Source organism: Niabella sp. (genome assembly GCF_030150205.1).
GTDB lineage: Bacteria > Bacteroidota > Bacteroidia > Chitinophagales > Chitinophagaceae > Niabella.
This window is the reverse complement of sequence record NZ_JASLGT010000034.1, coordinates 1-115,343: the sequence shown is the minus strand read 5'-3', so window position 1 is coordinate 115,343 and position 115,343 is coordinate 1. Positions and strand designations below refer to the sequence as shown.

General features: G+C 46.2%; 105 protein-coding genes, 3 tRNA genes and 2 rRNA genes (1 of these 110 running past the window's edge). 60 read left to right on the top strand and 50 right to left on the bottom strand.

The window, feature by feature from the left end:
* On the top strand, nt 1-66 hold the end of the coding sequence (locus Q1V85_RS24765; RefSeq protein ID WP_300604770.1) for a hypothetical protein. It extends 156 nt beyond the left edge of the window; the window shows 66 of its 222 coding nt (coding positions 157-222); its start codon lies beyond the left edge, outside the window; its stop codon occupies nt 64-66.
* A gap of 97 nt (nt 67-163) precedes the next feature.
* Here Q1V85_RS24765 and Q1V85_RS24760 read toward each other — a convergent pair whose 3' ends face one another.
* Nucleotides 164-1,252, bottom strand: coding sequence for an N-acetylmuramoyl-L-alanine amidase (locus tag Q1V85_RS24760; protein WP_300604766.1), 1,089 nt, complete (start codon nt 1,250-1,252; stop codon nt 164-166).
* 208 nt (nt 1,253-1,460) lie between these two features.
* Here Q1V85_RS24760 and Q1V85_RS24755 point away from each other — a divergent pair, with 208 nt between their 5' ends.
* Nucleotides 1,461-3,164, top strand: a complete 1,704-nt coding sequence (locus Q1V85_RS24755) for a serine hydrolase domain-containing protein (protein WP_300604763.1) — start codon at nt 1,461-1,463, stop codon at nt 3,162-3,164.
* 168 nt (nt 3,165-3,332) lie between these two features.
* Here Q1V85_RS24755 and Q1V85_RS24750 read toward each other — a convergent pair whose 3' ends face one another.
* Nucleotides 3,333-3,878: a hypothetical protein gene (locus Q1V85_RS24750; RefSeq protein WP_300604760.1), complete on the bottom strand. Its 546-nt coding sequence runs from the start codon at nt 3,876-3,878 to the stop codon at nt 3,333-3,335.
* Between the two features lie 199 nt (nt 3,879-4,077).
* Here Q1V85_RS24750 and Q1V85_RS24745 point away from each other — a divergent pair, with 199 nt between their 5' ends.
* Nucleotides 4,078-4,968 (top strand): winged helix-turn-helix domain-containing protein, encoded by an 891-nt coding sequence (locus Q1V85_RS24745; RefSeq protein ID WP_300604758.1) that lies wholly within the window; start codon nt 4,078-4,080, stop codon nt 4,966-4,968.
* A 330-nt stretch (nt 4,969-5,298) separates the two neighbouring features.
* On the opposite strand, the gene Q1V85_RS24740 is transcribed toward Q1V85_RS24745, so the two are convergent.
* The 3 genes from Q1V85_RS24740 to Q1V85_RS24730 form a co-directional block, all read right to left on the bottom strand.
* Nucleotides 5,299-5,372, bottom strand: a tRNA-Pro gene (locus Q1V85_RS24740).
* A gap of 98 nt (nt 5,373-5,470) precedes the next feature.
* Entirely contained in the window at nt 5,471-6,505 is a 1,035-nt protein-coding gene (locus Q1V85_RS24735) for an aminoglycoside phosphotransferase family protein (RefSeq protein WP_300604755.1), read from the bottom strand.
* An 86-nt stretch (nt 6,506-6,591) separates the two neighbouring features.
* Nucleotides 6,592-7,614: a LacI family DNA-binding transcriptional regulator gene (locus tag Q1V85_RS24730; protein ID WP_300604752.1), complete on the bottom strand. Its 1,023-nt coding sequence runs from the start codon at nt 7,612-7,614 to the stop codon at nt 6,592-6,594.
* 139 nt (nt 7,615-7,753) lie between these two features.
* On the opposite strand from Q1V85_RS24730, the gene Q1V85_RS24725 reads away from it, so the two are divergent.
* The 3 genes from Q1V85_RS24725 (at nt 7,754) to kdpA (ending at nt 11,290) form a co-directional block, all read left to right on the top strand.
* Nucleotides 7,754-9,097 carry a sigma-54 dependent transcriptional regulator gene (locus Q1V85_RS24725; RefSeq protein WP_300604749.1) on the top strand — a complete coding sequence of 448 codons (1,344 nt, stop codon included), beginning with the start codon at nt 7,754-7,756 and terminating at the stop codon, nt 9,095-9,097.
* Between the two features lie 322 nt (nt 9,098-9,419).
* Complete coding sequence (gene kdpF, locus Q1V85_RS25260; protein WP_366914029.1) at nt 9,420-9,497, top strand: K(+)-transporting ATPase subunit F; 78 nt, start codon at nt 9,420-9,422, stop codon at nt 9,495-9,497.
* A 104-nt stretch (nt 9,498-9,601) separates the two neighbouring features.
* Nucleotides 9,602-11,290 carry a potassium-transporting ATPase subunit KdpA gene (kdpA, locus tag Q1V85_RS24720; RefSeq protein ID WP_300604746.1) on the top strand — a complete coding sequence of 563 codons (1,689 nt, stop codon included), beginning with the start codon at nt 9,602-9,604 and terminating at the stop codon, nt 11,288-11,290.
* Nucleotides 11,291-11,408: 118 nt separating this feature from the next.
* Here the strand turns inward: kdpA and Q1V85_RS24715 are convergent, their stop codons facing one another.
* Nucleotides 11,409-11,762: a four helix bundle protein gene (locus tag Q1V85_RS24715; RefSeq protein WP_300604743.1), complete on the bottom strand. Its 354-nt coding sequence runs from the start codon at nt 11,760-11,762 to the stop codon at nt 11,409-11,411.
* Nucleotides 11,763-11,949: 187 nt separating this feature from the next.
* On the opposite strand from Q1V85_RS24715, the gene kdpB reads away from it, so the two are divergent.
* From kdpB to Q1V85_RS24680, 7 genes are all read left to right on the top strand, one after another.
* Nucleotides 11,950-14,031, top strand: a complete 2,082-nt coding sequence (gene kdpB / locus Q1V85_RS24710; protein ID WP_300604740.1) for a potassium-transporting ATPase subunit KdpB — start codon at nt 11,950-11,952, stop codon at nt 14,029-14,031.
* A gap of 79 nt (nt 14,032-14,110) precedes the next feature.
* The gene (kdpC, locus tag Q1V85_RS24705; RefSeq protein ID WP_300604737.1) at nt 14,111-14,659 is read left to right on the top strand and encodes a K(+)-transporting ATPase subunit C; all 549 of its coding nucleotides are present in this window, start codon (nt 14,111-14,113) and stop codon (nt 14,657-14,659) included.
* A gap of 113 nt (nt 14,660-14,772) precedes the next feature.
* Complete coding sequence (locus Q1V85_RS24700) at nt 14,773-15,873, top strand: porin (protein ID WP_300604735.1); 1,101 nt, start codon at nt 14,773-14,775, stop codon at nt 15,871-15,873.
* 12 nt (nt 15,874-15,885) lie between these two features.
* Entirely contained in the window at nt 15,886-16,995 is a 1,110-nt protein-coding gene (locus Q1V85_RS24695) for a sensor protein KdpD (RefSeq protein ID WP_300604732.1), read from the top strand.
* Nucleotides 16,996-17,030: 35 nt separating this feature from the next.
* A complete protein-coding gene (locus tag Q1V85_RS24690) occupies nt 17,031-18,758 on the top strand; it encodes an ATP-binding protein (protein ID WP_300604729.1) in 1,728 nt (575 codons plus the stop codon).
* Nucleotides 18,759-19,022: 264 nt separating this feature from the next.
* Complete coding sequence (gene nfi, locus Q1V85_RS24685; protein ID WP_300604726.1) at nt 19,023-19,700, top strand: deoxyribonuclease V; 678 nt, start codon at nt 19,023-19,025, stop codon at nt 19,698-19,700.
* A 185-nt stretch (nt 19,701-19,885) separates the two neighbouring features.
* Nucleotides 19,886-22,132 carry a tetratricopeptide repeat protein gene (locus Q1V85_RS24680; protein WP_300604724.1) on the top strand — a complete coding sequence of 749 codons (2,247 nt, stop codon included), beginning with the start codon at nt 19,886-19,888 and terminating at the stop codon, nt 22,130-22,132.
* A 413-nt stretch (nt 22,133-22,545) separates the two neighbouring features.
* On the opposite strand, the gene aqpZ is transcribed toward Q1V85_RS24680, so the two are convergent.
* Nucleotides 22,546-23,259 (bottom strand): aquaporin Z, encoded by a 714-nt coding sequence (gene aqpZ / locus Q1V85_RS24675; protein ID WP_300604721.1) that lies wholly within the window; start codon nt 23,257-23,259, stop codon nt 22,546-22,548.
* A 177-nt stretch (nt 23,260-23,436) separates the two neighbouring features.
* Between aqpZ and Q1V85_RS24670 the strand changes: the two genes are divergently transcribed.
* On the top strand, nt 23,437-23,916 hold the full coding sequence (locus Q1V85_RS24670) for a hypothetical protein (RefSeq protein ID WP_300604718.1): 480 nt from the start codon (nt 23,437-23,439) through the stop codon (nt 23,914-23,916).
* A gap of 94 nt (nt 23,917-24,010) precedes the next feature.
* Here the strand turns inward: Q1V85_RS24670 and Q1V85_RS24665 are convergent, their stop codons facing one another.
* From Q1V85_RS24665 to Q1V85_RS24645, 5 genes are all read right to left on the bottom strand, one after another.
* On the bottom strand, nt 24,011-25,009 hold the full coding sequence (locus Q1V85_RS24665; protein WP_300604715.1) for a VWA domain-containing protein: 999 nt from the start codon (nt 25,007-25,009) through the stop codon (nt 24,011-24,013).
* Nucleotides 25,006-25,968: a hypothetical protein gene (locus Q1V85_RS24660; protein WP_300604712.1), complete on the bottom strand. Its 963-nt coding sequence runs from the start codon at nt 25,966-25,968 to the stop codon at nt 25,006-25,008. The genes Q1V85_RS24665 and Q1V85_RS24660 overlap by 4 nt, the downstream gene beginning before the upstream one ends.
* 14 nt (nt 25,969-25,982) lie before the next feature.
* Entirely contained in the window at nt 25,983-26,867 is an 885-nt protein-coding gene (locus Q1V85_RS24655; RefSeq protein WP_300604709.1) for a DUF58 domain-containing protein, read from the bottom strand.
* 108 nt (nt 26,868-26,975) lie between these two features.
* A complete protein-coding gene (locus Q1V85_RS24650) occupies nt 26,976-27,977 on the bottom strand; it encodes an AAA family ATPase (protein ID WP_300604706.1) in 1,002 nt (333 codons plus the stop codon).
* Nucleotides 27,978-28,331: 354 nt separating this feature from the next.
* The gene (locus Q1V85_RS24645; RefSeq protein ID WP_300604703.1) at nt 28,332-30,032 is read right to left on the bottom strand and encodes an NAD+ synthase; all 1,701 of its coding nucleotides are present in this window, start codon (nt 30,030-30,032) and stop codon (nt 28,332-28,334) included.
* 155 nt (nt 30,033-30,187) lie between these two features.
* Here Q1V85_RS24645 and Q1V85_RS24640 point away from each other — a divergent pair, with 155 nt between their 5' ends.
* Nucleotides 30,188-31,231 (top strand): fatty acid desaturase, encoded by a 1,044-nt coding sequence (locus Q1V85_RS24640; RefSeq protein ID WP_300604700.1) that lies wholly within the window; start codon nt 30,188-30,190, stop codon nt 31,229-31,231.
* A gap of 112 nt (nt 31,232-31,343) precedes the next feature.
* On the opposite strand, the gene Q1V85_RS24635 is transcribed toward Q1V85_RS24640, so the two are convergent.
* The 4 genes from Q1V85_RS24635 to apaG all read right to left on the bottom strand — a co-directional run bounded on the left by Q1V85_RS24635 (nt 31,344) and on the right by apaG (nt 34,701).
* The gene (locus Q1V85_RS24635; RefSeq protein ID WP_300604698.1) at nt 31,344-31,832 is read right to left on the bottom strand and encodes a ribonuclease H-like YkuK family protein; all 489 of its coding nucleotides are present in this window, start codon (nt 31,830-31,832) and stop codon (nt 31,344-31,346) included.
* 314 nt (nt 31,833-32,146) lie between these two features.
* The gene (locus Q1V85_RS24630) at nt 32,147-33,256 is read right to left on the bottom strand and encodes a PA0069 family radical SAM protein (RefSeq protein ID WP_300604695.1); all 1,110 of its coding nucleotides are present in this window, start codon (nt 33,254-33,256) and stop codon (nt 32,147-32,149) included.
* Nucleotides 33,257-33,617: 361 nt separating this feature from the next.
* Complete coding sequence (locus Q1V85_RS24625; RefSeq protein ID WP_300604693.1) at nt 33,618-34,226, bottom strand: 2'-5' RNA ligase family protein; 609 nt, start codon at nt 34,224-34,226, stop codon at nt 33,618-33,620.
* A gap of 88 nt (nt 34,227-34,314) precedes the next feature.
* The gene (gene apaG / locus Q1V85_RS24620) at nt 34,315-34,701 is read right to left on the bottom strand and encodes a Co2+/Mg2+ efflux protein ApaG (protein ID WP_300604691.1); all 387 of its coding nucleotides are present in this window, start codon (nt 34,699-34,701) and stop codon (nt 34,315-34,317) included.
* A gap of 217 nt (nt 34,702-34,918) precedes the next feature.
* On the opposite strand from apaG, the gene Q1V85_RS24615 reads away from it, so the two are divergent.
* The 7 genes from Q1V85_RS24615 (at nt 34,919) to Q1V85_RS24585 (ending at nt 42,669) form a co-directional block, all read left to right on the top strand.
* Nucleotides 34,919-36,370 (top strand): NADP-dependent isocitrate dehydrogenase, encoded by a 1,452-nt coding sequence (locus Q1V85_RS24615; RefSeq protein WP_300604688.1) that lies wholly within the window; start codon nt 34,919-34,921, stop codon nt 36,368-36,370.
* Between the two features lie 611 nt (nt 36,371-36,981).
* Nucleotides 36,982-37,908, top strand: a complete 927-nt coding sequence (locus Q1V85_RS24610; RefSeq protein WP_300604685.1) for an aspartate carbamoyltransferase catalytic subunit — start codon at nt 36,982-36,984, stop codon at nt 37,906-37,908.
* 21 nt (nt 37,909-37,929) lie between these two features.
* Complete coding sequence (gene coaD / locus Q1V85_RS24605; RefSeq protein ID WP_300604682.1) at nt 37,930-38,400, top strand: pantetheine-phosphate adenylyltransferase; 471 nt, start codon at nt 37,930-37,932, stop codon at nt 38,398-38,400.
* Between the two features lie 188 nt (nt 38,401-38,588).
* Nucleotides 38,589-39,647, top strand: coding sequence for a histidine kinase (locus Q1V85_RS24600; RefSeq protein WP_300604679.1), 1,059 nt, complete (start codon nt 38,589-38,591; stop codon nt 39,645-39,647).
* Nucleotides 39,628-40,395, top strand: coding sequence for a LytTR family DNA-binding domain-containing protein (locus Q1V85_RS24595; RefSeq protein ID WP_300604676.1), 768 nt, complete (start codon nt 39,628-39,630; stop codon nt 40,393-40,395). Before Q1V85_RS24600 ends, Q1V85_RS24595 begins: the two co-directional genes overlap by 20 nt.
* Nucleotides 40,396-40,730: 335 nt before the next feature.
* Nucleotides 40,731-41,561: a hypothetical protein gene (locus tag Q1V85_RS24590; RefSeq protein ID WP_300604673.1), complete on the top strand. Its 831-nt coding sequence runs from the start codon at nt 40,731-40,733 to the stop codon at nt 41,559-41,561.
* Nucleotides 41,562-41,625: 64 nt separating this feature from the next.
* Nucleotides 41,626-42,669, top strand: a complete 1,044-nt coding sequence (locus Q1V85_RS24585; protein ID WP_300604671.1) for a S41 family peptidase — start codon at nt 41,626-41,628, stop codon at nt 42,667-42,669.
* Nucleotides 42,670-42,892: 223 nt separating this feature from the next.
* Here the strand turns inward: Q1V85_RS24585 and Q1V85_RS24580 are convergent, their stop codons facing one another.
* Complete coding sequence (locus tag Q1V85_RS24580; protein ID WP_300604668.1) at nt 42,893-43,792, bottom strand: sugar phosphate nucleotidyltransferase; 900 nt, start codon at nt 43,790-43,792, stop codon at nt 42,893-42,895.
* A gap of 76 nt (nt 43,793-43,868) precedes the next feature.
* Here Q1V85_RS24580 and Q1V85_RS24575 point away from each other — a divergent pair, with 76 nt between their 5' ends.
* From Q1V85_RS24575 to secG, 9 genes are all read left to right on the top strand, one after another.
* Nucleotides 43,869-44,774: a pyridoxal-phosphate dependent enzyme gene (locus Q1V85_RS24575; RefSeq protein ID WP_300604666.1), complete on the top strand. Its 906-nt coding sequence runs from the start codon at nt 43,869-43,871 to the stop codon at nt 44,772-44,774.
* Nucleotides 44,775-44,798: 24 nt separating this feature from the next.
* Nucleotides 44,799-45,515, top strand: coding sequence for a hypothetical protein (locus tag Q1V85_RS24570; protein ID WP_300604664.1), 717 nt, complete (start codon nt 44,799-44,801; stop codon nt 45,513-45,515).
* A gap of 160 nt (nt 45,516-45,675) precedes the next feature.
* Nucleotides 45,676-47,103 (top strand): tRNA (N6-isopentenyl adenosine(37)-C2)-methylthiotransferase MiaB, encoded by a 1,428-nt coding sequence (gene miaB, locus Q1V85_RS24565; RefSeq protein ID WP_300604661.1) that lies wholly within the window; start codon nt 45,676-45,678, stop codon nt 47,101-47,103.
* Between the two features lie 44 nt (nt 47,104-47,147).
* Nucleotides 47,148-47,462, top strand: a complete 315-nt coding sequence (locus Q1V85_RS24560; protein WP_300604658.1) for a nucleotidyltransferase domain-containing protein — start codon at nt 47,148-47,150, stop codon at nt 47,460-47,462.
* Nucleotides 47,452-47,823 carry a HepT-like ribonuclease domain-containing protein gene (locus Q1V85_RS24555; protein ID WP_300604656.1) on the top strand — a complete coding sequence of 124 codons (372 nt, stop codon included), beginning with the start codon at nt 47,452-47,454 and terminating at the stop codon, nt 47,821-47,823. The genes Q1V85_RS24560 and Q1V85_RS24555 overlap by 11 nt, the downstream gene beginning before the upstream one ends.
* A gap of 7 nt (nt 47,824-47,830) precedes the next feature.
* Complete coding sequence (locus tag Q1V85_RS24550; protein ID WP_300604653.1) at nt 47,831-49,090, top strand: sigma-54 dependent transcriptional regulator; 1,260 nt, start codon at nt 47,831-47,833, stop codon at nt 49,088-49,090.
* Nucleotides 49,071-49,598, top strand: coding sequence for an LptE family protein (locus Q1V85_RS24545; RefSeq protein WP_300604650.1), 528 nt, complete (start codon nt 49,071-49,073; stop codon nt 49,596-49,598). The genes Q1V85_RS24550 and Q1V85_RS24545 overlap by 20 nt, the downstream gene beginning before the upstream one ends.
* Before the next feature lie 106 nt (nt 49,599-49,704).
* Nucleotides 49,705-50,481 (top strand): hypothetical protein, encoded by a 777-nt coding sequence (locus tag Q1V85_RS24540; RefSeq protein WP_300604648.1) that lies wholly within the window; start codon nt 49,705-49,707, stop codon nt 50,479-50,481.
* Between the two features lie 3 nt (nt 50,482-50,484).
* Nucleotides 50,485-50,868, top strand: a complete 384-nt coding sequence (gene secG, locus Q1V85_RS24535) for a preprotein translocase subunit SecG (protein ID WP_300604645.1) — start codon at nt 50,485-50,487, stop codon at nt 50,866-50,868.
* 621 nt (nt 50,869-51,489) lie between these two features.
* On the opposite strand, the gene Q1V85_RS24530 is transcribed toward secG, so the two are convergent.
* The 4 genes from Q1V85_RS24530 to Q1V85_RS24515 all read right to left on the bottom strand — a co-directional run bounded on the left by Q1V85_RS24530 (nt 51,490) and on the right by Q1V85_RS24515 (nt 58,332).
* The gene (locus Q1V85_RS24530) at nt 51,490-52,743 is read right to left on the bottom strand and encodes a putative sulfate exporter family transporter (RefSeq protein WP_300604642.1); all 1,254 of its coding nucleotides are present in this window, start codon (nt 52,741-52,743) and stop codon (nt 51,490-51,492) included.
* A gap of 135 nt (nt 52,744-52,878) precedes the next feature.
* Nucleotides 52,879-54,987, bottom strand: coding sequence for a prolyl oligopeptidase family serine peptidase (locus tag Q1V85_RS24525; protein WP_300604639.1), 2,109 nt, complete (start codon nt 54,985-54,987; stop codon nt 52,879-52,881).
* A gap of 62 nt (nt 54,988-55,049) precedes the next feature.
* Nucleotides 55,050-56,948: a tetratricopeptide repeat-containing sensor histidine kinase gene (locus tag Q1V85_RS24520; RefSeq protein ID WP_300604636.1), complete on the bottom strand. Its 1,899-nt coding sequence runs from the start codon at nt 56,946-56,948 to the stop codon at nt 55,050-55,052.
* A gap of 193 nt (nt 56,949-57,141) precedes the next feature.
* Complete coding sequence (locus tag Q1V85_RS24515) at nt 57,142-58,332, bottom strand: pyridoxal phosphate-dependent aminotransferase (protein WP_300604633.1); 1,191 nt, start codon at nt 58,330-58,332, stop codon at nt 57,142-57,144.
* 233 nt (nt 58,333-58,565) lie between these two features.
* Between Q1V85_RS24515 and secDF the strand changes: the two genes are divergently transcribed.
* Both secDF and Q1V85_RS24505 read left to right on the top strand, forming a co-directional pair.
* Nucleotides 58,566-61,712, top strand: coding sequence for a protein translocase subunit SecDF (gene secDF / locus Q1V85_RS24510; protein WP_300604630.1), 3,147 nt, complete (start codon nt 58,566-58,568; stop codon nt 61,710-61,712).
* A 206-nt stretch (nt 61,713-61,918) separates the two neighbouring features.
* On the top strand, nt 61,919-62,962 hold the full coding sequence (locus Q1V85_RS24505; RefSeq protein WP_300604628.1) for a PmoA family protein: 1,044 nt from the start codon (nt 61,919-61,921) through the stop codon (nt 62,960-62,962).
* A 6-nt stretch (nt 62,963-62,968) separates the two neighbouring features.
* Here the strand turns inward: Q1V85_RS24505 and Q1V85_RS24500 are convergent, their stop codons facing one another.
* Both Q1V85_RS24500 and Q1V85_RS24495 read right to left on the bottom strand, forming a co-directional pair.
* Nucleotides 62,969-64,438: a family 43 glycosylhydrolase gene (locus Q1V85_RS24500; RefSeq protein WP_300604626.1), complete on the bottom strand. Its 1,470-nt coding sequence runs from the start codon at nt 64,436-64,438 to the stop codon at nt 62,969-62,971.
* Between the two features lie 567 nt (nt 64,439-65,005).
* Complete coding sequence (locus Q1V85_RS24495) at nt 65,006-65,980, bottom strand: hypothetical protein (protein ID WP_300604623.1); 975 nt, start codon at nt 65,978-65,980, stop codon at nt 65,006-65,008.
* Between the two features lie 107 nt (nt 65,981-66,087).
* Here Q1V85_RS24495 and Q1V85_RS24490 point away from each other — a divergent pair, with 107 nt between their 5' ends.
* Nucleotides 66,088-66,756 (top strand): metal-dependent transcriptional regulator, encoded by a 669-nt coding sequence (locus Q1V85_RS24490; RefSeq protein ID WP_300604621.1) that lies wholly within the window; start codon nt 66,088-66,090, stop codon nt 66,754-66,756.
* A complete protein-coding gene (locus tag Q1V85_RS24485) occupies nt 66,749-68,647 on the top strand; it encodes an Nramp family divalent metal transporter (protein WP_300604618.1) in 1,899 nt (632 codons plus the stop codon). The genes Q1V85_RS24490 and Q1V85_RS24485 overlap by 8 nt, the downstream gene beginning before the upstream one ends.
* Before the next feature lie 136 nt (nt 68,648-68,783).
* Here Q1V85_RS24485 and Q1V85_RS24480 read toward each other — a convergent pair whose 3' ends face one another.
* The 4 genes from Q1V85_RS24480 to Q1V85_RS24465 form a co-directional block, all read right to left on the bottom strand.
* A complete protein-coding gene (locus Q1V85_RS24480) occupies nt 68,784-69,428 on the bottom strand; it encodes a rhomboid family intramembrane serine protease (RefSeq protein ID WP_300604615.1) in 645 nt (214 codons plus the stop codon).
* A gap of 56 nt (nt 69,429-69,484) precedes the next feature.
* The gene (locus Q1V85_RS24475) at nt 69,485-69,958 is read right to left on the bottom strand and encodes a 23S rRNA (pseudouridine(1915)-N(3))-methyltransferase RlmH (protein ID WP_300604612.1); all 474 of its coding nucleotides are present in this window, start codon (nt 69,956-69,958) and stop codon (nt 69,485-69,487) included.
* Nucleotides 69,959-70,077: 119 nt separating this feature from the next.
* Nucleotides 70,078-70,151: transfer RNA gene (locus Q1V85_RS24470), tRNA-Arg, on the bottom strand.
* A 259-nt stretch (nt 70,152-70,410) separates the two neighbouring features.
* Nucleotides 70,411-71,016 carry a superoxide dismutase gene (locus Q1V85_RS24465; RefSeq protein ID WP_300604610.1) on the bottom strand — a complete coding sequence of 202 codons (606 nt, stop codon included), beginning with the start codon at nt 71,014-71,016 and terminating at the stop codon, nt 70,411-70,413.
* Between the two features lie 669 nt (nt 71,017-71,685).
* On the opposite strand from Q1V85_RS24465, the gene Q1V85_RS24460 reads away from it, so the two are divergent.
* Both Q1V85_RS24460 and Q1V85_RS24455 read left to right on the top strand, forming a co-directional pair.
* Nucleotides 71,686-71,982, top strand: coding sequence for a hypothetical protein (locus Q1V85_RS24460; RefSeq protein ID WP_300604608.1), 297 nt, complete (start codon nt 71,686-71,688; stop codon nt 71,980-71,982).
* A 29-nt stretch (nt 71,983-72,011) separates the two neighbouring features.
* On the top strand, nt 72,012-72,485 hold the full coding sequence (locus Q1V85_RS24455) for an Hsp20/alpha crystallin family protein (RefSeq protein WP_300604605.1): 474 nt from the start codon (nt 72,012-72,014) through the stop codon (nt 72,483-72,485).
* A 226-nt stretch (nt 72,486-72,711) separates the two neighbouring features.
* Here the strand turns inward: Q1V85_RS24455 and Q1V85_RS24450 are convergent, their stop codons facing one another.
* Both Q1V85_RS24450 and ssb read right to left on the bottom strand, forming a co-directional pair.
* Nucleotides 72,712-73,506, bottom strand: a complete 795-nt coding sequence (locus Q1V85_RS24450) for an META domain-containing protein (RefSeq protein ID WP_300604603.1) — start codon at nt 73,504-73,506, stop codon at nt 72,712-72,714.
* Nucleotides 73,507-73,723: 217 nt separating this feature from the next.
* Complete coding sequence (gene ssb, locus Q1V85_RS24445; RefSeq protein ID WP_300604601.1) at nt 73,724-74,077, bottom strand: single-stranded DNA-binding protein; 354 nt, start codon at nt 74,075-74,077, stop codon at nt 73,724-73,726.
* A 323-nt stretch (nt 74,078-74,400) separates the two neighbouring features.
* Between ssb and Q1V85_RS24440 the strand changes: the two genes are divergently transcribed.
* Nucleotides 74,401-74,658 carry a hypothetical protein gene (locus Q1V85_RS24440; protein WP_300604598.1) on the top strand — a complete coding sequence of 86 codons (258 nt, stop codon included), beginning with the start codon at nt 74,401-74,403 and terminating at the stop codon, nt 74,656-74,658.
* 147 nt (nt 74,659-74,805) lie between these two features.
* Here Q1V85_RS24440 and Q1V85_RS24435 read toward each other — a convergent pair whose 3' ends face one another.
* The 6 genes from Q1V85_RS24435 to Q1V85_RS24410 form a co-directional block, all read right to left on the bottom strand.
* Nucleotides 74,806-75,723 (bottom strand): SMP-30/gluconolactonase/LRE family protein, encoded by a 918-nt coding sequence (locus Q1V85_RS24435; protein ID WP_300604595.1) that lies wholly within the window; start codon nt 75,721-75,723, stop codon nt 74,806-74,808.
* A gap of 107 nt (nt 75,724-75,830) precedes the next feature.
* Nucleotides 75,831-76,499 carry a flavodoxin reductase gene (locus tag Q1V85_RS24430; protein ID WP_300604592.1) on the bottom strand — a complete coding sequence of 223 codons (669 nt, stop codon included), beginning with the start codon at nt 76,497-76,499 and terminating at the stop codon, nt 75,831-75,833.
* A 105-nt stretch (nt 76,500-76,604) separates the two neighbouring features.
* Nucleotides 76,605-77,516 (bottom strand): alpha/beta hydrolase, encoded by a 912-nt coding sequence (locus tag Q1V85_RS24425; protein WP_300604589.1) that lies wholly within the window; start codon nt 77,514-77,516, stop codon nt 76,605-76,607.
* 44 nt (nt 77,517-77,560) lie between these two features.
* Nucleotides 77,561-78,016, bottom strand: coding sequence for a DUF4268 domain-containing protein (locus Q1V85_RS24420; RefSeq protein WP_300604587.1), 456 nt, complete (start codon nt 78,014-78,016; stop codon nt 77,561-77,563).
* 13 nt (nt 78,017-78,029) lie between these two features.
* Entirely contained in the window at nt 78,030-78,770 is a 741-nt protein-coding gene (locus Q1V85_RS24415; protein WP_300604584.1) for a polyprenol monophosphomannose synthase, read from the bottom strand.
* 46 nt (nt 78,771-78,816) lie between these two features.
* Nucleotides 78,817-79,584 (bottom strand): 3'-5' exonuclease, encoded by a 768-nt coding sequence (locus Q1V85_RS24410; protein ID WP_300604581.1) that lies wholly within the window; start codon nt 79,582-79,584, stop codon nt 78,817-78,819.
* Between the two features lie 245 nt (nt 79,585-79,829).
* Here Q1V85_RS24410 and hisG point away from each other — a divergent pair, with 245 nt between their 5' ends.
* From hisG to hisIE, 9 genes are all read left to right on the top strand, one after another.
* Nucleotides 79,830-80,690 (top strand): ATP phosphoribosyltransferase, encoded by an 861-nt coding sequence (hisG, locus tag Q1V85_RS24405; protein WP_300604578.1) that lies wholly within the window; start codon nt 79,830-79,832, stop codon nt 80,688-80,690.
* A gap of 117 nt (nt 80,691-80,807) precedes the next feature.
* The gene (gene hisD, locus Q1V85_RS24400) at nt 80,808-82,088 is read left to right on the top strand and encodes a histidinol dehydrogenase (protein ID WP_300604575.1); all 1,281 of its coding nucleotides are present in this window, start codon (nt 80,808-80,810) and stop codon (nt 82,086-82,088) included.
* A gap of 42 nt (nt 82,089-82,130) precedes the next feature.
* Complete coding sequence (hisC, locus tag Q1V85_RS24395; RefSeq protein ID WP_300604572.1) at nt 82,131-83,204, top strand: histidinol-phosphate transaminase; 1,074 nt, start codon at nt 82,131-82,133, stop codon at nt 83,202-83,204.
* Nucleotides 83,205-83,206: 2 nt separating this feature from the next.
* The gene (gene hisB / locus Q1V85_RS24390; protein ID WP_300604570.1) at nt 83,207-84,346 is read left to right on the top strand and encodes a bifunctional histidinol-phosphatase/imidazoleglycerol-phosphate dehydratase HisB; all 1,140 of its coding nucleotides are present in this window, start codon (nt 83,207-83,209) and stop codon (nt 84,344-84,346) included.
* A 65-nt stretch (nt 84,347-84,411) separates the two neighbouring features.
* A complete protein-coding gene (hisH, locus tag Q1V85_RS24385; RefSeq protein WP_300604567.1) occupies nt 84,412-84,996 on the top strand; it encodes an imidazole glycerol phosphate synthase subunit HisH in 585 nt (194 codons plus the stop codon).
* Nucleotides 84,996-85,715 (top strand): 1-(5-phosphoribosyl)-5-[(5-phosphoribosylamino)methylideneamino]imidazole-4-carboxamide isomerase, encoded by a 720-nt coding sequence (hisA, locus tag Q1V85_RS24380; RefSeq protein WP_300604565.1) that lies wholly within the window; start codon nt 84,996-84,998, stop codon nt 85,713-85,715. The genes hisH and hisA overlap by 1 nt, the downstream gene beginning before the upstream one ends.
* A gap of 42 nt (nt 85,716-85,757) precedes the next feature.
* Complete coding sequence (locus Q1V85_RS24375; RefSeq protein WP_300604562.1) at nt 85,758-86,159, top strand: four helix bundle protein; 402 nt, start codon at nt 85,758-85,760, stop codon at nt 86,157-86,159.
* A gap of 36 nt (nt 86,160-86,195) precedes the next feature.
* A complete protein-coding gene (gene hisF, locus Q1V85_RS24370; RefSeq protein WP_300604559.1) occupies nt 86,196-86,951 on the top strand; it encodes an imidazole glycerol phosphate synthase subunit HisF in 756 nt (251 codons plus the stop codon).
* A 64-nt stretch (nt 86,952-87,015) separates the two neighbouring features.
* The gene (gene hisIE, locus Q1V85_RS24365) at nt 87,016-87,606 is read left to right on the top strand and encodes a bifunctional phosphoribosyl-AMP cyclohydrolase/phosphoribosyl-ATP diphosphatase HisIE (protein ID WP_300604556.1); all 591 of its coding nucleotides are present in this window, start codon (nt 87,016-87,018) and stop codon (nt 87,604-87,606) included.
* Nucleotides 87,607-87,693: 87 nt separating this feature from the next.
* On the opposite strand, the gene Q1V85_RS24360 is transcribed toward hisIE, so the two are convergent.
* Nucleotides 87,694-88,401: a hypothetical protein gene (locus tag Q1V85_RS24360; RefSeq protein ID WP_300604553.1), complete on the bottom strand. Its 708-nt coding sequence runs from the start codon at nt 88,399-88,401 to the stop codon at nt 87,694-87,696.
* Between the two features lie 183 nt (nt 88,402-88,584).
* Between Q1V85_RS24360 and Q1V85_RS24355 the strand changes: the two genes are divergently transcribed.
* The 8 genes from Q1V85_RS24355 (at nt 88,585) to Q1V85_RS24320 (ending at nt 99,080) form a co-directional block, all read left to right on the top strand.
* Complete coding sequence (locus tag Q1V85_RS24355) at nt 88,585-89,310, top strand: DUF4294 domain-containing protein (RefSeq protein WP_300604550.1); 726 nt, start codon at nt 88,585-88,587, stop codon at nt 89,308-89,310.
* Between the two features lie 51 nt (nt 89,311-89,361).
* Entirely contained in the window at nt 89,362-89,529 is a 168-nt protein-coding gene (locus Q1V85_RS24350; RefSeq protein ID WP_300604548.1) for a hypothetical protein, read from the top strand.
* Nucleotides 89,530-89,543: 14 nt separating this feature from the next.
* Entirely contained in the window at nt 89,544-90,680 is a 1,137-nt protein-coding gene (locus Q1V85_RS24345) for a DUF692 family multinuclear iron-containing protein (protein ID WP_300604545.1), read from the top strand.
* A gap of 179 nt (nt 90,681-90,859) precedes the next feature.
* The gene (locus tag Q1V85_RS24340; RefSeq protein WP_300604543.1) at nt 90,860-94,417 is read left to right on the top strand and encodes a DUF2723 domain-containing protein; all 3,558 of its coding nucleotides are present in this window, start codon (nt 90,860-90,862) and stop codon (nt 94,415-94,417) included.
* 170 nt (nt 94,418-94,587) lie between these two features.
* Complete coding sequence (locus Q1V85_RS24335; RefSeq protein WP_300604540.1) at nt 94,588-95,685, top strand: VWA domain-containing protein; 1,098 nt, start codon at nt 94,588-94,590, stop codon at nt 95,683-95,685.
* Nucleotides 95,686-95,817: 132 nt separating this feature from the next.
* A complete protein-coding gene (locus tag Q1V85_RS24330; protein WP_300604538.1) occupies nt 95,818-97,344 on the top strand; it encodes a magnesium chelatase in 1,527 nt (508 codons plus the stop codon).
* Between the two features lie 135 nt (nt 97,345-97,479).
* A complete protein-coding gene (locus Q1V85_RS24325) occupies nt 97,480-97,950 on the top strand; it encodes a DUF4822 domain-containing protein (RefSeq protein ID WP_300604536.1) in 471 nt (156 codons plus the stop codon).
* A 287-nt stretch (nt 97,951-98,237) separates the two neighbouring features.
* On the top strand, nt 98,238-99,080 hold the full coding sequence (locus Q1V85_RS24320; RefSeq protein WP_300604533.1) for an AraC family transcriptional regulator: 843 nt from the start codon (nt 98,238-98,240) through the stop codon (nt 99,078-99,080).
* Between the two features lie 25 nt (nt 99,081-99,105).
* On the opposite strand, the gene Q1V85_RS24315 is transcribed toward Q1V85_RS24320, so the two are convergent.
* Nucleotides 99,106-99,552 (bottom strand): thioesterase family protein, encoded by a 447-nt coding sequence (locus Q1V85_RS24315; RefSeq protein ID WP_300604531.1) that lies wholly within the window; start codon nt 99,550-99,552, stop codon nt 99,106-99,108.
* Between the two features lie 136 nt (nt 99,553-99,688).
* Here Q1V85_RS24315 and Q1V85_RS24310 point away from each other — a divergent pair, with 136 nt between their 5' ends.
* The gene (locus Q1V85_RS24310) at nt 99,689-100,426 is read left to right on the top strand and encodes an FKBP-type peptidyl-prolyl cis-trans isomerase (RefSeq protein WP_300604528.1); all 738 of its coding nucleotides are present in this window, start codon (nt 99,689-99,691) and stop codon (nt 100,424-100,426) included.
* Between the two features lie 93 nt (nt 100,427-100,519).
* On the opposite strand, the gene Q1V85_RS24305 is transcribed toward Q1V85_RS24310, so the two are convergent.
* Both Q1V85_RS24305 and Q1V85_RS24300 read right to left on the bottom strand, forming a co-directional pair.
* A complete protein-coding gene (locus tag Q1V85_RS24305; RefSeq protein WP_300604525.1) occupies nt 100,520-101,005 on the bottom strand; it encodes a hypothetical protein in 486 nt (161 codons plus the stop codon).
* 52 nt (nt 101,006-101,057) lie between these two features.
* Nucleotides 101,058-101,564 (bottom strand): Lrp/AsnC family transcriptional regulator, encoded by a 507-nt coding sequence (locus Q1V85_RS24300; protein WP_300604522.1) that lies wholly within the window; start codon nt 101,562-101,564, stop codon nt 101,058-101,060.
* Between the two features lie 118 nt (nt 101,565-101,682).
* On the opposite strand from Q1V85_RS24300, the gene ahcY reads away from it, so the two are divergent.
* From ahcY to Q1V85_RS24285, 3 genes are all read left to right on the top strand, one after another.
* Entirely contained in the window at nt 101,683-103,011 is a 1,329-nt protein-coding gene (gene ahcY, locus Q1V85_RS24295; protein ID WP_300604519.1) for an adenosylhomocysteinase, read from the top strand.
* A gap of 217 nt (nt 103,012-103,228) precedes the next feature.
* Nucleotides 103,229-104,029 carry a DUF1080 domain-containing protein gene (locus Q1V85_RS24290; protein ID WP_300604516.1) on the top strand — a complete coding sequence of 267 codons (801 nt, stop codon included), beginning with the start codon at nt 103,229-103,231 and terminating at the stop codon, nt 104,027-104,029.
* A 35-nt stretch (nt 104,030-104,064) separates the two neighbouring features.
* The gene (locus tag Q1V85_RS24285) at nt 104,065-105,399 is read left to right on the top strand and encodes a Gfo/Idh/MocA family oxidoreductase (RefSeq protein ID WP_300604513.1); all 1,335 of its coding nucleotides are present in this window, start codon (nt 104,065-104,067) and stop codon (nt 105,397-105,399) included.
* A 73-nt stretch (nt 105,400-105,472) separates the two neighbouring features.
* Here Q1V85_RS24285 and Q1V85_RS24280 read toward each other — a convergent pair whose 3' ends face one another.
* The 5 genes from Q1V85_RS24280 to Q1V85_RS24260 all read right to left on the bottom strand — a co-directional run bounded on the left by Q1V85_RS24280 (nt 105,473) and on the right by Q1V85_RS24260 (nt 110,443).
* Entirely contained in the window at nt 105,473-106,891 is a 1,419-nt protein-coding gene (locus Q1V85_RS24280) for an MmgE/PrpD family protein (RefSeq protein WP_300604510.1), read from the bottom strand.
* A gap of 298 nt (nt 106,892-107,189) precedes the next feature.
* Entirely contained in the window at nt 107,190-107,882 is a 693-nt protein-coding gene (locus tag Q1V85_RS24275; protein ID WP_300604507.1) for a type 1 glutamine amidotransferase domain-containing protein, read from the bottom strand.
* 89 nt (nt 107,883-107,971) lie between these two features.
* Nucleotides 107,972-108,883, bottom strand: coding sequence for a helix-turn-helix transcriptional regulator (locus Q1V85_RS24270; RefSeq protein ID WP_300604503.1), 912 nt, complete (start codon nt 108,881-108,883; stop codon nt 107,972-107,974).
* A gap of 24 nt (nt 108,884-108,907) precedes the next feature.
* On the bottom strand, nt 108,908-109,852 hold the full coding sequence (locus Q1V85_RS24265; RefSeq protein ID WP_300604500.1) for an NAD-dependent epimerase/dehydratase family protein: 945 nt from the start codon (nt 109,850-109,852) through the stop codon (nt 108,908-108,910).
* 39 nt (nt 109,853-109,891) lie between these two features.
* Nucleotides 109,892-110,443, bottom strand: a complete 552-nt coding sequence (locus Q1V85_RS24260; protein ID WP_300604497.1) for a DUF2147 domain-containing protein — start codon at nt 110,441-110,443, stop codon at nt 109,892-109,894.
* Nucleotides 110,444-110,500: 57 nt separating this feature from the next.
* Between Q1V85_RS24260 and Q1V85_RS24255 the strand changes: the two genes are divergently transcribed.
* Nucleotides 110,501-111,013, top strand: coding sequence for a hypothetical protein (locus tag Q1V85_RS24255; protein WP_300604494.1), 513 nt, complete (start codon nt 110,501-110,503; stop codon nt 111,011-111,013).
* A 201-nt stretch (nt 111,014-111,214) separates the two neighbouring features.
* Here the strand turns inward: Q1V85_RS24255 and Q1V85_RS24250 are convergent.
* From Q1V85_RS24250 to Q1V85_RS24225, 6 genes are all read right to left on the bottom strand, one after another.
* A tRNA-Pro gene (locus Q1V85_RS24250) sits at nt 111,215-111,288 on the bottom strand.
* 112 nt (nt 111,289-111,400) lie between these two features.
* A complete protein-coding gene (locus tag Q1V85_RS24245; protein ID WP_300604491.1) occupies nt 111,401-112,945 on the bottom strand; it encodes an alpha-L-arabinofuranosidase C-terminal domain-containing protein in 1,545 nt (514 codons plus the stop codon).
* A 194-nt stretch (nt 112,946-113,139) separates the two neighbouring features.
* Nucleotides 113,140-113,280: a hypothetical protein gene (locus tag Q1V85_RS24240; protein ID WP_300604488.1), complete on the bottom strand. Its 141-nt coding sequence runs from the start codon at nt 113,278-113,280 to the stop codon at nt 113,140-113,142.
* A gap of 33 nt (nt 113,281-113,313) precedes the next feature.
* Nucleotides 113,314-114,345, bottom strand: coding sequence for a nucleoside hydrolase (locus Q1V85_RS24235; RefSeq protein ID WP_300604485.1), 1,032 nt, complete (start codon nt 114,343-114,345; stop codon nt 113,314-113,316).
* A 652-nt stretch (nt 114,346-114,997) separates the two neighbouring features.
* Nucleotides 114,998-115,109: ribosomal RNA gene (gene rrf, locus Q1V85_RS24230) — 5S ribosomal RNA — on the bottom strand.
* An 81-nt stretch (nt 115,110-115,190) separates the two neighbouring features.
* Nucleotides 115,191-115,343, bottom strand: a 23S ribosomal RNA gene (locus Q1V85_RS24225); the annotation flags it as partial.

Here is a 115,343-nt window from a genome sequence, read left to right as displayed (position 1 = left end):
AAACATAAATTCATTTACCAGCTTTATGAACAAATTTATCCCGCAGTACAGAAATTGTATTTTTAAAATGGCAAGACATCACATCCGGACAAAACATAATGCAGTCTTTCACCGGCGAAGACATCCCGTTTTTTCAACATCCCGGAGCAATAAAACAGTTCCGTTATTTGTATTTAAGCATGATATTGTACAGGATCTTTTTATCAGCATCCGTTAAAATTTTCGACACATTATTTTGAATAAAATGATGTTTAAAGGCTTCGATGGCCTTCGCCTGATCATCTATATTATAGCCAATGATGCGCAAGGCTAAAATCGGATCAAAGTCAGCAGGGGGCTGTTTTAAATTGTTGGGATCGTACCAGAACCCGAACCCTTCCTTTGCCAGCTGCGCCCAGGGAAAAAGCACGCTTGGATCATCTTTTCTGCCCACGGCATAATCGGAGTGGCCGATAATATTGCCGGTGGGGATGCTGTATTTTTCTTTCAGGTATGACAATAGCTTCAGCAGTGCATTGATCTGATCCGGGGTAAACTTTTCGGTTTCACCATCATTGTCGATTTCAATACCCAGACTGCAGGAATTCATATCAACAATATTGCCCCATTTGCCGGCACCGGCGTGGTAAGACCGCACATAATCATTCAACATCTGGTATACCGTTCCATCCCGGCCGATCACATAGTGTGCACTTGATTCTTTGTCTTTACGAACAGAAAAGGTATATAGTGTTTGTTCCACGCTTTTTTGCGATGTGTGATGTAAGATGATAAACTGGGGCTTGCGGATATTAAAATCAATGGCCGCATACCAGTTATCGGCATTCACAGCGGGATTCTGTTTGTCATCCGGTGTTTCCGAAAGCTGGTCGATGATCTTATTGATGTTTTCATAATAAATTCTCCGGGAGTACGATTTTTGAAGGCTGTCTGATTTATACAAATAATACGGCGGGGTTCCATAAACCAACCGTTCAGGAGCGGTATTGGTATTTTTAGAGATGAAGGGCTTATAAGCGGCGATTCTCTTTTCAACAATTACGGATTCATTTTGATTATGCGCCTGCCGCTGCTGGTCCGGTGTTTGAAAAACCGTTTGGTTCGACTGCCCTGCCGGTTCCGGCTGCTGGCTGCGCTGATCCCGGGTGTTGTTACCCAGCACGTTGGTCTTCCGTGCTACTGATTTACTGGAGCAACCCAGGACACAGCAAACAAATACCAGGCTGGTGAGTTGTATGATTTTACGATACATAAATCGACCGATCCGTTGTTTTCATGAATAAAGTTGATACATGAAAGATACGCGAATTAAACAGGAAGTCATAAAAAAACAAGGGATCACAAACCGGCTGTTTGATGTGCCACACGAACCCAACCCAACAACAATCAACTGATAAACAGCACCATACAAAGCACTGCTTAAATATTGTTATTTTTTTGCTGCGTAATAACGGCACGGCATGGTCTTTACCCTTTTCCGGAGAAAAAGCATTGCGGAGCGTTTCCGTTTTGCAACGTATTGCGTCATTCCCATATACCAGGCTGCTGTGCTTGCCGATACCCATACATTCCTTAACTTCCATGAAAAAATGACGACCGGCTACCTGGATGAGATCACATCCCTGAATCACTCCTGCTGTTTACTGAAACAACAGCTTTCCCTTCCCGGAAAAAAAAAGAAAACGAAGCTAAAAATATACTTCCTGTTAACAGGAGTTTTGCTCAATGCTTTTACCGTTCCGGTTATGGCGCAAAAAACGGAAGCAGTACTCAACGATAAAATAGCCCGGGTAGAAAATTCTTTGGCACCTGCAATCGTATATAGTCCGGACAGCCTGATACCTGCTGTTAATTTATTAGAGCGAATGAAAGAACTGCATGTAAAGGGGGTGAGCATTGCGGTGATCAAAGATTATAAAATCGACTGGGCAAGGGCCTATGGATGGGCCGATGAATCGGAGCACCGGCCGGTCAATACCCACACCCGGTTCCAGGCGGCATCTATCAGCAAGACCATCAACAGCATGGGGCTGCTGAAATTGGTGCAAATGGGAAAGGTTGACCTCGATGTAGATATCAACCGCTATCTGAAGACCTGGAAACTGCCATACGACAGCGTAAGTGCCGGTACCATTGTGACGCTGAGAAGTTTGCTGAGTCATTCCGCCGGATTGGGCGTATCCGGATTTTCGGGTTATGAGCGCGGCATGCCCATACCCCGCGTTGACCAGGTGCTGAACGGTACGTCTCCCGCTAATTCCGCAGCGGTCCGGTTCATTTTTAAACCCGGTACCCGGTTCGAATATTCCGGAGGCGGCACCACCATCTCGCAACTGCTGTTAACCGATGTTGCAGGAGAGTCCTATGACCACTTTATGACCCGGGAGGTATTCCGCCCCCTGCAAATGAACGACAGCCGGTACCTGCTCAACAATGATACCTTCAATATAGCCTCTGGTTATTATAGCGACGGCAGGCCTGTAAAAGGCAAGTATCATATTTACCCCGAATATGCGGCAGCGGGTCTTTGGACCACGCCTTCCGATCTCGCGAAGTATATGATCGATTGCCAGTTGACGCTGGAGGGAAAACCCGGCAAGGTATTATCGCCGTCATTGATGCAGGAGCGCTTCAAACCCGTGGTCATGTACAATGAAAGCAAGGTGGCGCTGGGTGTATTTCTCCGGTATAAAAACGGGGCTTATTATTTTAACCACAACGGCGGAAACGAAGGATTTACCTGCGCTTCCTATGGCAGCATCAAAGATGGCTATGGCGTTGTAGTAATGACCAACAGCAACAACAGCCAGTTCATGCTGGAAATCTGCAACAGCGTGGCCCGGGTTTACAACTGGGACCGGTTTTATGTTCCCACGATTGTTAAAACCGTTGTACCCACAAAGGAACTACAGCAATCCCTGGAAGGCCACTACACCGGCGAATCAGCCAACATGCAACTGAAGTTTGAGCAGAACGACCTGTATATGCAACCGGACCGAACCTCCCCTATCAGGTACCAGGCATACTTCCTGTCAGACAGTTCTTTTGTGGTGCCGGATTATACCCAGCAGCGGGAATATCATATCCGGCGCGGTAATACCGGGAATGCGCTCACCATTGAATCAACCGCCGGTAACCGTACGATTGTTGTAACAAAGCAATGATGCGGCAACCCGGAACGCTTTTGAAGCGCCCGGCCTCTTGTCCCGTGGCTGCTGTAGAAGCGGTTGTGAATGCGTTATAGATGTTTTTAAAGACGTTAAATTAGCATACCAATATTTTCGACCGGCTGCACTTTTAAGTCTGTGATGGTCTTTCCATTCTAACGCTACTCAGCAACCGCCTTTGTGAGGGGCACGTTTATACATTATTTTACCATCCCGTTCTACATAGTCGCCCGATATGATTGGGTATGCATACTTGGGCGCGTGCGATACGCTATGGCTTCTGATGATTATTTTGTCGTTAACTTTCAGACCGTGCAATTGCTGATATTCATAAGACGATTCCAGCCCAAAGCTAAGAATATAGTCGTCGCCATTCATTTTGACCATCACACCGAAACCTAATCGTGAGCCTGGCGGAAGTGAAAGAGCGGTTACCACAGCCTCCATATTCGTAAAACCATCAATGTGTTTTTTAATTTTAGCAGCAACGGTAAGCACTTTTTTACCTTCGGGAGACGCTTCCCACTTTTTGTACTTTATCCCCTCAGGGGTAGCCTCCCATTGTTTCAATTCGGCATTCCTTTCAGCAGCAACGGGCGGCCTGGGAGGCAATTTTTTAGAAATTTCATTTTTAATTTCGTGATTGGCAATTACCAGTCCACTTACCACAACAAGCGGTAAGATCAGCGCATAAATAACTTTTTTCATCATTTTTTATTTTTTGGGTAAAAGAGATACGATTCCAATAGCGGTCAATGTAGCTTCTTTCATTTTTTAGTAAACATTAAACCATTTTCGTTGTTTACCGATCCTGTCAACGTTGATGCAGCGAAGTTATCTTCCAGCGTTTCAGCCTGGAAATGTGGATTGTAAATAAAAATGTAACCTTTGTAAATAAATTGTAAATCGTATGTCTGATAGCCGAAATATCCTCGCAGGGAAGCGCAAGTACCTGTTCGGGCTGGTATTACTCTCGTTTATCTCAATCATCTGTGTGGCTTTCAGCATAACCGGCAATGACGACTATGACATCGCCAGAAGGGAAGTTTTACTCCGCCAAATCGGGCATGAATTACTCCTGCAGTCGGGCGACAGCACATCAAGAGTACTTCCGGTAAAAAAGATCCGGGATTATGAATACCGGATCCGTTTTGAGCATGCGCTTACTTTTGAACCGGAGTCGCTTGTAACCATTACACAACGCCTGTTAGCCAAAGACCCGCTAGCCAATGATTATGTTGTTAACATATTGAACTGCGACAACGCCAGTGTAGCCTATGGATTTGCTATTTCCGCAAATAAAAAAAATGATATTGTAGCATGTAGGGGAAGAAAACAGCCCACCGCATGTTATATGATGGACATTAAATTCAAACCCGCGGACATCAATACCGTAAAGCAGGTATCCCTTCTGGGCAGCCTGTCGGTTTTGGCATTCGTTGGTTTTGTTTTTTTGAGGTCAGCCAGGCCGCGCAGGGCCATCCCTGACAATCAGCATACGGATAGGCTCGCTTTAGGGTCGATGTTGTTCGACGCGAAGACCCGTAAGCTCACAGCATATGGCAAGACGATTGACCTGACCAGGACCGAAGCACGTGTACTACGCATTTTCGCTTTGTCTCCCAACGAGGTTATAGAGCGAAACCGGCTGCAAAAAGAGATATGGGAAGATGAGGGTGTTATTGTGGGACGCAGTTTGGATATGTTCATATCAAAGCTCAGGAAAAAGCTGGAACCTGATCCGAATATCAAAATTGTGGTTATCCGTGGAAAGGGATATAAGCTTGAAATTGGCGCTTAAGAAGCATTTCCTCAAGCCGCTCTTTTAAAGCATAAAATCGCTCCATCAACGCTTCGCCCCCGGAATTACGCCTGTGGTCAGTTGAGCCGTAAAGGCCGGATAGCGGATATTACTAATAAAAAAGCGCTGACTTTTTCACTTGATCCACTTTTTCACTTGATCCTTAAATACCATATCGTTCATAATCGCCCATAAAAAAGGGCTCTGAATAATCAGAGCCTTTATGAATGTCGGGAACAATAGATTCTGCCTAGCGCCCTCCCGCCAACGCGGGATGCGTTACCGGTATAAAAATCAAGAAGCCCAGTATTACTACTGAGCTTCTCTAAGTCGGGAAGACAGGATTCGAACCTGCGACCCCCTGGTCCCAAACCAGGTGCGCTACCGGCCTGCGCTACTTCCCGAATCCGGTATTTAAATTTCCGGTGCTTATAAACTAAGCGGGTGCAAAAGTAAGGAAAATTTTATAAAAAAGAAAAATAAAAGCCCGGAAAGAAAAAAACTATCCTTCCAGTACTTCCCGCTTCTCCAGTAACCGCTTTAATAAGGTGAGTTGGTTCTGTGCTCTTATAAAATTATGCCCTTCATACTTTGCACCATAATAGCGGTCGTCATTTAAATGATCGGTTAAAAACCGGAGGGCCTGCATATAGATCATAAACAGCCCGGAGTAGAAAAAGTGCGCTTTTTCCGCCGGTGTCAGCTCATCCTGCATTTCTCCCAGGTATCCATCTACGATGGCCCGGTAGTAATCTTCGCGTACCACAATTTTACTAAAATCCTTTTCCTCCTCGCTTACCGGGCAAAGATAAGTACGCATCATATCGCCTACATCGCTGATAAAATAACCCGGCATCACCGTATCCAGGTCAATCACACAAAGTCCTTTGTTATCTTCATCAAACAGCACATTGCTGATCTTGGTATCGTGATGCGTTACCCGCCGTTTAAAATCAGGGTTCTTTAATATTTCCCGGAAGCGGTCTACAATGTCTGCATGCTCCTTTAATGCACGGATCACCGTTTCAGCCTCTATAGCCCGCTCAGCATTCCCTTTTTCCAACGCCTCAAGGAATTGTTCATACCGCAATACCAGGTCATGAAAGGATGGCAGCGTAATCTTCAGTGCATCTACGTCAATACCCGAGAGCTTCCGGGTAAACATGCCAAATTGTTTTGCCGCCTCATAGGCCTGCTTCGGCTCCTCCACCACGTCTACCGAATGACTGCCTTTTACAAATGGAAACATCCGGTAATAGCCATCATCCGCAATATGCAACATTGTTCCTCCTGAAGTAGTCTTAACCGGCGCCACAAAAAAATAAGCCCCGTCCTGCTGATGCAGGTAAGCATCAATAAACTCCAGGTTCCATGCAATGGCTTCCGGTTCCCGGAATACGTTCTGATTTACTTTTTGTAAAATATACCGTTCTCCCCCGTTTCGAAGTTCCCATGTATGATTGATCAACCCACTGCCAAAAGGCTTTACCGAACACTGATCTGCCTTTAATCCATAACCGGCAAGTACTTTATCCATAATTTGGTTTAAAGGGATAAATGTATAAAATAAAGTGTAAGTTTTTTTTCAAAACCCGGTGCAAACGTTTGCCCTGTAGACGATTTTCAGGAGTTATAAACCAGTGCAACAGGAATTTCCTGGTGCCGGAATGCCTTGTCAACGGCACCGTCTTCGGGTTTGTTCTGCAAAATATCCATCAGCATTTTCATGGCAGCCTCGCCCTGGCTATACGGGAACTGGTCTATAGAAACAACGGGCGGGTAAGCAGTGTGTTTGTTTACCGATATATTGGCATAGCTGGCAAACAGGATATCTTCATTAATTTTTACATGTTCCTTAAGCGCATATTTAACCGCATCCATATGTACGTAATCGTTGAAACTGATAATGGCATCCGGCGGTTTTTTAAGCGCCAGCAGACGGGCTACTGCTTTGTGTGTGCCCTCTTCCGAAAAATCGGTTTGTTCCACCATCTGCATATCTACCTTAAGTTTTCTCCGGGAGATCCCTTCTATATAACCATCCAGCCGTTCCTTGGAAGCAATGATCGCACCCGGACCGTTGATGAATGCAATACGCTTCCGGTCCTGCTTGAACAGCCACTCGATCATATCCACCGTACCTTCAAATAAATTGCAAAACACTTTATTTACACCGGGAAGGGATGGGACCCGGTCAAAATACACCACGGGTATATTATAGGCATCCAGCGTTTTCAGATGATCGCTTTTATTGGTTTCTTTCGACAAAGAAATGATCAGCCCGTCTACCCGCTGGTTCTTCATCGCATCTACTACCTGGCGTTCCTTATCAATCCGGTCGTGGCTCTGACCAAACAAGATCGTGTAGCCGTTTTCCAGTGCCACATCCTCAATACCACTGATGCCTTTTGAGAAGAAGTCTTCATAAATATGCGGCACAATCACCCCGATTACGAAACTTCTTTTTTGTTTGAAAAAAATCGCCTTGGAATTGGGTTCGTAATTCAGTGCCTTGGCCAGCTCTTTTACCGCCTCTTTTGTTTTTGTACTGATCCGTGGATGATCGCTCAACGCTCTTGATACAGTGGATACAGAAACGTTCAGCCGCCTGGCGATCTCCTTTATGGTTGGTATTGACTCGCTCACAATTCTAATATATGCAAAACTTAAAGATAAAACAATTATTTTATAGTTGCTCCGCAAACCGGTTCTTGGCAAACCTATTGTATTTTCTAAAAAACACCCGATAAATTATTCCATTACTTTTGCTTTAAGTTTTTTTACAATGAAACACAGGGTACTGATCATTGATGACGAAGAAAAATTAAGACAGCTCCTTTCCCGGATCATCACACTTGAAGGGTTTGAGGTATTCCAGACGGGAGACGGTCGCTCCGGATTGAAACTGCTGGAAAAAACCGGGGTGGATGTGGTACTCTGCGATGTAAAACTGCCGGACGACAATGGTGTGGAACTGGTAAAAAAAATAAAAGCCCTGGCACCGCAAACAGAAGTGATCCTGCTAACGGCCTATGGGAATATTCCGGATGGTGTACAGGCCATTAAAAACGGTGCATTTGACTACATTACGAAAGGAGATGACAATAACCGGATCATTCCATTACTGAACCGGGCTATAGAAAAAGTAACCCTCCACAAAAGAGTACAGCAACTGGAACAGCAGCTGGGCAACAAATATTCCTTCGACAGCGTCATCGGCACATCTGAAATCATTCAGCAAGCCATTCTTTTTGGCAAAAAAGTAGCCCCCACCGATGCCACCGTTCTATTCACAGGAGAAACCGGCACCGGCAAAGAGGTGTTTGCAAGGGCCATACATGAGGCCAGTAACCGGAGCAATAAAAGTTTTGTGGCCATCAACTGTGCGGCGTTCAGTCGCGAACTGCTGGAGGGAGAACTTTTCGGACACCGGGCCGGTTCCTTTACCGGTGCGGTAAAAGACCAGGCGGGCCTGCTTGAGGAGGCCCATAACGGTACCCTTTTCCTGGATGAGATCGGCGAAATGGCGATTGACCTGCAGGCGAAATTGTTGCGGGTGCTTGAATCCGGAGAATTTATCAAAATCGGGGAAACCAAACCTACAAAGATCAATATACGGTTATTGGCCGCCACCAACCGGAACCTGCTGAAGGAAATTGAAGCCGGGCAATTCCGGGAAGACCTCTATTACCGGATCGCTACCTTTAAAATCAATCTGCCGGCATTACGGGAGCGGAAAAAAGACATCAAAGAACTGGCGGGTTTCTACCTCCGTTTCTTTGCCGAAAAAACCAACCGGAAAATGCTCCACATTTCGCCGGAAGCTTTTCGCGCCCTGGAAAGCTACAACTGGCCGGGCAATATACGGGAGCTGAAGAACAGCATTGAACGCAGCGTGATCCTGATGCAGGGTGATGAACTGCACGTAGAAGACCTTCCTCTGGAGATTCAGCAATACCAGTCTCCTGCCTCTGGCTCCGTAGAAAATCCTTCGTCGCTGGCTTCCATGGAGAAAAGCCATATCCGCCGGATCCTGCAATTTACCAAAGGCAATAAGGCGGAGGCCGCCCGCATCCTCGAAATCGGGATCGCCACCCTGTACCGGAAAATTGATGAATACAGGCTTTAACACCCATTACCTGCTCCGGGCAATTCCGACCTTCATTTATCATTTTGAGAACCACACCTATCATTTTGATAGGTTTTTTTATTCCCCAAAAACGCCGGCCAACAAATAACCAAATGGCAATCAATATATTATAACTATCTAAAAAATCCGGAGCTGTTTTTGGCACCGGAGGGTTGACTTTAAAACATTAAATAATTACTGAAATATGTTAACAGGTATTCTTATTCTTTCCGGCATCAGCTGCTTTATCCTCTTTTTCAGATCCATTACCTTTTTTGAAAAAATATAGGCAGCATTTTCAAACTATTTAAACGTAATCAAAATGACAGGACTACTAATCATCGCCATACTTGTATTTATTTATACATGCTATGTACTCCTCAAACCCGAAAAGTTCTAGACCGCAGCCCTACTTTTCACTAAAAACGTTTCACTATAACTTCTCACTATAAAACTTCTCACCAAAAACATTTCACTTCTCACTATAAAATTTCCATCCAAACCATGAACACAGAAATATTAGGCATCATCGTCATGTTTGTTCTTACACTGCTGCTCTCCCTTCCTCTAGGACGGTATATTGCAAAAGTGTATGGCAATGAGCGCACCTTCCTGGATCCGGTTTTTAATCCCATTGAACGGTTTCTGTTTAAACTCAGCGGAATCGATCCTCAAAAAGCGCAAAACTGGAAACAACAGCTGGTAGCCTTGCTGGTCATTAATTTGATCTGGTTTTTTCTCGGTATGTTCATCCTGCTCAATCAATCGTGGCTGCCGCTCAATCCGGATCACAATCCCAACCAAACGCCGGACCAGGCTTTTAATACCTCCATTTCCTTCCTGGTAAACTGTAACCTGCAACACTATTCCGGAGAAACTGGCGTCAGTTACTTCAGCCAGCTTTACCTGATGTTTTTGCAGTTTGTAACGGCTGCTACCGGTATGGCCGCAGCAGCCGCGATGTTCTATGCGTTCCGGAAGGGCACGCATCAAACCCTGGGTAATTTTTATAACGCCTTTGTTAAATCCATTACCCGGATCCTGTTGCCCATCTCCATCATTATCGGGATGATTCTGATCCTGAATCATACGCCCATGACCTTTGAGGGAAAACAGCAGATGATCACCCTCCAGGGCGATACCACTTATGTGTCTACCGGTCCGGTGGCAGCATTCGTTCCCATTAAACATCTGGGCACCAATGGCGGTGGGTTCTTCTGCGCCAACTCCGCACACCCGCTGGAAAATGTGAATTACATCACCAACATGACACAGATGATCGCACAAATGCTGATCCCTTTTGCGATGGTATTTGCTTTTGGACAGTTCATTAACCGCAGGAAACTGGGATGGACCATCTGGTGCGTAATGACCGTCGGATTCCTGATCCTTTGTATTCCGAATATCATCATGGAAATGAACGGCAACCCCAACATCACGGCCATGGGCGTGAGTCCTGCGCTGGGAGCGATGGAAGGAAAAGAAGTACGCTTTGGCACCCCGTCATCTGCTTACTGGAGCATCGCTACTACCGTCATCTCCACCGGCTCCATCAACTCCATGCATTCCAGCTATATGCCCCTCAGCGGTATGAATATGCTGCTGGCCATGATGACCAATTGTTTTTACGGCGGCTGTGGTGTAGGCATCCTGAATTATTTTGTATTCATTATCCTCGCCGTTTTTGTAAGCGGACTGATGGTAGGGCGTACACCCGAATTCCTTGGTAAAAAAATAGAAGCGCGCGAAATGAAGATTGCCATGATCGTAGCACTGCTGCATCCCCTGCTGATCCTGGCCGGTACTGCACTGGCAGCGGCATTGCCTTCGCAAACGGCATCCACGCTCGCTAATCCGGGTTTTCACGGCTTTAGCGAGATGCTCTACGAATATACTTCCAGTGCAGCCAATAACGGAAGCGGATTTGAAGGACTGGGCGACAATACTCCCTGGTGGAACATCAGCACCGGTTTTGTACTGATTCTCTCCCGCTATCTTCCCATCATCGGCCCGGTGGCCATCGCCGGTATCCTTGGTGCCAAAAAGTACATCCCGGAAAGTGCCGGCACCCTGAAAACAGATACCGCCACTTTTGGATTTATGGTATTTGCAGTGATCGTGATCGTAGCAGCACTTTCCTTCTTCCCGGCTTTAACCCTGGGACCTATTGCAGAATATTTTGGGATGGGGTAGATAGTAAAATGTTGTTAGTGAAAAGTGAGATGAAAAGAACAGCCCAAAAACCCCACTTCTCACTAAAGACTTCTCACTAAAAACATTTCACTTCTCACTAACAACTTCTTACTCCCCATCACTTCTCCAAACTTTTAATCAACCCATAAATCATCTTCCCAATGACGTCCATTTTTTCAATCAACCGGTTACACTCATGGCGGGGAATAAAATCCAGGGCACCGCAAAGCAATATAAGTGTATCCAGTTCTGTCAGCGAGCCCAGCGAAACATACAGGAACCATCCAAATTGCTTGGGACTCTTCCGGGCGGCGCCTTCGGCAATGTTTACAGGAACAGAAACGGCGGCTCTGCGTATTTGGGAAACAAGGCCAAACTTTTCTTCGGGAGGAAGTGCTTTTGTTATAGCATACAATTCTTTAACAAGGGCAAAGCTGCCCGTCCAGGCATTTAATTTCTGGTGTGGTTTCATAAGTTAAATATTTCATCAAATATAATTAATTATAATATAAAAACAAAATAATCTTCATTACCCCAAGATCTATTCTCTCAAAAAAATGCTCATAAACAACATTACCAACAACTTCTTACTAATAACATTTCACAAATAACTTCTCACTAAAAACATTTCACTATCCACTTCTCACAAACATCTCACAATGAAAATGCAACATACATCCCTGTTTCAAAAAGACCAGTTTCTCGAAGCGCTGAAGGATTCTTTTATAAAACTCAGTCCCTCAAAAATGTTTCGCAATCCGGTCATGTTCCTCGTATGGATCGGCACCCTGGTGATGCTGGGCGTGTGCATCCAGATTGCTGTTACCGGAGGCAACGGCGCACAGGGGACGCTCGCTTATAATATCACCATCACCTCCGTTCTTTTTATTACCCTGCTCTTCGCCAATTTTGCAGAAGCCATTGCCGAAGCACGTGGTAAAGCCCAGGCCAATAGCTTACGGAAAACAAGAGAAGAAACCCCCGCAAAGAAAATAGAACCGGTTGGGGAAATGACGCTGAATGAGATCCGCATCGTTCCCTCTTCCACCCTTCAGCTCAATGATATTTTTGTTTGCGAGCAAGGCGATATTATTCCCACCGACGGAGAGATCATTGAAGGCCTCGCTACCATCGACGAAAGTGCCATCACCGGCGAAAGCGCACCGGTGATCCGTGAAGCCGGAGGCGATAAAAGCTCCGTTACAGGCGGTACCAAGGTGTTGTCGGATAAAATAAAAGTGAAGGTAACCACCAGGCCCGGCGAAAGTTTCCTGGATAAAATGATTGCCCTGGTAGAAGGCGCCTCCCGCCAGAAAACGCCCAATGAAATTGCCCTTACCATCCTGCTGGCAGGCTTTTCACTGGTGTTTATTATCGTTTGTATCACGCTAAAACCCTTTGGCGATTTTGCCCATTCGCCCATTCCCATCGCCGCCCTGATTGCGCTTTTTGTTTGTTTGATCCCAACCACGATCGGCGGCTTGCTTTCTGCGATCGGTATTGCAGGTATGGACCGGGCACTGCGGGCAAACGTCATCACCAAAAGCGGTAAAGCCGTAGAAACTGCCGGCGATATTGACGTGCTGCTACTGGACAAAACCGGCACCATCACCATCGGTAACCGGAAGGCCACCCATTTTTGGCCTGCGCTTAACACCGGCGGGCAGGCGTTTATGGAAGCGGCCGTACTGGGCTCTTTAGCAGATGAAACGCCGGAGGGAAAATCCATTGTGGAACTGGCTTCCAGCCTGTTTAAAGACAAAAGCTATATTCCCCACGCACAGCAGCAGTTCCTATCTGAACACAGCAGTTATACGCCCATTCCCTTTACCGCAGAAACCCGGTGCTCCGGTGTAAACTTCAATGGGGTCCATATCCGCAAGGGTGCGATGGATGCTATTACCCGGTTGGTTCAAAAAGCCGGCAATACCATCCCTGCGGAAACCCTGGCTAAAACGAAAGAGATTGCCAGTAATGGCGGCACCCCCCTGGTGGTAGCCCAAAACGATACCGTACTGGGCGTAATCGAATTACAGGATATTATTAAACCCGGTATACAGGAACGCTTTGAACGGCTGCGCAGGATGGGTATCAAAACGGTGATGGTAACCGGAGACAATCCGCTTACCGCAAAATTCATTGCAGAGAAAGCCGGTGTAGATGATTTTATTGCAGAAGCGAAACCCGAAGACAAAATGAACTATATCCGCAAGGAGCAGGCAGAAGGCCGTTTGGTGGCGATGATGGGCGACGGTACCAATGACGCCCCCGCCCTGGCTCAGGCCGATGTTGGCGTAGCGATGAACAGCGGAACACAGGCGGCCAAAGAGGCTGGTAATATGGTGGATCTTGACAACGATCCTACCAAACTGATTGAAGTAGTAGAGATCGGGAAACAATTGCTGATGACCCGCGGCACGCTCACCACGTTCAGCATCGCCAATGATGTGGCCAAATATTTTGCCATCATTCCCGCTTTATTCATCGCCGCCATTCCCTCCCTGCAGGGGCTGAATATTATGCGGCTGCACAGTCCGGAAAGCGCCATTCTTTCGGCAGTAATCTTCAATGCCATCATCATCCCTTTACTGATACCATTGGCATTAAAAGGCGTTGCTTACAAACCCATTGGCGCCAGTGCACTGCTACGCAGGAACCTGTTCATTTACGGTCTCGGCGGCATCATTGTGCCTTTTATCGGTATCAAAGTGATCGATCTGCTGACCGGTCTGCTTTTCTAAACCCGGTCTAAACATCTAACTAAAAACATTTCACCAAACATCTCACTAAAAACATCTCACAAACTACAAAAACAAAACAATGAAACAACATATCATACCCGCTATACGCCTCACCCTTGTGCTGATAATCCTTTGTGCAGGCGTTTATACGCTCCTGCTCTCCGGCTTTGCCGGGCTCACCCCCGAAAAAGGAAAAGGAGAAAAGATCACCGGTGGCAACGGCAAAAGCTATTATGCCAATATCGGGCAGCGTTTCGACAGTACTATTTACTTCAACTCCCGCCCCTCCGCAGTTGCTTATAATGCCGCAGGAAGCGGTGGCAGCAACAAAGGGCCCAATAACCCGGATTATCTGAAAGAAGTACAGCAACGGGTTGAAGCCTTCCGGCAAAAAAATCCCGGGACCGTAATTCCTGCGGATATCGTTACCGCAAGCGGCAGCGGGCTGGATCCGGACATTTCCGTTGCGGCGGCAAATGCACAGGTGGCCCGTATTGCAACGGCCCGCAAGCTATCCCGGCAGACTATACAGGACCTGGTAAACCAGCACACCGACCGGCCACTATTTGGACCTCAGAAAATAAATGTATTGAAGTTGAATATCGGCCTTGACAAATTGAACCATTAATGCCTATTAACCCCATGACCGGCACCTGCGCTCCCGCCCCCCCCCTTTGCAAAAGAGGAGTCGCCGGGACCCGCAAGGTCACCGGGAACAAAAACAACAAGCAAACAACACGTATGAACAGCAGAGCAATCCGCAATAGTATCATCTGGCTGGCGCTTACCGCTCCGTTTACCGCATTTCAAAAAGCAATGGCGCAAACGGATACTACTGCAACATCCCTAACCGTCAGCGGTTATGGCGAAGCATTTTACAGTTATGATCTCGGCAAACCCGGTCATCATATCCGCCAGCCTTTTCTGTACAGCTACAACCGCCATAATACTTTTAGCATCAATCTGGCCCTGATTAAAGCCAGCTATACCACGGAACGTTCAAGAGGAAATATCGGGCTGATGGCCGGCAGTTACAGCAACGATAATATGACCGCTGAAAAAGACGGGTTAAAGAATATTTATGAGGCCAATGCCGGTGTCAGACTCTCAAAAAAACGCAACCTCTGGATCGATGCAGGTATCCTGCCTTCCCATATCGGCTGGGAAAGCGCTATTGGAAAAGACCGTCAGACATTGACCCGTAGCATTGCCGCAGACAATTCGCCTTATTTTGAAACGGGTGCCCGTCTTTCCTACACCTCCGACAATGGCAAGTGGTATCTGAGCGGTTTGGTCATGAATGGCTGGCAACGCATTGAACGGGTACAGGGGAACAATACCCCGGCATTTGGTCACCAGCTTACCTTTAAGCCTTCGGATAAGGTAACGCTCAACAGCAGCTCATTTATCGGCAATGACAAACCGGACAGCATCCGGCAGATGCGGTATTTCCACGATCTGTATGGGCAGTTCCTCCTCTCGCCCCATGTTTCATTAACCCTGGGATTTGATATCGGCATGGAACAGTGGGCAACCGAACGCAATCGCTATAATACCTGGTATACACCGGTGGTGATCGCCAGCTGGTTCAATGAAAAATGGAACATCGGCTTACGCGGCGAATATTTTAATGACCCGGCCGGGGTGATCATTACCACCGGTAATCTAAACGGATTTAAGACCTGGGGCTATTCCCTCAACATTGACCGAAAGATCACTGAACAATTTGTATGGCGGATCGAAGGCCGGGGTTTTAACAGCAGTGATCCGATCTTTTTAAACGGGGATCTTCCATCAAATAATAACTTCGCAATTACAAGCGCACTGGCGTTTTCTTTTTAAATAAACCACACCATGGACGCAGCAGCTGATTTTTTACAACTCATTCAAAAAAATAAACGGGGCCGGTTTAAAATCTATATCGGCATGAGTGCCGGCGTGGGCAAAACATACCGGATGTTACAGGAAGCCCATGTACTGCTGCGCAACGGTATCGATGTGCGCATCGGTTATATTGAAACCCACCGCCGCGAAGAAACCCATGCCCTGCTGGAAGGCCTTCCCGAAATTCCGCGCCGGCGGCTCTTTTACAAGGGCAAGGAACTGGAAGAAATGGATACGGACGCCATCATCAACCTGCGGCCGGAAGTGGTGCTGGTAGATGAACTGGCCCACACCAATATAGAAGGAAGCCGCAATAACAAACGCTGGCAGGATGTTCGGGATATCCTCGATGCGGGCATCAATGTAATCTCAGCCCTGAATATTCAGCACATTGAAAGCCTGCACGAGGATATACTGGTGATCACTGGCGTGAATGTAACAGAACGGATACCGGACAGCATCATCAAGGAAGCCGATGAGGTAGTGAACATTGACCTGCCATCCGATGAGCTGATCACCCGTCTGAAAGAAGGGAAGATCTATAAAAGTGACAAGATCCAATCAGCGCTCAATAATTTTTTCAAACACGACCATATCCTGCAGCTGCGCGAACTGGCGCTAAAAGAAGTTGCTTCTGCCGTAGAACGGAAAGTAGAAGCCGAAGTAGTAAAGCTTCCGCTGCAACAGGAACGCTTTATGGCCTGTATCAGCAGCAATGAAAAAACATCCAAGACCGTTATCCGGAAAACCGCCCGCCTGGCGAATTACTACCACAGCAAATGGTATGTATTGTATGTGGAAACACCGGCGGAAAGCGCCGATAAGATCCGGCTGGATAAACAACGGTACCTCATCAATAATTTTCAGCTGGCTACGGAACTGGGCGCAGAGATCATTAAGATAAAAGCGGACCGCATTGCTGCAGCAATTGTAGAACAGGCCGAAGAGCGGAAAATCACCACTATTTGTATCGGCAAGCCCCATTTGAGTCTAATGCAGGTCATTGCCGCCACCAATATTTTCAGCAATCTTTTAAAGAAACTAAGCGACAGCCAGATCGACCTAGTGATCCTGAGTTAAGGTTGTTATTTTTGTTGATGTATAAAAATTAAGAAATGCGTATTCAAACAAAACTGGTGCTGGCATTGGGTGCGCTCTTTGCATTGGTCGCCTTCCTGGCCATTCTTTCCGGCATTTATATCAACCGGCTTTCGGCAGACACCAAGAACATCCTGGTGGCGAATTACAATTCCGTATCATATTCCAGGGAAATGTTACTGGCGCTGGACGAAGGCATCCAGTCGCCCCATATACAGCAAAAATTTGAAGTTCAGTTAAAACGGCAGAAAGAAAACATCACGGAGCCCAATGAACTGGAGGCAACAGACCGCGTCAATGCCGATTTTGAACGGATCAAAAACGGGCCCGCAGATTCTTTCCTGACCCGCCAGATCCGTAAGGACCTTGCAGACATCATGCTCTTAAACATGCAGGCCATTCAGCGAAAAAGTGCCATTGCGGGGAAAACGGCAGATAAGGCCATTGTGTGGATTGCCGTAAGCGGCACGCTTTGTTTTATTATTGCCTTTACCCTGCTGCTTAACCTTCCCGGTGCCATCTCCAATCCCATTAAAACCCTTACATCCAGTATCCGCAGCATTACTTCCAAAAATTATTCCCAGCGGATCTATTATGACAAACCGGATGAATTCGGCGATATGGCGAAAGCATTCAATACGATGGCGCAAAAACTGGAAGAATACAATAACAGTAACCTGGCGCGCCTGATGAACGAAAAGCAGCGGATCGAAACCCTGATCAATAATATACACGAGCCCGTGATTGGCCTGGACGAAAGCAAAAAGGTCATTTTTATCAATGAAGAAGCCGCCCGCATTACCAATACCCAACCAACGGAAGTATTGGGCAAACCGGTACAGGATCTGGCTGTAAGTAATGATCTGATCCGGATGCTGATCCGGGACTTTTTTGAACCGGTTACCGCGCACGAGCCGCTAAAAATATATGCAGACAACAAGGAAAGCTATTTCGACAAGGCCATCATTCCGATCAGTATTGTACCAACCGGCGAAACCGAGACGCAGCACCTGGGGGATGTGATCTTCCTGAAAAACATCACACCGTTCAAAGAGCTGGATTATGCAAAAACCAATTTTATTGCTACCGTCTCCCATGAGCTAAAAACGCCCATTTCTTCGATAAAGATGAGCGCCCAGCTACTCGAAAACAACCGCATCGGAAATTTAAATCCGGAGCAAAAAGAACTGGTGGAAAGCATACAGGAGGATGCCGCCCGCCTGCTGAAAATAACCAGCGAGCTGCTGAACGTAACGCAACTGGAAAGCGGCAAATTGCAGTTACAACCGATATTATGCCGGCCCGAGGAGCTGATTCAAAAAGCCCTGCAGATCAACGAAACGGCAGCGGCCTCCCGGAATATTCATATACAGGTTCAGCTACCCGCCGACCTGCCCTTTTTAAATGTAGATGCTGATAAAACCGCCTGGATCTTCAGCAACCTCATTTCCAACGCCATCCGTTACAGTCATGAAAACAGTCCGGTTGTGGTAACCGTTGCGGCCAGCAAAGAAGAAGTTCTTTTCTCTGTTAAAGATCATGGACAGGGTATCGCGCCTTTTTATCTCGACAAAATCTTCGATCGCTATTTCAGGATCCCCGGCTCTAAAAAAGAAGGCACCGGCCTGGGACTTTCCATCAGCAAAGAACTGATTGAAGCACAGGGAGGCTCCATTGGAGTACATAGTGAGTTTGGCGCAGGAACGGAATTTATTGTAACCCTGCCGGTTGCAAACAATAATTAACCGGCGACGGTTTTTCCCCGCTGATTTACGCAAATATTCTCGCCGATGTTCGCCGATGGTTTCTTCTTTCTGCGCTGCAGCCGTGTGATCTGCGGGAATCTTTTTCCCGCTGATTTACGCTGATTTTTTTCCGCTGATATTCGCTGATGGCCGCCTCTTTCCACGCTGCAGCCGTGTGATCTGCGGGAATCTTTTTCCCGCTGATTTACACTGATTTTTCTCGCTGTTTACCGGCGGGTCCTTGCGAATGCGTACCTTTAATAAATGATTACACCCGAATTTTATGACAACCTCACTCCCTCTGAGGCTGTCGCCCTTCAAAAGGAATTACGCAAAAAAATAGACCTTAGCCCGCTTACCAAACCCATCCGGTATATTGGCGGTGCAGACATCTCCTTTAATAAATTTGAAACGACCGTGTATGCAGGCATTGTAGTACTGAAGTACGCCGAAATGGTGGTACAGGCACATGCTTCTGTTACCTGTACGGTGGCATTCCCCTATATTTCCGGGCTGCTAGCATTCAGGGAGGTTCCGGCGTTGTTGAAGGCATGGGAAGCACTGACCTTAAAACCCGATGTACTGGTGCTGGACGGCCATGGTATTGCACATCCCCGGCGGCTGGGCATTGCCACGCATTTTGGTCTTGTAATGAACCAGCCCACCATCGGCTGTGCCAAAACCCGTCTTACAGGCGTGTACCAGGAACCGGGAAATCACCGTTTTGACCAGTCGCCTTTATGGGATAAACAAGAGAAGATCGGCGCCGTTTTACGTACCAAACCCAATTGCAACCCGGTGTTTGTATCACCCGGACATAAGGTGGGAATGGAGCAAAGCCTGGAAATCATTACCCGATGCTGTGGTAAATACCGCATTCCCGAGCCAACACGGCTGGCCCATATGCTGGTAAACCAGGAGCGGGTAAAGGGCGGCCTTTAGCGATCAGTCATCCGCATTGAGCTATTAGACTTCAGCTTTCAGCATTGAGATTTCAGATTCGGGACTTGAGATTTGAGATTCCAGCTCCAGATTTCAGATTTAATGGCTACCAGGCTGAAATCTGAAGACTGAAAGCTGATAACTGAAGACCGATAACTGCCAACGGATACTTATATTTGTTCCTTATGAGGTGGATGCATCACAAAAAGACTATTCTTGTGCTTTCTTCGATCCTGTTCTTTTTCCTGGGCAGCCTGATCATTGTACGTTGCTCACAACCGGATAAAAAAAGCGGGGAAAAGCAAACAGCCAATGAATATGTAGGAGACGCCGCCTGTATCAGCTGCCATAAAAGCGAACACGATCAATGGCAGCTGTCGGATCATTTCAAAGCCATGCAGCCGGCGAATGATTCTACCGTTCTGGGTAATTTTAATAATGCTTCCTTTTCCGCTGATGGTGTCAGCTCTTCATTCTTTAAACGGGATGGCAAATTTTTCATCAATACGGAGGGGCCGGACGGAAAGAACCACGACTACGAGATCAAATACACATTTGGATACTATCCCCTGCAACAATACCTGGTAGAATTTGACAGGGGCCGCATGCAGGCCACCCGGCAATCCTGGAACAGCAAAGACAAAAAATGGTTTCATCAGTATGCCGGTCAGAAACTTGCGGCCAACGACTGGCTGCACTGGACGGGTAACGGGCAAAACTGGAATACGATGTGTGCGGAATGCCATAGTACCAATTTAAAAAAGAACTACAACACCGAAACCGATAGCTACAATACCACCTACAGCGTGCTCACCGTAAGCTGCGAGGCTTGTCACGGACCCGCCAAACAGCATATTGACTATGTGAACGGCGATGATTATAAACACGGAACCAAACAGGCTGGATCCTACCTGCGGGCGCCCAAAAACAGTAGCCAGCTCGCACAGATCCAGACCTGTTTCCCCTGTCATGCCCGCAAAGGTAATATCAGCGGCAACCTCAAGAACAGCAACGAGATCATGGATGACTATATTCCCGAGATCCCTTCTACTGAATTCTTTCATGCTGACGGACAGGCGGATGATGAAGATTATACATATGCTTCTTTCCTGCAAAGCAAAATGTACAAGCATGGGGTAAAATGCAGCAACTGTCACAACCCGCATACCGGCAAATTACTGATTGCCGGCAATGGGGCCTGCCTGCAATGCCACGACAAAAAGTACGATGCACCAACGCATACCTTTCATGCGGTGAACACTGCAGGAGCCGAATGTAAGAACTGTCATATGCCGGGCAAGTTTTATATGGGCAACGACTGGCGGCATGATCATACCTTCCGGGTGCCCCGCCCTGATCTTTCCGTTAAATATGGCACGCCCAACGCCTGCAATAACTGTCATACCAATCAATCGGCTGCCTGGGCAGCAACTGCTGTCAATAAATGGTATGGCCCCACACGCGCTTATCATTTTGCAGAAGACCTGATCCCCGGTAGTAAAATGGATGCCGGCAGCCAGGCCCACCTGATCAAGCTGATACAGGATACGGCTACCCCGCCCATCATCCAGGCCACAGCAGTACATTATTTATCTGGTGTTCAGGGGGGTGATAACCCGGTTGCAGGTGTATTGCGGGAGCTGCATAACAAGGACGCCCAGGTACGCTACCGGGCAGTTACCGGTTTAAATAATTTTGCCCCGGTCCTTTGGCGGGATGCCATCCAGGAAATGCTTACCGATAAAGTCAGGGCCGTACGCATCGCTGCGGCGAACCTGGTGCTGGGTGCCAATGATGCTGACCTGATCGCCGGTCTGGGAGCAGGTTACACCAACGCACTGGCCGAACTCAACGACCATGTGCTTTACCAGACAGATTTTGCTTCCGGTAACATCATGGCTGCTGATTATTATTTAAAGCTGAAGAATTATGACAAGGCAGAGTCCTTTTACCTGAAAGGATTGCAGAAAGACAACCAGATGAACTATGCACGCCTGAATCTTTCAACCGTTTACAATATTAAAGGCAATAATGAAGCAGCATTGAAAACACTGGAAGAAGCCGCCCGCGTTGATCCTAAAAATGACCGCATTTACTTTAATCTAGCCCTGTTATATAATGAGCTAAACCAGCCCGATAATGTTGAGAAAAGCCTGAAGAAGGCCATTGAACTCAAAACCCCCAATCCAAGGGTGTATTATAACTATGCTATTCTATTACAACAGCGGCAACAATATAAAGAGGCGGAACAGCAATATCTGAAGGGGTTACAACTGGCACCTTCGGATGCAGACATCAACTATGGCCTTTGTGTCCTGCACCTGCAACAGCATAACCCGGCTGCAGCCAGGCCTTATGCAGAAACTCTTAAACGCTATTACCCGGGCGATCAGCGCTTTTTCCAGCTCTGGCAGCAGTTGGGCATGTTGTAAGAAGTATAAGTACTTAACTGAGTATTCTTTAACATTGCCGGTATTACATTTTGCCCAACAGCATTGGCGCCTCCGGTAACTTTTATTATATTGGCTGCTTCTTTGTTTTCACGCGACAGGGCGACCCATAGAGACAATTGCCCAGCAAACCAGCAGATTACACCAATATGCCAACACAACTTATACGAAAGTGAATTATAACTTAGATCGATATTTTCCCGTATAATGCCGATGAGATAGCCGTTTAGGCCAATGAAATTGGTCTATTACGGATATCCAATCGGTATTACAGTTTCAGCACACACTTCATTTGCCGGTAACAAATAAGCAGCAGCACCATACCATTCACGGTACAGTGCTGCTGCTTACACTATTTAGCTTCCCCGGAGGTCGGGGAGCATCGCATTTTTTGATCAGGCGGCTTTCTGCTCGGGTCGTTCCAGCAACAAACTCCATACGATGGCCGCCAGGATAGCACCAGCAATAGGCGCTACGATAAACAACCACACCTGGCTTAAGGCTTCCCCGCCTTTGAGCAGGGCCGGTCCAATACTACGTGCAGGATTCACAGAAACACCAGTGATGGGTATGCCCACAATATGGATCAGCACCAGGCTAAGCCCGATACTAAGGCCTGCAAAGCCTCCATGGATATTTTTTGTTGAAGTAGATCCGAGGATCACCAGCAGAAAGATAAATGTAAAGATGATCTCTGCAATCAGACCGCTTTGAAGCGAGTATTTTTGTGGGGAAAAATCGCCGTATCCGTTTTGCCCCAATCCGCCCATGTACTCCGCTTTCCCGCTTGCGATGGCCATTAATATGGCGGCACCGATAATGGCACCGATGACCTGTGCCAGAATATAGTAGGCCGCTTCACCAGCCTTCATACGTCCTGCTGCCACCATGGCAATAGAGATCGCAGGATTAATATGACAACCGGATATATGTCCGATCGCATAGGCCATTGCCACCACGCTTAATCCAAAGGCGAAGGCAATCCCCAGCAAGCCAACGCCGGTTGTGCCATCTGCGCCGGCAATTACAGCGCTTCCGCATCCCATAAGCACCAATACCATGGTTCCGATCAGTTCTGCAAAGAACTTTGATACAGCAGTTACTTTCATATGATTTATGTTTTAAGGATGAATAAACAAGGTTAAAAAACACCATCGGCACGGGGCTGCCCCCTACTATAGTCATAAAACACGTCCTGAAGATACCAAAACTCCGGAATTGTTCCAATAAATGCCTCTTTATTTAAAAATAAAATAAACCGGGATGCCCTGACTTTTTTTACGCGGATGCTTTTCTACCGGTTATTCTTTTCAGCGTTTATCTGCGATAATCTGTGGGGAAAAGATCCCGCTGATTTGCGCAGATCTTTTTCACCGACCAATGCCAATTACTTCCTTCAGCACTATCTGTGCCACCTGCTGGAAAATCAGCCCGCTGATCTACGCGGATATCTTTCATTGATCAATGCTAATTATTTTCTCCGATACTTATCTGCGACATCTGCGGGAAAAGATCCCCCTGATTTGCGCAGGTCTTTTTCACCGACCAATGCCAATTATTCCCTTCAGCACTATCTGCGTCATCTGCGGGAAAATAATCCCGCTGATTTGCGCAGATCTTTTTCACCGACCAATGCCAATTATTCTTTTCAGCACTATCTGTGCCATCTGCGGGGAAATCAGCCCGCTGATCTACGCGGATATCTTTCATTGATCGATGCTATTTATTTTCTCCGATACTTATCTGCGACATCTGCGGGAAAATAATCCCGCTGATTTGCGCAGATCTTTTTCGCGGATCCACGCCGATGATTCTTTTCAACAGTTATCTCCGCCACCCTCGGGGAGAAAAACGACCATATTAAGGGAACCGTTTAAACCAGGTATACCGCAGCAGTACTTCGATCAGTAAAAACGCCAGTGCCGCAAGCGCCAGTGGCAGGAACATTTCCTCTGTTTGTTTATAACGAATGATCTCCACTTTTGTCTTCTCCAGTTTGTCGATCTGGTTATAAATAGCCTGCAGGGAGGTTTTGTCAACCGCGTGATAGTATTGACCACCGGTTTGACCAGCGATCTTTTTTAAGAGGTCTTCATCCAGGAAATTGCGTACGCCGGAGGCCATTTGCTCTTCGGTAAATTCGCTTACGCCAAGTCCGATACAATATACCCGCACCTTATTGGCCTTGGCAATCTCCAGTGCCATATCCGGATCAATGATACGGGTGGGTGGTGCATCTTCTTTGCCATCCGTTAATAAGATAACCACCTTCGTTTTACTGCTGCCCTTACTGATGCGGTTGACTGCTGTAGCCAGCCCTTCCCCGATCAGGGTTCCCGGCTCCAGGTAGCCATCGTCCATTACTTTTAACCGCATCAGCTGATCCAGCAAGGTGGCTTTATCGGGTGTCAGGGGCACTTTGGTAAAGGCCTCTCCCGAAAAAATCACCAGCCCGATCCGGTCTGTCGGCCGGCTTTTTACAAATTCGATGGCTACTTCTTTAGCTACTGTAAACCGCCGGGGCTTGATGTCCTGCGTCAACATGCTTCCGCTTACATCCATTGCCAGCATAATATCGATGCCCTCGCCTTCACTACGGGTTAAGTCCTGCTGGTGCTGGGGCCGCGCCAGTGCCGTTACCAGGCAAGCGATCCCGATCAAACGCAATATAAACGGCAGGTGACGAAACCGCGTCCGGAAGGTGCCTGGTATTTTGGCCTGAAGGCCAGAGGTAAGAATGGCACCTTTCCCCCGTTTCCCGTTCTTGATATATTGTGCAATCAGAAACGGGATCAGCGCCAGGAAAATAAAATTCTCCGGCCAGATAAACTTTATATTTTGAAACCAGTCGTAAATCATTTTTTATGGATCACTTCGCCGGACTCTTTTACCGGGTTCGGGCGCTCTTCTTTTTTTGACCGGACTGCATGGCGGATCCCTTCTTCGATATGATCGACCCCCTTATGGATCACCTCATAGGCAGACTGCGCTTCTGCATCTTCGGGATCATATTTTGCAAATTTCACCAGGTCGCAGAGCGATAATACCTGTTCCAGGCTATGGTAGAGCTGTTCGTCCGTAAACAACGGTTTTATCTTTTCAACAAGATCTCCTGATGTCTGGTGTAAGGAGTTCACCCCGGCACGCTCCGATAAAAAAGCCCGCAGGATCTCTACCAACCGGGCATAAAAACGGTTCTCCGGCACCTGTGACGCTTTCAACTCCTCCAGTTGCTGTTTAGCCCTTGCATAAGCACTTTTGTACACCCTTGCCTCCGCCCGGGGTTTCTTTTCGCCCGTCATCCAGTAAACCACTAATGTGATCATTACACATAACAAGGCAACCATATACCACCATTTTTCAAACTGTTTCCCCAGTTTAAAGGGTACAGACCGGATGTCCTGTATATCATGATAGGGCTGGCTGGGATCAAAGGGATCAGTAAACACCACATCCATTAAGATGGATGCCGTTTTTGCTTCCGGGCTGAGCACGATCGGCGGAATGGCCCAGCGTCCGGAATCAAAGCTGGTGATCCGGAAATACTGCCGGAGCACCTGTTGACCGTCTGTATCTTCTTTTGCAATACTGTCCTTTGATAGGAATTCGAAATGCGGAATGCTATCCAGTTTCAAGGGCTGGATCTTCATGCCCGCCGGCGCCCGGATCTCCAGGGTCAGCAACACCGGCTCTCCCAGCAATATTTTATTTTTATCTACGGATGCGGCAACCGAAAGCCCCTGTGCGTAAAGCGAAGCATTCAGCCCCACTGTCAGCAGATACAATACCCCAATAATCCAGGCTCCTTTCTTAAACATCCGTTGTTTGCTCTTTATTTAATACTGCCTTTAACCCTGCTCTTAAAAAAACGGCGCAATACATGAATATAATCGTCCCCGGTTTTCAGGTGCAACAAATCACTGTTCGCCTTTTTAAAAACCGCAGCACAATAGGCCGTGATCCGGAAAAATTCCTCTTCATACTTCCGGCGCACATAAGCGTTTCCAGAGTCAACCCACTGAAGCGCTCCCGTTTCTGCATCCATCAGTTGTATCAGTCCGGCGTCGGGTAACTCCTTATCCATCCGGTCGTATAATTTGATCCCGATAAGGTCATGTTTTTTACCGGCCACGCGCAGCGCATCTTCATAATTGGCATCGATGAAATCGCTCAGCACAAATGCAATACATCCCTGTTTCATCGCATTGGTCAAAAAACGGATGGCCGTGGCGGTACTGGTTCCTTTACCCGTAGGCTCTACCCCCAGCATTTCCCTTACAATGAATAAAGCGTGCTGTCTCCCTTTTTTGGGGGGAATGTACATTTCGATTTTATCACTGTAGAACACGGCGCCTACTTTATCGGCATTGGCTACCGCCGAAAAAGAGAGCACCGCTGCAATTTCCGCCGCCACATCCCGTTTACGTCCATAAGAAGTACCAAACAAACCGCTCCGGCTGATATCGATCAGTAACATCACGGTCAACTCACGTTCTTCTTCAAAGATCTTACTGTAAGGATGCCCGATCCGCGCTGATACGTTCCAATCGATAAAGCGCACATCATCTCCTGGTGTGTATTCCCGCACCTCTTTAAATGACATCCCCTTACCCTTAAAGGCACTATGATACTCACCGGAGAACAATTCTGTTGCCAGCTTCTTGCTCTTGATCTCCAGCTCCCGTACCTTTTTTAATATTTCCTCACGTGTCCGCAATGATCTTTTTTTTCAGTCTTCAGCCTTCAGTTATCAGTCGTCAGTTATCAGTTATCAGAACATTCACTGCTCACCATTCCCTATTCACCATTCACTTCTCCCTTCCCCCTACGGCACATTCACCGCTTTCAGCACTTCATCAATTATATTTTCCGCTGCGATATTTTCTGCTTCTGCTTCATAAGTAAGTCCGATCCGGTGCCGCAGTACGTCATAAATAACGCTGCGGATATCCTCCGGAATCACAAAGCCCCGTTTGTTTAAAAAGGCCTGCGCCTTCCCGGCCAGTGCCAGGTTGATGCTTCCGCGAGGCGACGCTCCATAGGAGATCAGCGGCGTCAGCTTGTCTAACTGGTAACGCCCGGGGTACCGGGTAGCAAATACAATATCCAGGATATACCGTTCTACTTTTTCATCGAGGTAAATGTCGCGTACCAGGCTTTTGGCATCCAAAATTTCCTGGATATTTACTACCGGCCGGATCGGCGGCAGCCGTTCTCCCTGAACATTGTGTCTTAAGATAAGCTGTTCTTCCTGCATTTCGGGGTAACGTACGATCACTTTCATGATAAAGCGGTCTACCTGGGCTTCAGGCAGCGGGTACGTTCCCTCCTGTTCCAACGGGTTTTGGGTAGCCAGTACCAGGAAAGGATCATCCAGTTTATAGGTATGATCGCCAATGGTCACCTGCCGCTCCTGCATCGCCTCCAACAGTGCCGACTGCACTTTAGCGGGCGCCCGGTTGATCTCATCTGCAAGAATAAAATTTGCAAAGATGGGGCCCCTGCGTACCACAAATTCATTTTGCTGCTGGTTATAGATCAGTGTTCCGATCACATCCGCCGGCAGCAGGTCTGGTGTAAACTGAATGCGGTTAAAATCGGCCTGGATAGCGGTAGCCAGGGATTTGATCGTAAGCGTTTTCGCCAGGCCCGGTACCCCTTCCAGCAACACATGCCCGTTGCTTAACAATCCGATCAATAAGCGGTCCAGCATATGATGCTGCCCTATAATGACCTGACCGATCTCTTTGCGTAATGCATCTACAAAATAGCCGGCTCCGACTATTTTTTCATTTAGCAGCCGTATTTCTTCTCCTGTTTTTGCCATAATTATTTTGAGATTTGAGATTCGAGATTTGAGCTATCAGCATTCAGCCTTTAGCATTCAATCCACTCCGTCCTTAGTATTCTCCCTACGTCCTATTCACCATTTGATGCCGTTTCCTTAAGCAATTTTAATGGTTGCCGCAGATACGCTGATTGCGCCTGCGGCGCTTTTCGGCGACATTGTCACTGTTAAAGCCGATACCAAATCTGCGCACCTGAGGCTTTAAGGCAACGACATTGATTCACTATTGCCCATTCACCATTGCCTATTCCCCTCACTCCCCCTCCTTTCTGCAAATAACCTGCCGGAATGCTATCGTCGATTTTAAAGCATCGCTTCTATGAATGGTTTTGTTCAGGATAAATATTTCCCTACCACCGGCATTCTTCTACCCGGTCCAAAAGCCTTATAGCTTACCCGGATGATCGGACAGAATTGTTTCCGCTTATATTCGTTCCGGTTCACCATCTTCAGGATCCGGTCAACCAATGCCGCATCATACCCCATTGCTGCAATCTCCCGCGGGCCTTTCCGGCCTTCAATATATTCCATCAGGATCGTATCCAGGTCTGCATAGTCCGGTAAGCTATCGCTGTCCTTTTGTCCCGGGCGCAGCTCTGCAGAAGGGGGCTTCGTAATAATATTTTCGGGGATGACCTCCCCATTCCGGTTAATATACCGCGCCAGGGCATATACCTGCGTTTTATATACATCCCCCAGCACACCAATGCCTCCGGCCATATCGCCATATAAGGTCCCATAACCGGTTGCCAGTTCACTTTTATTGGAGGTATTTAATAAAATATGTCCGAATTTGTTCGACAATGCCATCAGCAGGTTGCCGCGGCTGCGACTCTGGATGTTTTCCTCTGCTACACTAAACGGCAGGTCTTGAAACACAGGTGCCAGTTCTTTCAGAAAGGCATCATAAATATTCTTTATCGGAAAAATATGATAGGGATTGCCCAGGTTGCGGCTGAGTTGTTCCGCATCTTCCACCGAATGCCCGGTAGAGTATTGTGAAGGCATTAAGATGGCCCAAACATTTTCTTTTCCAAGCGCATCTACCGCCAATGCCTGTACCAGCGCGCTATCGATCCCCCCGGATGCTCCAAGGATCGCTTTGGTAAAGCCCATCTTGGTAAAATAATCCCGGATGCCCAGTACCAGCGCCTGGTAGATCTCTTCTATGTTCTTTTCATCCGACAGGTATTGCAGTGTATTCTTGCCCAGTCCCACGGCTGATGCTGAAAAAAATATGGGCGTTTCCGCTGCGGCGACCGATGAATTTGCGAAAAGTGCATCCAGTTCCACTACATAAAAATCTTCCTCAAAATACCGGCATTCTTTTATTTTGTTGCCCGCATTGTCGTAAACCAGGCTTCCTCCGTCAAATACAACTTCCGTCTGGGAACCAACGGTATTGCAATAAATCATGGGGATTCCATACTTGAGGGTATGCGCCTTCACAATACTGTTCCGCACTACATCCTGGGCATAATTATAAGGAGATGCGGAAAGATTGATCATCAGGTCCGGCTCCTGCCCGATCAGTTTATCCATCGGCGTTATGCGGTATAATGGGTTATCTCCCATATTCCAGATATCCTCGCAGATGGTAACCGCCAGTTTCTTTCCCCTGAATTCCAGTACGGTCCATTGATCTGCCGGTTCAAAATACCGGTACTCATCAAAAATATCATAATTCGGCAGCAGGGTTTTATGTACCACTCCTTTAACCGCCCCGTCTTCCAGCAGGAAAGCCGCATTAAACAGGTCCTTCCCCTCCGTTTTTTCATTGCGGCAGGGAGCCCCGATCAATACACCAATACCCTTAGTATGGGTAGCAATCGTTTGCACCGCTGCATCACAAGCTGCAATGAAATCATCAAATTCAAGAAAATCCTGGGGAGGGTACCCGCACACACATAACTCTGTAAACACCACAAGATCCGCCTGTTGCTCCTTTGCCTGCAGGATGGCCGCAATGATCTTTTCCGTATTCACTTCAAAATTCCCGATATGATAATTCTGTTGCGCTAAAGCAATTCTCATGGAATATCTGATTAATAGTTACAAATGTAACCTTATGAGAACAAAGAATAAAGCTAAATATACTTTAACATTCTCTATAGACAATTTGCTTCGCCCCGGTGGAAAAGATTACTTATATTGCCCTGCTGCTTTTTTTGAAAATTAAAAATCCAGGTATGAAAACGTTGTCGGAACTGACTGATCCAGTATATCAGTCGAGGGAATCTTTTAACGCTTATGAGCGCTTTTGGCTGAAAAGGATGAATGACAAAAGGGATCTCCCGTTTATCCGGCTGTTAACGATCATCCATTTAATGGTTGTTCCCCCTGCCATTTTGCTTTTTACGCCCTTGTTCAGCGGTTGGATCTGGTGGGCAGTAGCTATTCCCTATTTTTACATGGCCCAGCTTTATTTTAAGGGGCGGTTCGGGCTGATGTTCCATTGTCTTTGTCACCGGAAAATGTTCAAGCCTAAGTTCCAGCAGGCAGCACATAATTACATTACCTGGATCCTCTGTCCGCTATTTGGGCATGCACCGGAAGGCTATTTCAGTCATCATATGGGCATGCACCATGTAGAGAATAATAACGAACACGATGACAGCAGCACGATGTGCTATCAACGGGACAGCCTGCAAAGTTTTTTTGCTTATTTTTTTAACTTCATATTTACGGGAGTAAAAGATACCTTTCAGTACCTCACCAAACGCAACCGCAACAAGCTTGCAAGACGCCTCACTTTTGGAGAGATCACTTATTTGATATTTTGTATCCTTATGTGTTTTGTGAACCTTAAAGCTACGTTAGTGGTATTTATTGTTCCGCTTTTGTTTGCCCGCTTTGTGATGATGCTGGGCAACTGGACCCAGCACTCCTTTATTGATCACACGGATCCGGAGAACCTCTATACCAATTCCATCAATTGTATCAACACTGCCTATAACCAAACCTGCTGGAACGACGGTTATCATATCATCCACCACCTGCGCCCGGGGTTGCATTATACGGAAATGCCGGGTGAGTTCCTGAAACGGAAAGATGATTTTGCCGCGCGTAAAGCCATTGTGTTTGATGGCATTCATTACCTGCATATTTTTATTTACCTGATGACCAAACGATACAATAAGCTTGCAGATAACCTGGTAAATATCAACAATATGTTTGAGACCCGGGAGCAGGCGATCGCGCTTATGAAAGAGCGCACCCGGCAGATCGTTTAGGTTCCAGGTTGAATTTGAAAATTTGAAGATGTGGAAATGTGGAAATTGGAGTGCACATTGAGTATTCCATGGATCTAACGTTAAACGTTGAACTTTAAACCTGGAACAGCGGTTACTGTACCACCTTATTGGCGCAGCAGGAACTTGCAAACGCTTCAGGCTTGGCTTTAAACGCAAATCCCATTCCGGTAATATAACCAATGGCTTCCTTGAGCGCATCGTTGCTTTTATACATCGGGTCGGTATTGATGTCTACATGCACTTCCATGTCTACCTGGTGGGTATTAAAAACACCACTGAGCGCATATGCCACTTCAATACTGCGCGCCACTTCCACCATCATGCGCTGACGGATGCTCATTTTTTCCCTTGTTGTTTCATTATTCAGGTACATAAAGCCCCCGCGCCCTTTCCGGATAAAGACGATGGCCGTTGCAAATTCGGTGTCGGCCCCCTTCACCTGGCTATCGGTACCAATGCATACCTTTAGCTGGCTGCCCGCCTGGCGCTCACGCTGGATGACGCCCATCAGTTCGTCCTCGATATAAGTAGTAATGCGTTCACCGGTCAGTTTCCTCCATTGTTTTGTTTTATTGTGCATATGAATCTGGTTTTATCTGTTTATGAAACACACCGCGATCCCCCGCTCATAACTTCTTCAATTGGAAAATTTTCAGAAAATTATCAAATCTGTCCGGTCGGAAATAAAAAATATTTTCCACCTCCCCCTGAAATATGTGGAAAACTATATGATGCGCTTAATATTTGAGTCATATGGAGCGATCAGTTTTTAGCGATCAGTCTTCAGTTATCAGTCACAGTTTTCTATTATCAGCCATCCCTTTAGATAAACCTGGGTCTTTCAACGATGTAGTTAATTGCGGATAACAGATCAAGGACGAAGGAGGCCTACCATTAAAATAAAGTGCCCTGTTGCCCGGGGCGACGGAAGGCGCGCTGATCCATCCCTGTTTCGCCCTCATTCATATGATACAACTTACCGTATTTGGCATATTGCTGCGCCACGATCTGTGCAATACTTCCTTCGCCGCGCATGCGGAGCCCCCAGCGGGAATCGTTTACGGTTCCGTTGTGGCTTTGTTCGATCAGGTGCCAGATCTTATCTGCCCGGTCGGGAAAGTTTTTGTACAGCCAGTCATGAAACAGGAATTTGATGGCGCCATTCAGCCGGATAAAGGTATAGGCCGTAAATGTGGCACCCCGTTCGGAAGCAGCCTTCATAATACGCTGCATTTCGTGCTCATTCAGTCCGGGGATCATAGGGCCCATCATAACGCCCATGGTTACCCCCGCATTACTCAGCTCCTCGATCACTTTTAAGCGTTGTAATGCAGTCGTTGTGCGCGGTTCCATTACCCGGCGCAGGTCTTCATTAAACGATGTAATGGAAACCATTGCCCGAACAATGTTTTTCCTTGCCATTTCCTGCAATACATCTTTATCCCGCAGGATGCCCGCATTTTTGGTAAGGATCCCTACCGGTTGGTTAAATTCATTGCATACTTCCAGCAGGCCGCGGGTAAGCCGGTATTTTTTTTCGGCTGGCTGATAGCAATCCGTATTCCCGCTCAGCATAATCGGAATGGGCTCCCACTTGGGATGCATCAGTTGTTTGCGCAGCAACTGCGGCGCATTTTTCTTTACTATGATTTTGCGTTCAAAATCCAGCCCGGCACTATAGCCCCAGTATTCATGCACATTACGGGCATAACAATAAATGCAGCCGTGTTCGCAGCCAGCGTAGGCGTTCATGCTATAGCCCATGCCCACATCCGGGCTTTCCACTTTATTCACAATCGTTTTGGCTTCCTGTTCCAGGTATTGCGTAGGCACATTCGCCTCTTCCCAATCGTCGATCGCTTCGATATGTTCCTTTACCTTTTCATTTTTAAGGAACCGGTTGGGCGTATTGATCTGCGCACCCCGACCCTGCAGATACTGCTGCGCTTCTTCTTTTTTTGAAACGGATACTTTAAAATGATCCTGCTGTAATTTCTTTTCCATGGTAGCGTTTTTTTTGTTCGAGGTCTAACGTTTCAAGTTTAAGGTTAGATCCGTTTCTACCTCGATGGGCAATCCCATTTTCACCAACGAATCTATCTGTATTAAATTCCAATAAAGGTTCCAGGTTCGGTTCCGTTTTATGCCCACCACTCTGTTCCCCATTCACGATTCAATGCCGTTTCCCCAAGCAATTTTTATGGTTGCCGCAGATACGCTGATTGCGCCTGCGGCGCTTTTCCGCGACATTACTGCCGTTAAAGCCGATACTAAATCTGCGCATCTGCGGCTTTAAGGAAACGACATTGATTCACTATTGCCTATTTCCACATTTACACATCTTCAAATTTTCAAATTCTCAAATTCAAAACATCACTCCCTGCTTTGGCAGCAAAGGCCGGCCGGCAAATACAAAACGTTCTACCGTTTTATAGGGCGTGTTTTCATCGGCCCTTTTTAAAAGTGTCATCGCATTGACCATAAATTTTCCGCTGAAACTTTTATTCCGGTACTCCAGCCACCCGGCTTCGTATTGCCAGGGCTTTAACCGCCGGGCAATGGTGATATGCGGTTCCAGGATAAAATGCGGCTTGTTATCCTTGTCCATCTTCATCAACGTCTGGCTATCCGTCCGGATACTTTTTACCAGGCTTTGAATACCGGTTTTTGTGGCCACATTCAAATAAATCGTGTGTGACGGAAAACTTCCATAACCGGTCAGCTCCACATAAAAAGGCAACCATTCGGCCGCCTTGTTCCGGAGTTTCTGACGGATCCGCTCTTCCGCTCCTTCAAACTGTGTAAACCGCACCAGTGTAAGATGCGGTTTTCCCCGGACTGCTTCCGGGGCTTTGTACTTTTCAAAAAAAGCTTGCTTTTCCAGCCGGATCCGGTTGAAAAGATCCTCATGGGGTGTAATCAACAACAGGTATTCAGCAACGGCCACCGCTTTTACAGATTCTATCGCTTGCATAAAAACAGTTTTACACAAAGCTAATATCTTTAGCTATAAATAGCTAATATTTTTAGCAATTTATTTCAAAAAAAATCCCGAAGGACTTTTAATTGAATTTTGACGGAGCGATCATCTCAAACTCAGGGATCTCTACGGAAAAAAGCTGGTGGCTGTTTTGATTTTCCATCTCGTAGTTTCCCTTCATTTTTCCCATCTCCGAACGCAGGTTGCACCCGCTCATATACTGGTAGGTTTCCCCGGGCGTCAGCACCGGCTGCACCCCCACCACGCCTTCTCCTTCCACCTGGCGGTAGCTGCCGTTGCTATCGAAAATATACCAGCTGCGACGCAATAATTTTACGGAAAACGGGTTGTAGTTCTCCAGGGTAATTCGATAAGCAAACATAAATTCAGACTGCAATGCATTGCTGTATTCCGGTTGAAAGAATACTTCCACAGTTACATGAATACCTGCCGAAATTAAACTGCTCATTTACGGGAGTTTTGGTAAATATAGCATTTTTTAACGGTCTTCCCATTTATTATGGAAGCAGATTCTCCTACCTTTGCAGCATTATTGAGCTTGTTAAATGGATTCACCTATTTAATTTTTTTAGGTAATAAATTATTATAGTCTGAAACCCAATAATATTTAACAAGGTAGTCAATTCAACCAGCATCAAATCATAAAAAGTAAATCAAATTTCTTCATGAAAATTGCAGTAGCAAAAGGCGATGGTATCGGTCCGGAAATAATGGACGCAGTGATCACAATTTTTAAAGCCGCTGATGTACCCCTGGAATACGATTATGTGGATATGGGCAAATGGGTATTTGACAAAGGTTTTAATAACGGGATGACGGATGACGCAAAAAAGACCATCGAAGCGCTGGGTATATTATTTAAAGGACCGATGGAAACCCCCAAAGGAAAAGGCGTTAAAAGCATTAATGTTACCGCCCGCAAAACCTGGAATACTTATGCGAATAAACGGGTATTTCAGACCCTGCATGGTGTAGATACCGTTTTCAGCAAGGCGGGTATTCCGATTGACATCACAATTGTACGCGAAAACATCGAAGATACCTATGGCGGTATTGAACATATGCTGACGCATGATGTGGCCCTGAGCCGCCGTTTCATTACCCGGCCCGGGAGTATGCAGGTGATCCGCTATGCTTTTGAAATGGCCCGTCAGAAAAATGCGCGCAGGATTACTTGCGGGCATAAGGCCAATATCATGAAGATCACGGATGGTCTGTTTCTTGAATGCTTTTACGAAGTAGCAAAAGAATACCCTGAGCTGAAAGCCGATGATGTGATCGTGGATGATCTTTGTATGAAGCTGGTGGTACAACCCAATAATTTTGACGTGGTGGTACTGACCAACCTGCAGGGCGATATCGTATCGGATCTTTGCGCCGGCCTGGTGGGTGGATTGGGCTTTGCCCCTTCTGCAAATATTGGCGATCATATCTGCATTTTTGAGGCCGTACACGGAACCGCTCCGGATATTGCCGGTAAAAATATCGCCAATCCAACCGCATTGTTATTAAGCGGTATTGCGATGCTGCGCCATCTGGGATTACTGGAAAAGGCGGGCCAGATCGAAAATGCCTTGCTTTACACACTGGAACAGGGCGTGCACACTGGCGATTTTGGCGATAAATCCATTCCTTCGGTAAACACCACAGCGTTTGCCGATGCGGTTATTGCCAACCTGGGCAAAAAGCCGGAGCAGAACGCCAAGCCGGACCTGGCGGACGTAGCCAGCTCCTGTACTGTATTGCACCTGGATAAAAACGTGATGCTGGAGTCGAAAGAAACCAGCCAGGAAAAAATCGCAGGTGTTGATATGTTTATCGAAAGTTCGGAACTACCTGAAGTGATCGCCAAGAAATGTCAGCGCCATGCCGGGGTAAAATTCAATATTGTAAACGTAAGCAACCGCGGTACGCAGGTATGGCCTACGGGCTCGGTGTATACCAACCTGGTGAACCAGTACAATGTGCGTTTTGAAAGCATCGATAACCATCCGCTGACACAGCAGGATGTGATCGGTCTTTATGTGAGCCTGAGCGGCGACTTTAAGATCTGTTCACTGGAACTGCTCAACGAATGGGATGGCAAAAAAGCATACAGCCTGGCACAGGGACAATAAGGCTTAATACAGTCAGGAATATACAGAAAGAAACCATCACCGGCCCGCGGGCTGCTGATGGTTTCTTCGCATTCGTCCCCGCCCAATCTACGCTTCTGCGGCATGCGCATCACAGCATTGCCATCCGGTTTTTAAGTGCTGAATAAAAGCCGCTGATTCGCAGATGGCTTCTTCGCAGTCGTCCCGGCCCAATCTGGGCAGCTGCAACATGCGCATCAAAGCATTGCAGTCCGGCTTTTTAAATACTGAATAACAGCCGCTGATTCGCAGATGGCTTCTTCGCAGTCGTCCCGGCCCAATCTGCGCAGCTGCGGCATGCGCATCATAGCTTCGCCATCCAGTGTTTTAAATACTGGATAACAGCCGCTGATTCGCAGATGGCTTCCTCGCAGTCGTCCCGGCCGAAATCTGCGCATCTGCGGCATACGCATCACAGCATTGCCATCCGGTTTTTAAATACTGAATAACCGCCGCTGATTCGCAGATCATTTCATTCGCCGGCACCGACCTGGAATCTGCGCATCTGCGGCATCCAAAACCTTGATAGCTACAGAAACATCTGCAACCGCTGTTTTTCATATTCACTGATTTTACCTTATCTTTGTTCTTTAATGAAGCTTTCCACCAAACATTTATTGGGAATTAAGGACCTTACAAAAGGAGACATTTCCCTTTTTTTAGATACAGCAGCTCAATTTAAAGAAGTATTACAGCGACCGGTAAAAAAAGTGCCGTCCCTGCGGGATGTAACCATCGTAAACCTGTTTTACGAAAACTCCACCCGTACACGTATTTCATTTGAACTGGCCGAAAAACGGCTGTCGGCAGATACCATCAATTTTACGGCTTCCGGTTCATCCGTTTCCAAAGGCGAAACCCTCCTGGACACGGTAAATAATATCCTCTCCATGAAAGTGGATATGGTAGTGATGCGGCACAGCGCTACCGGTGCTCCCCATTTTTTGTCGCAGCATATTCCTGCGGCCATCGTAAATGCAGGAGACGGGATCAATGAGCACCCCACACAGGGGCTGCTGGACGCTTTTTCGATCCGGGAAAAGATCGGAACACTGAGCGGTACCAAAGTGGCCATTATCGGAGATATCATGCACAGCCGGGTGGCCATGAGCAATATGTACCTGCTCACCAAAATGGGCGCAAAGGTTACAGTTTGCGGGCCGCCCACCCTGGTACCTAAATATATTGAGGAAGCATTTGGGGTAACCGTTAACTACAATTTACAGGAAACCCTGAACTGGTGTGATGTGGCCAACGTGCTGCGCATTCAGCTGGAGCGGCAGAACCAGGTGCTTTTTTCATCGCTCCGGGAATACAATCTTTCCTACGGTATCAGCCGGAAACTGCTGGAAGGCCTGAAAAAGGATGTGGTGATCATGCATCCGGGCCCCATTAACCGGGGCGTGGAACTAGACAGTGATGTAGCGGACTCCGGGCAATCGATTATTTTGCAACAGGTAGAAAATGGCGTGGCGGTAAGAATGGCTGTGTTATATTTGCTTTCCAATAAAAATCAATAACAGCGTATACAACCTGGCGTTATGTCAAGAATCTGTTTATTTCCCGGGACCTTTGATCCCATTACACTCGGACATGTAGACATTATCAACAGGGCGCTTCCTTTGTTTGATAAGATCATTGTGGGCATTGGTATCAATACCTCAAAAAGCCCGATGTTCAGTGCTGAAAAGCGATTGAGCTGGATAAAGGCCATTTACCCGGACAGCTCGCGCATTGAAGGCGCCATATACGAAGGACTGACCGTTAACTACTGCAAAGAGATCGGTGCCCATTTTATTTTGCGTGGTATCCGGTATGTAAGCGATTTCGAATATGAGAAAACCATCGCAGATGCCAACCGTGCCCTGGATCCCACCATTGAAACCATTTTTTTAACAGGGGAGCCTAAATACACTTCGGTAGCATCGACCATTGTACGCGATATTATCAAAAATAACGGTGATGCCAGCCCGTTTCTTCCGGAAGTGGTTTATGCTTCTTTAAAAGATTAATCAGCCACGGGATACCGGAAGCGCTCTTATAAAAAATCTTAACGCCTGCCGAATGCTGCCGGTTGGATATTATACCAGCTGAAGCGCTTTTAACTCATTGTTCAAAACCCGCATTTGATCCCTGTAATACTGCGTTTCATCTTTTTTCATTTTATCGTTCCTAAACGAATTGCTTACTTGCCGTACAGATGGCTGCCGAAAAATTAAATGACAAATGGTTCCGCTTTATCGGTATCCCGCTTATCGGATTACTGGGGCATATCATTTTTTTCAACCGGAACGATTCTGGTCCGGAGCGCTTTGGATTTCTTACCATTTATATTTTATCGGTTGCAGAAACGGTTTTATTATGGGAGGCCAACCGTTTGGTAGTACTGCATTACAGAAAACGATATGGCGGGCTGCAAAAAACGCCGAAGCGTATTGTGATTACCCTTACAGTTTGCTGTTTGGTTACCATTGCCCTGCGTACCCTCAACGTATACCTGTATGATCAGAGCCTGTTCTGGGGCTACCGGTTTCCGCTGGAAGCGTACTTACACAGCATTTTTGTAGCGCTTTTGTTTGTAGTGATCATCGCCGGCTGCTATGAAGGTATTTACTATTTCAGGATGTGGAAAAATACAGCAGTGGAAGCAGAAGCCCTGCGCGCTGCCAACCTGCAAACGCAGCTAGACTTGCTTAAAGTACAGTTAAACCCTCATTTTCTGTTCAATAGTTTGGGATCATTGTCTTCGTTGATCGACGAAAATCCCCGCAGGGCAAACGCATTCCTGGAACAAATGTCTGTAGTGTACCGGTATCTATTGCAGGCACACGACAAATCGCTCACGACCTTAAGGGAAGAGCTCGATTTTATTTTTTCTTACAGCCAGATGCTGAAGACAAGATTTGGAGAAGGACTGGTACTTGAAATGCAGATACCAAACAAAATACACCTGGAGTACCAGCTTCCGCCGCTGACCGTGCAGGTATTACTGGAAAATGCCGTAAAACACAATGCGGTATTACCGCACCGGCCCCTGATCGTATCCATTCAAACGGATGTTACCGGCTATTTAACGGTATCAAATAACTTGCAGAAAAAGAAGTCGCCGGTATACAGCAGTAAAAAAGGGTTGGCCAATATCATTGCGAAATATAAATTCATGAACCAGCCCGACATCAGGATTGAGGAAACCCCTGAACATTTTTGTGTACAGGTGCCGCTGATTAAAAACAAGTATCATGCAGGTATTGATCATTGAAGATGAATTGCTCTTAGCCCGGCAGTTAAAAAAAATATTGCTGGAAATTGACCCGGCCATTACCGTATCGGCCATCACCCATAGTGTGGAAGAAAGCGTGCAACTGCTGCAGCAACAGCCGGCGCCGGATCTTATTTTAATGGACGTAGAACTTGCCGACGGCCAGAGTTTCGAGATCTTTCAACAGGTACCGGTTACCGCACCCGTTATCTTTACTACCGCTTATGATGAATTTGCATTAAAAGCCTTTAAGCTGAACAGTATCGATTACCTGTTAAAGCCCATCAATAAGGAAGAGCTGAAAACCGCGATCTATAAATTCAGGAATACCCAATACCAGTCGGGCATCGCCGAAAATGTGGAACTGCTGTTTGAAGAGATCCAGAAACTGCAACAACAGGCATCCGGCTACCGGGAACGGTTCCTGGTAAAACAAGGCACCAAAATGGTCAGCGTGGATGTTGCCACAGTCGCCTATTTTTTTTCAGAAGGCGGACTGAGTTATTTGCGTACCGAACAGGAACAAAAATTCATTGTAGATTATACACTCGATGAACTGGAACGAATGCTGCCGCCCCGCCATTTCTTCCGAGCCAACCGTAAATATATTTTGAACAGCCGGTCCGTAATAGCGATCCGCCCATGGTTCAATCAAAAACTGATCGCCGAAATAAAGCCGGCGGTTGAAGAACAGGTGGTCATCAGCCGGGACAGGGCACCGCTTTTTAAATCTTGGCTGGGAGAATAACGGCCTGTTAAAGCTGGTGCAAAGATCATTGGCGATACTGCATGGCCATTCAAAAAACAGGGTCGTGTTGAGCTGCCTCCCTGCGCTATCATTTTCACCGTAAAAAGTCTCGCTCTTAAAATACTGAGTATACATGGAGATCTTCCTGTCAATGGAGTCTCCTCCCTGGTCAATGATAAAATAACGCTCACCGCGATCGTAAAATTCATGCATCCGTTTATTTTATACGTTTCATGGGTTTATTGCTGCGTTTCATAAATGATCTATAGCCTCCCGATACAGAACCGGATCATCTTTGTGCCTCAATCAGCATATCAAAACCATAATACGTAAAAATGAGACAAATTGTAAGCATCCTTTTATGCCTGTTCCTCTGCGTAAACAGTTACAGTCAAAAGAACCGGCTCCAGCTCGGAATCGGCTACCAGCGTACCTGGATCGTAGACCAGCAGGCATCGCCCTTAAAGTACCAGACCAGCGAAAAAACATTCCTGTTGGGATACGAACATACCGGGAATGGTGGAAAGCTATCCGCCCGTATTGAGGGCGGACTCGGCAAATTAGCGGCCGCAGATTTCCCTGGCCGATGGCTCAATGATCCGGGTTACAACAATGACGGAACACCCAAAAAAGATTCGTTCCCGATCTCCGGAAAATTGTACAATGCCCGTGTACAGCTGGGCTATCTTAAAGCATTAAGTCATGGCTATTCAAAGTTGGGAAATGGTGGAGTGCATACCGCCGACTACTGGGGTGGATCTGTAAGCAACCAGCTGTTTTATACAGATAACATGATCCGCACGGGCTGGCTCAACACTGCAAGTCTGAATACGGATTATGAACATACCATCCGGTTTAATACCCGGCACAACATCAGCATTAAAGTATCCATTCCGCTGTTTGCCCGTAACTCCCGGCTGCCGTATCACAACTCCATCAGTTCCGCAACCGGCGACAGTAACATAAAAACCTTTTTCAAACAGGGAAGCCGGTTCGCCTGGCTGGGTAATTTCCAGAATGTGCGGGTAGATGCGCAGTACGAATATGCTGTGGGCAAAAGAATGGGCTTTGGCCTGCATTATTCCGGCCAATGGCTTCATTACAGTCATGAACGTCCCATAACTCTGTTCCAGAATAATATAGGTGTGATCGCATCGATTAAGTAACGCCCCACACTCCTATAGTACGATTCACCTTTGTATTTCATCATCATCAAAATACACAAAATATATGAAGCATTTTTATAGATATCTCCTTCCTGCAATCTTCCTGATGTCCTGTCAGAAAGTATTATTACCCCATGTAGCCAGCAATACACCCGTTACCAACTTTGAGGAAATGTGGAAGGGCTATCATCAATGGTATGGATTATTTGAAGCCAAAAAAATCAGTTGGGATTCTTTGTATACGCAATACCGCCCCCTGGTACATGAAGGAATGGGCAATCCCGAACTGTATGCGGTACTTTCGCAACTGATCACGCCGTTGAACGACCCGCATGTTTTCCTGCAGCCCACCAGTGGTGGTTTGCCCCGCTATGAGAGCAGCGTGTTTTTTCGTACACATAAAATACAGCAGGACTTTTCTGTAAATGTTGTAAAAGCGAACTACCTCCCATCCCTGGTTACAGTGGATCAGCACCTGCATTATGGGATACTGGCAGGAAATATCGGCTATATTCATTTTGGAGCATTCGATCTGCCCGTTTCTTTTTACAGGATGCAGCTCGACAAAATAATCGATGCACTAAAAGATACCCGCGCCCTGGTGATGGACATCCGTGACCATGGGGGAGGCGATGACCAGGTAAGCCGCTATATTGCCGCCCGGTTTGCCACCGAAGAAAAATTGTTTATGACCACCCGGAAAAGGAACGGACCGGGGCTAAACGACTTTACCGCTCCCGAATCCTGGTATGTACGACCGGATGCCGCACAACGTTATACACACCCGGTTGCTTTATTAACTACCAGATGGACCACCAGCGCTGCAGAAACCTTTACCTGGGCAATGAATACGCAACCGCAGGTAAAACAGGTGGGCGATACCACGGCCGGCGGCTTTTCCGATGTCATCTCCCGGGAACTGCCCAATGGCTGGCTGTATTTCGTAAGCGTGGGTGACTACCGGAATGCTGAAGGCGCCAGCGAAGAAGGAAAGGGAATTGCACCGCTCTACTACCAGGTAAATACAAAAGAAGAGATTGCAGCGGGGAAAGACAAGGTATTAGAAGCGGCAATAGCGCTGCTAAAGCAACAAACTGATCCGCAATAAACCAAACAATCATTCCAGCAAAATGGACCAATTGAATGCGCCGGTCAAAAAGAGCTTCAGTAAACGGGCAATGTTGCAGCAAAATCTGCAGGCAATACGCATCTCTGAAAACAATTAGCGGTTGGGAGCGCGAAGTACATCACACTCCCAACCGCTAAAAATATGGGTCACTCCCCTCGCGGCGGCAAAAATGGCACACCGGCAAGGCAAGAAACCGGAGCCCTTAGTTTCCCCAGAGATTATCGCTGTACACCCCTTTTGCGATGAGGTCATTTAACTGTTGCTGTACGGCAGGTGCGTCTTCTTTATAAGTAACACCAAACCAGGGAGCATCTGTTTTGATCACTTTCACCACGCCTCCTTCTTTGATAAAATGATCCACAACAGCCGGGATCAGGAACTCTGATTTCGGAACTGTCAGGTTCTCTTTTATAAATTCCCTGAACTGATCCTCATACAATTTATAAATAGAGGGATGAAAGCACCAGAAATTCATGGAAACCGTGGTATCTTTTGAAAGATCCTTCGGCTCCAGCCCATCATCGGAAATAACCGTATCGCCGTTTGCTGCGATGTTGTACCGTTCTACCACACTTTCCAGGTTTCCTTTTTCATCCAAACCGCATACCCCCCGGTTCACGGTTCCGTGATCCGATAATGTATTCATGATATTATATCCCACAACAGCATAGGTTTTTTCATTCACCCCTGTTGTTAAAAATTCAAATGCTTTTTTAAACGAATCCGCTCCGTAAAAATCATCGGCATTGATCACTGCAAAAGGCTCTTTTACCACGGTCTGCGTACTTAATACCGCATGACCGGTTCCCCAGGGTTTGGTACGCTCTGCCGGGATCTCCGCTCCGTCAAGATACATATCCAGTTCCTGGAAAGCAAACTCATAATTTACTTTGCCATCCAGCTTTGAGGCAAACAACTCCCTGAAGTTCGCTTCAAACTGTTTTCGGATCAAAAACACAATTTTACCAAATCCTGCTTTGATGGCATCGGCGATCGAATAATCCATGATGGTTTCTCCGGAAGGGCCAAAAGCCTCTACCTGTTTCATACTTCCATAACGGGATGCCATACCGGCGGCTAAAATCACTAATGTTGGTTTCATTCAATTTTTTTTTCGTATTCTATCGGGTTTAATCGTTTCGTATCAAGATTTCAAAAATAGGTAAATTAGCCGTCCGATGTATCGGATGAGCGCATCGGTTTATAAAGCAATGGAAGCAATTCAGGAAGATTTAGTCACTTTGGAACCCATAGCCTGGCTGAGCAATGCTGCAACCCGGGTACAGGTGCTCCGGCTCGACCGGGTTCATCCGCTGATTAGCGGTAATAAATGGTATAAACTGCGGTTTTACCTTAAAACGGCCAAAGCGCTGGGGAAAAACATCGTAACCTTTGGCGGTGCCTATTCCAATCATATATTAGCCACTGCTGCTGCCTGTAAGCTGGAAGGGATCCGCTGCGCAGGCATTATCCGCGGCGAAGCACCACAATTTTATGCTCCAACGCTGAAAGACGCAGCATCACTGGGAATGGAGTTGCATTTTATTACCCGTGAAGCCTACCGGCAAAAACAGGTGCCGGATATATTCCCGGCAGCAGATTGGCTCATCGTTCCCGAGGGCGGCTACGGCATCCCCGGCATGCAGGGGGCCGCTACCATTCCTGTTGCTCCGGGCGTCTTTGATCAGATCTGCTGTGCTACGGGTACCGGCACCATGATGGCGGGGTTGCTGCAATCGGCAGCTCCAATAACGGCCATTACCGGTTTCAGCGTTCTAAAAAATCATCAAAGCCTGCCGCAGGAGATCGACCGGCTGCTGGCACCTGTTACACACATCTATACCATTCAACACGGATTTCATTTTGGAGGTTATGCAAAATATACACCCGAACTGATCCGTTTTATGAATGAGCTGTATGCCCATACCGGGATTCCGACGGATTTTGTGTACACCGCCAAACTCTTTTACGGGGTAAAAGCCTTGCTGGAGCAAGACCTGCTACCCGGCAGCAACCTCCTGGTGATCCACAGCGGTGGCCTGCAGGGGAACCGTTCGCTGCCAAAAGGAACGTTAATTTTTTAGGGATTCAAACCAGCAATCTTATCTTTGTTTGAATCAACAACAGAAGATACCCGCGCACAGGATATGAAAAAAATAGCATTGTTACTCTTGATCGGATCTGTAATCAGTAATTGTTCATTTGGCCAGGAAGATCTTCCGAAAGATTTTTCGGTTATCAAAGTAGGCAAACGGGTGGTTGTTTCCTGGACCCATAATTTCCCTTCGGTAAAAATGATCTCTGTGCAGCGCTCTTACGACAGTACCCGGTATTTTCAGGCCATTGGCGCTCCACCCGATCCTAATTTAAAAGATAACGGGGTTTCGGATCCCAATCCGCCCAACGACAGCATGTATTACCGGGTATATGTATTGCTGGACGGCAGCCGTTATGTAATGACCAGGGCCAAGCGGCCGATGGTTGATACCTCCGGAGTTGCGGTAGCTCCGAATGATGTAAATGTCAATAATAAACCAGCCACACAAACGGCCGATTTCCTTCCCGCAGGTTTTACCCAGTCCAGGTATGTTTTTATGACCCCGGACCGGTATGTGCGGGTAGAATTACCCATGGACGCCCGCAAATATGATATTAAGTTTTTTACAGAGACCAATCAGCCCCTGTTTGAACTGAAAAACCTTAAGGAAAAACGGTTTAAACTGGACCGTTCCTATTTCTACAAAGCGGGGTATGTCAATTTTGAGCTTTATGCGGATGGCAAGATCCTGGAAAAATATAAGCTCTTCCTTCCGAAAGATTTTTAAGTGTTCATTAGTTTTTTAGTTACCCGTAACTGATAACTGAAACAGAATTGGTCACTTAGGACTGATCGCTGACGGCGAAAATTAACATTTTGCGCCTGCCATCCTGTCATACAACCAACCGATTTACCTATCTTTGCGATTTCAAATGAACGAGAACAGTATGTTAGACCTAGCTACAACAAAAGTGCATGATGAGGCACGCCAGGGAGAGCAGTTTGCCCCCTTTACGAACGACCCTAACATCTATGGGAAGCGATTTTACATTGAAAGCTATGGCTGTCAGATGAATTTTGCGGATAGTGAGGTGGTTGCAGCTATTTTAAATAAAGAAGGATTTGGTGCTACGCGCAATGTGGAGGAGGCCGATCTCATTTTTGTGAATACCTGTTCCATCCGCGAAAAGGCGGAACAAACCGTTCGCAAACGCCTGACCGATTTCAAGCGATTGAAGAACGAAAAACCCGGAACCCTCATTGGCGTACTGGGTTGCATGGCTGAGCGTCTTAAATCGAAGTTCCTGGAAGAAGAAAAGCTGGTGGATATTGTAGTAGGACCAGATGCCTACCGCAGTTTACCCCGCCTGGTAAACGAGGCCAGCGACGGACAAAAAAGCGTAAATGTGCTGCTGAGCCGGGAAGAAACCTATGCAGATATTGCTCCTGTCCGGCTGAACAGCAATGGTGTAAGCGCTTTTGTAAGCATTATGCGGGGCTGCAACAATATGTGTTCCTTCTGTGTGGTGCCCTTTACCCGGGGAAGAGAGCGCAGCCGCGACGCCGCCAGCATCATTGGTGAGTGCCGTGATCTTTTTGAGCAAGGCTATAAAGAAGTAACCTTGCTGGGACAAAACGTAGACTCTTATCATTATATCTCCAACGACGGAACAGAGGCGGATGCAGTAAGCTTTGCCAGCCTGCTGGAACAGGTAGCCCGGATTTCCCCGGAACTGCGGGTGCGGTTCTCCACTTCACATCCCAAGGATATCACCGATGATGTATTGCATACAATGGCGGCTTACGAAAACATCTGCAAATGCATTCACCTGCCGGTACAAAGCGGGTCTACGCGTGTTTTACAGTTGATGAACCGCACTTATACCCGCGAGTGGTATATGAAAAAGGTAGACCGCATCCGGGAAATTCTGCCGGAATGCAGCATCACAACCGATATCATTGCCGGTTTTTGTACCGAAACCAATGAGGATCACCAGGACACGCTTTCCATTATGGATTACAGCAATTATGTATACGGGTATATGTTCTATTACAGTGAACGCCCGGGTACACTGGCGCAACGCCGCTACCAGGATGATATACCACTGGAAGTGAAAAAGAAACGGCTGCAGGAGATCATCGAAAAGCAGAACCAGCTCTCTTTGAATGATTATAAGAAAGACGTAGGACAAACCTATAAAGTGCTGATTGATGGCGACAGCAAGCGCAGCAGTGAACAGTGGGTGGGCCGTACCTCCCAGAACAAGGTGGTGATCTTTCCCAAACAGGATAATGCCACCCATAAAAAAGGCGACTATGTACAGGTAACAATCAATGATTGTACCCAGGCGACGTTGTTTGGAAGTATAGCATAAAGGGATAAAGAAATCATCACTTTTAATGTCGATATTAGATTCAAATGGCACCGGAGATAACCAATAATATGAACAGGATCATTGACCTTTGCAAAAAGATGGAGGTAAAGACCCTCTATGTATTTGGATCTGCAGCAAGGGATACTGATTTTGCGGCAAACAGTGATATTGATTTTATAATCGAATATGACCGGGATAAAACCGGTATGCCTCCGGGCAATTTCGATTATTTTGATCTTTGGTTTGCTTTGGAGGATATCACTGGACGAAAGGTAGATTTAGTGGTGGAACATGCTATAAGGAATAAATATTTCAGACAATCGATTGATGAGGATAAAATATTATTGTATGCCGCCTGAAATATTAAAATACCTGAATGACATTGCTTTTAGTATTGAAAGAATTCGCTACCACATTAAAAGCGTCCAAACAGTCAAACAATTTTCAGATAATTATACCATTTATGATGCGGTTGAGCGTCGATTTGCTATAATCGGTGAGGCTCTTTGGAAAGCCGATAAAATGGATGCTACGCTTGCAATCACTGAAAAAAAAAGAATTATTGGGCTCCGACATATACTTACTCATGATTACGACCTTGTAAGCCCTGAAATTCTTTGGAAAATAATCGAAAAAAACTTACCCGTACTTAAACAAGAAGTACTGGCAATACTGATAGACGAAGGAGAATCCAACGTTTTACCAGGCAACATTGAATAACAAATACATGGATTTACAATCAATAAAGAACCGCTTTAATATCATAGGAAATTCACCCGAATTGAACTATGCATTGCAGGTGGCAGTACAGGTAGCCAATACAGACCTTACCGTACTGATCATTGGAGATAGTGGCGTGGGTAAAGAGGCATTCTCGTCCATTATCCATTCCCTCTCATCCCGGAAGCATAACCCGTTCATTGCGGTAAACTGCGGGGCCATTCCCGAAGGCACCATCGACTCCGAATTATTCGGACATGAAAAAGGCTCCTTCACCGGTGCCGTGGATGCACGCAAGGGATATTTTGAAACCGTAAACGGCGGTACCATTTTCCTGGACGAGATCGGGGAAATGCCCCTGGGCACCCAGGCCCGGCTGCTGCGGGTACTGGAGGCCGGTGAATACATCCGTGTTGGGTCCAGTAAAGTACAAAAAACCGATGTACGCGTTATTGCCGCTACCAATAAGGATCTGCTGAAACTGGTAGAACAAAATAAATTCCGGGAAGATTTATATTACCGGTTAAGCACTGTTCCCATCCGGGTGCCCTCACTTTCGGCCCGGAAAGAGGACATCGTGCTGCTTTTCCGGAAATTTGCAGCAGACTTTGCCGATAAATACAAGACCCAATCTGTGCAGTTGGATGAGGATGCCAAGAATTTGCTGCTGGAATATCCCTGGCCCGGCAATATCCGCGAATTAAAAAACATTGCGGAGCAGATCTCTGTTTTATCGGAGAACAAGCAGGTCTCCGCCAAGGCACTCAGCCGCTACCTGCAACCCTATTCCAACAACCGCCTGCCCGCCTTATCACCGGCGCAGCATCAGAACGAATTTCAAAACGAGCGCGAGATCCTTTATAAACTCTTTTTCGACATGAAAAAAGACGTGAACGAGCTCAAGCGTATGTTTCTTGAAGTATTACAGAATCCTTCCGTTGCAGCACAAAACCCCTCACTCATCAATGAGCTGAAAGACCTCAGTAACGGGCATGATTCTACGTATCTCCCGGCGCCGGTTACGAACTATCAGCCGGTACAGCTGAGCATGCCGCAGCCATCTGTTGCCCCGGTGATCGTAGATAACAATATCGACGAACATGAAGAGGTAGACGAAAGTCTTAACATTATGGAAAAGGAAAAGGAGCTGATCATCAAAGCCCTGAAAAAACACAAAGGAAAAAGAAAGGATGCCTCCCTGGATCTGGGCATCAGCGAACGCACGCTTTACAGAAAACTAAAAGAGTATGACATTGAAGAACTATAAAACTTTTTTTGCAGTACTGGCGCTATCTGCCGTACTGGTATTTGCATTTACCCAAACCGGTTGCGGCGTTTATAAATTTAAAGATGTAAGTATTCCCGACAGTGTTAAAGTCGTACGTGTAGGTATTATCCAAAACAAAGCCTCTTATGTAAATCCGCAACTGGCCCCGGAATTAACAGAGAAACTGAAACAGAAAATTGTTAGTCAAACCCGTATGAAGCAAACAAATGGCGATGATGCCGATTGGGATATTAATTGCACCATCACCTCCTATTCATTCTCCACTTCAGGTATTTCTAACCAGCGGGCCAATACCAACCGTTTAAACGTGGGGGTACATATTGACGTGCGGGACAATCATTCTCAGCAAACAAAGAAATACGATGTTACACGCAGCTTTGATTATGATGGGGGACTTGCCCTACAGCAGGCGGAACAGGGATTAAAAACAGAAATGCTGCGCAGTCTGTCCGATGACATTTTTAACCGGATATTCTCCAACTGGTAAGAGCTTTGGCAGAGTAAGCCAGGTTCCGCAAAGGAATATAGTTTTTCAGCAGCCTGTATTGCCTTACTCCGTTGAAACCCGTACAGTGATCAACAATAAATAAACGATGAATCATTTTATTAACGCTATAGCTTTTGCAGCCTTCCCGGATCAGTCGCACCCGGTGCCGGTAGCCGACCTCAGAAGGATGGCGGAGCAATACCCCTATGCTCCGGCACTGCAGCTATTGCTGGCGGCGCAGTTAAAAGAAACCAACGACGGAGGGTTCAACGACCAATGGCAGCGGACGCTGCTTTATTTTAAAGACCCATTATTGCTGCAATACCAGTTCTTTTCGGGATACAAACCCGTTGCAGTACCCGAACATCCGGCGGTTGAAATGCAGGAAGAAGCTGCTGAAATAACAGCGCAGGAGCCTTCAGAAGAAACCGGAGCAGATACAGCTGCCAACCTACCGGAACCGCCCATTTCCATACCGGGCTTAAAGCTGGAGCCTCTGGATACGGCAAAAGCGGGCTTGTTATTTACGCCCTATTATACTGTAGATTATTTTGCATCACAGGGCATCAAATTAAACGATGAAAGCAGCACCGGCGATCCGTTTGCAAGCCAGCTCAAAAGTTTTACCTCCTGGCTGAAAGAGATGCGCCGTCTTCCGGATGCCACCTCTGGCTTCCGGCTTAATGCTAGAAATGAGGCAGTTATCGAAAAAATGGCGGAAAAATCGCTCAATGGTGAAAATGAAGAAACTGCGGCCATGGCGGAGGTTTGGGCCAAACAAGGCAATAAAGTAAAGGCCATTGAGATCTATCAAAAATTAAGTTTGCTAAATCCCTCTAAAAGAGCTTATTTTGCAGCGAAAATCGAACATTTAAAGAAATAATTCATGTTAACAACTCTATTTGTAATATTGATCATACTGGCCTGTGTTATTTTGAGCTTTATCGTATTGATCCAAAACCCCAAAGGTGGCGGTTTAGCCGGAACCTTCGGAGGCGTAAGCAGCCAATTCATGGGTGTAAAGCAAACCAATGATGTATTGGAAAAAGGAACCTGGATCTTTGCCGCAGTGATCGGTCTTCTGTGTTTATTTTCAACCTTCTTTGTTTCCGGATCTAAAGTAGGTGGTACAACCAACGGAAGATTACAGGATATCAGCACACAGCCGGTTCAACAGGCACAGCCCCAGGCAGCTCCCGCCGTTCCTTTTAACAGCGGTACACAGCAACAACCGGCTCAGTCCGCTCCCAAGGCAGACTCTGGAAAATAAGCGTTCACCTTACTTAAAATATTTGGATCCCGGCAGCAACGCCGGGATTTTTTTTGTTGTTCATTAAGTTTGTTATGCCGAAAAATCATAATGAACCGCGATCAAAATGATCATTGTGGCGTTTCGCTGCGTAGCCTGTATGCAACAAGTGAGCTGCTCTAATATAGGGTTCTAAAAAAGGACAATGACACCAATAAACAATATCCAACTACAAAGCGTGACAGGCCAAAAACCATTTCGCCTTTTTTGTTCCATCGGCACAATCTATTGGTCGTAGTCGGTATGCAGCAGGTGAGCTGTTCTAATGTAGGTTCTAAAAAAGGGCAATGACACTAATAAACAATATCCAACTACAAAGCGTGACGGGCCAAAAACATTTCGCCTCTTTTGTTCCATCGGAACAATCTATTGGTCGTAGTCGGTATGCAGCAGGTGAGCTGTTCTAATGTAGGTTCTAAAAAAGGGCAATGACACTAATAAACAATATCCAACTACAAAGAGTGACTGGCCCAAAAACATTTCGCCTGTTTTGTTCCATCGGAACAACCTATTGGTAGCCAGGTTACCACCGAAGATGATAAGGTGTGCCGTAGGTACACCCCTATTACACAATTATAGCCCTTACCGGAACAAGATAAATGCAATGATCAGCGTAATGATCACATTGAATAATTGCGCAATCAGGAATGCCCACAGCGGTTTCCGGCTGTTATTCTTAAACAGATCGGCAAACCGGGTTTCCAGCCCGATACTCGTAAATGCCAGTCCGAACCATAATCCCTGAAGACTCTTTAGCCCGTTTTTTACAGAAGCATTTACCTCCGGTGTTATCACAAAAGAAAACAACAACGATGCGCCAATAAATCCCAGGATAAATTTTGGGAACCGCTGCCAGATCAAGCGCAGTGTGGGTTTTTCCTGGCTACCGGCGGTGGTACTTTTAGAATAGGTCCAGTACACCGAAATCGCAAAAGCGGCGATCCCCAGCAATACATTCTGTGAAAACTTTACAATGGTACTGATCTTGAGTGCTTCCTCTCCTACCAATGAACCCGAAGCGACTACCGCTCCCGACGTGTCAATGCTGCCGCCCAGCCAGGCACCCGTGACCTGCTCCGGGAAATTAAAATAATTCGCGATCACCGGCATAAAGATCATCATCGGAACAGCCGTAACCAACACCATGGAGATCACGTATGATAACTTCTTTGAATCGCCTTTAATGGCCCCGGAAGTGGCGATAGCAGCCGATACCCCACAAATGGAAACGGCACTGGAAATCATCATGGTCAGATCATCGTCTACCTTCATTTTCCGGCAAAGCCAGAAGGCAAAATACCAAACCGATAATACAACGACCAGCGCCTGTAGCAGACCCAGGCCACCCGCCTTCATTACATCCGAAAAAATAACCGAACAGCCCAGCAATACCAACCCGATCTTTACATACAGCTCCGCGTTCAATACTTCCCGGAACCACTCCGGCAGTTTAAAACAGTTGCCAATGATCAATCCAAGGGCCAGGCTAAAGATCACCGCCTCCAGGTTCAGATCCTTCATCATGCTGTTTCCTGCCAGTACCAGGGCCACCTGCGTAATGACAAAGATGACGCCGAATACCGGTACCGTTGTTTTAACCGGACGGCCGGTAAGCAATGCGGCCAATGCAGCTATAGGCGCCACAATGAGCAATTGTTTTCCGATAAGCACCAGGTTGGATACAGAAAAAACAGTAGATGCCAGATCGGTTCCGTTCTTCCAGGAATAAACCGGAACGGGAATTACTAAACCCGACAGGGCTAAAAAGATAATCAACCCACCCAGCAATACAATTGCCCAATCTTCATGCATCCATGCTTTTTTCATTTTCGCCATTTCTTTTGTTTTAAAATTTGACAGCAGCCTCCTGCAGATCCTTACAGATCTGCCAGCTGAAACCAGTCATGATATGAAACATATTCTTTAACGGATCGTGAACACCGGTTAAGAAGACCAGACAAGTTTCTATCCTTACTCTTTAAATTTCATTCCCAGGTTATACATGGTAAAGGCCCAGATATCGGCGGCCTCTTCGATCACTTTACTGGTGGGCTTACCCGCTCCATGCCCGGCATTGGTCTCAATACGGATCAGTACCGGGTTGGGCCCCTGATGATACTCCTGCAGGCGCGCGGCAAATTTGAAAGAGTGTGCCGGTACCACGCGGTCATCATGATCACCGGTAGTGATCAACGTTGCCGGATAACTGACACCTTTTTTCAGGTTATGATAGGGCGAATACCCATACAGGTAGGAAAAATAAGCCGCTGAATCGGCACTGCCGTACTCAACCGTCCATCCCCATCCAACCGTAAATTTCTGAAACCGCAGCATATCCAGTACGCCCACCTGGGGTATGGCCACTTTAAACAGATCCGGCCGCTGGGTCATAACTGCTCCCACCAGCAAACCGCCATTGCTTCCGCCCCTTATGGCCGTTTTACCTTTATTGGTATACTTTTCTGCGATCAGGTATTCCGCAGCTGCAATAAAATCATTAAATACATTTTGTTTGTTCAACAACATCCCGGCCTTATGCCATGCTTCCCCATATTCGCTGCCGCCCCTTAAATTTACCACGGCGTAAATACCACCCTGTTCTACAAAGAACGCATTGCTAACACTAAAGCCGGGCGTCATAGGAATATTAAAGCCACCATAACCATACAGGAGCACGGGGTTGTTCCCGTCCTTTTTCAATCCTTTTTTATAGGTCAGAAACATCGGAACCCGTGCACCATCCTTGCTCCTAAAAAACACCTGCTCCGTAACCAGGTCTTCCGTTTTTAATTGCAGCGCTGTTTTCCGGTATATTGCAGACGTTCCGGAAGCAATATCATACTGGTAAATAGTGGGCGGTACTGCAAAAGAACTGTATGTATAAAAGAATGTTTTGTCCTCTTTGTCGGCGCCAAACCCGGCTGCTGTACCAATTCCGGGTAATGCAATATTCCGTATCTTTCTGCCGCTGAAATCATATTGAATGATCTTTGAGGAAGCGTCTTTCAGATAGCTGGCAAAAAGATTATCGCCTGCTGTACCTACATCCTGTAATGCCTCCTTTTGCTCCGGTATCACTGTTTTCCAGTTTTCCCGCGCCGGCTGTTTAGGATCAATCGCCACTACCCGGTAATTAGGCGCCTGATAATTGGTGTTTACCAGTAACAGGTCTCCTTTATTTTCGATCACGGAAGACTCGGTATCAAACCCTTTTACCAGCAATGCAAAATCCTTTTGTGCTGCATTTGTAAGATCGCGGTACCAGAGCTCGCTGCCGCTGGTTCCTTCCGTTACATTCAGAATCAGGAACCGCTGATCTTCTGTAAGCCCGATCCCAAAATACCGTAAGGGATGCATTTTATCCTGGTAAACAATTTCATCTTCTTTTTGCGAAGTGCCCAACCGGTGATAGAACACTTTCTGGAATTCGTTCTTCTTACTCAGCTTCGATTTTTCATCCGGCTCGTCATAGGCACTGTAATAAAACCCTTCGTTGCCCTTCCAGGCCACCCCGCCAAATTTGGTCCAGTTGATCTTATCCGCAAGCAACGTTTTTGTTGCTGCATTCATCACAAAGATCTCACTCCAGTCGCTTCCGGCCTTTGATACCGAATATGCGCACAGTTTTCCATCCTTTGTAAAAGACAGACTGCTAAGCGCGGCAATGCCTTCGCTGCTTAACGTATTGGGATCAATAAATACTTCCGGCGAACCGTTTAAATCCTTGGTCCGGTACAAAACTGCCTGGTTCTGCAAGCCATCATTCTTATAAAAATAATAGTAGTCCCCTTTTTTGAACGGGGCACCAAATTTGGGATAATTCCATAAAGACTCCAGCCGTTGCTTTATTTTCTCCCGGTAAGGGATGCCGGAAAGATATGCATCCGTTACTTTATTCTGGGCCTTTACCCAGGCCTTCGTAACTGCACTGTTGTCATCTTCCAGCCACCGGTACGGATCTGCTACCCTGGTTCCAAAATAATCCTCCGTAACGCCTTCCCTTTGCGTTACAGGATACTGAAGCTGCGCCATAGTTTTCATCGTCAGTAAAACAAACGGGAAATAAAAAAGTTTTTTCATATAAAAGCGTTTGAATAAAGATAGCAATTGGCCTACATCCGGCAGAAATTGTTTTGAAAGCATCAGCCCTCCACACCAACCTTCTCTTTTGTAACCCAAAACTCAACCTGCGTTCCTTTACCACAACTGGTGGTGATCCGGATTCCTGCATTCATCTTCTGCGCCCTTGACCGCATATTCTTTACACCATTGCGGTCTGTAAGCTTGTCTGCATCAAAGCCGATCCCATTGTCTTTGACAGCAAAAAAGATCACCGATTCTTCATTACGGGCGATGATTGAAGCTTCCGTGCATTTTGAATATTTTACCAGGTTATTTACAGATTCTTTTACAATAAGAAAGATATTCCTGCGGGTGTCCATCGGCAGCGGAATCTCAGAAATGGATTCGGGAAAGTCGATTTGAAATTGAATATTTTTCGACTGGAACATCGGCACGGCATACTCCCTGATGTGCTGGCACAGGTTGCTGAATTTATCATTCGATGGCTTTACCAGCCAGATGATATCATCCAGTGCATCCAGCGTGTCTTTGGCGTTCGCTTCTATTTTGGTCAGCAGCTCTTCTTTGTTGGTACCCGATGTACGGAGCAATTCACTGAAGATATGAATGCTGCTTAATGTAGATCCCATATCATCATGAAGATCGGAAGCGATCTGCGAACGGATCTCCAGCTCCTGGCTCAGTCGCTTGTTACGCTCCAGCAACCGGTAGCGCAGGTAATATAAAATACCGGAGGTTAAGATCAACAGGAACAGGACCAGTGCTCCGAACAGGAAAATGCGGTCGTTTTTCCGCGTGGTTTCCAGGAATGCGATCCGGGCCTGTTCCTTCTCCGTATCATAGATGGCTTCCATCTGCCGCACATGCCGGTTGTTGCTTTCGGTTACAATACTGTCGCTGTATTGTTTAAATAACTTGCTGTAGCGCAGCGCAGAATCCAGGTGCATGGTCGTTTCATTCAGCTTCATCAATCCCTCATACGCACTTTTGATCTCCGTCATGGTACCAATGCTACGGGCAATACCCAGGGCATCAAAGAACATATTTCTTGCCTGGTCATATTGATGCAGCAGCAGGTATGCATTTCCCAGGTTATTGTAATTATTGGCACTGTAAAGACCATCACCCAGGGTATCGGTAATGCGTTTTGCTTTTTCAAACAAAGCGATTGCCTCCTGAACCCGGTTCTGCTTTTTCAACACATTACCGATGGAATTATAACAAATGGCAAGCCCTTTATGATTATTGATCTGTTTGTTATAAAACAGGGATTGTTTATAATAACTGTCTGCAGAATCCAGCTTCCCCATATACTCATATGCCTCACCGATATTGTTATAGTTCATGGCCATTCCCAGCATATTGTTGGCCTTTTGAGCAATGGGCAAACTTTTCCGGAAATATGCAATCGCATCATTATAATTTCCCAGCACAATATGAATGTTGCCAATACTGTTTAAGGAGATACTGGCGCTATAATCATCGCCTACTTTTTCGGCAAGCCGCAGCGCCTCCATATGATAGGTCAGCGCCTTCCCGTTTTCATCCAGCCGCCGGTATACCACGCCTATGTTGTTGGTTGCATGGATCTCTGTTCGAACATCCCCCATTTTCCGGGCCAGTTCCCGGCTATCTTTATGATTGGCCAATGCCAGTGCATACCTGGAAAAGTCGCGGTTATAAACGCCATAGGCTTCCAGCAACCGGGCTTCTGCTTCATTATAAGGAAGCCGATGCACCAGGTCGAAGCCGATCTTAAACAGGGTGTCGATCGAGTCATCCTTCCGGTGCCTTGCAGCAAATGCAATGATCGAATCTACCTTCGCCTTGCTATCCGGTTCTTTCAGCAATGGCCATACTTCCCCTGCCACAACCGCCTGTTGCGCCATTAACCGTGAGGTCTGCGCAAGCAGGAACCCGGCTATTAAAAGCAAACCATAGGAACGAACCGCTTTCATGTTTTTGTAGGGAAAATAGACGAACGTTTTCTCAAATCCGCAGCTTAAAATTACAAAACTTTACGTAGAATGGAGGTAAAAACAATACCGGTGTTGCCTTTGCAGGCGCAGGCGATCTGCACATAGCCCGGGATCATTAAAAAAAAGGACGCACCATCCGGACGTCCTTTTTCAAACAGGTTTATATTCCGTTCTATTTTAAAAGCGCCAATGCCTTCTTAATACGGCTCCATCCTTCCTCAATTTTCTCCAGGCTGTTGGCAAACGAAAAACGTACACAATTGGGTTCACCAAATGCAGCACCCATAACGGAGGATACATGTGCCTTATTCAAAATATACATGCAAAGATCCGCAGAATTGGTAACTGTGGTTTCACCATCAGATTTTCCGAAATAACTGCTCATATCCGGGAATATATAAAAGGCACCATCGGGTTCGGTACAGGTAATCCCCGGGATATCGCTGATCAGCTCCATTACCCGTTTTTTGCGACGGGTAAATTCTTTGGTCATTTCCATAGAAGGCGTCAGATCTGCCGTAAGGGCTGTTACGGTTGCTTTTTGCGCAATGGTGTTGGTACCACTGGTAATTTGTCCCTGCAGTTTTTCCATCCCCTTTGCCACTTCCACAGTGGAGGCGGTATAACCGATACGCCAGCCGGTCATGGCAAATCCTTTGGCCAGTCCGTTCACTACGATCACGCGGTCTTTAATTTCGTCAAACTGCGCAATGCTTTCGTGCTGACCAACATAATTGATATATTCATAGATCTCATCGGAAATGATATAGATCTGCGGATGTTTTTTAAACACTTCCACCAGGCTGGCCAGCTCTTCTTTGCTGTAAACGGCACCGGAAGGATTGCAGGGAGAGGAAAACAGGAAAGCCTTGGTATTGGGAGTGATCGCTTTCTCCAGGTCTGCTGCAGTAATCTTCAGTTTCTGTTCTACAGTGCTCCTGATTTCCACAACCTTTCCCCGGGCAATTTTTACCAGTTCGGAATAAGTTACCCAGTACGGTGTAGGAATGATCACTTCTTCGCCATCATCTACCAATGCCAGAATCACATTTGCCAGGCTTTGCTTGGCGCCGGTAGAAATTACAATCTGTTCCGGCTTGTAATCCAGGTTATTGTCTCTTTTTAGTTTGGTACAAACCGCTTCCCGCGCGTCCGGGAAACCCGCAACCGGAGAATAATGGCTCCAGTTATCATTAATGGCTTTAATAGCGGCCTCCTTAATGTGCTCGGGCGTATCAAAATCGGGTTCACCCAGGCTCAGATCGATCACATCAATCCCCTGGGCCCTCAGTTCACGGCCTAATTTGGCCATTTTTAGCGTTTCAGGCTCACTAAACCGCTGTAAAAGAGAAGATAACGACATTTTAAACGTTTATGATTAATTTTTAAACAAATTCAGGCAAATTTAGGGGTTAGAAAGACAGCTTCGAACCTTAAATCTCAAAAAATCGAAATATTCTATAAAATCAGCCCTTAACTAAAAATTTCTACAGCAGAAAATCCGTTTATAAAACCAAATCCACTATATGTCTATAAACCTTATCTTTGCCCCCTTTAAATTTAAAGAGGAACCAAAGATTAAATTAACAAATACGTATGCAACTCAAAGGACTGGTTAGATTTTTTACAATCTTACTCATTATCTACTCACTCTACCAGCTGTCATTTACATGGTTTGTACGCAACCACGAAAAGAAATTGGAGACGATTGCGCATAACTATGTGAATGCAAATTACCAGACTGCTGCCCAGAAATACCCCTCCAGCAAAGACTCGCAGGAGGTGTACCAGGAAACACTGAACCAGGTTTACAACGATCGCCTGACCCGCTTAAAAGACAGCACCAAAGACGAAACCATTACCTATGGTATTACCGGTGCCATCAGCTACCAGAAAGCGAAAGAGGAAGAATTAAACCTGGGTCTTGACCTCCAGGGTGGTATGAACGTTACCATGGAAGTAGAAATGAACGGATTGCTGCAAACACTCGCCAACAATTCAAAAGATCCCAACTTCCTGAAGGCGTTGGATAATGCCGATAAACGCAAAGGGAACAGTGATGCCAATTTCATTACCCTCTTTGTGGAAGAGTTCAAAAAATTAAGTCCGAATACACCACTGGCTTCGCTGTTTGCCACAGCGAACCGCGAAAACATAAAGGTTACGGACAGTGATGCCAAAGTGACCAGCTTCCTGCAGGACCAGGCAAAAGCGGCCTTTGCCAACACAGCCCGGCTGATCACCACCCGTATCGATAAATTCGGTGTGGCGCAGCCCAGCATCAACCCCGACCCTGCCAAGCAGATCATTTCTGTAGAATTGCCCGGTGTACAGGACAAAGAGCGCGTTCGTAAAAACCTGCAGGCATCTGCCAACCTTCAGTTCTGGGAAGTATACAATATTTCTGAATTGTGGGCGAATCTGCAAAAAGCAGATGAGATCTATTACGCACAGAATGCAGGAAAAGCGGTAAAAGACAGCGTTGCAAAAGCCGATTCAGCCAGCGTTGCCACCAGTGCAATAGCTAAAACCGATTCTGTTAAAACAGCCACCACCGATACCAATAAACTGCAGAACCAGTTGTCTGAACTGGCCAAGGCAGATAAAAATGCTGCAAAAACGGGTGATGCTGCTGCCGATCAGCAACAGGAAATGAAAAAACATATCTGGGGTACCTTAGTGCCTCCGGTTGATCAGAAAGGTGGTCTGACTGATATGGGCATCATCGGACAGGTAAATATCAAAGATACAGCCGCTGTGCGCGCGATGCTTACAACTCCTGCGATCCGCTCTCAGTTCCCATCGGAAATTGCCTGGATGTACGGAATGCCTGAAAAAGTAGGCAACCGGAAAAATAATATGGTGGCACTTTATGCGATCAAAACCTACGGACGTGATAAAGCGAAACTGGAAGGAGAACATGTAACCAATGCCGGTGCCGATTATGATCAGTCTGGGAAAACCAATGTATCCCTGGAAATGGATGCTATTGGCAGCCGCGTATGGGCCGATATGACCCGCGCCAACAAGGGCCGCCATATTGCCATTGTGGTAGATAACCAGGTATATTCTGCACCCGTTGTAAACGATGTAATTGAAGGTGGCCGCTCCAGCATCTCCGGCAGTTTTAGCGCCGAAGAAGCGAAAGACCTGGCCAACATTCTTAAAATTGGTAAATTACCGGCTCCCGCCAAGATCGTATCGGATGAAACCGTTGGACCAACCCTCGGAGAAGCGGCCATCAAAGGCGGTTTAATGTCCTTTACCATTTCCTTTATTGTGATCTTCATCCTGATGCTGATTTACTATAATACCAGCGGATGGGTAGCCAATATTGCCCTCATCTTAAACCTGCTGTTCACCATTGGTGTGCTTGCTGGTTTGGGAGCAACGCTTACAGCCCCGGGTATTGCCGGTCTGGTATTAACCATCGGTATGGCGGTAGATAGTAACGTAATCATTTATGAACGTATCAAGGAAGAGCTTACGAAAGGAAAAAGCTATATATCTGCGATCAATGATGGTTACAGCCGTTCGCTGGCGCCGGTACTGGATGGTCACGTAACCACGCTGATCACTGCCTTTATTCTTTATTACTTCGGATTAGGACCGGTAAAAGGTTTTGCAACCACCCAGATCTTAGGGTTGTTACTCTCCCTGTTCTGTGGTATCCTGGTAAGCCGTTGGGTAACCGATTGGTTCACCAATAAAAACCATCACCTGAAATACTTTACAGGTCTGAGCCGCAGTATCTTTAAACACAGTGCTTTTAAATTTATCGAATTCCGGAAAATAGCTTATGCCATTTCAGTAGTGATCCTGCTGTTATCCATCGGTACCATTTTCCATGGTTTTGACTATGGTGTGGAATTCAATGGAGGACGTTCTTACCGGATCGACTTTGGTAAAAAAGTAGACGTGGAGAAAGTGCGTGACGATGTAAAAGCTGCTTTTGACAATGAGAATCCGTTCATCAAAACCGTAGGTGATGCCAGTGCGCTGGATATTACCACTTCTTACCTGATCACGGATCCCAATACCACAAAAGCGGATTCCATTGTAGCGCATAAACTGTTTGGCGGATTGAAAAACCACCTGCCACAGGGTACTACCTACGAGCAATTTGATACACAGTATAAAATGGGTACCAAAAAGGTATTACCAACCATCTCCGATGATTTGAAGAGAGGTGCAGTAACCGCTACAGTACTGGCCATCCTTGCCATCTTTGTATACATCTTCCTTCGTTTCCGCGACTGGAGGTATTCACTGGGAACCATCTTCTCACTGTTGCACGATGCATTGGTTACCCTGATCATATTCTCCTATGCAAGAGATTGGGTGCCCTTCCCGCTTGAGATTGACCAGCATTTTATTGCGGCCATTCTTACGGTAATTGGTTTCTCGATGAATGATACCGTGGTAGTATTTGACCGGATCCGTGAAGACGGAAAACTGTATCCGAATATGGATCAGAAAACCCTGGTGAACAAGGCCATCAACGATACCCTGAGCCGTACCATTATGACATCCTTTACCGTATTTGTTACGGTATTGATCCTGTTCATATTTGGCGGGGAAGCGGTTAGAGGATTTGCCTTCGCCATGCTGATTGGTGTGGTTACCGGTGTTTACTCTTCTATCTTTGTAGCGGCACCGGTACTGGTGGATCTGAAAGGCGGATTGAAGAAAAGCAAAGCGGGTTCTGGTGTTTCAGTAAAAACACAACCGGAACATCACTAAACAATACAGATCGAATTCTGAATATAAAGAGGCCTCCGACCGGATGGCCTCTTTTTTTATACAGGTAGATAAACCAATAACCGCCATTGGCATCCTGCAGCAGCGCCTTATGGGAACAAGTATCAAAAGCAACAGGCGGCGGCTTTCGTTTCTTTGTCAGGCTTTCCTATCTTTGAGTACCTTAACGATTCTTCAAACAGCATCATATGAAAAGAAGTCTTCTTATCCTGTTATCTTTTTTTGTCAGCGCCACATCCGCAGCACAGGCGGCACCGAAAGGCTTTGAACTGGTTACACGTCCTGATCAAACACAGGTAGACGTTGTGTATAATGGCCGGTTGCTTACAGCCTATTGTTATACAGACAGTATTGCCAAGCCCTTCCTGTATCCGGTAAATACACTGGAGGGCATTACAGTTACCAGGGGATTCCCGGTGAAGCCCATCCCGGGTGAAAGTACGGATCACCCGCATCATGTGGGCATCTGGATGAACTATGAATCGGTAAACGGGATCGACTTCTGGAACAATTCATCGGCCATTCCTGCTGCAAAAAAAGAGCATTACGGAACCATTATTCACCAGAAGATCCAGCGCCAGTCTGCATCCGGAAACAAGGCAACGTTACAGGCCACCGCAACCTGGGTCAATCATTCGGGAACAGCATTTTTGAATGAACGCACTTCTTATTTTTTCGAGGTAAACGATAACCGGTTTTACATCACGCGCGTAAGCACGCTTACCGCGCTTAAAAAACCGGTCGTATTTAAAGATGTAAAAGATGGTTTCTTTGCCATAAGAGTGGCCAAGGAACTGGAAATGCCATCCGCAACAGCCAAATCATTTACAGACGATAAAGGAAATGTAACAACAGTTTCCGCATCAGGACCGGGCGTACCTACCGGTATGTATTATGCCTCTAATGGTAAAACAGGCGATGCCGTTTGGAGCAGCCAGGGTACCTGGGCCATGCTCAAGGGAAAAAAAGATGGGGCACCAATAACCATTGCCATGTTCGATCATCCCACCAATACCGGGTACCCCACTTATTGGCATGCCCGCGGGTATGGGCTGTTTGCCCTTAATCCCCTGGGCAGAGCGGTATTTAGCAACGGAACTGATTCTTTAAACCTGGTATTACAACCGGGGCAATCCAAAACATTCACGTATCGCATTGTTATTGCACAACAGGACCTAACCATTCCGGAGGCTACACAAATGGAGGCCGCGTTTAAACAGTCGCATTACTAGCATCGGTCAGGGTGCCGCTTCAAACCGGAAGAGCTGCGCATCGCTTCCATTCCACGACCAGGACCGGATATCGGCGCCCGGCGCAGGATCTCCGTTGGCAAGATCCATGACATTACCACTCGCTTTTGCCACAATGCGATACCAGCCACCACCGGCATCTTCGATCCGCCAGAGCTGACAATCATTATTCAGCTGATCCCAAACCTGTATATTGGTTCCAACGGCCAGTTTGCAGGCATCCAGGTCCAGCGATTTATGATTGGGTTGCTGGGAGATGATCTTGTAAAATCCGTTCCCCTGGTAGGTTAATGCCCAGCGTTGTCCGTTGCAGTTGGTGCGCGTCCAGGTACGCACATCCGCATTGCCGGTAGCACAGGCAGGAATATCAAGGTAAAGCCCCTGCCCGGAACTGGTGTTCACTTTCGAGCGGATGGCATAAATGCCGTTCGCGATCGGGTTGGGATTGATACAAGGCGCTGACCCGGTAACACCAATAACACCGGAGGTGGTAATATTCACCGGCATAATATTGCCTGCGGCATCAAAGAACATCCGGTCGATGGCCACCTGCCGCTCATCCACATTGGTGCTGGTTCTGCGATGATAAACGAAATAATATTCACTGCTGCAACCCGGCCTTGTAATTACCGCATTATGGCCCGGCCCAAGGATATTGCCATTAGGAGCCGTAATCCGTCCTTTAACGGTCCAGGGGCCCATAGGAGATGTAGCCGTGGCATACTCCACATGATAGTCGCTGTTGCGATAATCATTTACCGAATACATCAGGTAATAGACCCCGTTGCGTTTAATAACATAAGGTGCTTCGAAATAATTGGATGGTTTGGTATTGCTTCGCGTACCGGTAAGCGAAACCATGTCGCTGTTCAGTTTCTGAATGTTCAGTGTGGTGTTTCCCCAGTACAGGTATGCCTGTCCGTCTGTATCAATAAAAGCCATGGGGTCAATCGGATCCGTACCAAGTCCTGTAGCAAGGGGCGCACCGATATCGGTAAATGGCCCGGTAGGGCTCGCCCCTACCGCCACTCCTATTTTTTTGCTGGCTGTAAAATAAAAATAATACTGACCGTTGCGCGCCACTACACAGGGCGCCCAGCCATCGGCATGCGACCAGCTAACGCTGTTCAAATTAAACACCACGCCTTCATCTACCCAATTTAGCAGATCGGCCGACGAGTAGGCATGAAATTCATTTACGGTAGGACCATTGGCCGTTGTATAAATATAATAACGCCCGTTGGCATACAGGATATCCGGGTCTGCCGTAAATGGTGGCAATATGGGGTTTCCGCTCATCAGGTCCAGGGCTGCAAGTGAAACACTTGAAGAAGTCCCCTGCTTTGCAACCGTATTTGCGGGCATCCCCGTTGCATTTTCCTGTTTCCGTGAACAGGAATAAAAAACCAGGGATGCTACCAGTACCCCCAGTATAAGCGAACCAATTTGTTTTTTCATACGTGATAATTTAATCGTTTAAGCAACTATGCTCCTACAAGATACAAATAAAAAGAGAATAGATCGCGCTTCCGCCCGGGGTGCATCTTATTTTTTTCAGGCTGTTTTCGTATGCTTAAAAGGTTGCCTTCCTTGAATGAGATGCTCCATTCAGCAATGCGTTACCGGCTTAAAACCGTGAAACGCCAACGCACGCCACGCCGCTTCTGTTGTACTGCGTACTTAATGTATGAGCACAAAATCAATAAAGCAACGAAAGACTTTTGGAAAGTTCCCCAGATTTTTTGATAGGCTAACCGAATGAATGCAGTGACAACAACCGTTCCTGAAAATTGGGATACTTCAAGGTCTTATATCTTCTTTTCCGCTTCAATGACGAGAGAAATGGAGCAAACCCCGATAGTGATCGGGATCGTCCGCCAGGAGCCGAATCCCGCCAGTCTGTCTCAGCCGGGCAGGACCAGGAATTACGCTCGCATGCGTCAGGCCAATTTAAAAAACGTAAAGGTCTACGCTGCAGCGCAGCGTTACTATTATACGGTCCCGCTTTGAATGCTTGTGCTGTAATTATTTTCCCTGCGGGGCGGTTGCTTTCTTCTTTTCTTTTTTCTTTGGGTACGTTCCATTGAAAGAGCATTGTAATGCCCCCAGACGGGAGCCACAGCCTTCTACTTCTTCCAGCGAAACCTCGTTATTTTCAAATCTAAAACGCAATACACAGGGATCACCGCCCTGCCGGTATTCCGCTACTGTTGGTGAGGAAAACAGTGCATCGCCCTTCAGTTCACCCACACATTCCTTATTATTTTTTTCCAGGTGGATAAAAAAACGCATCCGGCCTTCACGCTGTCCGTCACGGATTGAAATCAGGTTCATTTTATTATCGCCATAATCGCCGGAGTATTTTTGCTTACGCGCCAGCGTATCGATGGGATTGATCAGCTCGGTAAAGCCATCCCCCAAACTGTCGGTCATGATCAGCGAAAATTTTTTTGCGGCCTCATTCAATACAAAAACATCATGTCCGCTGATTTCAATGCCGTTCGGCAGCTTCTGCGTCAGATCCTTGTTGATATTCAGTCTCGGATCAATTGTTACAGCAATGGATACATTCGTGTTGGGCGTTAGTTTAATTACGGGCAAACCAGCGATAAACTGTTTCTTTTTATCATGTGCAGAAATCAGCAGCACTTTCCGGTCCCGGTCAATCCCCCTTGTTAGCAGGTAAAAGCCACCCCCTCCAGCCCGAACGGCCCCTACCGGATAATAGTCGGGATGCGCACGGGCACCAAAAACCTTAAGCGTAACAGAATCCGGTATAAACTGGTGTAGTACCTCCGGAGCGATGCGCAGCGAATCATTTTCCTCCTCCGGGAAAGAAGTATCGGCGTAAACGAACGGAAGCGACAGTGTTGGATAGGCTTCCATAAATTCCTCAATGTTTACCGCCTCATCACCGGTCATCTTCTTTTTCTTTTTTCCGCCGCAGGCGATCAGGAACACGGCCGTTACAACCAGGAACCAGTATAAAGGTTTACGCATACATTCAATTATACAACAAAATAAATAAAATCCCGTGCATCTGCACAAAAAATAAATTCTTTGTCTAATCGCAACTTTTTTTTAGATTTGTCTAAATATTTATTTAGATGTCTTCAAATCTTTCACATACAGAAGAAAACTATATAAAAGCTATTTATCACCTGGAACAGGATGGAAAGCCCGTGAGCACCAACGATCTGTCGGAACTGTTAAAAACGGCGGCCGCCTCTGTTACGGATATGCTCAAAAAACTAAAACAGAAAAAGCTGGTGCACTATAAAGCGTATTATGGCTGCAACCTTACTGAAAGCGGCCGGAAAAGCGCATTGATGATCATCCGGCGGCACCGCCTCTGGGAATATTTCCTGTCGAAGAAGCTTGGATTTAACTGGGATGAAGTACATGATATCGCAGAAGAACTGGAACACGTAGGCAGCACCAGCCTCATCAACCGGCTTGATGCATTCCTGGGCTTTCCCCGCATTGATCCCCACGGCGACCCCATCCCCGATGAAAAAGGGCATATTGCCAAACTATCGAATAAGCTATTATCCGAAGTACCGTTGCATACCCTGGTGGAGGTAGTTCAAATCGCAGACCAGTCGGCAAACATACTGGAGCTGCTGGATGAGAAAAATATAAAGATCGGCACCCTGCTTGAAGTGAGGAAACGGTTTTCCTACGATCAGTCGCTGGAAATAAAAGCAGGCAGCAAACAGCCTACACAAATATCAAAAGAACTATCGCAAAACATTTTAGTAAAGGATCATGAATAAGCATCATTCCGATATTTCATTGAGCGAGGTACACCAGTCGGTAGACACTACCCAAACCAACAAACCCAAATGGCGGCGTATCCTTTCCTTTTTCGGACCGGCCTACCTGGTAAGCGTTGGATATATGGACCCCGGCAACTGGGCCACCGACCTGGCAGGGGGCAGCCAGTTTGGATACAGTTTATTGTGGGTACTGCTGATGAGCAACCTGATGGCCCTCCTGCTTCAAAGCCTTTCTGCCCGTTTGGGTATCGTAAGACATAAAGATCTGGCACAGGCCAACCGGGAAACCTATCCACGGGGCGTCAACTTTATCCTGTACCTGCTGGCAGAGATCGCTATCGCTGCTACAGACCTTGCAGAGGTACTGGGTATGGCCATCGGACTCCAATTGTTAACCGGTATGCCGCTCATGTATGGGGTGCTGATTACCGTGCTGGATACGTTTCTGCTGATGCTGTTGCAGCGGTTCGGAATGCGCAAGCTGGAAGCCTTTGTTATCGGGTTGATTTTTATCATCGGCATGTCGTTCCTGGTACAGATCATCATTGCTTCCCCCGATCCCCGGGAAATGGCCACCGGCTTTGTACCCCATATTCAGAATGACGCGGCTTTGTACATTGCTATTGGCATCATCGGTGCTACCGTAATGCCACACAATCTTTACCTTCATTCAGCCCTGGTACAGACCCGTAAGTTTAAAAATACCGAAGAAGGGATCCGGAAAGCATTAAAATATAATTTTTGGGACAGCACCATTGCACTGAATATGGCATTCCTGGTCAATGCGGCTATCCTGGTGCTGGCAGCCACGATCTTTTTTAAAACCGGCAGAACCGATGTTGCAGAAATCCGCCAGGCCTACGAGTTGCTGCCCAGTCATCTCGGCAGCAACTTCGCATCCAAGCTTTTTGCCATAGCGCTGATCGCCGCCGGCCAAAGCAGCACCGTAACAGGCACACTGGCCGGACAGATCATAATGGAAGGGTACTTAAAATTGCGGATCAATCCCCTCGTGCGCCGGTTGCTGACCCGGCTGATTGCTATTGTTCCGGCGGTTCTTGTGATTGGTATCTATGGAGAAAATGAGGTAGACCAGCTGCTCATCTTCAGCCAGGTGGTATTGAGCATGCAGCTGGGATTTGCCATCATCCCGTTGATCCATTTTGTAAGCGACCGGAAAACAATGGGCATATTTGCCATACGCCCGGTTACAAAAATATTAGCCTGGATCATTACGGTAGTGCTGATTTATCTGAATGGCCGGATGGTTGCGGACGCCATCACGGGTTACTTTGCCACCACGGCTTCCTGGGGCTGGAAACTGCTGATCGTGCTTGCGGTTACAGGGATCCTGATCCTGCTGGCCTATACGGTCCTTTATCCCTTTAGTAAAAGAAAGCTTAAAACAAGCTCCTCCCCCGTTCACCCGGAGCCCGCACCGCTCGATCTCCCAGATGGCGTTAATCACTATCAAACCATTGCCATTGCCGTTGACTTTAGAAAGAACGACAGCGTGCTGATAACACAGGCTTTAAAGCAGGGCAGCCTTCAAACAAAGTTTGTGCTGATCCATGTGGTAGAAAGTGTGGCAGCGCGGTTTAACAACCAGGAAATAAAAGATGAAGAATCAAAAACAGACAAAGCGTATTTAGGCGGTTATGCCAAACAGATCCGTCAAAAAGGATACAAGGTAGTTTGGGAACTTGGTTATGGTATTGCCTCCCGCGAAATTCCCAGGATCGTTACCGGTCAGCAGGCCGACCTGCTGGTGATGGGTGCACATGGGCATAAGGGGCTGAAGGATTTTATATATGGCAGTACCATCAACAATGTGCGGCACCGGCTAAAGATTCCCATACTGATCATTGGCAGCGAAGTCTCCCGTTAAAGGCTGGAGGTGGTTGCATTTGTTATATAGATCCGCTGCAACCTCAAACAACCGGCTATTGAGGTTCGCGTTTGGATGCTTCTGCTGAAGATGACTGGTTAAAAAATAATCGTTAAATGCAGGGGCAGGCTCCTGCTTACCTCCGGATCATCTCGACAAAGTTTTGAAAAACGTTGATCTGTCCTTTCAGGCTTACAAAAACAACAATAAAAACAATACCGAAAATAGCGCCCCAAAGGTGTGCTCCGTGATTGATCCGTCCACCACCCTGACGGTCCATATATGCAGATATCAGCAGATACAGCCCACCAAATATCCAGCCGGGAATATCAACCGGTAAAAACAGAAAACGGATGGGCAAAGTGGGAAATAATATGATCCCCGCAAAAATAACCGAGGAAACAGCCCCCGAGGCACCAAGGCTTCTGAAATAATAATCATCCTTATGTTTGAAATAATCCGGGATACTGGCAACGATCAGTCCTCCAAGATACAACCCTGTAAAATACATGGGGGCATCTGCCCCAAAAATCACAGGACTTCCAAACAATAACGACGACTCCAGAAATTGCCCAAACGTAAATAAAGCAATCATATTAAATGCCAGGTGCATCAGATCTGCATGAATCAAACCATGGGTAATAAACCGGTAATACTGATGATTCCGCGAGATAGCTGGTCCAAAGAAAATAAGGTTATCGATCACTTTTGAACTACTGAACCCTAAAAGGGAAACGGCTACGGTAACAATAGTGATAATGAGCGTAATGGTTATTTCCATGTGCTAAAAATAGCGACAATTTCCTCATTTCTCAAATCTCGATATGTATTTCTTATTTAAGAATGATGGTATTTTTCATTTTTCATGATCGTGCAGGCCCGGTATACTTGTTCGGCAAGAATAAGACGCACCAACTGATGAGGGAAAACCAGTTGCGATAAACTCCATAAGGTATTTGCTCTTCTTAAAACAGTTTCATCTAACCCGTATGCACCCCCGATCAAAAAAATTATACGCCGGGTACCGGCATTGGCGCGCCCCTGTAAAAAAGAAGCCAGTCCTTCCGAACTCATCTGTCGGCCCCGCTCCTCCAATGCAACAAGATAATCCTCCTTCGCAATTTTGGGAAGAATCACGGTGGCCTCTTTTTTTTTCAGTTCCTGGGGACTGAGATGCGCCGCCTCCTTGGGTACGGGAATCAACTCCCACTCCAGCCGGAAATAATTCCCGATGCGACCGGAAAATTCCTCCACGCCTTCCTTTACATAAGCCTCATGTTGCTTTCCCAACGCCCAAAAAGCTATTTTCATCTACAATATTTTTATGAACTGCCACACGGATCAAAAATTCAAACAAGATTGTCAAGGATCGTACCAAACAATATATACAAAAAAAGGAATTACATTACCTGTAACTCCTTGATTTTAAGTGACCCCGTCAGGATTCAAACCTGAAACCTTTTGATCCGTAGTCAAATGCTCTATTCAATTGAGCTACGGGGCCGTTTTGTGGGTGGCAAAGATAGGTATTTCTTTGATTTCAGCCAAAAGACTGTAAAAAAACTTTCCACTTTTCTTCTATATCTTTTTATCCCTGCTAACTGACCGTTGTACTAAATCCCTGCACTCCCGATTCCGGTCAGTAAGTGCCCCTGGTCGTTCATTTTATGCAGCGCATCAGGAAGCATCATTGAATGTCATCAGCAGACGGTGTATACATGCTGATGATACAGATATATACCATTACCGCCCTTCCCGGTTCATTACCGGCCGGAAAATAAAGCTTCGGCAGCTTCCCAGTTCACGATCTGCCAGTATGCATTCAGGTATTCCGCACGCCGGTTCTGGTACCGGAGGTAATATGCGTGTTCCCACACATCCACACCAATAATCGGTTTGCCTTTTACTTCCGATACATCCATCAAAGGATTATCCTGGTTTGGAGTTGATGTAATCGTCAGCCGGCCATCCGATGCAAGAACCAGCCACGCCCATCCGGAACCAAACCGGGAAACAGCAGCTGCCTGAAACTGTTCTTTAAACTTTTCAAAAGAACCAAAATATTGGTCAACGGCAGTAGCCAGTGCTCCCGAGGGTGCTCCGCCGCCGTTTGGAGAAAGGCTTTCCCAGAAAAACCGATGGTTCCAATGCCCGCCGGCATTATTCCGCACAGCCGGACTGATAGAACCGGCAACGGCAACAAGCTCCTCCAGCGTTTTTTGCTCATGCTCCGTACCGGCAATGGCTTTATTCAGATTGTCTACATATGCCTGGTGATGTTTCCCGTGGTGGATCTGCATCGTTGCAGTGTCAATATGGGGTTCCAATGCATCATGTGCATAAGGCAACAAGGGTAATTGATGTATCATATACTTTTTTTTGGTGAACGATTCTCTTATAGGGCAGCGTCCTTTTACCCGCGTCCCCTTCTGCAATCAACAATTGCATAGGCTGTAATTCAACGGATATAAGTTTCGCAAGCCTGCTTTTACAGATCAAAGGTATTGACAAAAAATAAATAAACCAAAGAAAAGCTTTGTTTATTAAATCCACCTCTTCTCTCCTCTTTCAATAAGCTGAAGTATTCATCATGTTGAAATGAAGCCGCAACACCTCAGCAAACGAAATATTTTCTAATACTTGTATGATATACCATTCCACCTTTGTAATCGATCGCCGGTTTTTGCGCAACCGGGTTCTGCCAAGCTTATAAGGCTTCGTTGTCTATCTGACAGCCCTACAATTACGAGCACATCGAGATTTTGAGTTCGATCATCTTCCCGATACCATAGATGGAGCGCAGCCTTCATCGCAAAATGCTTTGGTGGTGTATGGCTTTACCACGCAACTGCACAACATGATTCATCGCATCCCTGTCACAAGCAATGATGGCGCTATCTTATGTTAGTTCCAGGATCTTCAGAAGGCGCAGATCCAACTTAGCCATGTCCTTTCATTTTTTTTCTTCTTTTTAAAGTAAATGCAACGCATGGCCGTCTTCTTAATAAACAACCGTTTTATAATTAAAAAATGTAAAAATGAAACACAGAATCCTGTTTATTCTTCCACGTCTGGCCGGGCTTACCTTATTGATTGGTTTAGCTTCGCTGGTATTGTTCCTGCTCTTCAAGCTATTATTACTGGCCATTGGGATCAGCATTATCGTTCTTATCGCTGGCAAGATCATTACAAAGGTCCGTCAAAAATGGGCGGATGGAGACCGCCTGGACTGGAATGCCCATCCGTATATGAATGAACTGCGTGGTAATAGCTCCCTGCAGCCCGTCATGAATAAAAAAAGCCAGGGTGCTCCTGCAATCATTCCCATTCATTAATCATTTATTAAACACAAAAACAAAAAATCATGTTTACAGATCAACCCATAAGCGGCAATACACAACAAAACTTTTTTGATACCCGCTTTAAACAACACCGTTGCTTTTTTGGCAAAAAAACCGGAGGCCGTCCATTCGGTGGCGGGCATCCCTGGATGCATAAGCTGCAGGAATACATGAATGGTTCAAAACCCGTAAATATTGAAGAAACAGAAACCGCCTATATTATTTCATTATATGCGGCCGGACTTCAAAAGGAATATTTTAAAATTTCCGTAAAAGAAGAGATCCTTACCATCCGGTACGCATCGCCCGATCAAAAGGAAGCATCGCAGTACGTTTACCAGGAATATCAACCCGCTTCTTTTGAACGTTCCTTCCAACTGAGTAATAAAGTATTAACGGATGAAATCAATGCCAGCTACACCGACGGCGTATTAAAAATTATATTCCAGAAAAATCCGGAAACCAATAAACCAGGACAGGAAGTAAACGTAGCTTAATACCATTCATAAGAAGGGGGCTATCAAAATTCCGTTGCCATGTTGTATCATACTGATTTGATTCAGCATCGGCGACCAGGCGGAGCTTTGATGCCGCCTTCTTATTTTATATTCACTATGGGATCATATTCTTCCCAATATTAAAAAAAGCAGGTAACCTATAATCTTTCTAATAATAAAACACTCCTGCCTGGGAGAACATCATCACCGGCCAAGAGAACACTGCTTATTTACGTTCAAACCGCATCACTGCAATATCGCCCATGATCAGGTGTAACGAATTGCCTACCACATCGTACCTGGTAACGGTTTTTAATGTATTAAAGAAGGTAGGCTCTCCGGCGCCCTCGCAATACATTTTGGTACTTGCGGGTTCCTTAAACCGGATAGAATGATCACTGATCGAAAAAGAAATAGTATACCGGTTACAACCACTGTTACCACTGGCCGTAGTCTGCGGCAGGTCAAAAACGATCGTAGGGCGTTTGCGGGGATACAGCCCTTCAAAAGCAATCCTTGAGCCGGATATATAATTCAGCTCCCAGGTCCCGTTTAAAGCACCGTTTGCTCCTGCATCCGTTATCGCCCGGAACCGTGCCAGGGGCACTATCCGCGCACTGTTGAGCGAAAGCTCGTTATTATGAATGGTGTAATGCTCCGAAGACTCCAGGGCTTTTACCAGTCCCTGTTCCATTTCCATATGATCACAGGCCATTAAGGTTGATGCTCCAAGTTTAAAGCGGATCCCGTTATTCCCTTTCAAGGTAAAGGTACCACCCAGGCCATTACAGCCCGCAGATGCAGAAAACCGCGCATCGCTGCCCTGCAATTGTAAGAATGGTTCTTTTTGATTGATCTGGTCCGGCACCGGTTTGCCAGCCAGTTCTATAAGTTTCCATTTTTGCTCCAGGATTCCGTTGGCCCCGGTTCCGGCGGAGTTTCCGGCTGGTCTTTTTGAGGAATTACATGCTGCAAAGAGGATGGCGACGAGCACTGCGAAAATGAAAATTGCTTTTCTCATGATAACAGGTTTTAAAGTTCACAGGAATATTTGAGCGATACAAAGATAGAGCAATTATTAACGGGGCCGTCGCTCAGTACAATGCCAATAAGCGCGGCCTGGCAGGACAACTCTACCGGACCTTAGCTTTTTCGTATTCCTTTAAGTACCAGCCACAAAAAAGGGCTGCCGGAAGAGAGGGCAACCCTGTGGTTAGCAACGGCGCTTTTCTAAGGTGTTATTCGACAACGCTCCGGTGGCCACCAGAAAGCAGCAATAATTCCTGCACCTGTATTTCGGTGTAATAGCGTTTCTGGCCGTTTTTGTCTTCGTACTGGCGGTTGACGAGTTTTCCTTCAACAGCCACTTCGCGGCCCTTTTCCAGGTACCGGGCAGCAATATCTGCTACTTTGCCCCAGGCAACCAGGTTGTGCCATTGTGTGTCAGTTACCTTTTCGCCCCTGGCGTTTTTATAACTTTCGTTGGTGGCAATACTAAAACGGGCCATTTTTTTTCCGCTGGCGATTGCTTTTACTTCGGGTGCACTACCTAAGTGACCGATTAATTGAACTTTGTTTTTGATTGTGTACATGACGTTGGTTTTGGGCCTTTCGGCGGTGATCATATTTGTTATTCCGGCTGAACCGACAGCGCTATCGGATTCAACAGTTCAAAGATGCACCTGATTTGAAGGATTATCCGGTTATTAAACGTTTACTTACGTAAGTAAACACTTATAAGCGTTTACAAACACTTATAACAGAATAATTTTGTATATTGTATAAGGAAAACCAGGTAATTATGCCAAACACCGACGCTTCAGGAAAATTATGCCTTTCCTGCCAAAAACCAGTAAAGGGCAGAGCTGACAAAAAGTTCTGTGATGACTTTTGTAGAAATCACTATAACAACTCAATGAAAAGCGGCCCCGAGAAATTAATCCGGAATATTAATGCTGCGCTCCGGAGAAACCGGAAAATACTGCAGGAACATTTGCAACAAACAGAAAAAACAATCGCAATCCATCGCGACAGTTTGCGATTAGCAGGATTCCAGTTTAAATACATAACCAACCAGTATCAGACAAAGAAGGGGCATACTTACTTTTTTTGCTATGATTATGGATACCTGCTGCTGGAAAACGACTGGTTACTGATCGTTCGAAAAAAGTAATGGCCCGCAACAATCACCTGCGCCGCATCGACCCACCCGGCTATAGCAGCCGGCTGTACCTTGCTGCGAAGTTTCAGATATTCGGGTAACGATGCATCCCCCTGCAATACCGGCCCATTTCAGTGAAAACGGCGTTTGAAGCCAGCACTAAAACTTCCTTATGCCTTTTACCCGCATTTGCAAAACGTAGATACTGGTTCCCGCCGTCATAAAGAGCAGGTCGCGGTTCCTGCCCCCAAAGCAAACATTGGCTGTCCACTTTTCAGGAACAGGTATATAGGCGATCCTGCGCCCCTTGGGATCAAATACTGTAATGCCGTTACCGCTGAGATAAAGATTGCCTTTTTCATCCAGCGTAATACCGTCTGCCCCCTGAGATACAAATACTATCTTATCAGACAAAAAACCATCTTTGCCGATCCGGAACCGGTATGTTTTGTTATCTTTTATGTCGGCAACGTACAGCAGTTTACCATCTCCGGACCCAACAATACCATTGGGCTTTACCAGTTCATCCGTAACCACAACAGGCTGGCGGGTACCTCGCGGCAGATAATAAACTTTCTGTTGCAGAATCTCCGGTTCTGTACGTGTCCAGTATTTTCGCTGGTAATAGGGATCTGTAAAATAAATACCTCCTCGTTTATCGATCCACAAATCATTGGGGCCATTGAGCTTTTTGCCGCCTACATCGCTCAAAAGCACCGTAACTTTTCCGGAAGGAGTAATCGACCACAGTTCGTTTTGTGCATCGGCACAGGCTATGATATTGCCCCGGGCATCCATATCCAGTCCGTTAGCCCGGCCGGAAGCCGACATAAATTCGGTAAGCGTTCCATCCAGGTTATAACGCCATATCTGGTCATTGGGCTGATCTGTAAAATAAATATTCCCCGCTTTATCTGCCACTGGTCCTTCCGTAAATGAAAATCGGGAACTGATCTTTTGCAGTACCGCATTTTTTGCAATAATCCCTAAAGAATCAAAAAAAGGCACAGCTGGCTGCTGGGCAAATAACGTTAGTTGCATCAAAAGCAACGCACCAAGAATTAAATTTCGGATCATAATTAAAACTTATAGAGCCACGGGGTATTTAACAATCGCCGCATCCGGCTGTTCAAGAGTCCATTTACCTGCGATTGCCGTTTAGAGATGTCGCCTTTAGTCAAAACCTAAAAACCTTCCTTAATGATATGCTCCGGATCGATCTTAAGCGCCGCCAATTCCGCCTCTACAGCATCCATCATAGGCGGCGGGCCGCATAAATAAATATAAGATCCGCTATCAGGAATCATTCTTTTCAATAAGTTGCCGGAAACATATCCGTGTTCATACCCTGGAAGCATCTCGTCTGAAAGCACATTTACAAAACCTGCACCAAGCAGCCGGTGTAATTCGTCCTCGTGTATAATATCTGCTTTTCGCTTGTTGGCAAAAAGCAGCCGGTTATTCCCGATACGGTCTTCATTTTGCAATTGACGTAAAATAGCCAGGAAAGGTGTAAGGCCCGCACCTCCGGCAATAAATAAGCCTTCCCCTTTATAAGCGATCTCACCAAATACATCGTTCAGCAAAAGCCCGTCACCCGCTTGTAATTGCAACAGCTGAGCCGTAACGCCCTTCCGTTCGGGGTAGGTTTTTATCGTAAACTCCAGGTAATCGGCGTCCGGCAGGGATGTAAAGGTAAACGGCCGTCCTTCTTCCAGCCATCCTTCACGGTCAATAAAAACTTCTGTAGCCTGTCCGGGAATATAAACCAATGATTCCGGTTTATCTACGCGTATACCCAGCACATCATGGGTAACATGTTCTATCGATCTTATTTTTACAGGATACTTCATGGCAACGGTTTAAACTAATAACGGCGCTACACCGTTCTCCTAAGTTACAACAATTTGTCCATTCGCGGACCTATGCCATACCTCACCGGCTTACCCTCGAGCTTTTTAAAGAATATGCTGCCCTTCCATCCATTTCTTTAATTCGTCCATCCATTTCACATCGGAGGTATTATTTTGCATTCCAAATCCATGACCACCCTGCTCATAGTAGAACACACGGGCTTTTACCTTATTTTTCAGCAACGCCTCATAATATTGTTCGCTGTTCTGCCAGGGAACCGTACGATCGTCTTTTGCATGCACCAGGAATGCCGGGGGTGTTTTTTTATTTACCTGGAGTTCGTTGGAATATTTTTGAATAGCGGCTGCCGCAGGTGTTTTTCCGATCAGCCGCTCCCGGCTGCCGCGGTGCCCTATACTATCGCCAAAGCTGATCACGGGGTAAATCAATATTGAAAAATCCGGGCGTAATGAAACCTTTTTGGGATTGGCGATCACCGCATCCATATAATGCGTGGAAAGTGTGGAGGCTAAGTGCCCTCCAGCAGAAAAGCCCATGATACCCACCTTATGCGGATCGATATTATACCCGGCTGCATGTTCGCGCACCCACTGAGTGGCGCGTTCCGCATCCTGCAGCGGACCAATGGATTTATCCGTCATAATACGGTCATCTGGCAAGCGGTATTTTAATACGAAAGCGGTTATCCCCCATTCATTAAAGGCCCGGGCCACATCTGCGCCTTCATGACTTGCAGCCAGGATGGAATATCCTCCGCCGGGGCAAATGATCACAGCAGGCTGCTTATTTGATGTTCCTGCTGCCTGATAGATGGTTATGGTTGGGTTAGATACATTACTGATCCGGGTGATTCCATCCGCGCCTGTCACCGACTTTTCCAGGTTCGCTGCAGGTATGCTGTTTGGTACAGTGGTATACAAAGGAATTTCCTGCTGGGCATTTGTCATTGTATGTAAAATTACAGTAGCCAGCAAGCCCATCGTTAATTGTTTCATTGATTCCGTTTTTTAGCGCTTTATTAAGTATACTCCGGTCAGGATCAATCTTCAAAATACGCCTTCGCCACCTGCCAGAAAGCATCCAGCGCTATTAAATGCTGTTTAAAAAATGATATAATCGCCGGCCAATCGTTCTTGTTGAAAATGTTCACGCTCTCTTTCTGAATAATGACCCGCGAAATAGGCGCGCCGGCCTCGTCATAAACCGTTTCCTGCCACGCCCAGTCGTTGCCTACCATTTCTGAAAAAACCGGCTTTAGCGATACCAGTTTTTCCAGGGCAGCCAGGCGGGCCGATGCTGCCGGATGCGTCAGCTCTATGGCAACACTGGCGGCTTTTTTAGTTACATCGGTTCTGAAATAAAGCCCCTTGATACCCGTCTTGTAATTCACCCAGTTTATCTTCTGACCTTCGGCATTTAATACCGGCTTCAGGTACATGCCCAATGAAGTCCAGAATTCTTTTTTGATCAGCGCAGCCTCATGCTTACTATACATAACATTGATTGCATCACTTATTTGAAACCCGGTTCCTGTAATTCTTGAACAGGCTTTGCCAGCGCAGGTTCAATACGCCGAATATTCCTTCCTTCAGGATGCCTTTGCTCATCTTCGATTGTCCCTCCGTACGGTCCTGGAAAACAATCGGCACTTCCTTTATCTTAAAACCAAGTTTCCAGGTAGCATATTTCATTTCAATCTGAAATGCATATCCCACAAAACTGATATTGTCAAAATTAATAGCCTGGAGCACTTTTGCTGTATAGCACATAAAACCGGCCGTGGGATCCTTTATGGGCATCCAGGTAATAATGCGTGTGTACAACGACCCTCCTTTAGAAATAAATACCCGGTCTGCAGGCCAGTTTACGATGCCGCCGCCCTTTACATACCGGCTTCCGATGGCCAGGTCGGCTCCATTTACACAAGCCTGGTGTAAGCGGATCAGATCATTCGGATTATGCGAAAAGTCGGCATCCATTTCAAATATGAACTGGTATCCCCTGGCCAGGCTCCATTTAAACCCATGAATATACGCAGTACCCAGCCCCAGTTTTCCGCGACGCTCCTCCAGGAACAGCCTGCCGTTATAAGGTTCCTGCAATGCTTTTACAATATCCGCCGTCCCATCCGGGGATCCATCGTCTACAATCAGCACATGAAAGTTCCCCTCCAGGTCCATTACAGCCTTAATGATCCGGGCAACATTCTCCTTTTCATTATATGTGGGTATGATAACAACTTTATCCACGCGCTCCCTTCATTCAGTAAATAACATTAACAGCCCTCTAACGGGCTTAGTTCTTCTTTAATTTGGTACGGGTAAAGATCTCCGTCAGTTTTTGCTTGGTATGCTGTGGAAAATCGCCCTTCATCATCCAGTCGTAATACTGAGGCTCCGCTTTCAGGATATCTGCAACAGATTTTCCTTTGTATTTTCCAAAATTGAATACTTCCACACCATTGTCCATAATAAACCGGCGTGCGAAATCCACAATAACTTCTTCTCCGATGGCTTTATTGATGGATTCCACGGAAGTTCCCAATTCCGGGTAACGGGCAATCTGGGCAACCAACACTTCATGGGTAGCAGAAGCATCTGCTTCGGCTGAGTGTGCATCTTCCAGTACTTTATCGCAATAAAACCGGTAGGCGGCAGCCAGGGTGCGTTGCTCCATTTTATGAAAGATGTTCTGTACATCCACCAGTTTGCGGCCCCGCATGTCAAAATCAACACCCACTCTTAAAAACTCTTCCACCAGCAACGGAACATCGAAGCGGTTCGAATTATAACCAGCAAGATCACAACCGTCCAACACTTGTTTTAATTCCTGGGCTACCTGGCCAAAGGTGGGCGCATCTTTTACCATTTCATCCGTAATACCGTGTATTTCAGAGTTGGCTTTCGGGATGGGCATCTCCGGATTGATTAATTTTCTTTTTACATTCCGCGTTCCATCGGGTAAGATTTTTACAATGGCAATTTCTACAATGCGGTCGGAACCCAGGTTCACTCCTGTAGTCTCCAGGTCAATAAAAGCAAGGGGCTTGGTAAGTTGTAACATGTATCCTTTTTAAAACTTTAAAGATAGGCATTTTCCACTGCAGCTGAATTTCTCTTCCTAAAATTTTCTACCAAAAAAGTGGGAAATCATAATTTTCGTATATATTTGCACCGCAATGAAAATTTTAGTACATATTCATCATCATTTTACAGACTTACCCGCGTAGGCCCGGTGATGCAATGTATCAACTTATAGAAAAAGGCTTACAAATTTTGTAAGCCTTTTTTATTTAAAAAACAAAAACCATGCAGGAAAAATTAAGAATTGCGGTTCAAAAGTCGGGCAGGCTCAGCGAAGACTCATTAAAGCTGTTAAAAGAGTGTGGCATTGGTGTGCCCAATGGCAACAACCAGCTAAAGATCAATGCGGAGAATTTTGATGCGGAGATCCTGTTCCTACGGGATGATGATATTCCGGAATATGTGCAGGACGGAGTGGCCGATATCGGGTTTGTAGGCGAGAACGTAGTCCTTGAAAAAAACAAGGCCACCGAAATCGTGGAACGGCTGGGATATGGCAAATGCCGTCTTTCTATTGCCCTGCCCAAAACCCGGAAAAAACTGGCTATAAAAGACCTTGATGGTATGAAGATTGCCACCAGCTACCCGTTTATCCTGAATAAATGGCTCAAGCAAAATAAGATCAAGGCCGATATTCATGTGATCAGCGGCTCTGTAGAAATTGCGCCGCGGATCGGTTTGGCGGATGCCATCTGTGACCTGGTAAGCTCCGGCAGTACCCTGTTCAGTAATGAACTGTACGAGTTTGAAACCATCCTGAAATCGGAGGCGGTCCTTATTTCCGGCAAAAAACTAAGCCCTGCCCGTAAGAAACTGCTGGAAAAACTATTGTTCAGGATCCGGTCAGTAAGAAAAGCAAAGTATAACAAATATGTAATGTTGAATGCGCCCAACAAGAGCATTGAAAAGATCTGCGCCTACCTGCCTGGCATTAACAGCCCGACCATTGTTCCGCTGGCCAAAAAAGACTGGAGCTCTATACACTCTGTGATCAGCGAGTCTGATTTCTGGAATGTAATCGAAAACCTGAAAGCAGCCGGCGCCGAAGGCATCCTGATCATTCCGATTGAAAAGATGATTGAATGAGGATGGCAATCGTGAAAAAATGAGTAGTATAAATAAAATGGTATATCTATTCATGACAGCTTCGCCGGTTTCACTTCTTATGATCTCATCTCTCGTATCTAACTTAAATAGCAAACAGTGAAATTTTATAAATATCCCACCCCCGATCTTTGGTCTGAGATCTGCGCCCGCCCGCTTCAGGACGACCGGAAACTCATTCCGGCAGTAACCGGTATCCTGGCTGCTGTTCAAAAAAACGGGGACGCAGCGCTGCGGGACTTTAGTAAAAAATTTGATGGCGTGTCGCTTACATCGATTGCGGTGACCGATGCCGAAATAAAAGAAGCCGCAAAATACATTACCCCGCAGTTAAAAGCCGCCTTAAAACAGGCCAAAAAGAACATTGAGGCCTTTCACCGGCCGCAAAAGGAAGCCTCCAAAAAAATCGTTCCCATGGAAGGCATTACCTGCTGGCGCGAAAGCCGCCCTATTGAAAAAGTAGGTCTATACATCCCGGGAGGATCCGCACCTTTATTTTCCACAGTGCTGATGCTGGGCTTGCCCGCCCGCCTTGCCGGCTGTAAGGAAGTGGTATTATGTACGCCCTGTAATAAAGCGCAACAGGTACACCCCGCCATTCTTTATGCAGCCTCATTATGTGGCATTCAGCAGATATTTAAAATTGGAGGTGCGCAGGCCATTGCTGCAATGGCTTATGGAACAGAAAGTATTCCCAGGGTTTTCAAAATATTCGGCCCGGGCAATCAATATGTAACCACAGCTAAACAGCTGGTGCAAAACCGCGTGGCCATTGATATGCCGGCCGGGCCTTCAGAAGTACTGGTTATTGCCGATAACACGGCCAATCCCGATTTTGTGGCGGCAGATCTGCTGGCACAGGCAGAGCATGGGCCCGACTCACAGGTGATCTGCATTACCACGCAGGCGGGTATGGTGAAAAAAATAGAAAAGGCCGTTACAGCGCAGCTGAAAGTCCTGCCCCGGAAAGACATTGCTGCCAAAGCACTGGAACATTCCCGGATCGTGGTGATAAAAAATCTTAAAGAGGCGGTTGCGTTATCTAATTTCTATGCGCCCGAACATTTGATCCTGGCCTGCAAGATCACCAATGATCTTTTAAAAGCTATTACAGCTGCAGGTTCTGTCTTCATCGGTAACCACTCTCCCGAAAGCGTTGGAGACTATGCCAGCGGCACCAATCACACACTACCCACGAACGGTTACGCGACAGCCTACAGCGGCGTTTCGCTCGACAGCTTTTATAAAAAGATCACCTTCCAGCAATTGACCGCAAAAGGCTTGAAAAATATTGCAGGCACTGTAACTACCATGGCCGAAGCCGAAGGGTTACAGGCGCATAGCAATGCCGTTAAGGTGCGTATCAGCAATCAGAAATAAGCAATTAGCTTTTAGCAGTCAGTTTTCAGAAACAAGAACAATATGGAATTTAATTTAGAATATTTAGTACGGGAAAACATTAAGAACCTTGCGCCCTATTCCACCGCGCGTCATGAGTTCAGCGGCGAAGCCAGCGTGATGTTAGATGCCAATGAAAATGCCATTGGTTCACCGGTAACGCTCAACATTAATGAACAGCGCGAACAACTTAACCGTTACCCGGACCCGGTACAAGCAAAGCTCAAGCAGCGCATTAGCACTATTAAAGGGATTCCGGTGGAGCACATTTTTACCGGAAATGGAAGTGATGAGGCCATCGATGTACTGATCCGTATTTTTTGCGAGCCGGGCTTTGACAATATTATTACCCTGCCTCCTACCTATGGCATGTATGGTGTGGCGGCCGCCATTAACAACATAAAAGTAAAAGAGGTACCGCTGAATGCCGATTTCCAGATGGATATACAGGCCATTGCTGATGCCGTCGACGAGCATACGAAGATCATTTTTATTTGTTCGCCAAACAACCCAAGCGGCAACAGTGTTACCCGTCAGGATATTGAAATGATCCTGAATAATTTTGACGGCATTGTGGTAGTGGACGAAGCCTATATCAATTATGCCAGGCAAAAAACCCTGTCACTTCAGCTGGCAGATCACCCCAACCTGGTGGTATTGCAAACCCTTTCAAAAGCATGGGGATTGGCAGCATTACGCCTTGGATTAGCATTTGCCGGCAAAGAAATCATCCAGCTAATGAATAATGTCAAATACCCGTACAATATTAATATTGCCACCCAGGAACTGGCCTTGCAGGGATTGCAAAATATCGACCAGGTAAATACCTGGATCCGCGATTGCATAGAACAGCGCAGCTGGCTGGAGGGCGAATTAAACCAACTTCCTTTCACACAAAAAGTGTATCCTTCGGATGCGAACTTTTTGCTGGTAAAAATGACCGGTGCAAACGAAATTTTTAAGTACCTGCAGCAAAAAGGCATCATCGTGCGCAACCGCAGCAACGTTCCCGGGTGTGCAGATTGCCTGCGCATTACGGTAGGCACCGAAAACGAAAACCGTATTTTAATTGATACATTAAAAGCATACACCTCCTGAAAATGAAAAAAGTATTGTTTATCGACAGGGATGGAACATTGATTTACGAAGCGCCCCCTACCTACCAACTGGATTCTATTGATAAAGTAACGTTTTATCCAGGGATGTTTACCTGGCTGGGTAAAATTGCAAAAGAGATGGACTATGAACTGGTGATTGTAACCAACCAGGACGGGCTGGGCACCGAAGCATTCCCCGAAGAGACCTTCTGGCCTACCCAGAACCTGGTTATGCGTAACCTGGAAGCAGACGGCATCCACTTCAGCGAAGTATTTATTGATCGTTCGTATCCTGAACAAAATGCGCCCACCCGCAAGCCGGCAACCGGAATGCTTACAAAATATATCAACAACCCAGGATACGATCTTGCAGGCTCTTATGTGATTGGTGACCGCATTACCGATATCCAGCTGGCGAAGAACCTGGGCTGCAAAGGCATCTGGCTGGTACAGGATGAAACCCTGGGAGCTGCGGAGATCTCAGATTCTGCAAAAGAGCTGGAATCCACCATTGCTTTAAAAACCACCAACTGGCAGGATATTTATGCATTGCTTCAGCTGCAATCGAGGGTGATAACACATGAGCGCAATACCAATGAAACAAAAATAAAGATCGATATCAACCTCGATGGAACGGGACAATGTTCCATTGATACGGGTCTTGGCTTTTTTGATCATATGCTGCACCAGCTGGGTCGCCACAGTGGCATGAACCTGGGCATTGTAACCAAGGGAGATCTCCATATTGATGAGCATCATACGATCGAAGACACGGCCATCGCTCTGGGAGAAGCATTAGGGTTGGCATTGGGAAATAAGGCAGGCATTGAGCGCTACGGTTTTTGTTTGCCCATGGATGATGCCCTGGTACAAGTGGCGCTGGACTTCGGGGGACGCCCCTGGCTGGTTTGGGATGCATCCTTCAAACGCGAAAAGATCGGCGAAATGCCCACCGAAATGTTTTACCACTTTTTCAAATCACTTAGTGATGCGGCAAAGATGAATTTGAACATTAAGGCCGAAGGCGAAAACGAGCATCATAAGATAGAAGCCATTTTCAAAGCATTGGCAAAGGCTATAAAAATGGCCATTAAAAGAACGCCGGGCAATGATCAGTTGCCCAGCACGAAAGGAATGTTGTAGAACCGTTTATCGTTTGAGGTTTGATGTTACACCTCAGACAAAAAACTTCAAACATCAACAAGAAAATGGACACAGTAATTATAAAATACAACGCCGGCAATATTCAATCCGTGCTTTTTGCGCTGGAGCGCATTGGGGTAACGGCTACCGTTACCGACGATCCGGAAGCGATCCGTTCAGCAGATAAGCTCATCTTCCCTGGTGTGGGGGAAGCCAGTACGGCGATGCATTATCTGAAAGAGCGGAAACTGGACCAACTGATCCGGGAAGCCCGCCAACCCTTGCTGGGTATTTGTTTGGGTATGCAGCTACTCTGCGCGCATAGCGAGGAAAACGACACAGCCTGTCTGGGCATTTTTGATGTAGCCGTTAAGAAATTTGTGAGCCCCGATCTGAAGATCCCGCAAATGGGCTGGAACCGTATTCACACCAAAGAAAACCCCTTGTTCAAAAATGTGCCGCAGGATTCCTGGTGCTATTTTGTACACAGTTATTATGCGGTGCTGAACCCGGCAACTATTGCTACCACCAGCTATGCAACGGAATTCAGCAGTGCCATATACCGCGATAATTTTTATGGGGTGCAATTCCACCCCGAAAAGAGCGCAGAAGCCGGAGAACAGATATTAAGAAACTTTTTAGCATTATAATGGAAATCATACCCGCAATAGATATTATAGAAGGTAAAGCCGTACGGCTAAGCAAAGGCGATTATACCCAGAAAAAAATATACAATGAAAACCCGCTGGAAGTAGCCCGGCAATTTGAAGATGCCGGCTTAACACGCCTGCACCTGGTAGACCTGGATGGGGCGAAGGCCGGCCGCGTTGCCAACTGGAAAGTATTAGAAAACATCGCCGGCAAAACCAACCTTGTCATTGATTTTAGCGGTGGAATCAGCAGTGAAAAAGATGTACAGATCACGTTTGATTCCGGAGCTGCTTATGCCGCTGTGGGCAGCATGGCAGTAAAAAAGCCGGTAGTTTTCCAGGATTGGCTGACGGCCTTTGGTGTCGAAAAATTTATCCTGGGGGCCGATGTTCTGGATGAAAAAATAATGATCAAAGGCTGGACCGAGGCAACAGAAATTAATATTTATAATTTTTTAAAACATTACCGCACAAAAGGTATACAGCAATTCTTTTGTACAGACATCAGCAAGGACGGACTCTTACAGGGAAGCGCTGATGAGCTTTATAAAAAAATACTGGATGCGATAAAAGACCTGAAGCTGATTGCCAGTGGCGGTGTGAGCAGCATACAGGACCTGGAAAGCCTGCAGGCCATCGGCTGCCATGGAGCCATTGTGGGAAAGGCGATTTATGAGAACCGGATCAGTTTGAAGGACTTAGCGATATTCAACCGTTAATACAAATTTCCGTTTGAGGTTTGACGTTTAAAGTTTGATGATATGGCAACAATAACCAATTTTGAAGATCTGGAAATATGGCAGACTGTTCGAAAATTATCTTTAAGAATATTTGAGCTAACCCAATCTGGTCCGTTTAGTACGGACTACAGGTTCCGTGATCAGATAAAGGCTGCGGCCAGATCGGTTATGGACAATATTGCAGAAGGCTTTGAAAGATCATCAAAACTTGAATTTATAAATTTCCTGAGTATCGCAAAAGGATCGGCTGGCGAGGTCCGCTCACAGCTGCATGCAGCTTTGGATCAAAAATATATAGAGGAACTCCTTCAAAATGAACTGATGGAACACTACAAAATTTTATCCTCAAAAATAGCCGCGTTTATTTCGTACTTAAATCAATCCGTAATTAAGGGACAGAAATTTGCCGGCCGATCGAAATAAACATCCAACATCAAACTTCAAACATTAAACGGAAATATGCTCGCAAAACGAATCATACCCTGCCTGGATATTAAAGACGGACGTACCGTAAAAGGTACCAACTTTGTACAGCTGAGGGATGCCGGTGATCCGGTAGAACTGGCCATGCGTTATTGTACGGAAGGCGCCGATGAACTGGTATTCCTGGATATCACCGCAACCGTTGATAAACGGAAGACGCTGTCGGAGCTGGTACGCCAAATTGCTACGCACATCAATATTCCCTTCACCGTAGGTGGCGGCATTAATACGGTAGAGGATGTATCCGTATTAATGGAACACGGTGCGGATAAAATTTCAGTCAACACATCAGCGGTACGAAACCCGCAGCTGGTAAGCGACCTGGCAAAAAACTTTGGCAGCCAGTGTGTGGTGGTAGCAATCGATATCAAACTGTTTGATGGCGTATGGAAAGTGGTTACCCATGGAGGCCGGAATGCTACAGACCTCGTAGCAACAGAATGGGCCAAAAAGGTAACGGATCTCGGGGCCGGAGAAATCCTGTTAACATCCATGGAAAACGATGGAACCAAAAGCGGATTCGCCATCGACATTACCCGGCAGATCAGCCAGGCGCTTTCAATACCCGTCATTGCCTCCGGTGGCGCCGGAACCATGCCTCATTTTAAGGAAGTATTTGAGGAAGGAGCTGCAGACGCAGCACTGGCCGCCAGTATTTTTCACTTCGGGGAAATAGAGATCGGCTCCTTAAAAAATTATTTAAACGAAAACAATATTCCAGTCCGGCAATAATTTGCAAACAGTTGAGACTTAAACCTGGAACTTTGAACCTGAAATCTGAACCTAAATTTTAAAAATGATCAATTTTTCTAAATACACGGACGGCCTCGCGCCGGTAATCATCCAGGACGCCACTACCCAGGAGGTACTGATGCTGGGATTTATGAATGCAGCGGCATTGGAAAAAACAAAAGCGGAAGGGAAAGTCACCTTTTTTTCCCGAAGCAAACAACGCCTGTGGACCAAGGGGGAAACTTCTAATAACTTTTTGCTCGTAAAAGAGATCCTGGCAGATTGCGACGAAGACACCCTGCTCATCAAGGCCGATCCGCAAGGGCCCACCTGTCATACCGGAACAACCAGTTGTTTTGGAACCGCCAATGATACCTTTTCGCTGCAGGCATTGGAAAAGGTGATCCGGGACCGGAAAAACAATCCTTCGGAAAAATCGTATACAGCCTCCTTATTTGCAAAAGGCATCAATAAGATCGCTCAGAAAGTGGGTGAAGAAGCGGTTGAAATTGTGATCGAGGCTAAGGACGATAATAAAGAGCTGTTCCTTGGTGAAGCCGCCGATCTGATGTTTCACTACCTCGTTCTGCTACAGGCAAAAGGATTCGAACTTAAGGATGTACTAGAAGTACTGGAAGCCAGGCATAAGAAATAAGGTGTGCGCATTCAGCATTCGGTATTCAGGGTTCCTCCATGGCCGGGGCTGTGCCGGAAGCTGCTGCCGCCAAAGAACTAAAGAGGCCTACCAATCCCTGTTCTTTACGGTCTGGCCCGTCATGGACGCCAGATCAAATAACGGGTGCTTCTTTATGAAAGACCAGCGTTCCTTGGGATGATCCTTTTCGGGAAAGAACTCATTTCCGCCAAAGATTTCCTGCTTTTTGCCGGTCATAAAATTGTAACTGGTGGTTGACATTTCCCCGCTTGCCCGGTGCATTGATGACACATCCAGTCCGATCAGTTCAAACCGGCCCTGCTGAAACCGGAAGGTATAATCCCAATCTGTAACCTCATAACTGCCACAGCTCAGCCAGTAATGGAACCCCATTTTTAGCACCCCTTTATTAATTCCAATGCTTCCATCAACAAAGGGGTCAGACAGGCAGGGGTTGATATCACTGTTTACAGATGGCAGAAATTGATCGGTACTCAAAACCTTCCGGTAGCCCTTCCCCTCCTTAAAATAGATCAGTAAACGACGCGGGTTCAGATCCAGTGTATCCTGCCCCAGTCCATCGTGGATCTTAAAATTAGCGGCGCTGGTATTCCGTATAACGAGTACCACGTCCGGTTGCTGATCCTTATTCAGATCACCGGTTATCAATGTATCAGACACCCAACCTTTGGGAATTTCCCGTTTAAAATAGTCAGCTATTTTAGAGGATTGCGCTGTGGTATATTGAAAGCAGCCCATGACCAGGAGGAACAAAAAAGCGTTCACAGGTTTCATATAAAACGTATCGGCATTTATTTGATAAATAGATTAATTTTAAGGTTTCTGTTTCAAAAATAAACGGGCAACGGGTTCTGAAAAAATAAACCTTAAAAAAAATTAAATTAATATTAACACCCAAAAACAGATCTATCTGCGGTTACTTTGCGAAGTTCAGTGTACCAATATTAAATTTGCGTATTGAATAAGCGATATCGATACCTGGTTATACTGGCCGTATCCTTGTTAATGCCATTTGCTTTTGAGACCACTGCACTTGCGCAAACAGCAGATACGGTACGCGTTCCCCCGATGCCTTCTATGCAGCAGATCATGAAGGACTGGGGGCCAAGGGATTCTACAAAAGTAGCGGCAATATGGTACGGACCCGATTATGAGTCCTTTAAAATGATGCCCTATACGGAAGAAGCAAATATCTGGATATCCAAACTTCCGCCGGCCAAACTGGAGAAGGTCAAACAGGAATGGAACCGCCTGCGAAATGCCGTGTACGTATGCTATCCCTATGCCCGCGTTGCCGGTGCTACCATTAACCAGATCAGCCGTCAATTACAGGGAGTTACTGACAAAAAGGCCCGGAAAGCCATTATTAAGTCCAAAGAAAAAGAACTTAAAAAACAGTTTTCTGATCCCCTCTCCAACCTTTCTGTGTACCAGGGAAAGGTACTGATGAAGCTGATTTACCGCCAAACGGGATCCGATTGCTATGAAATCATCCGGGAATACAAGGGCGGCCTGAATGCACGCGTATACCAGACTGTGGCTTTTTTTTATGGGAGTGACCTGAAACAGGACTATGATATCCGGAAAGATCCTTTTGACCGGCAGATTGAGGATTTTGTACAGGAGATCAACACTACCTGGTATGGAAACCCGTACCGGCCGGGACAAACAACCACTTTTTAGCCGGTTTTCATCTGATTCAAAAAATACATATATTTGTTTAAAACCAATAATATGAAACTTGAAAAATCACTACTCCTGCTAATTGCCGCTGCTATTGCCGTTAACGTAGCACCTTCCTGTTCAAAAAATAAAGAAGATAAAAAGCTGGCTGCAGCAAAAGAGAAAGAAAAGAAAGATAAACTGCCCCTTTTTTCCTGTCCGGCATGTGGTATGGGATAATGCTTCGCTGACCAATGGCCGAAATCCATAGCACTATTGCCTGCAACCTGGATGCGGATATTTTATCAGCATGCCTGCCGCTGCTTGAATCCGGATCCGTGGACGCCATTGAATGGTCGTTCGATGCGCTGCATCAATGCAGAGAACTTCCCGGATGGTTCAAGGCGCTTCTCACTGCCTTTAGCCGGAATCATCGCCTGATTGGCCATGGTGTTTTTTTCTCGATCTTTTCAGGCAAGTGGCTGCCCGAACAGGAGCAATGGCTTCAAAGTCTGAGAAAATATGCGTCGGACTTCCATTTCGATCATATTACAGAACACTTTGGATTCATGACAGGAAAGGATTTTCACAATGGCGCCCCACTCAGCATCCCCTATACACCTGCCACATTAGCAATCGGCATCGATCGCCTGCAGCGCATACAGGAAGCCTGCCGCTGCCCGGTAGGGCTGGAAAACCTGGCATTCTCGTATTCGATTGATGATGTTAAACGACATGGCGCATTTTTAGAAAAACTGGTGGAACCGGTCAACGGTTTTATTATACTGGACTTGCACAATCTTTTTTGCCAGGTACATAATTTTAATGTCGATTTTGACACTTTAATCGCACTCTATCCGCTGGATCGTGTAAGAGAGATCCATATTTCCGGTGGCAGCTGGGAACCGTCCGTTGCCGTTCCTCCAACCATCATCCGGCGCGATACCCACGATGACCACGTACCAGATACCGTTTTTGATTTTTTACGCAAAACGATCCCACGCTGCCCCAATTTGAAATTTGTGGTGTTAGAGCAACTGGGAACCGGTCTCCGGAATGAAGCAAGCAAGATCGCCTTCCGGGATGATTTTCTGCAAATGCAGGCCATTGTAAAAGCAGCTTCTTTAAAGGCCGCTCCAATCAACACATTCCAGTCCCCATCCTTCCGGCCAAACACTACGCCTGTAGAAGATAGCCTGTTACACCAGCAACAAACCACGCTATCCCTTATTCTTGAGCAGGCAGGTTCGGAAGCCGAAGCCCGTAGCCAGCTGGAATCCTCCATACTGGCACATTCCGACTGGCAGATCGAACACTGGAATGCAGCGATGCTGGAAACCGCGGTTCACCTTGCCCAAAAATGGAAAAACGGCTTTATCCCCGATCCATAAACACCCACATTTCGAGGTTCATTTTCCCATTTTGAACCGTTATCAAAAAACAGCATTATTCCAGTCGCTTCGCCCGATTTTTAATAGTTATAAAATATCTGTAATACTAACTGACATTCAACCAAAATGACGTCTTTATCCCTATTTTTGTCATCATTGAAAAAAAGACGCGTTTTAACATGAATTTCAGAAAAGTAAACAACCTAACCGGATGGGTAGTTTTTGCCATTGCTACCCTTACCTATTCACTAACCAGGGAAGCCCGCGGGTCACTTTGGGATTGTGGTGAATTTGTTGCTACGGCCTACAAATTACAGATGGCTCACCCTCCGGGCGCACCGATGTTTAGCTTGCTGGGACGGATATTTATCCTGCTTTTTGGAGACAAACCCCAAACTGCCGCCAATGCTGTAAACTTTATGAGCGCATTGGTAAGTGCTGCTACCATCCTGTTTCTCTTCTGGACCATTACGCACTTTGCACGGAAAATGTTTGTAAAATCCGGTGAAATACTCAGCGGTCAGCAGGTCTTCACCGTAATGGCCGCAGGCGCCGTTGGGGCATTGGCTTATACTTTTACAGATTCATTCTGGTATAGCGCCGTTGAAGGCGAAGTATATGCATTGTCATCCTTTTTTACCGGTTTTGTATTTTGGGCCATGCTTAAATGGGAGCATGCCGACGAACTTGCCGGCACTGACGAAAACGCCCGGGCACGCAGCGACCGCTGGATCGTATTCCTGTTTTTCATGATGGGCCTGTCCATTGGTGTGCACTTGCTCAACCTGTTGACCATCCCTGCCATCGTGATGATCTACTATTACCGCCGGTACACCCCTTCAGTGAAAGGTTCCATTGCGGCATTCTTTATTGGATGTGCCATTACAGGAATTGTACAGGTAGCCATTATCCAGTATAGCATGAAAGCCGCAGGGTTGTTTGACATCATGTTCGTAAACAGCTTTAAAATGCCGTTCTTCTCCGGCTTTACTGCATACTTTATTTTGATAGCCCTGCTGGTAGCTATTGGCCTGCGGTTTAAACCAACGGTATCAAAAACAACGATCATTCTCTGGACGGCCGTATTCTTCCTGCTCACATTCCTGCCGTTTGCTTTTGGAGGCACCCTGGCCGCTGTAAAGATCATTTTACTGCTGGTGGTTGGTGCAGTACTTGGCTATTTCATACGGCCTACGGCGCTTAAAATCATGAAACTCTTTTTATGGTGTTTCGCCTTTATGATGCTGGGCTATTTCATGTACTTTACCAATATCATCCGCAGTAATGCCAACCCGGCCATCGACATGAACAATGTTGATAATCCTATCAGCCTGGTTTACTACCTTAGCCGGGAACAATATGGAACACAGCCCCTGCTTTATGGTGCACACTATGCTGCACAGATTCCGGAAGATATCAATCAGGAAAATCCCTATGTCTTAGGAGAACAAACATATGTCAAAGGCGACAACAGGTATGTTCCCATTGGCCGCAAAAAAGAATACAACTATAGCAGCAGCGTAAAGCAATTATTTGTACGGGTATGGGATTCGAGTAATGAACAGGGACACCAGGACTTTTATGCCGATTGGCTGGGCCTGGCCAAACCTGATCCCAATACCGGGCAGGGATCTTATGGCGCGCCGAGCTACGCAGATAATATCAACTGGTTTATGAGTTACCAGACCAGCTTTATGTACATGCGCTATTTCATGTGGAATTTTGCGGGTAAACAAAACGACCTGCAGGGTTATGGTAATAAAAGAGATGGTAACTGGATCTCCGGTATATCATTGATGGATAATGCACGCCTGGGCGACCAGAGCCAGCTGCCGGAAAGCCTGAAGCAAAATAAAGCACATAACGTTTTCTATATGTTACCCTTTGTATTGGGTATCATCGGGTTTGTATACCAATTCCTGAAAAACCGGAAAGACTGGGTCATTACATTCCTGCTGTTCTTCTTTACCGGTATGGCCATCGTGCTATATCTTAACCAACCGGGGAACCAGCCGCGGGAACGGGATTATGCTTATGTGGGATCCTTCTATGCATTTGCCGTGTGGATCGGTTTAGCGGTTGTAGCACTGCTGCGTTCTGCGCTGGAAAAAGAAGACAAAGAGTCTTTCCAGAAACTTTTGGTATACGGTGCTTCCGGTACTTTCCTCATCACCGCGCTCAGCAGTATGTCCAGTACTTTTAGTGCCATCATTATTGCCAGCCTGGTGGCCGCAGTTATTTATGCCGCCGTATTGTACATCGTAACGTTTGCCGCGCGGGCCCTGTCGTCAGGCGGCTCCAATATCCGGGCAGCTAATGTGCTCATTGCCCTGCTCTGTTTAGCCGTTCCGGGGCTGATGGCCCAACAGGAATGGAACGACCACGACCGGAGTGAGAAAACCATGGCTCCTGATCTGGCAAAAGACTACCTGGAAAGCTGTGCGCCCAATGCGATCCTGTTTACCTTCGGCGACAACGATACCTATCCGCTCTGGTATGCCCAGGAAGTGGAAAATGTACGGACCGATATCCGTATCATCAACACCAGCCTGCTGGGCATTGACTGGTATATCAACCAGCTGCGTTACAAGATAAACGATGCAGATTCAGTGGATGTGATCCTTAGTCCAGAACAAATCGAAGGTCATAACCGCGAATACCTTCCGTTCAGACAACCACAGCCAGGGCAAAACATTGATGCAAATAATTTTTACCCGTTATACGACGTTATCAAAACATTTATCGGTGCCCGTACGGAAGACCCGGAAACCGGGCGCGACGTAGGATCCGCTGCCCTGCCTTTCCGCAAGTTCTTTGTACCGGTGAATAAAGACATCGTTCGTAAGAACGGAACCGCCAATCCAACAGACAGCGTTCCCGATCAGTGGGCATTTGAGATCCCCACATCCAAAGGCGGTATCCCCCGCAACGACCTGATGGTACTCAGCATCATTGCCTCCAACCAATGGAAACGTCCGGTTTACTTTACCGCCCCTTACGGAGAACTGGGCTTTGGGCAGAACCTGAGAAAAGACGGGCTTACTTACCGGCTGGTGCCCTTCAATGTAAAAGCTCCGCAAGCCAACTGGATCGTGGATCAGGCCTATCGCCAGATGCGCGCCGGAGGTACATCCATCCGCGACAACAATGAAGACGTAATGGCGAAAAACCTGCTGACCAAATTTGAATTTGGCGGAGCCAATAAAAAAGGCGTTTACTTTGATGAAGTAAACCGTCAGTACCTGCTCAATATCCGGAGCATCTTTGCAGAAGCAGCCGGCAACCTTGCAGATGCAGGTAAAAAAGAAGAAGCCGTTAAACTGCTGAATAAAGCAGAAGCCGGGCTGCTTCCCGAAAACCTGCCCTATGCAATGACCAGCCGCTATAACCAGCACAATCAAACCGGCCTCATGTATGCTGAAGCCTACTATAAAGCCGGCAAGCTGGATATGGCACGTAAAGTGATTGCAGCGGTTAAAAAGGATCTTGCTGATCAGCGGAAATACTATAACTATCTGAAGGCTGAAAAACCGGAATACTTCCAGGGCCTGGCCAATATTGAAGATCCGCTCAACGAAATCACCGAAGCGGCAGCGGATGCCATCGAATCGCATTACGATCCCTTAAAAAAAGGTGAAAAAACGCCGGTTCAGGAACTGATTCCCCAGGAAAACGCGCCCGCAAAAGCTGCGGACAGCGGAGCGAAAAGCAAAACGCCGGATACCTCAAAAAAATAAGTAAGTGGTCTGATACCCGCAATCCCCTCCCCTCCGGAGGGGATTTTTTTATTGCAACCATTTCGGTATTCAAAATGTTATTAATAAAGCAGATTCATCCCCTGGCCGCATATTTCCGGACTTCCGGCCGCACCGCATTGTTTTTAGAAAAATAGTTTTACATTTAGTATATGAGAGGTATCCAATTCTCCGGGTTGGCCGCTGATGACCAGGGCAAAACCCCGTTCGAAAAAATGCTCGACCTTTTCATGCAATTGCTTACATATACCAGCGGAGACGCTGCAGAAGCGCTTCAATGGCTCAATGAGCTGGATAAAGAATACCAGCTGGGCAATGATGATTATGGAATGGGCGATTTTATAGACGACCTGAAGCAAAAAGGTTATATCACCGACGATCATCAAAAAGGTGAAATAAAAATCACTCCAAAAACAGAACAGGGCATCCGGAAAAAAAGCCTGGAAGAAATTTTTGGGAAGCTAAAAAAAGCCGGCAAAGGCGATCACAAAACGTTCAAGCCCGGACAGGGAGATGAACTGAATCCCGAAACCCGGCCCTTCCGGTTTGGCGATATGCTGGAACAGATCGATTTTACGGAATCGATCCGTAACGCGCAGATCAATCATGGCATCGACACATTTAATATCCGGGAAGATGACCTCAGCATCCGGGAAACCGACTTCAAAACACAGACCTCAACTGTATTGATGATCGATATATCCCATTCCATGATCCTTTATGGCGAAGACCGGATTACGCCGGCCAAAAAGGTAGCTATGGCACTGAGTGAGCTGATCACGACCCGTTATCCAAAGGATACACTGGACATTGTGGTATTTGGGAACGACGCCTGGCCGGTGGAGATAAAAGATCTTCCCTACCTGCAGGTGGGGCCTTATCATACCAATACGGTAGCCGGACTGGAACTGGCAATGGACCTGCTCCGGCGCAGGAAAAATCCCAATAAACAGATCTTTATGATCACCGACGGAAAGCCAACCTGCCTGAAGATCGGCAAACGGTATTATAAAAACAGCTTTGGTTTAGACCGCAAAGTAGTAAACCGTTGTATGAACCTGGCCGCTGCCTGTAAAAAATTAAAGATCCCCATCACCACATTCATGATCGCAACAGACCCCTATCTGCAACGTTTTGTTCAGGAATTTACGGAGATGAATCATGGTAAAGCCTATTTTGCTTCACTGGACAACCTGGGCTCCTTTATCTTTAAAGATTTTGAAAGCGGCCGGTCCAAGACCGTATTTTAAAAAACATTTCACCTTAACATTCACTCAAAACCTATCACTTAAGACTTCTCACGCTACACATTTCACTAAAAACTTTTCACTCAAGACTTCACAACATCTCACTAAAACATTTCACTCCAAATACCTCCACTCGTGATTAAAACATTAGGCGCATTAAAAGCATCCGGATATCAATCAAAGTCGATCAAAGAAGAAATCAGGCAAAATTTAATAAAAAAACTCAAAGCGGGCGAAACCTCCTTCCCCGGGATCGTTGGATATGAAGATTCGGTAATACCCGAAACAGAACGGGCGTTGCTGAGTAAGCACAATATACTTTTTTTGGGTTTGCGCGGACAGGCCAAAACCCGGATGGCGCGGCAGATGACCGCTCTGCTGGACGAATACATACCTGTAGTAGAAGGCAGCGACCTCAATGACGATCCGCTGAATCCCATTTCCAAGTATACAAGAGACCTCATCGCCGAAAAAGGAGATGACACCCCCATTACCTGGCTGGCCCGGGATCAGCGCTATGGCGAGAAACTGGCCACTCCGGATGTAAGCGTGGCCGATCTCATTGGTGATATCGATCCCATTAAAGCCGCCAACCTGAAACTGAGCTTTGATGATGAGCGGGTACTTCATTATGGCATCATCCCCCGGAGCAACCGCTGCATTTTTGTGATCAATGAGCTGCCGGATCTTCAGGCGCGTATCCAGGTATCCCTGTTCAATATTCTTGAAGAGGGTGATATACAGATCCGGGGCTTCAAACTCCGGCTGCCACTGGATATTTTATTTGTCTTTACCGCCAACCCCGAAGATTATACCAACCGGGGTTCCATCGTAACACCCTTAAAAGACCGTATACAAAGCCAGATCTTAACGCATTATCCCCGTACCCTGGAACATGCATTGGAGATCACCGAACAGGAAGCGGGTATTCACGAAGAACAAAAAGAGATGGTAAAGATCAGTGACCTTGTAAAACGGCTGATTGAGCAGGTAGCTTTTGAAGCCCGTAACAGTGAGCTTGTCGATAAAAAAAGTGGTGTTAGCGCGCGCTTAACCATTTCAGCCTTTGAAAATGCCGTCAGCACAGCCGAGCGCAGGGCGCTGGTCAACAATGAAACGGTTACACAGATCTGGATTTCCGATCTGTCGGGCATTATTCCTTCTATTACCGGAAAAGTAGAGCTGGTGTATGAGGGCGAACAGGAAGGCCCGTTCCAGGTAGCAATGAATCTTGTAGACAAAGCCATCCGTTCGCAGTTCATCCAGTACTTTCCCAACCCCGAACAATTGGGCAAACGGAAAAATACAGGAAAGCCTTCTGCGCAAAATAAAGCCGATGATAACCCCTATAAACCGATCATTAACTGGTTCGATAAAGGCAACACGCTGAATATCGATTTTAATACCACAGATAACAATAAGATACAGCAACTTTACCAGGTAGACGGACTTTATGCGCTGGTGAAAAAATATTTCGCCGGAGCCAATGAGCTACAGGCTGCATTACTGATGGAGTTTGTACTTTTTGGACTTTCGTCCTATTCGCTGATCAGTAAAAAATTGTTTGAAACAAAGGTGGAGTTTAAGGACCTTTTTGGCAGCATGCTGGGGTCGGCCACTACCGGCGAATACGAGAGTTTTGGTTTTGAGGAAGATGAATAGATACAGCGGGGACGGTTCATTTGTTAAATCAGGCATAAAACCATCCCAGTTATAATTCACACAACAACTGGAATAGTCCTTATATTTTTTTACCGCAAGCGCGAAATAGCTTTGCAGTAAACAAAATATATATTAATGAGAATTTCAGTGTTAGTTGCAGCATCCGCTATATTCCTTAGCTTTTTCGCTGCCTGTTCAAAAGATAAGGACCAGGCTCCTGTTCAAACCCCCAGTGAGCTGTTATCAGCTACAGCATGGGAAACCACCAGTGCCAAAAACGCCCAGGGAGCCCAGGTAGCCCTCACCGACGACAATGTAAAGAACTTTGTTGGATTTGCATACTTCAAAGCCGATACCAAATTCACGATGTATAATTTAGACAATTCTCCTAAAATGAAGGGTGACTGGTGGCTTTCGCTGGATGGAAAAACAAGATTTATTATCGCCCGGAATGATGCCGGTACAGAACTGTTCAGACGTGAAGTAGAGATCACCGTACTTACCAAAACAGAATTCACTTACCGGATTTACCCGACTGCCGGAAATAAAGCCGTGTATTTTGATATCATTCATACTCCGACTACACACGCGGAGCCGGTAAAATAAGCAACGGTCATTCGTACCCTAAGGTCTGCCCCCCGGGGTGGGCCTTTTTTGTTACACATCTATTTCACAGATACAGCGTTTCGTTTGCTACCGCAATGCCCTTGCGAACCGATGCTTCAGCCGCTTGAATTGAAGCATGCAGTGTTTCAATGCTTCTGCAGCAAACATAGAAAATACCGGGAGTACAACAAAGCTCCGGTTGTGCCCGCCGCTTTTCATACGGCCGCTAAAGTCTTGTTTCTGCAGGTTGCTGCTATTTCCTATATTTAGGAAATTTTCAAAAAATCATGCCTGCCGATATTCCTGTATTGAACCTGGATACCTTTACGTTCCGCGATATAAATGGTATTACGATATTGAATCACGTACTTAAAGGGAATAACCGGATCACCAGGCCGCACAAACATGATTTTTATTTATTCTTTTTGATAGATCAAAGCAGCGGCAGCCATACCATTGATTTTGTAGAGCATCCCGTAAGTGATCAGCAGATCCATGTATTACTGCCGGGCCAGGTACACCACTGGAACCTGGATGCCGCTACAACCGGCTTTCAGCTGATGATCAGCGAAGCAATTTTTCAGTCCATGATCAATTACCTCAGCTTTAGCCCGCTATTCTACTTCCGGCATCCCGTATTATCACTTCCTGAACATCTCTTCCGGATCTTTTATCATGAATTTCAGCAACTGGATGAAGAGCTGCGCGCCCCCTGTCCGAATCTGGATATCATCTATACCCGGAGTAAATTAATTGTTCAGTTACTGGGAAAAGAACAGGACACACAATTTGAGAGCATTCAAAAAATGAAATCCAACCCGCTGATCATCCGGTATACAACCATGGTTAACGAACAGTTCCGTGATCAGCGGTCTGTGGCCTATTATGCCAAACAACTCAACATCACCCCCAACTACCTCAATATACTTTGTAAGCGGTTTTTATATGCATCGGCCAATGAGCTGATCCAGAAAAGACTCATTCTTGAGGCCAAGCGCCTGCTGGGCATTTCGGGCAAAAGCATTAAGGAAATTGCCTATGATCTGGGGTTCTATGACACCGCCAATTTTTCTAATTTTTTTAAATCACAAACAGGTGTGGCGCCAAAAGCATTCAGAGAACACCCCTGAACATAATGCTTCAGACCCACACGATTTACAAGCTTGGCTCCAGCCATTTAAAATCTTCCGCCAATGGCATTGCTCCATAGGCCGCAGCCACTGCCGGTGGCGGAATGGTGAGTTTACGCTTCTGCGTATCGATCCAGGCACCTTCTAATGTAATGACAGCCGCCAGCGTTTGCTCGTCTTTATAAATATGATGCCGCATCGCCCAACGGCTAAAATCCCTCCGGGACTGGGTCAGCTCCAGGTCGATCCAAACGGTATCTTCCAATCGTATCTCTCTTTTAAAAACACATTCTTCGCGAAAAATAACCGGTCCCACATGTAATTCCGTCATGTGCCCCGTGGTTAGTCCTTTTTCGGAAAGGAACCGGATCCGGCAATAAGCGCCCCAGTCGTAATACACACTGTGCCTTAGATGCCCGTTCAGGTCGAGGTCTGCCCAACGGATCTGCAATGTTTTCGTAAAACGCTCCATATGCTGCAATTGATACAGGTTTTCTGCATTATTAACAAACTTACATAATGTTCTCAATCAAAATTATCAAAAAGGGTCACTATATTTACCGTTTCAATCAAAAGGATCTAATTTTCAACAGCGTGTAAAACAACAAATGATGAAGTACGTTCTCACAATCGGGTTACTGGCCGCAGGCAGCGTATCCCTTTTTGCCCAGTCAAAACCAAAACCCAAACCGGCAACGGTAAAAAAACCGGCAACAGCGGCCGTTTCTGCAGCATCCCCCGCATTAAAAACACTGGCAGATTCCGCCAGCTATGCAATAGGCGTCAATATTGCCCAATCGATCAAAAAAGATATTGGAGATCTGAATAGCGGCGTTCTGATCGATGCAATGAAGGCAACATTTGGTGGTAAAAAACCGATGCTTAGCGAAGAAACACTGGTAAGCGTAATGATGGCCTATTCAGAAAAAGCCAAAGAGGCCCAGGCGCAGGGAACGATCAATGCGGGCCGGGCATTTTTAGAGAAAAACAAAACCCAGCCAGGTGTTAAAACCACGGCCAGCGGGTTACAGTATATCGTATTACATGAAGGCACGGGCGTAAAACCGGCTGCTGAAGATACAGCGATCTGCCATTACAGGGGTTCCTTGCTGGATAGTACTGAGTTTGACAACTCTTATGATCGTGGAGAGCCACTGACCATTCCCGTGTCGGCTGTTATCAAAGGATGGACGGAAGGCCTGCAAATGATGAGCAAAGGATCCAAATATAAATTCTTTATTCCCTATGAGCTGGGATACGGTTTAAGAGGTGCGCCTCCAACCATTCCCGGAGGAAGTGTATTGATCTTTGAAGTGGAACTGCTGGATGTAAAGAAAGGAAAATAGCTTTTAAAGAACAGATCAGGGCCGATGGTAATGATGGGTAACCCATATAAACCATCGGCCCTAAAAATAACTTTCAAGAGAAATCATAATACCTCACAACCGCACTTCAACGAGCTTTTCATTTTTAAACGAAACCGACCTGCCCTGCAGCGGATAGCTGGAAAACGGGTAGTCCTTCACGAAAATATTGGTTACTTCACCCGAGCCGCAGCAACCGCCCGGATGGAAGAAATAGTTATAAGTAAACCTAATGGTTCCGGATTTTGAAACAACCTGGATCTCGTTATTACCAGGAACAGAATAATCCCTAAAGAGCAGGGTATTCTTTAAACTATCTACAGTTTCGTTGCCATAGATATGCACCTGCTGGTCCGCACCATGTGTTATCCGGATACCTGCAGTATCAAAACTACCATTGGCTATTTTATTTTCCCCTGTTTTGGCGTCCACAATTTTCAGGTAAAAAAGGCCGCTGGGCGTCATGCAATCTACCAGCGCGCAATTCAACGTTTCATGATTTTTTTCACGACTGCAGGCCAGCATTCCAAAGATCAGGCAAGCAATAAGCGTTTTCTTCATAAGAATTGTTTTATAAAAAAACGCAATGCCTCCTGCAAACGCAACAGCAACCCTAAAAAATCAACCGGTGCGTTTCCTTTATCACGCCCATCACAAATACACTTTGCACATGCCCCAGGTTTTCTACCTGGCTTAACCGGTTTACATGAAAATCATAAAAGCCGGCCATATCTTTTGCCATCACTTTCAGCATAAAATCAAATTCGCCGGAAATGCTATAGCACTCCACTACTTCATTCAACCCGTTAATGGCCTGGATAAATTTTAACCCCGCTTTTTTATCATGTTGTTTCAGCGAAACATAACAGATCACCGTTAGCCCTTTATCCAGTTTTTGTGCATCCAGCAAAGTGGCATATTGCCGGATCACTCCCCTCTCCTCCAGCCGGCGGATCCGTTCATGCACCGGGGTTGGACTCAGATGCACCCGGGATGCGATCTCCGTTACCGATATGCGTGCATTTTCCTGCAGGAGTTTTAAGATCTCAAGGTCCTTATCATCCAGCCCGGATTGATGTGGAAGAGCAGCCGATTCTGCTGTTTTAGCGGTCCGCTTCATTTTTAAAAGTATTTATATCCATAAATTTAGTACTTTATAGGGAATATCACTTATTAGCAAGAATTAACATAGTGTTTTTTACCAAGTCTTATCTTTGCGGTTTAAAAACATACACAATATGTCCACTGTAACAAAATCCCAGATAGACTTTGACCTGAAATACAAAGTTGCCGATATCAGCCTCGCCGAATGGGGCCGCAAAGAAATCAGGCTGGCCGAAGCAGAAATGCCCGGTTTGATGAGTATCCGTAAAGAATATGCCGGTTCACAGCCGTTAAAAGGCGCACGCATTGCCGGCTGTTTGCATATGACCATTCAAACCGCGGTATTGATTGAAACACTGGTAGCCCTGGGTGCTGAAGTAAAATGGAGCTCCTGTAATATTTTCTCTACACAGGATCATGCTGCTGCAGCTATTGCCGCTGCAGGAATCGGGGTATTTGCCTGGAAGGGCCAAACCCAGCAGGAAGCAGACTGGTGTATTGAACAAACCCTGTTCTTTGGTGGTGTAGACCGTCCGTTAAACATGATCCTGGATGATGGTGGTGACCTTACCAATATGGTATTGGATACCTACCCTGAGCTGGTACAGCATGTAAAAGGGATCAGCGAAGAAACCACAACCGGCGTACACCGTTTATATGAGCGGGTAGCCAAAGGAACCCTTCCGATGCCTTCCATCAATGTGAATGATTCTGTAACCAAATCCAAGTTCGACAACAAGTATGGTTGTAAAGAATCACTGGTAGATGCGATCCGTCGCGCCACCGACGTAATGCTGGCCGGAAAGGTAGCTGTTGTAGGTGGGTATGGAGATGTGGGTAAAGGATCTGCTGCATCTTTAAGCGGAGCCGGATGCCGGGTGATTGTAACTGAAATTGACCCGATCTGTGCACTTCAGGCAGCAATGGATGGCTACGAAGTAAAGAAAATGATCGACGCCGTGAAGGAAGCGGATATCGTGGTTACTGCCAGCGGATGTCGCGATCTGATCACCGGCGAGCACTTTAAAGCGATGAAAGATAAAGCCATTGTTTGTAATATCGGACATTTTGATATTGAGATTGATGTAGCCTGGCTGAACCAGCATTATGGTCAAACCAAGGATACCATTAAACCCCAGGTAGATCTTTACAATATTGACGGGAAAGACATCATTTTACTGGCGGAAGGCCGCCTGGTAAACCTGGGTTGCGCCACTGGTCATCCCAGCTTTGTAATGAGCAACTCCTTCTCTAACCAAACCCTGGCTCAGATTGAATTGTGGACCAACAACGATCAATATGAGAACAAAGTATATGTACTTCCCAAGCACCTGGATGAGAAGGTAGCCCGCTTACACCTGGCCAAGATAGGCGTGGAACTGGATACCTTAACCCCTGCCCAATCGGCTTATCTGGGCATTCCGGCTGAAGGTCCGTTCAAACCGGAACTCTACAGATATTAAGCCTGTTTTTATATTCTTCAAAGCCGCATTCCTGATTGGAATGCGGCTTTTTTTTTCCGGATGCCCTGCTTCGGCGCCAGGGACTTTGATTAAAGACACCACTTTCAAACGTTAGTACGCTAATTTATCTGGCGATTTTATAAGTTATTTTACTATTTTAGCGACTGTTTCAAAAAAGAATAAGTATTTATTCATTTCTTGCCAATCATTTCGCTTTATGAAATTATTTCCTTCGCTGTATCTATTCGTAATTCCCGCTTTTATCATATCCGGGTCAAAGACTCCCGGTCTGTTAAACGGTAAACCGACACCGGTTTCTTTTGAGAGTCGTCAAAAAACGATCAACCTGCTGGATAAAAACAATGCATCTAAATGGCGGGGGTACGATGGCAACCGGCTACCTCCGGGCTGGACGATCAGTGACGGAATGCTGTGGATGAACAATGAAGCCAAACCCGATCCTTCGTATAAAGGCGGGCGTGACGTGATCTTTACCGGCCAGGAATTTGAATACTTTGAACTAACCATCGACTGGAAGATCGCAAAGGGCGGCAATAGCGGAATCTTCTATCATGTAAAAGAAGGACATGGCTCCCCATCCAGCATCAGCCCGGAGTACCAGCTGATCGATGATGAAAATTTTGCAAGCATGCACCCCGATCTGAAAAGCTACAACGCGCAGTTTGGAGCGGAGCACCCGGAACAATTGCAAGACTGGCAAAAAACCGGTGCCGATTATGCCATGCATACAACCGACGAAGCGCATAAACTGCTCCACCCCGTGGGCCAGTGGAATACCACAAAGATCGTAGTAGCACCCGGCCGTACCGAACATTGGCTGAACGGCGTAAAACTATTGAGCTTTGAGCCCTGGTCCGAAGATTGGTATGCCCGTAAAAAAGCAGGGAAATGGGCAAAGGCCGATCTGTATGGAACTTTCAAAACCGGTTTTATCGGCCTCCAGTACCACGGAAGTTCTTTGTGGTTTAAAAACATTCACGTTAAACCATTGCAATAATCATTTGAATAAACTATAAAAATAAAAATACACATATGAAAAGAAGAAGTTTTATAAAAGCTACTGCTGCCGGAACGATCGCTTTTATGCTTCCGTTTCCCGCATCTGCACTCTACGCCGGGAAAAAATTAAGAGTTGCCCAGATCGGATTGGGTTCAATGGGCTCCAATGACCTGCTGGCAATCGCTTCTCACCCTTTGGTGGAAATCGTAGCGCTTTGTGATGTAGACCAGAACGCCCTGGATAAAGCAAAGGCTGAACATGCCAATGCAAAAACGTTTACCAATTATAAGGAACTGTTTAAAACCATGGGAAAAGATATTGATGCGGTAGTGGTATCTACAACCGACCATGCGCATGCGCCTGTATCGCTGATGGCCATGGAACTGAATAAACACGTATACTGCCAGAAACCATTAACCCATTATATAGCCGAATCCAGGAAAATGGATGCTGTGGCCGCTCAAAGGAAACTGGTAACGCAAATGGGTATCCAGGTACATTCCTTCTACGATTATAAGCTGGCAACCATCCTGATTCAAAAAGGCATTATTGGAAAAGTAAAAAAAGTAATTGCCTGGTCGCCCAAAGTATGGGGCTATGACGGTGCAGAGCCCCAGGGAAGCGATCCGGTACCAGAAGGATTGAACTGGGATCTGTGGCTGGGCTCTGCAAAGAAACGCCCATACAAGAAAGGACTTTACCACCCGGGCAACTGGAGAAAATGCATCGATTATGGATGCGGCACCCTGGGCGACATGGGCGTTCATATTTTTGATACTCCGTACAACGCATTAAAATTAAGTGTACCATTAACAGTTAAAAACGAATGCCGGGCTCCCAATGCATTTGGTCATCCCGAAAAAAACCATGTAACGTATGTATTCCCGGAAACACCTTATACCGCTAAAACCCTTGAGTGGGTATGGTATGATGGTAAAGGAGCACCGGAAGCACAATCCGAACTGGAGCTCCCGGGCGGTGAAGCATTACCCGATCAGGGAGCTATGTTTATCGGCGAAAACGGGCAACGCTTGTTATTACCACACTTTATGCAACTGCCCAAACTGATCGTTGATGGCAAGTTTGAACCGATCGACATCAAAAAATTCGATCCGGATGGAACAGCAGGCAAACCCACTACCAGCTATGATGCCGAAACACCCAAGCATTACCACGAGTTTGTGGATGCCTGTTTGGGTAAAGCTAAATGCAGCGCGCCGTTCTCGTACTCCGCAAAACTGACAGAGGTGATCTTGCTGGGTGTGATCGCTGCACGGTTCCCCAACGAAACATTGCATTGGGATGGCAAACTTGCCCGGTTTAAGGAGGCGAAGGCCAATAAATTTATATCAGGCGGTACCGTTTAATATGGTTCCGGTTCGCATTGTTAAGTAAGAACATTTATATAAAAGAGCCCCGGATTGTAGTCCGGGGCTCTTTTTATTGCTTGTTTATTTTGAGATCGATGTGTTTGATTAATTCATTAAAATTTAGGTGCTCAAGCTCCGCAACCGTATCGATTATATCCTTGCTTTGTTCCTCTGATAAAATAGCACGGCTCAAAAGGCGGAACTTTTTTACGGTATCCTCCCAGCTAAAGGGCCTTGTATAAAAACCATAATAATCTTCTTTCTCCCTGCTGAACGATTCACCATTCTCAAGTTCGATCACCACCTTTGTTTTCATTTTATCCGGATATGCAACAGTGTAAGGATCCAGCATTCCGGCAACCATTACCGGCTTATGAAAGGGCAATCCCGTTCGAACCTGTACTTTTTGTAATAGCTGCTGCACATCCTGTTTTAAAATACGGGCGGGTGCAAATTGAGCCGGCGTAAGCTCCCCATCTAATAAAAGCGCGGCTGTTGTATAAAACAAACTATGGTCTGCCTGCTCCTTGGTTTGTACATCTTTGCGGTTTCCGTATGCACCGGAGCCAATGATATGGTAGGCGGTAAGGAAGGTGGTAATATCAACTTTTGCAATGTTCCGGCAATCAAAACGATGTTCCTCCCTGAGTTCATCTGCCGCCTCAAGGCTGGCCTGTGCATGTACTTCTGCATTATAGCGTTTAAGCACGCATTTAGAAATCAAATCAAAGGATTCCCGGGCCCAATCGTAATCCAATTTCATCCCAAATACTTCGTCAAAGCCTTTGGGTCCCTCAAATAAAGCAATGGGTCCCGTCATGCCCTGCTGCGCCAGCAATGCAATTCCAACGCAATCTAAGGCGTCCAGCGAAGAAGCAAATCCCTTCCATTCATATGTATAAGAGGCCCGGCTGGTAACCATCGGGCTGATGGAAGTTCCAGTTATACCAAGCGCATGAGCAGTTTGTTCGGGAGTCATCGCCAAAAGCCGGGCAATACCTGCGGTTATCGAATAACCCAGCAACAGTGTATGGTCGATCCCCTCTTTCATAACGGGAATCTCTTCTACCAGCCGGCATTCTAACTGATATGCTACGGCCATGGCAGCCAGGAATTCCTTTCCCGACGTTTTCCGAAGCTGGCTTACCGCCATCAGTGCCCCGATATTATCACTTGGATGACAGGTTGCCTCCTTACCCATAAAATTATCCATAAAGTCGGGATAACGGATCAGTGCGGTGTAAAGTTGTGCCGCGCGATCTGCAGGCAGTTTTCTTCCATAGGGCGTAATGCAATTACCGCCGTCAGAAAGTATGCGCTGCTGCCTGACCAATTTCAGAACCGGCTCCTTATCTAAAGAAAAGAAAAAGGAACCCAATGCGTCCAGAAGATGCCGCTTTAACTGTGCCACATCCTTTTGTCCTATATCATCAAACGAAGCACTTAAGGCAAATTCCGCGATCTGATTATTTTGAAGTGTTTTTTTCATTCAAACAGTTTGTTATCCGCTTTTCTGAACCTTTCGTCATCTGCTTAACCAGGCATTCATCTGATCCCTTCCGTCTATTTGTCAAATAGTTATTTTTGATCAGACCAGATGCAGCAATCAATAAACAAGGTTTATGCCTTAATGACTGCACGCCCCTACTTCTTTTTATGCTATTGAAAATGAACCGGATTAAACCGGTGCAGTTACCGGTTATTGCTCCGGCATTGATAAAAAATGCTCAGACTGTGTACTATTATCTACAGTTATCAGCGATGATCTGTCCTTGAATATTAGTATTTCAGCTTTTTTCAAGTTCACGTACAACCACTTTTGCCATTTCCTTTGAACTAAAAGGGTTTTGACCGGTAACCAGGTTTCCATCTACCACTACATTAGACGTCATGGGTATACAGGCCTTTTTCAAATCGGCGCCTCTTTCTTTGATGGCAGCCTCCAGGTTAAACGGCACTTCCCGTTTTCTTCTCGCCAGCGTTTCTTCAAACCAGTCGAAGCCCGTCATCGCTTTTCCTTTGATCAGGTATTCCCCGTCTGATCGTTTCACATTCAGCAACCCACCTACACCATGACAAATAGCCGCTACCATTCCTCCCTTCCCGTATTGGTTGCGGATGATCGATTGCAGCACAACATTATCCGGGAAATCATACATCGTTGCATGTCCGCCTGCCAAATACACACAATCAAAGGCTTCATCCTTTACGGCTTCTAAACTTTGAGAGTGATTCAATGCATCCATAAAAGCCGGGCTTTCATAACAGTCTTTAGAAATCTTATCCAGCACTAATGGTTTCAGACTTTCGGGATCAATGGGCACATGCCCACCCCGGGGACTGGCTATAACAATATCCCAGCCTTTCCCCTTCGCGCTATGATAAATATGGGTCAATTCGCTCAGCCATAAACCGGTCTTTAACCTTCCGCTGGCATACGCGTCTACATTGGTTACGATTAATAAGAGTTTTTTCTTCATTTGATGATATGTTTATCTGTCCCTTTTTGTCAAACGATTCTACTCCGGCTGCCGGTTCAATGAAAGAAGGCAATCACTTCGTACAAAGGTCAATTAAATGAGGTCCGGAATGCCGCTGGCGAAACAGAGGTCCGGTTTTTGAACAAGCGATGGAAGGATTGCGGGTGTTCAAATCCCAAATGATACGCGATTTCGGACACCGACATTCCTGTAGTGGCTAATAATTCCTTTGCCTTTTCGATCACCCGGTTTTGTATATGTTGCTGTGTGGTTTCACCGGTTTGTACCCGCAGCATATCACTGAGGTAATTAGGGCTCAGATGCAATGCATGAGCCACAAACTGAACAGTAGGAATTCCCTTAACCGCTAATTGGTCTTGTTTAAAATAATCATCCAGCAGCATTTCCAGTCTTGTAAGTAAATCACTGTTCACTTTTTTTCGGGTCATAAACTGGCGGTTATAAAAACGGTCGCAATACTTCAATAACAAGTCGATATTTGAAACCAATAAATCCTGCGTAAAGGCATCCATATTGGCATCGATTTCGCCGCGAATATTTTGTATAATATCCATAACAGACTTTTCTTCTTTCTCTGAAAGAAATAACGCTTCATTACTTGCATAGGAAAAATAACCGTAGCCTCCGATTTTAGATGCTAAAGGAGCACCCAGCAAAAAATCGGGATGAACAACCAATACAAATCCTTTTACTCCGTTCAGCAGTACATCTTCAAACTGCAGCACCTGGCGGGGCGCAATAAAGTACATAACCCCCTCATCAAAATCATAATATTGCTGACCATATTTACATTTTCCGCCCGCGCAATCTTTCTTTAACGCTACTACATAAAAGTCTGTTGTAACGGCACTCAGGATCGTTTCGCGCTCCAGCTTTACATCGTCAAAATCAAACACACTGATCAGCGGGTTGGCGGGCTTCTTCAACCCTAAAAGCTGATGCAATGTGCTGATGGATGAAACTTTTTCCGGAGCCTTCATGTTCTGATTTTATATCCTAAATTACTACTTTTCTTTTTTTGCCGGCAGTTGTTCCTGTTTAATCTGTTCCATCCCCTGCCGGTAAGTTGTTACCTGGAATGCAGGAAAATACTTTCTAAATTTTGCATCATCAAACACATTATCATGTTCGTACCGGGGAAGCAGCTCCTGCAATTCTTTTATCCGTTCATTAAAAAGAGCGCCGATCTTAAAAGCAAATTTTGGTACAACTGCATAGTTTAACTCCCGCCCGTAAACAGTCTCTGCCAATGTTATAAATTCCTCGTAAGTGGGATGACTTTCATCAACTGGCAAATGCCAGGTTTGTCCGAATGCTTCGGGAGTGTTCCCAATTAACGCGGTTGCACGGCTTGCGTCCGGCGTCCAGATCAGGCTTCTTTTTTTATCGGCACTTATTGGCACTTTTAGCCTTTTTCCCTCCCGGATATTGTCAAATATCAACGTATTGGTAATGCTTTGTGTTTTACCCGGGCCATAAAACTCAGGCGCACGGCAAATCACGGCTTCTAACTTGCCTGACTGTATTTCCCCCAGCACCATCTCAGCCATTTCCTTTCTTACCTTTCCCTTTCTGCCTACCGGAGCAAAGGCCGTGGTTTCCGTCAGCACCTTGTCATCCTGCGGATACATATAGGTATTGTCAAAAAACACCAGCTTTGTTCCATTGATCTTACAAGCCTCTATTACATTCCGGGTGATTAACGGAAATTGCTGTTCCCATAAACCGGAGCTAATGGGAAGCCCCAGGGTAAAATAGGTAATTTCACTGCCTTTTACAGCCTCTATCGCTTTTTCCCTATTGGATAAATCGGCCGAAAAAATCGAATCGGTATCGTTCACCTTTTTCGCATTTCTGCTTACGACCCGTATATCAGCGGTAAAATTCCTTTTAAGCTCCCTTGCCAGTTCTTCACCAATTTGTCCATTGGCTCCTAATATTGTTTGCATAACCTTTCAGATTTTTACAACATTAAACGTTTCCATGTTTTATTTCATCCGCTGCCATACAGTGGTTCTTCCAAACGCAGCGATTCCTACAAATCCACGTAGCTGAAGGCTTCCGTTCTTTTTTAATGTGATCTTCCCACTGCAGGTTTTGCCGCTTTCGGGGTCATACACGGTACCGTTTTCCCAAACATTATTTTCAGTGTAAACAAAATTTTTCAGGATAACCGTACCGGCTATTTTATTATTCCGTTTACGCTTGTCGGGATTATGGATATCCTTTGCGTCAGGAACATTTGTCCATATCAAGGTGCCAAAATATTGGTTACCCGCTTTGTTTATGCGGACATTTCCTTTGCCGCCTTCCGTAACGAAAAGACCAATAATCTGATCCGCACCGGTTGGTTGAGCAATGGCATTTGTATACAGAAACAAGAACACAGTTACTATTGAAATTTTTAATACGCGCATACGTTTAATCTTTCGTAGTACAAAGTTCCGTAGAAATACCAGTACCAGTGTATCCCAATTAAGGGAAGTTGTAACAAAATCTCTGTTGAGCGTACGCGGGCTACAGGAAAGTTGTTTTATCATATCACCGGACAGATTCGGCTTCAACTATTATTGCATATATTTAAACGTTGGCAGTAAGTGAAGAACGACACTAAGAAGATTAAGCAGACAAAAAATAACAGCGAAATGACAACGCCAAAGATCACAGCAACTAATTACTATCCAAACAAAAAATTGGTTGTAACGCACATCAGCGGGGAACTTGAAAAGACGGACGTTGAACAATGGGCACAATCATTCAAGGACAGGTTGGAGCAACTTGCAGACAACTCAACGTTTAAAATCTTTATCAATATGTATGGATTTAAAGCGGCAAACATTGACGCACATAAAAGATTCAGAGGCGTTGTTCCTCTAACACTTGCTGGATATGGTTGGAAAGAAGGTTACCTTGATTTGTTTGAGGAAGAAGCCAGGACAATAACGTACAGGAACATAAGAGGGATAAAATGTGTTGGCGCTGCACACGCACATCAGGATGAAACAAAAATGGACTTGTATGAAACAAAATTCAGCAGTAACAATGAGCATTTCTTTCCGGACCCGGCACAAGCAAGACAATGGATAGAAAACTTAGAAATATCAAATTGACAAGGGCTTGAATGGCAGGCCTCCGCCCCTCCGTTAGCTGCCTACTTTCATACTGTTAATGTGGAGGAACATCTATCGAAACGAAATCCTATTATTCAGGAAGCGCAATTTTTATAATGCCCAAACGAAACAAAAGGTAGTTAAATGGTGCTACCTATTTAACTACCTTTACTCATGCTCATTGAAAATCAATGAAGGTTGTCGGGATGACTGGATTCGAACCAGCGGCCTCTTCGTCCCGAACGAAGCGCGCTACCGGGCTGCGCTACATCCCGAAAGGGGGCACAATATAAAATAAGTTTTGAAATTATAGATGGATCAGATGAATTATTTCCAAATATTTGCAACGGTCGTTTTTTGAATATCCTTCTGAAGGCGCTTCCCCGGCTAGTCCAGCAACAGCTGTACCACAGAGAGCCGGGGTAATTGCACCGTAAGTTGCTGTCCTTTTAGCTGTGCACCGGTAAATGGCGCCGGAACAACTTTCTTTTTATTTTCAAAGCTATTGATATCTGTAAAAGCTTTGCTGGTTAGTATTGTTCCGCTAACTTTTTTGTAGGCTACTCCGGACAAGGGTACCTGGATTGCACGGTCATTTGTGGGATCGATATTCACCAGGGTAATGCACAGACGTCCGTTTGCATTAATGGACGCCGAAGCATTCACTGCGGGAAGCCGTTGTCCTTCATTTGTATATTCCGGTGTTTCAATTTTAAGTGGCACCCGCTTAGCATCCATATGCTGTTGATACAGGTCAAATACATAATAAGTGGGCGTTAACAGCATGTCTGCTCCCTTTGTAAGAATCAGCGATTGCAGTACATTTACCGTTTGAGCCAGATTGGCCATCCGGACGCGGTCTGCATGATTATTAAAAATATTCAGGGTGGTTGCTGCAATCAATGCGTCCCGCAGACTGTTCTGCTGATACAGGAATCCCGGGTTGGTACCCGGTTCCACATCCGTCCATATTCCCCATTCATCTACTACCAGTGCCACGCGTTTCTCCGGATCATATTTGTCCATAATGGCCGCATGCCGGGTTACCAATTCATCCATGAAAAGACAACTCTTCATGGTATTGAAATATTCCTTTTCATCAAAGCTGGTAGCAGATCCCTTATGATTCCAATTCCCGGTAGGAATGGTATAATGATGAAGACTGAGCCCCCACATCATATGCCGGGGAATATTTTTCATAACCACCTCCGTCCAGTTATAATCTGCAGAGTTGGCACCTGCCGCAATTTTCTTTAACGGTGCATTGGGATAGTTCCGGGCAAAAGTTGCATAACGCCGGTATTCGTTGGCATAATACTCCGGCGTCATATTACCACCACAACCCCAGCTTTCATTTCCTACCCCCCAAAAGCTTACATTCCAGGGACCATCCTTTCCATTTTCCTTTCGTAACCGGGTCATGGGCGTTTCACCCGAAGCATTCAGGTACTCTACCCATTTTGACATTTCTTCTACGGTTCCGCTGCCTATATTTCCCGCAATATATGGTTCCGTGCCCAGCAGGCCGCAAAGTTCCAGGAATTCATGGGTACCAAAACTATTATCTTCTGTTACGCCGCCCCAATGCGTATTGATCATCTTCGGCCGGCCATTCCGGGGGCCAATACCATCCCTCCAGTGGTATTCATCAGCAAAACATCCGCCAGGCCAGCGCAAATTGGGAATCCGTATCTTCTTTAATGCCTCCACTACATCCAGACGAATCCGGTCTTTCCTGGGCACATTCATCGCCGGGTCTACCCAAAAACCGTCATAAATACAACGTCCTAGATGTTCTGAAAAATGACCGTAAATATGACGGCTGATGATGGTTTGTGTATCTTTTAATTGAAGGGTAACAGTACCCTCCCGCTGCGCATTCAAAAGCATTGCAATTGACAGGCATACAAAAAAAAGCAGGCTTCGTTTCATTTAATCGTTTTTAGATTACTTATTAATTGTTCATTTAACAATTAATCTAAAAATACAGCTTCCTGTGGATTACTCCAAATACTTTTTGAAGAGCCGGCTCCTTCCCGGCAATACAAGCCGGTTACCGGGCAAGATTATTCCTCAGCACGTCCGTTATTCCCGCAGTAGTGCCAACGAGCCCGGTCTTTTCTCCATCACACCGAGGTCTGCAAAAAAATATTCATATTGCTGCTTTCTGCATCTGCCGGCAGGCTATATACCGGACTATCAAAATAGCTGGTTGCTTTTGAATAATGCACCTCGCTTACCGAGATCATTTCCCGGCTCCTGTACACGTTATCTTCTTTTCATCTCCAGCCATATCGGCTTTATTGTTGTTTAATAGGACGGTGCATCATCCATTGCTCTATATATGCAGCAAGCTGTTCATAGGGCATTTTGGGAGTAAGGTAAGCGGCCTTGTCCTCCAGTTTATTGATCCATTTATTGCTGCCGTCTTTCTCTACTTCAATCGTTCCCTTTTGGATTTCAAAGAAATTGCTATATCCCTTAACCGCTATCAATACAGCAGTTTGATCCCAGCTCATGCGCCCATTCTGATCGGACGCTGCCTGCGGGATGGATATCCGGTATGCGTCCTTTACCGGGCTGTTGCTGATCGTGGCATCATTGACCAGCTTCAATCCTGTCTGTATCTGCTGACCGATCTCCCAGCCGGAAAACAATACAGGTTTGGGCCATACCTTAAAAAGCTCATACGCGGCAGCAGCATCCTTATATACATTGAATTCTTTCCCTTCCGGAAATTTTCCGGCCATACTCACCAGGTTTTTTACTTTCTTTTTTACCAGCTCAAGCCCGCTTAAACGGGAATACTGATCAGGCCCCGAATGCACCAGGTTATTCAGGTTGGTAAAAAATCCAACCGTAATAACGGTCACACTGTTGTCCGGCTGTTCTGCCAGTAATTTCCGGTACAGGCTCACTGCATCCGGAACCTCCGCATTGGTTTTAATGGTATGCGGATACCGGGCAATTAACGAATCGGTCCAGTGCTGCGGATCCTTACCGGTGTATGCCCATTGCCGGGGAACACCAACCGGGATGCCTGGCCGGTGAAAATAGGTATTGAAAATATTGAGTACACTTGCTACCCCTTCATATTTTGTGCTGGCAATGGTACCCAAAATAGTTACATACCCGCTGTCTGCAAAAGCGTGGAGCATAGCAATAGCGCCTACATCATCATAGTCTGGCCCCATATCCGTATCAAAAATAACACGCACCTTCTTGTTGTTCCGGGCATCCCGGCTCCCTTCTGTTCCTGCCAAACTGTGTACCGGGGTACCATAAAGCAACAGGCATAGCAGCGGGTATAAAGTAATCGTTCGCATTTTCATCGTTATTTATTTTTAGTCATGAAACAGATTACCAGCCAGGGTTCCGGGGCAGGTTCTTATTTTGCGGTTTCAAAAATAGCAGCCACCTATGAAACTCTATACCACATTAACAAATTATGCAGTTTCGGGCTCCTTTACAGAAAGGAATAAATCGTGGCGTTCCTGGTAGACATATTCGTTTCATCCTATCTAATTTACCAATACAGAAATGAAATTAAAAGTTTCAGAACACTACTTAAAACAAGGTTCAATTAAATTTAATAATTTCAAATCAGGAAAGTCTTCGAAATATAAAGGCAGTATATTATATATCAATAAATTAAAAATAAAAATCGAAGGAAAATAAGACAATTATGAAGGAAAAGCGGGCATGACAACCAAAAGACCTTGGTGCCGGGTTAAACCGGCCGGCATTTCCCCGGCATCATTTATGCGCCTATTTATGTTTATGTTCCACCAGTCCTTCCTGTCTCCCTAAGCCAGAAGGATAGCTACTTCAATAAACAAAAAAAAGCCTCACATTTCTGTGAGGCTCTCAATAAGAATGGCAGCCGAAGGAGCAGCGCGACTGAGTCCCGATAGCGAAGCGTATCGGGATACCTACAGTCATAGGCAAAAAAAAACCCTCCAGTAAAACTGAAGGGTTCAATAAGAATGGCAGCTACCTACTCTCCCGCATTGTGGTGCAGTACCATCGGCCATAAGGGGCTTAACTTCTCTGTTCGGTATGGGAAGAGGTGAACACCCTTGGTATAACCACCATAAAATCTTTAGCTTTGTCAGGCTGAGCCTGCCGAAGCCAATAAGTTAACATATTGGAAAAAACTGTTAGAAGAGATCTAAAAAAAATTAAAGCGTACGGGCAATTAGTACTACTCGGCTTTGATGTTACCACCTTTACACCTGTAGCCTATCAACGTCATAGTCTCTGACGGCCCTTAAAAGTAAACTCATCTTGAGGCAGGTTTCACGCTTAGATGCTTTCAGCGTTTATCCTG

What these genes read in the sequence shown, in the direction of transcription:
- Q1V85_RS24550 (WP_300604653.1), top strand. Translation starts at nt 47,831, where the DNA reads ATGGATTTACAATCAATAAAGAACCGCTTTAATATCATAGGAAATTCA.
- Q1V85_RS24630 (WP_300604695.1), bottom strand. Translation starts at nt 33,256, where the DNA reads ATGGAAAAGAAATTACAGCAGGATCATTTTAAAGTATCCGTTTCAAAA.
- Q1V85_RS24490 (WP_300604621.1), top strand. Translation starts at nt 66,088, where the DNA reads ATGTCTTCAAATCTTTCACATACAGAAGAAAACTATATAAAAGCTATT.
- Q1V85_RS24375 (WP_300604562.1), top strand. Translation starts at nt 85,758, where the DNA reads ATGGCAACAATAACCAATTTTGAAGATCTGGAAATATGGCAGACTGTT.
- Q1V85_RS24665 (WP_300604715.1), bottom strand. Translation starts at nt 25,009, where the DNA reads ATGATTTACGACTGGTTTCAAAATATAAAGTTTATCTGGCCGGAGAAT.
- Q1V85_RS24460 (WP_300604608.1), top strand. Translation starts at nt 71,686, where the DNA reads ATGAAACACAGAATCCTGTTTATTCTTCCACGTCTGGCCGGGCTTACC.
- hisIE (WP_300604556.1), top strand. Translation starts at nt 87,016, where the DNA reads ATGATCAATTTTTCTAAATACACGGACGGCCTCGCGCCGGTAATCATC.
- Q1V85_RS24700 (WP_300604735.1), top strand. Translation starts at nt 14,773, where the DNA reads ATGAACAGCAGAGCAATCCGCAATAGTATCATCTGGCTGGCGCTTACC.
- Q1V85_RS24450 (WP_300604603.1), bottom strand. Translation starts at nt 73,506, where the DNA reads ATGAGAAAAGCAATTTTCATTTTCGCAGTGCTCGTCGCCATCCTCTTT.
- Q1V85_RS24635 (WP_300604698.1), bottom strand. Translation starts at nt 31,832, where the DNA reads ATGCACAATAAAACAAAACAATGGAGGAAACTGACCGGTGAACGCATT.
- Q1V85_RS24560 (WP_300604658.1), top strand. Translation starts at nt 47,148, where the DNA reads ATGGCACCGGAGATAACCAATAATATGAACAGGATCATTGACCTTTGC.
- Q1V85_RS24515 (WP_300604633.1), bottom strand. Translation starts at nt 58,332, where the DNA reads ATGTCGTTATCTTCTCTTTTACAGCGGTTTAGTGAGCCTGAAACGCTA.
- Q1V85_RS24275 (WP_300604507.1), bottom strand. Translation starts at nt 107,882, where the DNA reads ATGAAGAAAAAACTCTTATTAATCGTAACCAATGTAGACGCGTATGCC.
- Q1V85_RS24265 (WP_300604500.1), bottom strand. Translation starts at nt 109,852, where the DNA reads ATGCAAACAATATTAGGAGCCAATGGACAAATTGGTGAAGAACTGGCA.
- Q1V85_RS24585 (WP_300604671.1), top strand. Translation starts at nt 41,626, where the DNA reads ATGAAGCATTTTTATAGATATCTCCTTCCTGCAATCTTCCTGATGTCC.
- kdpA (WP_300604746.1), top strand. Translation starts at nt 9,602, where the DNA reads ATGAACACAGAAATATTAGGCATCATCGTCATGTTTGTTCTTACACTG.
- Q1V85_RS24600 (WP_300604679.1), top strand. Translation starts at nt 38,589, where the DNA reads ATGGCTGCCGAAAAATTAAATGACAAATGGTTCCGCTTTATCGGTATC.
- Q1V85_RS24480 (WP_300604615.1), bottom strand. Translation starts at nt 69,428, where the DNA reads ATGGAAATAACCATTACGCTCATTATCACTATTGTTACCGTAGCCGTT.
- Q1V85_RS24340 (WP_300604543.1), top strand. Translation starts at nt 90,860, where the DNA reads ATGAATTTCAGAAAAGTAAACAACCTAACCGGATGGGTAGTTTTTGCC.
- nfi (WP_300604726.1), top strand. Translation starts at nt 19,023, where the DNA reads ATGATTACACCCGAATTTTATGACAACCTCACTCCCTCTGAGGCTGTC.
- Q1V85_RS24455 (WP_300604605.1), top strand. Translation starts at nt 72,012, where the DNA reads ATGTTTACAGATCAACCCATAAGCGGCAATACACAACAAAACTTTTTT.
- Q1V85_RS24235 (WP_300604485.1), bottom strand. Translation starts at nt 114,345, where the DNA reads ATGAAAATGCGAACGATTACTTTATACCCGCTGCTATGCCTGTTGCTT.
- kdpF (WP_366914029.1), top strand. Translation starts at nt 9,420, where the DNA reads ATGACAGGACTACTAATCATCGCCATACTTGTATTTATTTATACATGC.
- Q1V85_RS24715 (WP_300604743.1), bottom strand. Translation starts at nt 11,762, where the DNA reads ATGAAACCACACCAGAAATTAAATGCCTGGACGGGCAGCTTTGCCCTT.
- Q1V85_RS24760 (WP_300604766.1), bottom strand. Translation starts at nt 1,252, where the DNA reads ATGTATCGTAAAATCATACAACTCACCAGCCTGGTATTTGTTTGCTGT.
- Q1V85_RS24290 (WP_300604516.1), top strand. Translation starts at nt 103,229, where the DNA reads ATGAAATTATTTCCTTCGCTGTATCTATTCGTAATTCCCGCTTTTATC.
- Q1V85_RS24505 (WP_300604628.1), top strand. Translation starts at nt 61,919, where the DNA reads ATGAAAAGAAGTCTTCTTATCCTGTTATCTTTTTTTGTCAGCGCCACA.
- Q1V85_RS24640 (WP_300604700.1), top strand. Translation starts at nt 30,188, where the DNA reads ATGAAAACGTTGTCGGAACTGACTGATCCAGTATATCAGTCGAGGGAA.
- coaD (WP_300604682.1), top strand. Translation starts at nt 37,930, where the DNA reads ATGTCAAGAATCTGTTTATTTCCCGGGACCTTTGATCCCATTACACTC.
- Q1V85_RS24475 (WP_300604612.1), bottom strand. Translation starts at nt 69,958, where the DNA reads ATGAAAATAGCTTTTTGGGCGTTGGGAAAGCAACATGAGGCTTATGTA.
- Q1V85_RS24525 (WP_300604639.1), bottom strand. Translation starts at nt 54,987, where the DNA reads ATGAAAAAACTTTTTTATTTCCCGTTTGTTTTACTGACGATGAAAACT.
- Q1V85_RS24645 (WP_300604703.1), bottom strand. Translation starts at nt 30,032, where the DNA reads ATGAGAATTGCTTTAGCGCAACAGAATTATCATATCGGGAATTTTGAA.
- ahcY (WP_300604519.1), top strand. Translation starts at nt 101,683, where the DNA reads ATGTCCACTGTAACAAAATCCCAGATAGACTTTGACCTGAAATACAAA.
- aqpZ (WP_300604721.1), bottom strand. Translation starts at nt 23,259, where the DNA reads ATGAAAGTAACTGCTGTATCAAAGTTCTTTGCAGAACTGATCGGAACC.
- Q1V85_RS24670 (WP_300604718.1), top strand. Translation starts at nt 23,437, where the DNA reads ATGCTTTTCTACCGGTTATTCTTTTCAGCGTTTATCTGCGATAATCTG.
- ssb (WP_300604601.1), bottom strand. Translation starts at nt 74,077, where the DNA reads ATGTACACAATCAAAAACAAAGTTCAATTAATCGGTCACTTAGGTAGT.
- Q1V85_RS24485 (WP_300604618.1), top strand. Translation starts at nt 66,749, where the DNA reads ATGAATAAGCATCATTCCGATATTTCATTGAGCGAGGTACACCAGTCG.
- kdpC (WP_300604737.1), top strand. Translation starts at nt 14,111, where the DNA reads ATGAAACAACATATCATACCCGCTATACGCCTCACCCTTGTGCTGATA.
- Q1V85_RS24680 (WP_300604724.1), top strand. Translation starts at nt 19,886, where the DNA reads ATGAGGTGGATGCATCACAAAAAGACTATTCTTGTGCTTTCTTCGATC.
- hisH (WP_300604567.1), top strand. Translation starts at nt 84,412, where the DNA reads ATGGACACAGTAATTATAAAATACAACGCCGGCAATATTCAATCCGTG.
- Q1V85_RS24440 (WP_300604598.1), top strand. Translation starts at nt 74,401, where the DNA reads ATGAAAAGCGGCCCCGAGAAATTAATCCGGAATATTAATGCTGCGCTC.
- Q1V85_RS24695 (WP_300604732.1), top strand. Translation starts at nt 15,886, where the DNA reads ATGGACGCAGCAGCTGATTTTTTACAACTCATTCAAAAAAATAAACGG.
- Q1V85_RS24690 (WP_300604729.1), top strand. Translation starts at nt 17,031, where the DNA reads ATGCGTATTCAAACAAAACTGGTGCTGGCATTGGGTGCGCTCTTTGCA.
- Q1V85_RS24410 (WP_300604581.1), bottom strand. Translation starts at nt 79,584, where the DNA reads ATGTTACAACTTACCAAGCCCCTTGCTTTTATTGACCTGGAGACTACA.
- Q1V85_RS24345 (WP_300604545.1), top strand. Translation starts at nt 89,544, where the DNA reads ATGGCCGAAATCCATAGCACTATTGCCTGCAACCTGGATGCGGATATT.
- Q1V85_RS24425 (WP_300604589.1), bottom strand. Translation starts at nt 77,516, where the DNA reads ATGAAACAATTAACGATGGGCTTGCTGGCTACTGTAATTTTACATACA.
- miaB (WP_300604661.1), top strand. Translation starts at nt 45,676, where the DNA reads ATGTTAGACCTAGCTACAACAAAAGTGCATGATGAGGCACGCCAGGGA.
- Q1V85_RS24545 (WP_300604650.1), top strand. Translation starts at nt 49,071, where the DNA reads ATGACATTGAAGAACTATAAAACTTTTTTTGCAGTACTGGCGCTATCT.
- Q1V85_RS24625 (WP_300604693.1), bottom strand. Translation starts at nt 34,226, where the DNA reads ATGCAAGCGATAGAATCTGTAAAAGCGGTGGCCGTTGCTGAATACCTG.
- hisB (WP_300604570.1), top strand. Translation starts at nt 83,207, where the DNA reads ATGAAAAAAGTATTGTTTATCGACAGGGATGGAACATTGATTTACGAA.
- Q1V85_RS24305 (WP_300604525.1), bottom strand. Translation starts at nt 101,005, where the DNA reads ATGAAGAAAACGCTTATTGCTTGCCTGATCTTTGGAATGCTGGCCTGC.
- Q1V85_RS24300 (WP_300604522.1), bottom strand. Translation starts at nt 101,564, where the DNA reads ATGAAGCGGACCGCTAAAACAGCAGAATCGGCTGCTCTTCCACATCAA.
- Q1V85_RS24420 (WP_300604587.1), bottom strand. Translation starts at nt 78,016, where the DNA reads ATGTATAGTAAGCATGAGGCTGCGCTGATCAAAAAAGAATTCTGGACT.
- apaG (WP_300604691.1), bottom strand. Translation starts at nt 34,701, where the DNA reads ATGAGCAGTTTAATTTCGGCAGGTATTCATGTAACTGTGGAAGTATTC.
- secG (WP_300604645.1), top strand. Translation starts at nt 50,485, where the DNA reads ATGTTAACAACTCTATTTGTAATATTGATCATACTGGCCTGTGTTATT.
- Q1V85_RS24755 (WP_300604763.1), top strand. Translation starts at nt 1,461, where the DNA reads ATGGTCTTTACCCTTTTCCGGAGAAAAAGCATTGCGGAGCGTTTCCGT.
- Q1V85_RS24725 (WP_300604749.1), top strand. Translation starts at nt 7,754, where the DNA reads ATGAAACACAGGGTACTGATCATTGATGACGAAGAAAAATTAAGACAG.
- Q1V85_RS24465 (WP_300604610.1), bottom strand. Translation starts at nt 71,016, where the DNA reads ATGATACATCAATTACCCTTGTTGCCTTATGCACATGATGCATTGGAA.
- hisA (WP_300604565.1), top strand. Translation starts at nt 84,996, where the DNA reads ATGGAAATCATACCCGCAATAGATATTATAGAAGGTAAAGCCGTACGG.
- Q1V85_RS24325 (WP_300604536.1), top strand. Translation starts at nt 97,480, where the DNA reads ATGAGAATTTCAGTGTTAGTTGCAGCATCCGCTATATTCCTTAGCTTT.
- Q1V85_RS24260 (WP_300604497.1), bottom strand. Translation starts at nt 110,443, where the DNA reads ATGATAAAACAACTTTCCTGTAGCCCGCGTACGCTCAACAGAGATTTT.
- Q1V85_RS24335 (WP_300604540.1), top strand. Translation starts at nt 94,588, where the DNA reads ATGAGAGGTATCCAATTCTCCGGGTTGGCCGCTGATGACCAGGGCAAA.
- Q1V85_RS24350 (WP_300604548.1), top strand. Translation starts at nt 89,362, where the DNA reads ATGAAACTTGAAAAATCACTACTCCTGCTAATTGCCGCTGCTATTGCC.
- Q1V85_RS24430 (WP_300604592.1), bottom strand. Translation starts at nt 76,499, where the DNA reads ATGAAGTATCCTGTAAAAATAAGATCGATAGAACATGTTACCCATGAT.
- hisF (WP_300604559.1), top strand. Translation starts at nt 86,196, where the DNA reads ATGCTCGCAAAACGAATCATACCCTGCCTGGATATTAAAGACGGACGT.
- kdpB (WP_300604740.1), top strand. Translation starts at nt 11,950, where the DNA reads ATGAAAATGCAACATACATCCCTGTTTCAAAAAGACCAGTTTCTCGAA.
- Q1V85_RS24575 (WP_300604666.1), top strand. Translation starts at nt 43,869, where the DNA reads ATGTATCGGATGAGCGCATCGGTTTATAAAGCAATGGAAGCAATTCAG.
- Q1V85_RS24500 (WP_300604626.1), bottom strand. Translation starts at nt 64,438, where the DNA reads ATGAAAAAACAAATTGGTTCGCTTATACTGGGGGTACTGGTAGCATCC.
- Q1V85_RS24270 (WP_300604503.1), bottom strand. Translation starts at nt 108,883, where the DNA reads ATGAAGGCTCCGGAAAAAGTTTCATCCATCAGCACATTGCATCAGCTT.
- hisG (WP_300604578.1), top strand. Translation starts at nt 79,830, where the DNA reads ATGCAGGAAAAATTAAGAATTGCGGTTCAAAAGTCGGGCAGGCTCAGC.
- Q1V85_RS24320 (WP_300604533.1), top strand. Translation starts at nt 98,238, where the DNA reads ATGCCTGCCGATATTCCTGTATTGAACCTGGATACCTTTACGTTCCGC.
- Q1V85_RS24735 (WP_300604755.1), bottom strand. Translation starts at nt 6,505, where the DNA reads ATGGATAAAGTACTTGCCGGTTATGGATTAAAGGCAGATCAGTGTTCG.
- Q1V85_RS24610 (WP_300604685.1), top strand. Translation starts at nt 36,982, where the DNA reads ATGAAGCTTTCCACCAAACATTTATTGGGAATTAAGGACCTTACAAAA.
- Q1V85_RS24540 (WP_300604648.1), top strand. Translation starts at nt 49,705, where the DNA reads ATGAATCATTTTATTAACGCTATAGCTTTTGCAGCCTTCCCGGATCAG.
- Q1V85_RS24285 (WP_300604513.1), top strand. Translation starts at nt 104,065, where the DNA reads ATGAAAAGAAGAAGTTTTATAAAAGCTACTGCTGCCGGAACGATCGCT.
- Q1V85_RS24650 (WP_300604706.1), bottom strand. Translation starts at nt 27,977, where the DNA reads ATGGCAAAAACAGGAGAAGAAATACGGCTGCTAAATGAAAAAATAGTC.
- Q1V85_RS24315 (WP_300604531.1), bottom strand. Translation starts at nt 99,552, where the DNA reads ATGGAGCGTTTTACGAAAACATTGCAGATCCGTTGGGCAGACCTCGAC.
- Q1V85_RS24520 (WP_300604636.1), bottom strand. Translation starts at nt 56,948, where the DNA reads ATGAAAGCGGTTCGTTCCTATGGTTTGCTTTTAATAGCCGGGTTCCTG.
- Q1V85_RS24245 (WP_300604491.1), bottom strand. Translation starts at nt 112,945, where the DNA reads ATGAAACGAAGCCTGCTTTTTTTTGTATGCCTGTCAATTGCAATGCTT.
- Q1V85_RS24360 (WP_300604553.1), bottom strand. Translation starts at nt 88,401, where the DNA reads ATGAAACCTGTGAACGCTTTTTTGTTCCTCCTGGTCATGGGCTGCTTT.
- Q1V85_RS24615 (WP_300604688.1), top strand. Translation starts at nt 34,919, where the DNA reads ATGAAAATTGCAGTAGCAAAAGGCGATGGTATCGGTCCGGAAATAATG.
- Q1V85_RS24495 (WP_300604623.1), bottom strand. Translation starts at nt 65,980, where the DNA reads ATGCGTAAACCTTTATACTGGTTCCTGGTTGTAACGGCCGTGTTCCTG.
- Q1V85_RS24590 (WP_300604673.1), top strand. Translation starts at nt 40,731, where the DNA reads ATGAGACAAATTGTAAGCATCCTTTTATGCCTGTTCCTCTGCGTAAAC.
- Q1V85_RS24280 (WP_300604510.1), bottom strand. Translation starts at nt 106,891, where the DNA reads ATGAAAAAAACACTTCAAAATAATCAGATCGCGGAATTTGCCTTAAGT.
- hisC (WP_300604572.1), top strand. Translation starts at nt 82,131, where the DNA reads ATGGAATTTAATTTAGAATATTTAGTACGGGAAAACATTAAGAACCTT.
- Q1V85_RS24555 (WP_300604656.1), top strand. Translation starts at nt 47,452, where the DNA reads ATGCCGCCTGAAATATTAAAATACCTGAATGACATTGCTTTTAGTATT.
- Q1V85_RS24530 (WP_300604642.1), bottom strand. Translation starts at nt 52,743, where the DNA reads ATGGCGAAAATGAAAAAAGCATGGATGCATGAAGATTGGGCAATTGTA.
- Q1V85_RS24435 (WP_300604595.1), bottom strand. Translation starts at nt 75,723, where the DNA reads ATGATCCGAAATTTAATTCTTGGTGCGTTGCTTTTGATGCAACTAACG.
- Q1V85_RS24580 (WP_300604668.1), bottom strand. Translation starts at nt 43,792, where the DNA reads ATGAAACCAACATTAGTGATTTTAGCCGCCGGTATGGCATCCCGTTAT.
- Q1V85_RS24750 (WP_300604760.1), bottom strand. Translation starts at nt 3,878, where the DNA reads ATGATGAAAAAAGTTATTTATGCGCTGATCTTACCGCTTGTTGTGGTA.
- Q1V85_RS24660 (WP_300604712.1), bottom strand. Translation starts at nt 25,968, where the DNA reads ATGTTTAAGAAAGGAGCCTGGATTATTGGGGTATTGTATCTGCTGACA.
- Q1V85_RS24310 (WP_300604528.1), top strand. Translation starts at nt 99,689, where the DNA reads ATGATGAAGTACGTTCTCACAATCGGGTTACTGGCCGCAGGCAGCGTA.
- Q1V85_RS24745 (WP_300604758.1), top strand. Translation starts at nt 4,078, where the DNA reads ATGTCTGATAGCCGAAATATCCTCGCAGGGAAGCGCAAGTACCTGTTC.
- Q1V85_RS24595 (WP_300604676.1), top strand. Translation starts at nt 39,628, where the DNA reads ATGCAGGTATTGATCATTGAAGATGAATTGCTCTTAGCCCGGCAGTTA.
- secDF (WP_300604630.1), top strand. Translation starts at nt 58,566, where the DNA reads ATGCAACTCAAAGGACTGGTTAGATTTTTTACAATCTTACTCATTATC.